The organism is Halobellus sp. GM3 (assembly GCF_052545375.1).
Genome location: NZ_JBQWLT010000002.1, coordinates 333,532 through 443,954, shown reverse-complemented (window position 1 = coordinate 443,954; position 110,423 = coordinate 333,532). Strand labels below are relative to the sequence as shown.

General features: G+C 66.9%; 105 protein-coding genes and 3 tRNA genes. 50 read left to right on the top strand and 58 right to left on the bottom strand.

Going from position 1 to position 110,423, the window contains the following annotated elements:
* Positions 1 to 59 precede the first annotated feature (59 nt).
* Both ACT3HL_RS04985 and ACT3HL_RS04980 read left to right on the top strand, forming a co-directional pair.
* Entirely contained in the window at positions 60 to 2,081 is a 2,022-nt protein-coding gene (locus tag ACT3HL_RS04985; RefSeq protein ID WP_445085704.1) for a helicase HerA domain-containing protein, read from the top strand.
* Between the two features lie 72 nt (positions 2,082 to 2,153).
* Positions 2,154 to 2,573 (top strand): universal stress protein, encoded by a 420-nt coding sequence (locus ACT3HL_RS04980; protein ID WP_445085703.1) that lies wholly within the window; start codon positions 2,154 to 2,156, stop codon positions 2,571 to 2,573.
* 102 nt (positions 2,574 to 2,675) lie between these two features.
* Here ACT3HL_RS04980 and ACT3HL_RS04975 read toward each other — a convergent pair whose 3' ends face one another.
* Entirely contained in the window at positions 2,676 to 3,332 is a 657-nt protein-coding gene (locus ACT3HL_RS04975; protein WP_445085702.1) for an LUD domain-containing protein, read from the bottom strand.
* A 251-nt stretch (positions 3,333 to 3,583) separates the two neighbouring features.
* Positions 3,584 to 5,809: a CDC48 family AAA ATPase gene (locus tag ACT3HL_RS04970; protein WP_445085701.1), complete on the bottom strand. Its 2,226-nt coding sequence runs from the start codon at positions 5,807 to 5,809 to the stop codon at positions 3,584 to 3,586.
* Positions 5,810 to 6,036: 227 nt separating this feature from the next.
* On the opposite strand from ACT3HL_RS04970, the gene larC reads away from it, so the two are divergent.
* A complete protein-coding gene (gene larC, locus ACT3HL_RS04965; RefSeq protein ID WP_445085700.1) occupies positions 6,037 to 7,440 on the top strand; it encodes a nickel pincer cofactor biosynthesis protein LarC in 1,404 nt (467 codons plus the stop codon).
* An 81-nt stretch (positions 7,441 to 7,521) separates the two neighbouring features.
* Here larC and ACT3HL_RS04960 read toward each other — a convergent pair whose 3' ends face one another.
* Entirely contained in the window at positions 7,522 to 8,295 is a 774-nt protein-coding gene (locus ACT3HL_RS04960) for a hypothetical protein (protein WP_445085699.1), read from the bottom strand.
* A gap of 134 nt (positions 8,296 to 8,429) precedes the next feature.
* Here ACT3HL_RS04960 and radB point away from each other — a divergent pair, with 134 nt between their 5' ends.
* Entirely contained in the window at positions 8,430 to 9,125 is a 696-nt protein-coding gene (gene radB / locus ACT3HL_RS04955) for a DNA repair and recombination protein RadB (protein WP_445085698.1), read from the top strand.
* Between the two features lie 26 nt (positions 9,126 to 9,151).
* On the opposite strand, the gene ACT3HL_RS04950 is transcribed toward radB, so the two are convergent.
* From ACT3HL_RS04950 to ACT3HL_RS04930, 5 genes are all read right to left on the bottom strand, one after another.
* On the bottom strand, positions 9,152 to 10,291 hold the full coding sequence (locus tag ACT3HL_RS04950) for a CBS domain-containing protein (protein ID WP_445085697.1): 1,140 nt from the start codon (positions 10,289 to 10,291) through the stop codon (positions 9,152 to 9,154).
* Positions 10,292 to 10,397: 106 nt separating this feature from the next.
* Positions 10,398 to 11,147, bottom strand: coding sequence for a ferredoxin Fer (fer, locus tag ACT3HL_RS04945; RefSeq protein ID WP_445085696.1), 750 nt, complete (start codon positions 11,145 to 11,147; stop codon positions 10,398 to 10,400).
* A gap of 143 nt (positions 11,148 to 11,290) precedes the next feature.
* Positions 11,291 to 12,508, bottom strand: a complete 1,218-nt coding sequence (locus ACT3HL_RS04940) for a hypothetical protein (RefSeq protein WP_445085695.1) — start codon at positions 12,506 to 12,508, stop codon at positions 11,291 to 11,293.
* Between the two features lie 237 nt (positions 12,509 to 12,745).
* Positions 12,746 to 13,534, bottom strand: coding sequence for an SDR family oxidoreductase (locus ACT3HL_RS04935; RefSeq protein WP_445085694.1), 789 nt, complete (start codon positions 13,532 to 13,534; stop codon positions 12,746 to 12,748).
* 158 nt (positions 13,535 to 13,692) lie between these two features.
* Positions 13,693 to 13,767 (bottom strand) — tRNA-Val (locus ACT3HL_RS04930).
* A gap of 288 nt (positions 13,768 to 14,055) precedes the next feature.
* Between ACT3HL_RS04930 and trpD the strand changes: the two genes are divergently transcribed.
* From trpD to trpG, 4 genes are read left to right on the top strand one after another with little or no spacing between them, the layout of a single operon-like run.
* Positions 14,056 to 15,078, top strand: a complete 1,023-nt coding sequence (trpD, locus tag ACT3HL_RS04925) for an anthranilate phosphoribosyltransferase (RefSeq protein WP_445085693.1) — start codon at positions 14,056 to 14,058, stop codon at positions 15,076 to 15,078.
* Positions 15,079 to 15,082: 4 nt separating this feature from the next.
* The gene (locus tag ACT3HL_RS04920; protein WP_445085692.1) at positions 15,083 to 15,763 is read left to right on the top strand and encodes a phosphoribosylanthranilate isomerase; all 681 of its coding nucleotides are present in this window, start codon (positions 15,083 to 15,085) and stop codon (positions 15,761 to 15,763) included.
* Positions 15,760 to 17,427 (top strand): anthranilate synthase component I, encoded by a 1,668-nt coding sequence (gene trpE, locus ACT3HL_RS04915; protein ID WP_445085691.1) that lies wholly within the window; start codon positions 15,760 to 15,762, stop codon positions 17,425 to 17,427. The genes ACT3HL_RS04920 and trpE overlap by 4 nt, the downstream gene beginning before the upstream one ends.
* Positions 17,424 to 18,089, top strand: coding sequence for an anthranilate synthase component II (gene trpG, locus ACT3HL_RS04910; RefSeq protein ID WP_445085690.1), 666 nt, complete (start codon positions 17,424 to 17,426; stop codon positions 18,087 to 18,089). Before trpE ends, trpG begins: the two co-directional genes overlap by 4 nt.
* Before the next feature lie 118 nt (positions 18,090 to 18,207).
* Here trpG and ACT3HL_RS04905 read toward each other — a convergent pair whose 3' ends face one another.
* A complete protein-coding gene (locus ACT3HL_RS04905) occupies positions 18,208 to 18,432 on the bottom strand; it encodes a hypothetical protein (RefSeq protein WP_445085689.1) in 225 nt (74 codons plus the stop codon).
* A 501-nt stretch (positions 18,433 to 18,933) separates the two neighbouring features.
* Here ACT3HL_RS04905 and ACT3HL_RS04900 point away from each other — a divergent pair.
* The 3 genes from ACT3HL_RS04900 (at position 18,934) to ACT3HL_RS04890 (ending at position 23,547) form a co-directional block, all read left to right on the top strand.
* The gene (locus ACT3HL_RS04900; RefSeq protein ID WP_445085688.1) at positions 18,934 to 22,092 is read left to right on the top strand and encodes an adenosylcobalamin-dependent ribonucleoside-diphosphate reductase; all 3,159 of its coding nucleotides are present in this window, start codon (positions 18,934 to 18,936) and stop codon (positions 22,090 to 22,092) included.
* A 108-nt stretch (positions 22,093 to 22,200) separates the two neighbouring features.
* Positions 22,201 to 22,344 (top strand): HVO_2523 family zinc finger protein, encoded by a 144-nt coding sequence (locus ACT3HL_RS04895; protein ID WP_445085792.1) that lies wholly within the window; start codon positions 22,201 to 22,203, stop codon positions 22,342 to 22,344.
* Between the two features lie 168 nt (positions 22,345 to 22,512).
* A complete protein-coding gene (locus ACT3HL_RS04890) occupies positions 22,513 to 23,547 on the top strand; it encodes a squalene/phytoene synthase family protein (protein WP_445085687.1) in 1,035 nt (344 codons plus the stop codon).
* A gap of 39 nt (positions 23,548 to 23,586) precedes the next feature.
* Here ACT3HL_RS04890 and cruF read toward each other — a convergent pair whose 3' ends face one another.
* Genes cruF through ACT3HL_RS04875 form a run of 3 tightly spaced genes read right to left on the bottom strand, consistent with a single transcriptional unit; the run spans position 23,587 to position 26,843 of the window.
* The gene (gene cruF / locus ACT3HL_RS04885) at positions 23,587 to 24,486 is read right to left on the bottom strand and encodes a bisanhydrobacterioruberin hydratase (protein WP_445085686.1); all 900 of its coding nucleotides are present in this window, start codon (positions 24,484 to 24,486) and stop codon (positions 23,587 to 23,589) included.
* Positions 24,479 to 25,315 carry a prenyltransferase gene (locus ACT3HL_RS04880; protein WP_445085685.1) on the bottom strand — a complete coding sequence of 279 codons (837 nt, stop codon included), beginning with the start codon at positions 25,313 to 25,315 and terminating at the stop codon, positions 24,479 to 24,481. The genes cruF and ACT3HL_RS04880 overlap by 8 nt, the downstream gene beginning before the upstream one ends.
* Positions 25,316 to 25,319: 4 nt before the next feature.
* On the bottom strand, positions 25,320 to 26,843 hold the full coding sequence (locus tag ACT3HL_RS04875) for a phytoene desaturase family protein (protein WP_445085684.1): 1,524 nt from the start codon (positions 26,841 to 26,843) through the stop codon (positions 25,320 to 25,322).
* 120 nt (positions 26,844 to 26,963) lie between these two features.
* On the opposite strand from ACT3HL_RS04875, the gene ACT3HL_RS04870 reads away from it, so the two are divergent.
* Positions 26,964 to 27,794, top strand: a complete 831-nt coding sequence (locus ACT3HL_RS04870; RefSeq protein ID WP_445085683.1) for a ZIP family metal transporter — start codon at positions 26,964 to 26,966, stop codon at positions 27,792 to 27,794.
* A 60-nt stretch (positions 27,795 to 27,854) separates the two neighbouring features.
* On the opposite strand, the gene ACT3HL_RS04865 is transcribed toward ACT3HL_RS04870, so the two are convergent.
* Positions 27,855 to 28,064, bottom strand: a complete 210-nt coding sequence (locus tag ACT3HL_RS04865) for a hypothetical protein (RefSeq protein ID WP_445085682.1) — start codon at positions 28,062 to 28,064, stop codon at positions 27,855 to 27,857.
* A 138-nt stretch (positions 28,065 to 28,202) separates the two neighbouring features.
* Between ACT3HL_RS04865 and ACT3HL_RS04860 the strand changes: the two genes are divergently transcribed.
* Positions 28,203 to 29,444: a CPBP family glutamic-type intramembrane protease gene (locus tag ACT3HL_RS04860; protein WP_445085681.1), complete on the top strand. Its 1,242-nt coding sequence runs from the start codon at positions 28,203 to 28,205 to the stop codon at positions 29,442 to 29,444.
* A gap of 35 nt (positions 29,445 to 29,479) precedes the next feature.
* Here the strand turns inward: ACT3HL_RS04860 and ACT3HL_RS04855 are convergent, their stop codons facing one another.
* The gene (locus tag ACT3HL_RS04855) at positions 29,480 to 30,034 is read right to left on the bottom strand and encodes a DoxX family membrane protein (RefSeq protein WP_445085680.1); all 555 of its coding nucleotides are present in this window, start codon (positions 30,032 to 30,034) and stop codon (positions 29,480 to 29,482) included.
* Between the two features lie 76 nt (positions 30,035 to 30,110).
* A complete protein-coding gene (locus tag ACT3HL_RS04850; protein WP_445085679.1) occupies positions 30,111 to 30,677 on the bottom strand; it encodes a YqhA family protein in 567 nt (188 codons plus the stop codon).
* 271 nt (positions 30,678 to 30,948) lie between these two features.
* Here ACT3HL_RS04850 and ACT3HL_RS04845 point away from each other — a divergent pair, with 271 nt between their 5' ends.
* Positions 30,949 to 32,385 (top strand): SLC13 family permease, encoded by a 1,437-nt coding sequence (locus tag ACT3HL_RS04845; RefSeq protein WP_445085678.1) that lies wholly within the window; start codon positions 30,949 to 30,951, stop codon positions 32,383 to 32,385.
* A gap of 28 nt (positions 32,386 to 32,413) precedes the next feature.
* Here the strand turns inward: ACT3HL_RS04845 and ACT3HL_RS04840 are convergent, their stop codons facing one another.
* Both ACT3HL_RS04840 and ACT3HL_RS04835 read right to left on the bottom strand, forming a co-directional pair.
* A complete protein-coding gene (locus tag ACT3HL_RS04840; protein ID WP_445085677.1) occupies positions 32,414 to 34,498 on the bottom strand; it encodes a pentapeptide repeat-containing protein in 2,085 nt (694 codons plus the stop codon).
* A 64-nt stretch (positions 34,499 to 34,562) separates the two neighbouring features.
* Complete coding sequence (locus ACT3HL_RS04835; protein WP_445085676.1) at positions 34,563 to 36,824, bottom strand: hypothetical protein; 2,262 nt, start codon at positions 36,822 to 36,824, stop codon at positions 34,563 to 34,565.
* Positions 36,825 to 37,081: 257 nt separating this feature from the next.
* On the opposite strand from ACT3HL_RS04835, the gene ACT3HL_RS04830 reads away from it, so the two are divergent.
* The 6 genes from ACT3HL_RS04830 to ACT3HL_RS04805 all read left to right on the top strand — a co-directional run bounded on the left by ACT3HL_RS04830 (position 37,082) and on the right by ACT3HL_RS04805 (position 41,871).
* Positions 37,082 to 37,507 carry a secondary thiamine-phosphate synthase enzyme YjbQ gene (locus ACT3HL_RS04830; RefSeq protein WP_445085675.1) on the top strand — a complete coding sequence of 142 codons (426 nt, stop codon included), beginning with the start codon at positions 37,082 to 37,084 and terminating at the stop codon, positions 37,505 to 37,507.
* Positions 37,508 to 37,553: 46 nt separating this feature from the next.
* On the top strand, positions 37,554 to 38,339 hold the full coding sequence (locus ACT3HL_RS04825; RefSeq protein WP_445085674.1) for a class I fructose-bisphosphate aldolase: 786 nt from the start codon (positions 37,554 to 37,556) through the stop codon (positions 38,337 to 38,339).
* 3 nt (positions 38,340 to 38,342) lie between these two features.
* Positions 38,343 to 39,020 (top strand): triose-phosphate isomerase, encoded by a 678-nt coding sequence (locus ACT3HL_RS04820; protein ID WP_445085673.1) that lies wholly within the window; start codon positions 38,343 to 38,345, stop codon positions 39,018 to 39,020.
* A 65-nt stretch (positions 39,021 to 39,085) separates the two neighbouring features.
* Positions 39,086 to 39,388, top strand: coding sequence for a PTS sugar transporter subunit IIB (locus ACT3HL_RS04815; RefSeq protein ID WP_445085672.1), 303 nt, complete (start codon positions 39,086 to 39,088; stop codon positions 39,386 to 39,388).
* 472 nt (positions 39,389 to 39,860) lie between these two features.
* Positions 39,861 to 41,396: a PTS transporter subunit IIC gene (locus ACT3HL_RS04810; protein WP_445085671.1), complete on the top strand. Its 1,536-nt coding sequence runs from the start codon at positions 39,861 to 39,863 to the stop codon at positions 41,394 to 41,396.
* A 28-nt stretch (positions 41,397 to 41,424) separates the two neighbouring features.
* Entirely contained in the window at positions 41,425 to 41,871 is a 447-nt protein-coding gene (locus ACT3HL_RS04805; protein ID WP_445085670.1) for a PTS sugar transporter subunit IIA, read from the top strand.
* An 8-nt stretch (positions 41,872 to 41,879) separates the two neighbouring features.
* Here ACT3HL_RS04805 and ACT3HL_RS04800 read toward each other — a convergent pair whose 3' ends face one another.
* Both ACT3HL_RS04800 and ACT3HL_RS04795 read right to left on the bottom strand, forming a co-directional pair.
* A complete protein-coding gene (locus ACT3HL_RS04800; protein ID WP_445085669.1) occupies positions 41,880 to 42,155 on the bottom strand; it encodes an HPr family phosphocarrier protein in 276 nt (91 codons plus the stop codon).
* 224 nt (positions 42,156 to 42,379) lie between these two features.
* On the bottom strand, positions 42,380 to 43,717 hold the full coding sequence (locus ACT3HL_RS04795; RefSeq protein WP_445085668.1) for a phosphoribosylamine--glycine ligase: 1,338 nt from the start codon (positions 43,715 to 43,717) through the stop codon (positions 42,380 to 42,382).
* 135 nt (positions 43,718 to 43,852) lie between these two features.
* On the opposite strand from ACT3HL_RS04795, the gene ACT3HL_RS04790 reads away from it, so the two are divergent.
* On the top strand, positions 43,853 to 44,143 hold the full coding sequence (locus tag ACT3HL_RS04790) for a DUF211 domain-containing protein (protein WP_445085667.1): 291 nt from the start codon (positions 43,853 to 43,855) through the stop codon (positions 44,141 to 44,143).
* A 5-nt stretch (positions 44,144 to 44,148) separates the two neighbouring features.
* Positions 44,149 to 44,730 (top strand): VIT1/CCC1 transporter family protein, encoded by a 582-nt coding sequence (locus ACT3HL_RS04785; protein WP_445085666.1) that lies wholly within the window; start codon positions 44,149 to 44,151, stop codon positions 44,728 to 44,730.
* On the opposite strand, the gene ACT3HL_RS04780 is transcribed toward ACT3HL_RS04785, so the two are convergent.
* Positions 44,727 to 47,366 (bottom strand): HAD-IC family P-type ATPase, encoded by a 2,640-nt coding sequence (locus tag ACT3HL_RS04780; protein WP_445085665.1) that lies wholly within the window; start codon positions 47,364 to 47,366, stop codon positions 44,727 to 44,729. The genes ACT3HL_RS04785 and ACT3HL_RS04780 overlap by 4 nt on opposite strands.
* A gap of 115 nt (positions 47,367 to 47,481) precedes the next feature.
* Between ACT3HL_RS04780 and ACT3HL_RS04775 the strand changes: the two genes are divergently transcribed.
* Complete coding sequence (locus tag ACT3HL_RS04775) at positions 47,482 to 47,886, top strand: universal stress protein (protein WP_445085664.1); 405 nt, start codon at positions 47,482 to 47,484, stop codon at positions 47,884 to 47,886.
* Positions 47,887 to 47,916: 30 nt separating this feature from the next.
* Here the strand turns inward: ACT3HL_RS04775 and ACT3HL_RS04770 are convergent, their stop codons facing one another.
* The 3 genes from ACT3HL_RS04770 to ACT3HL_RS04760 all read right to left on the bottom strand — a co-directional run bounded on the left by ACT3HL_RS04770 (position 47,917) and on the right by ACT3HL_RS04760 (position 50,377).
* Positions 47,917 to 48,780 (bottom strand): CocE/NonD family hydrolase, encoded by an 864-nt coding sequence (locus tag ACT3HL_RS04770; protein ID WP_445085663.1) that lies wholly within the window; start codon positions 48,778 to 48,780, stop codon positions 47,917 to 47,919.
* Between the two features lie 125 nt (positions 48,781 to 48,905).
* A complete protein-coding gene (locus ACT3HL_RS04765; RefSeq protein WP_445085662.1) occupies positions 48,906 to 49,256 on the bottom strand; it encodes a hypothetical protein in 351 nt (116 codons plus the stop codon).
* Between the two features lie 302 nt (positions 49,257 to 49,558).
* Positions 49,559 to 50,377, bottom strand: coding sequence for a succinylglutamate desuccinylase (locus ACT3HL_RS04760; RefSeq protein WP_445085661.1), 819 nt, complete (start codon positions 50,375 to 50,377; stop codon positions 49,559 to 49,561).
* A 61-nt stretch (positions 50,378 to 50,438) separates the two neighbouring features.
* On the opposite strand from ACT3HL_RS04760, the gene ACT3HL_RS04755 reads away from it, so the two are divergent.
* Complete coding sequence (locus ACT3HL_RS04755; protein ID WP_445085660.1) at positions 50,439 to 50,933, top strand: DUF309 domain-containing protein; 495 nt, start codon at positions 50,439 to 50,441, stop codon at positions 50,931 to 50,933.
* Positions 50,934 to 51,004: 71 nt separating this feature from the next.
* Here the strand turns inward: ACT3HL_RS04755 and ACT3HL_RS04750 are convergent, their stop codons facing one another.
* A complete protein-coding gene (locus ACT3HL_RS04750) occupies positions 51,005 to 52,048 on the bottom strand; it encodes an AIR synthase-related protein (protein ID WP_445085659.1) in 1,044 nt (347 codons plus the stop codon).
* A 612-nt stretch (positions 52,049 to 52,660) separates the two neighbouring features.
* Between ACT3HL_RS04750 and ACT3HL_RS04745 the strand changes: the two genes are divergently transcribed.
* A complete protein-coding gene (locus ACT3HL_RS04745) occupies positions 52,661 to 53,098 on the top strand; it encodes a disulfide bond formation protein B (protein WP_445085658.1) in 438 nt (145 codons plus the stop codon).
* 92 nt (positions 53,099 to 53,190) lie between these two features.
* On the opposite strand, the gene ACT3HL_RS04740 is transcribed toward ACT3HL_RS04745, so the two are convergent.
* Positions 53,191 to 53,751, bottom strand: a complete 561-nt coding sequence (locus ACT3HL_RS04740; RefSeq protein WP_445085657.1) for a DUF7344 domain-containing protein — start codon at positions 53,749 to 53,751, stop codon at positions 53,191 to 53,193.
* A gap of 105 nt (positions 53,752 to 53,856) precedes the next feature.
* On the bottom strand, positions 53,857 to 54,699 hold the full coding sequence (locus tag ACT3HL_RS04735) for a ubiquinol-cytochrome c reductase iron-sulfur subunit (RefSeq protein ID WP_445085656.1): 843 nt from the start codon (positions 54,697 to 54,699) through the stop codon (positions 53,857 to 53,859).
* Positions 54,700 to 54,846: 147 nt separating this feature from the next.
* On the opposite strand from ACT3HL_RS04735, the gene ppc reads away from it, so the two are divergent.
* On the top strand, positions 54,847 to 57,540 hold the full coding sequence (gene ppc / locus ACT3HL_RS04730) for a phosphoenolpyruvate carboxylase (RefSeq protein ID WP_445085655.1): 2,694 nt from the start codon (positions 54,847 to 54,849) through the stop codon (positions 57,538 to 57,540).
* Positions 57,541 to 57,804: 264 nt separating this feature from the next.
* Here the strand turns inward: ppc and ACT3HL_RS04725 are convergent, their stop codons facing one another.
* Positions 57,805 to 58,605, bottom strand: a complete 801-nt coding sequence (locus ACT3HL_RS04725) for an aldo/keto reductase (RefSeq protein WP_445085654.1) — start codon at positions 58,603 to 58,605, stop codon at positions 57,805 to 57,807.
* Between the two features lie 109 nt (positions 58,606 to 58,714).
* Between ACT3HL_RS04725 and ACT3HL_RS04720 the strand changes: the two genes are divergently transcribed.
* From ACT3HL_RS04720 to ACT3HL_RS04690, 7 genes are all read left to right on the top strand, one after another.
* Positions 58,715 to 59,875 (top strand): saccharopine dehydrogenase NADP-binding domain-containing protein, encoded by a 1,161-nt coding sequence (locus ACT3HL_RS04720; RefSeq protein WP_445085653.1) that lies wholly within the window; start codon positions 58,715 to 58,717, stop codon positions 59,873 to 59,875.
* 91 nt (positions 59,876 to 59,966) lie between these two features.
* Complete coding sequence (pyrG, locus tag ACT3HL_RS04715; RefSeq protein WP_445085652.1) at positions 59,967 to 61,625, top strand: glutamine hydrolyzing CTP synthase; 1,659 nt, start codon at positions 59,967 to 59,969, stop codon at positions 61,623 to 61,625.
* A complete protein-coding gene (guaA, locus tag ACT3HL_RS04710) occupies positions 61,625 to 62,542 on the top strand; it encodes a glutamine-hydrolyzing GMP synthase (RefSeq protein ID WP_445085651.1) in 918 nt (305 codons plus the stop codon). The genes pyrG and guaA overlap by 1 nt, the downstream gene beginning before the upstream one ends.
* Entirely contained in the window at positions 62,539 to 62,874 is a 336-nt protein-coding gene (locus tag ACT3HL_RS04705; protein ID WP_445085650.1) for a DUF7126 family protein, read from the top strand. Before guaA ends, ACT3HL_RS04705 begins: the two co-directional genes overlap by 4 nt.
* A 93-nt stretch (positions 62,875 to 62,967) precedes the next feature.
* Positions 62,968 to 63,960, top strand: a complete 993-nt coding sequence (cofD, locus tag ACT3HL_RS04700; protein WP_445085649.1) for a 2-phospho-L-lactate transferase — start codon at positions 62,968 to 62,970, stop codon at positions 63,958 to 63,960.
* 47 nt (positions 63,961 to 64,007) lie between these two features.
* Entirely contained in the window at positions 64,008 to 64,757 is a 750-nt protein-coding gene (locus ACT3HL_RS04695; RefSeq protein WP_445085648.1) for a tRNA-dihydrouridine synthase, read from the top strand.
* A gap of 117 nt (positions 64,758 to 64,874) precedes the next feature.
* Positions 64,875 to 65,492 (top strand): NUDIX domain-containing protein, encoded by a 618-nt coding sequence (locus tag ACT3HL_RS04690; RefSeq protein WP_445085647.1) that lies wholly within the window; start codon positions 64,875 to 64,877, stop codon positions 65,490 to 65,492.
* A gap of 73 nt (positions 65,493 to 65,565) precedes the next feature.
* Here ACT3HL_RS04690 and ACT3HL_RS04685 read toward each other — a convergent pair whose 3' ends face one another.
* Positions 65,566 to 65,790, bottom strand: coding sequence for a hypothetical protein (locus ACT3HL_RS04685; protein ID WP_445085646.1), 225 nt, complete (start codon positions 65,788 to 65,790; stop codon positions 65,566 to 65,568).
* A 258-nt stretch (positions 65,791 to 66,048) separates the two neighbouring features.
* On the opposite strand from ACT3HL_RS04685, the gene ACT3HL_RS04680 reads away from it, so the two are divergent.
* The gene (locus ACT3HL_RS04680; protein ID WP_445085645.1) at positions 66,049 to 67,398 is read left to right on the top strand and encodes a DEAD/DEAH box helicase family protein; all 1,350 of its coding nucleotides are present in this window, start codon (positions 66,049 to 66,051) and stop codon (positions 67,396 to 67,398) included.
* 44 nt (positions 67,399 to 67,442) lie between these two features.
* Here ACT3HL_RS04680 and ACT3HL_RS04675 read toward each other — a convergent pair whose 3' ends face one another.
* The gene (locus ACT3HL_RS04675) at positions 67,443 to 67,844 is read right to left on the bottom strand and encodes a transcriptional initiation protein Tat (RefSeq protein WP_445085644.1); all 402 of its coding nucleotides are present in this window, start codon (positions 67,842 to 67,844) and stop codon (positions 67,443 to 67,445) included.
* Between the two features lie 168 nt (positions 67,845 to 68,012).
* Here ACT3HL_RS04675 and ACT3HL_RS04670 point away from each other — a divergent pair, with 168 nt between their 5' ends.
* Positions 68,013 to 69,587, top strand: a complete 1,575-nt coding sequence (locus ACT3HL_RS04670; RefSeq protein ID WP_445085643.1) for a DUF790 family protein — start codon at positions 68,013 to 68,015, stop codon at positions 69,585 to 69,587.
* Positions 69,588 to 69,599: 12 nt separating this feature from the next.
* On the opposite strand, the gene ACT3HL_RS04665 is transcribed toward ACT3HL_RS04670, so the two are convergent.
* Both ACT3HL_RS04665 and ACT3HL_RS04660 read right to left on the bottom strand, forming a co-directional pair.
* Positions 69,600 to 70,214, bottom strand: a complete 615-nt coding sequence (locus ACT3HL_RS04665) for a DUF7122 family protein (protein ID WP_445085642.1) — start codon at positions 70,212 to 70,214, stop codon at positions 69,600 to 69,602.
* Positions 70,211 to 71,149, bottom strand: a complete 939-nt coding sequence (locus tag ACT3HL_RS04660) for a methyltransferase domain-containing protein (protein WP_445085641.1) — start codon at positions 71,147 to 71,149, stop codon at positions 70,211 to 70,213. The genes ACT3HL_RS04665 and ACT3HL_RS04660 overlap by 4 nt, the downstream gene beginning before the upstream one ends.
* A gap of 157 nt (positions 71,150 to 71,306) precedes the next feature.
* Between ACT3HL_RS04660 and ACT3HL_RS04655 the strand changes: the two genes are divergently transcribed.
* The 3 genes from ACT3HL_RS04655 (at position 71,307) to ACT3HL_RS04645 (ending at position 73,162) form a co-directional block, all read left to right on the top strand.
* Entirely contained in the window at positions 71,307 to 71,504 is a 198-nt protein-coding gene (locus ACT3HL_RS04655) for a hypothetical protein (RefSeq protein WP_445085640.1), read from the top strand.
* A 132-nt stretch (positions 71,505 to 71,636) separates the two neighbouring features.
* The gene (locus tag ACT3HL_RS04650; RefSeq protein ID WP_445085639.1) at positions 71,637 to 72,377 is read left to right on the top strand and encodes a PAC2 family protein; all 741 of its coding nucleotides are present in this window, start codon (positions 71,637 to 71,639) and stop codon (positions 72,375 to 72,377) included.
* 89 nt (positions 72,378 to 72,466) lie between these two features.
* Entirely contained in the window at positions 72,467 to 73,162 is a 696-nt protein-coding gene (locus tag ACT3HL_RS04645) for a nucleotide exchange factor GrpE (protein ID WP_445085638.1), read from the top strand.
* A 71-nt stretch (positions 73,163 to 73,233) separates the two neighbouring features.
* Here ACT3HL_RS04645 and ACT3HL_RS04640 read toward each other — a convergent pair whose 3' ends face one another.
* The 6 genes from ACT3HL_RS04640 to dctP all read right to left on the bottom strand — a co-directional run bounded on the left by ACT3HL_RS04640 (position 73,234) and on the right by dctP (position 78,902).
* On the bottom strand, positions 73,234 to 74,178 hold the full coding sequence (locus ACT3HL_RS04640) for a DUF4349 domain-containing protein (protein WP_445085637.1): 945 nt from the start codon (positions 74,176 to 74,178) through the stop codon (positions 73,234 to 73,236).
* A 100-nt stretch (positions 74,179 to 74,278) separates the two neighbouring features.
* Positions 74,279 to 75,130 carry a polymer-forming cytoskeletal protein gene (locus ACT3HL_RS04635; RefSeq protein WP_445085636.1) on the bottom strand — a complete coding sequence of 284 codons (852 nt, stop codon included), beginning with the start codon at positions 75,128 to 75,130 and terminating at the stop codon, positions 74,279 to 74,281.
* A 128-nt stretch (positions 75,131 to 75,258) separates the two neighbouring features.
* Complete coding sequence (locus tag ACT3HL_RS04630) at positions 75,259 to 75,615, bottom strand: DsrE family protein (RefSeq protein ID WP_445085635.1); 357 nt, start codon at positions 75,613 to 75,615, stop codon at positions 75,259 to 75,261.
* A gap of 112 nt (positions 75,616 to 75,727) precedes the next feature.
* A complete protein-coding gene (locus ACT3HL_RS04625) occupies positions 75,728 to 77,041 on the bottom strand; it encodes a TRAP transporter large permease subunit (protein ID WP_445085634.1) in 1,314 nt (437 codons plus the stop codon).
* Positions 77,038 to 77,613 (bottom strand): TRAP transporter small permease subunit, encoded by a 576-nt coding sequence (locus ACT3HL_RS04620; RefSeq protein ID WP_445085633.1) that lies wholly within the window; start codon positions 77,611 to 77,613, stop codon positions 77,038 to 77,040. Before ACT3HL_RS04620 ends, ACT3HL_RS04625 begins: the two co-directional genes overlap by 4 nt.
* 14 nt (positions 77,614 to 77,627) lie before the next feature.
* Complete coding sequence (gene dctP, locus ACT3HL_RS04615) at positions 77,628 to 78,902, bottom strand: TRAP transporter substrate-binding protein DctP (protein WP_445085632.1); 1,275 nt, start codon at positions 78,900 to 78,902, stop codon at positions 77,628 to 77,630.
* Between the two features lie 407 nt (positions 78,903 to 79,309).
* Here dctP and ACT3HL_RS04610 point away from each other — a divergent pair, with 407 nt between their 5' ends.
* A complete protein-coding gene (locus ACT3HL_RS04610; protein WP_445085631.1) occupies positions 79,310 to 79,507 on the top strand; it encodes a DUF5800 family protein in 198 nt (65 codons plus the stop codon).
* A 76-nt stretch (positions 79,508 to 79,583) separates the two neighbouring features.
* Here the strand turns inward: ACT3HL_RS04610 and ACT3HL_RS04605 are convergent, their stop codons facing one another.
* Positions 79,584 to 80,276, bottom strand: a complete 693-nt coding sequence (locus tag ACT3HL_RS04605) for a dolichyl-phosphate hexose transferase (protein WP_445085630.1) — start codon at positions 80,274 to 80,276, stop codon at positions 79,584 to 79,586.
* A gap of 75 nt (positions 80,277 to 80,351) precedes the next feature.
* Positions 80,352 to 81,137, bottom strand: a complete 786-nt coding sequence (locus ACT3HL_RS04600; RefSeq protein WP_445085629.1) for a ribonuclease H-like domain-containing protein — start codon at positions 81,135 to 81,137, stop codon at positions 80,352 to 80,354.
* A gap of 115 nt (positions 81,138 to 81,252) precedes the next feature.
* Here ACT3HL_RS04600 and ACT3HL_RS04595 point away from each other — a divergent pair, with 115 nt between their 5' ends.
* Complete coding sequence (locus ACT3HL_RS04595; RefSeq protein WP_445085628.1) at positions 81,253 to 82,017, top strand: SOS response-associated peptidase family protein; 765 nt, start codon at positions 81,253 to 81,255, stop codon at positions 82,015 to 82,017.
* A 111-nt stretch (positions 82,018 to 82,128) separates the two neighbouring features.
* Here ACT3HL_RS04595 and ACT3HL_RS04590 read toward each other — a convergent pair whose 3' ends face one another.
* Genes ACT3HL_RS04590 through ACT3HL_RS04580 form a run of 3 tightly spaced genes read right to left on the bottom strand, consistent with a single transcriptional unit; the run spans position 82,129 to position 84,598 of the window.
* On the bottom strand, positions 82,129 to 82,893 hold the full coding sequence (locus tag ACT3HL_RS04590) for an ATP-binding cassette domain-containing protein (protein WP_445085627.1): 765 nt from the start codon (positions 82,891 to 82,893) through the stop codon (positions 82,129 to 82,131).
* Complete coding sequence (locus ACT3HL_RS04585; protein WP_445085626.1) at positions 82,890 to 83,615, bottom strand: ABC transporter permease; 726 nt, start codon at positions 83,613 to 83,615, stop codon at positions 82,890 to 82,892. The genes ACT3HL_RS04590 and ACT3HL_RS04585 overlap by 4 nt, the downstream gene beginning before the upstream one ends.
* Positions 83,612 to 84,598 carry a substrate-binding domain-containing protein gene (locus tag ACT3HL_RS04580; RefSeq protein WP_445085625.1) on the bottom strand — a complete coding sequence of 329 codons (987 nt, stop codon included), beginning with the start codon at positions 84,596 to 84,598 and terminating at the stop codon, positions 83,612 to 83,614. Before ACT3HL_RS04580 ends, ACT3HL_RS04585 begins: the two co-directional genes overlap by 4 nt.
* A 66-nt stretch (positions 84,599 to 84,664) precedes the next feature.
* Here ACT3HL_RS04580 and ACT3HL_RS04575 point away from each other — a divergent pair, with 66 nt between their 5' ends.
* The 4 genes from ACT3HL_RS04575 (at position 84,665) to ACT3HL_RS04560 (ending at position 88,890) form a co-directional block, all read left to right on the top strand.
* On the top strand, positions 84,665 to 85,348 hold the full coding sequence (locus tag ACT3HL_RS04575; protein ID WP_445085624.1) for a TOBE domain-containing protein: 684 nt from the start codon (positions 84,665 to 84,667) through the stop codon (positions 85,346 to 85,348).
* Between the two features lie 276 nt (positions 85,349 to 85,624).
* Complete coding sequence (locus ACT3HL_RS04570) at positions 85,625 to 86,722, top strand: molybdate transporter family protein (RefSeq protein WP_445085623.1); 1,098 nt, start codon at positions 85,625 to 85,627, stop codon at positions 86,720 to 86,722.
* Positions 86,723 to 86,800: 78 nt separating this feature from the next.
* Entirely contained in the window at positions 86,801 to 87,409 is a 609-nt protein-coding gene (locus ACT3HL_RS04565) for a TetR family transcriptional regulator C-terminal domain-containing protein (RefSeq protein ID WP_445085622.1), read from the top strand.
* Positions 87,406 to 88,890: an MATE family efflux transporter gene (locus ACT3HL_RS04560; RefSeq protein WP_445085621.1), complete on the top strand. Its 1,485-nt coding sequence runs from the start codon at positions 87,406 to 87,408 to the stop codon at positions 88,888 to 88,890. Before ACT3HL_RS04565 ends, ACT3HL_RS04560 begins: the two co-directional genes overlap by 4 nt.
* A 110-nt stretch (positions 88,891 to 89,000) precedes the next feature.
* Here ACT3HL_RS04560 and ACT3HL_RS04555 read toward each other — a convergent pair whose 3' ends face one another.
* A complete protein-coding gene (locus ACT3HL_RS04555) occupies positions 89,001 to 89,858 on the bottom strand; it encodes an arsenite methyltransferase (protein ID WP_445085620.1) in 858 nt (285 codons plus the stop codon).
* Positions 89,851 to 90,225: a metalloregulator ArsR/SmtB family transcription factor gene (locus ACT3HL_RS04550; protein ID WP_445085619.1), complete on the bottom strand. Its 375-nt coding sequence runs from the start codon at positions 90,223 to 90,225 to the stop codon at positions 89,851 to 89,853. The genes ACT3HL_RS04555 and ACT3HL_RS04550 overlap by 8 nt, the downstream gene beginning before the upstream one ends.
* A gap of 425 nt (positions 90,226 to 90,650) precedes the next feature.
* On the opposite strand from ACT3HL_RS04550, the gene ACT3HL_RS04545 reads away from it, so the two are divergent.
* The 3 genes from ACT3HL_RS04545 (at position 90,651) to ACT3HL_RS04535 (ending at position 93,559) form a co-directional block, all read left to right on the top strand.
* Positions 90,651 to 90,800, top strand: coding sequence for a DUF2080 family transposase-associated protein (locus ACT3HL_RS04545; RefSeq protein WP_445085618.1), 150 nt, complete (start codon positions 90,651 to 90,653; stop codon positions 90,798 to 90,800).
* 3 nt (positions 90,801 to 90,803) lie between these two features.
* On the top strand, positions 90,804 to 92,033 hold the full coding sequence (locus tag ACT3HL_RS04540; RefSeq protein ID WP_445085617.1) for an RNA-guided endonuclease TnpB family protein: 1,230 nt from the start codon (positions 90,804 to 90,806) through the stop codon (positions 92,031 to 92,033).
* Positions 92,034 to 92,128: 95 nt separating this feature from the next.
* On the top strand, positions 92,129 to 93,559 hold the full coding sequence (locus tag ACT3HL_RS04535) for an ATP-binding protein (RefSeq protein ID WP_445085616.1): 1,431 nt from the start codon (positions 92,129 to 92,131) through the stop codon (positions 93,557 to 93,559).
* A gap of 123 nt (positions 93,560 to 93,682) precedes the next feature.
* Here ACT3HL_RS04535 and katG read toward each other — a convergent pair whose 3' ends face one another.
* The 11 genes from katG to ACT3HL_RS04480 form a co-directional block, all read right to left on the bottom strand.
* A complete protein-coding gene (gene katG / locus ACT3HL_RS04530; RefSeq protein ID WP_445085615.1) occupies positions 93,683 to 95,824 on the bottom strand; it encodes a catalase/peroxidase HPI in 2,142 nt (713 codons plus the stop codon).
* Positions 95,825 to 96,536: 712 nt separating this feature from the next.
* Positions 96,537 to 96,863: a DUF3368 domain-containing protein gene (locus tag ACT3HL_RS04525; protein WP_445085614.1), complete on the bottom strand. Its 327-nt coding sequence runs from the start codon at positions 96,861 to 96,863 to the stop codon at positions 96,537 to 96,539.
* Between the two features lie 153 nt (positions 96,864 to 97,016).
* Positions 97,017 to 97,262, bottom strand: coding sequence for a UPF0175 family protein (locus ACT3HL_RS04520; protein WP_338902722.1), 246 nt, complete (start codon positions 97,260 to 97,262; stop codon positions 97,017 to 97,019).
* 523 nt (positions 97,263 to 97,785) lie between these two features.
* On the bottom strand, positions 97,786 to 99,180 hold the full coding sequence (locus ACT3HL_RS04515) for an FAD-binding protein (RefSeq protein WP_445085613.1): 1,395 nt from the start codon (positions 99,178 to 99,180) through the stop codon (positions 97,786 to 97,788).
* Between the two features lie 229 nt (positions 99,181 to 99,409).
* The gene (locus ACT3HL_RS04510) at positions 99,410 to 99,790 is read right to left on the bottom strand and encodes a hypothetical protein (RefSeq protein WP_445085612.1); all 381 of its coding nucleotides are present in this window, start codon (positions 99,788 to 99,790) and stop codon (positions 99,410 to 99,412) included.
* A gap of 199 nt (positions 99,791 to 99,989) precedes the next feature.
* Positions 99,990 to 101,381: a PAS domain S-box protein gene (locus ACT3HL_RS04505; RefSeq protein WP_445085611.1), complete on the bottom strand. Its 1,392-nt coding sequence runs from the start codon at positions 101,379 to 101,381 to the stop codon at positions 99,990 to 99,992.
* A gap of 546 nt (positions 101,382 to 101,927) precedes the next feature.
* Positions 101,928 to 101,998: transfer RNA gene (locus ACT3HL_RS04500), tRNA-Pro, on the bottom strand.
* A 99-nt stretch (positions 101,999 to 102,097) separates the two neighbouring features.
* On the bottom strand, positions 102,098 to 102,982 hold the full coding sequence (locus tag ACT3HL_RS04495) for an RNA-guided pseudouridylation complex pseudouridine synthase subunit Cbf5 (RefSeq protein WP_445085610.1): 885 nt from the start codon (positions 102,980 to 102,982) through the stop codon (positions 102,098 to 102,100).
* An 88-nt stretch (positions 102,983 to 103,070) separates the two neighbouring features.
* Positions 103,071 to 103,649: a (d)CMP kinase gene (gene cmk, locus ACT3HL_RS04490; protein ID WP_445085609.1), complete on the bottom strand. Its 579-nt coding sequence runs from the start codon at positions 103,647 to 103,649 to the stop codon at positions 103,071 to 103,073.
* A 221-nt stretch (positions 103,650 to 103,870) separates the two neighbouring features.
* Complete coding sequence (locus tag ACT3HL_RS04485) at positions 103,871 to 104,800, bottom strand: EMC3/TMCO1 family protein (RefSeq protein WP_445085608.1); 930 nt, start codon at positions 104,798 to 104,800, stop codon at positions 103,871 to 103,873.
* A gap of 137 nt (positions 104,801 to 104,937) precedes the next feature.
* On the bottom strand, positions 104,938 to 105,576 hold the full coding sequence (locus ACT3HL_RS04480) for an adenylate kinase (RefSeq protein ID WP_445085607.1): 639 nt from the start codon (positions 105,574 to 105,576) through the stop codon (positions 104,938 to 104,940).
* Positions 105,577 to 105,790: 214 nt separating this feature from the next.
* Here ACT3HL_RS04480 and ACT3HL_RS04475 point away from each other — a divergent pair, with 214 nt between their 5' ends.
* From ACT3HL_RS04475 to ACT3HL_RS04465, 3 genes are all read left to right on the top strand, one after another.
* Positions 105,791 to 106,189, top strand: coding sequence for a hypothetical protein (locus tag ACT3HL_RS04475; protein WP_445085606.1), 399 nt, complete (start codon positions 105,791 to 105,793; stop codon positions 106,187 to 106,189).
* A gap of 250 nt (positions 106,190 to 106,439) precedes the next feature.
* Positions 106,440 to 106,952 (top strand): universal stress protein, encoded by a 513-nt coding sequence (locus ACT3HL_RS04470; RefSeq protein WP_445085605.1) that lies wholly within the window; start codon positions 106,440 to 106,442, stop codon positions 106,950 to 106,952.
* Positions 106,949 to 109,204: an amino acid permease gene (locus ACT3HL_RS04465; protein ID WP_445085604.1), complete on the top strand. Its 2,256-nt coding sequence runs from the start codon at positions 106,949 to 106,951 to the stop codon at positions 109,202 to 109,204. The genes ACT3HL_RS04470 and ACT3HL_RS04465 overlap by 4 nt, the downstream gene beginning before the upstream one ends.
* Before the next feature lie 145 nt (positions 109,205 to 109,349).
* On the opposite strand, the gene ACT3HL_RS04460 is transcribed toward ACT3HL_RS04465, so the two are convergent.
* The 3 genes from ACT3HL_RS04460 to ACT3HL_RS04450 all read right to left on the bottom strand — a co-directional run bounded on the left by ACT3HL_RS04460 (position 109,350) and on the right by ACT3HL_RS04450 (position 110,394).
* Positions 109,350 to 109,667, bottom strand: coding sequence for a DUF5785 family protein (locus ACT3HL_RS04460; protein ID WP_445085603.1), 318 nt, complete (start codon positions 109,665 to 109,667; stop codon positions 109,350 to 109,352).
* A gap of 3 nt (positions 109,668 to 109,670) precedes the next feature.
* Positions 109,671 to 109,744 (bottom strand) — tRNA-Thr (locus ACT3HL_RS04455).
* Positions 109,745 to 109,758: 14 nt separating this feature from the next.
* On the bottom strand, positions 109,759 to 110,394 hold the full coding sequence (locus ACT3HL_RS04450) for a GNAT family N-acetyltransferase (RefSeq protein WP_445085602.1): 636 nt from the start codon (positions 110,392 to 110,394) through the stop codon (positions 109,759 to 109,761).
* Between the last annotated feature and the right edge of the window lie 29 nt (positions 110,395 to 110,423).

Genomic DNA, 110,423 nt, shown 5'->3' with positions numbered 1-110,423 from the left:
GTCCGAACCCGACGCCCGTGCGGGGTGTTTTTGTCGCCGCCGACTACAGTGGTGATACGATGGATCTCGGAGACTTCGAGCCCGGGTCGGACGACCGCTCGTCCGGTCGGGACGACGGCGGGCGATCGGACGCGGAGGATGCTCCGGCGGGGGTCGGCACGTCGGACCTGGACGCCGACGCGCCGTCGGACGAGTCGACCACGTCACCGTCCGGAGGCGCTGGCGGCGCCGGAAGCGCCGACGGCGGCTCTGCGGGTGCTGATTCCGACGGCGGTACGGTGAGCGGCGGCGACGCCGACGGCGGTACGGTGAGCGGCGACGCAGACGTCGCGTTCGAGCGCTACGACGCCGCGCCGGCGGGACGAGACCGCGGGATCGGCGCGATCGCCGTCTCGCAGGGGCTGCGCGTCGCCGAGGACGGCGACGACACGACCCTCCGCGCGTACGTGACCACCGGCAACCGCGACACCGTCCGGCTGGGGAAGTACTTCCTTGTTCCCTATCCCGACGATGAGCTGCTCTTCTCGCGAATCACCGCCTTGGAGTACGCCCAGGAGTTCCAGACCGACGACGCGACCGAGATCCACGCCCGCCGGGCGATGCGCCGCGAGGCGTTCGAAGAGCGCGATTACAAGTTCGTCGCGTCGCTCGACCCGCTCGCGGTACTGTTCGAAGACGGCGGGCGGTCCGCGAGCGACGGATCGGAGGCCGGCGGCGGTGCCGACGAGAGCGACCTGAAGCGGCGGATGGTCGATCGCGTCCCGAAGCCCGGCGCGGTCGTCGCCGAGGCGACCGACCCCGAGCAGATCAAGACCGGGCTGAAGATCCCCTCCTCGGGGATCTTCCTCGGCCACCTCTCGGTGGGCGGCGAGAAGGTTCGGACCGCGGCGCAGCCGCCGACGATCGATTACCGCCTGCGCGACGACTACACCGACGGCGACCCGCTGGTGTTCCGACACACCCTCGTCGCCGGCGGGACGGGGTCGGGGAAGACCCACGCCACGAAGAACGTCCTCCGGCAACTGCTGGCGGAGGACCGGACCTACGAGATGGACGACGGGCGCGCGGCGCGGCTCGCGGTCGTCCAGTTCGATCCGCAGGACGAGTACGCCCAGATGCACGACGACAACCCCGCGATGGACGGGGAAACGAGGCGGCGCTACGAGCGCGAGGGGATCGTCCACGGCGGCCACGACGACACGGTCGCGCTCGTGCCGAAGGAGGACGGCGTCCCCTACGGCGGCGAGAACCACCGCGCGGAGCAACTCGAGTTCACGATTCCCTTCTCGATGGCGCGGGATCGACCGTGGCTCGTGGCCGGCAGCAGCCTAAACGAGAATCAGTACCCCGCGCTCGTCCACCTGCTCAAACGGTTCTTCCGCGAGTACGGAAACGCCGGCACCTACGCGGAGTTCCTGACGTTCCTCGACGACCCGGCGCTGCGCGAGGAGCTCGACGAGTCGGGTCGGGTGCACGAGGCGACGTTCGACGCGGTCAAGCGGCGCGTCCACGGCGTCCCCGACGGCGTCTTCGATCAGTCGGCACGGCCGATCACCGAACTGGATCACCAGCTCGTCCGTCCGGGCGGGCTGACGGTGATTCCGACGTATCACCTCTCTTCGAGCCGCGCGAAGGAGCTGTTCGTCCTCGCGGTGTCGAGTATGCTGATCGACGACAAGCTCTCGAACGCGCCCGACTCCGAGCGGATCAAGGAGACGCCGCTGCTTCTGGGAATGGACGAGGCGCACAACTTCCTCGCGGACGCGGACACCGTCCAGGCGCGGAAGGTGATCTCGAAGTTCACCGAGGCGGCCAAACAGGGGCGCAAAGAGCGGCTCGGGCTCTTCTTGGTCACCCAAGACCCCCAAGACGTCGCCGAGTCGGTGTTCAAGCAGATCAACACGCGGCTCGTGCTCAACCTCGGCGACGAGGACGCGATCAAGAGCGTCAACATCCCGCCGGCGCTGGAGGACAAAGTGCCGTATATGGAGAAGGGCCAGCTGGTCGTCTACTCGCCCGACAACTCCGAGCCGGTCGAACTCGTCGGGCTCCCCGTCTGTCTCACCCGGCACGGCGAGTAGCGAGCGACGCGGTTCGGCGTGGGCTCGTTCCTCGGTCCCCGTTTTTTATACTCCCCCGCTGTAGGCGAAGCTATGCCGAGGCACGTGCTCGTTCCGGTCGACGGCTCGCCGCAGTCGTTGCACGCGCTCCAGTTCGTCTCCTCTGAGTGGGACGACGCCCGGGTGACGCTGTTGCACGTCATCAACCCGGTGCAGGCGGGCTACCGTGCGGGCGTCCTCCCGAGCGGCTCCGAGGAGTGGTATCAGGAGGCGAAGACCGAGGCCGAGGAGCTGCTCGCCGAGAGCCGCGAACGCCTCGGCGGCCTCGCCGTCGAAACCACAATCGAGGTCGGCCGTCCGGCGGTGGCGATCGTCGAGGCCGCCCAAGAGCCCGACATCGATCACGTCGTCGTCGGGAGCCACGGCCGGCGGGGGGTCTCCAGGCTCGTGCTCGGGAGCGTCGCCGAACACGTCGCCCGCCGCTCGCCGGTCCCCGTGACGATCGTCAGGTGAGTGACCCCACGCTGCGCAGGAGATCGTTTCGCGACCGTCGCTCGACGACCGGAGCGCCCGAGCCACCGACCGTCGCTCAGTACCTTCGTCGCCAGTCGTCGCTCAGTACCCGAGCTGTTCCCGGACGAGCACGACAGTCGTGCGGCCCTCTTCGAGTTCCCGCCGGAAGATGAGCTGTTTGGCGATCGCGGACTCGACGCCGTAGGCCTCCTGAGCCCGCTCGTTTTCGAGGGGATAAGCGACCGCTTCGAGGCGGTCGAGCGCGGCCTCCAGCGTCGGAACGATCTTGTTCACGCCGCTGACGATGAGGACGTTTTCGGCGGCGAAGGGGTACGCACCGATCCGGCTGCCCGATCGATCGGCCGCGACGAGCTCGCCCGTCTGCGCGATGGCGTTGATCCCGCCGAGGAAGTACTCGGCCGTCTGCGACTCGCGGCGGGCCGCCTGTCGCTCCTCGTCGTCGTCGATGCTCCAGATCTCCGCCGGGAGGCTCTCCCACTCGTGGTCGCCCTCGCTCAGGTAGTCGTCGAAGCCGATCTCCTCGAGTGTCGTCGAGTGGCCGTTCATCACGGACGCGCCCGCGGGGATGTGCGATTGAAGCGTCTCGAGCGCGTCGTCGGACGAGTCGACGACGACGACCTCGAAGCCGCGTGATTCGAGGTTCTCGACGGCGGCGTCGATGGTCGCGTCCTCGGGGAGGTCGTCCAGTTCGTCGTCGATTTCGGCGTCGTCTACGTAGTCTGATTTTAGCTGTGTCATTAGTGTCTCTCTGCGTTAGTGTCGTCAGCAGACGATACTCGCGGAAGCCACTTAACCTCTCGCTGACACCGGTTTCAGGTGGTTACGCCGAGGTTACTTAATGAAAATTTGGAGAGGTGTTCGGCCGATTGATCCTGTGGTAATCGCGCGGCGACAGGTCGGGACGGCAGTGACGGCGCTGCTCGCGGATGGTTCGCGGCTAAGCGGAGGAAATACGCCCGGTCTTCGCTACCCGACGGCCTCCGGGCGCCTCACTGGAAGCCGATCCGGCCGCCCCGGCGTTCGCCGACGCCCTCGCGACCGCCGCCTTTGAACTGATCCTGCATCTGCTCGTAGTAGTCCATCAGGTCGTCGGTGATCGTCGGCCGGACGGACTCGATGGCCTGTCGGAAGTGCCGCATCTCGATCTCATCGGCGTCTGCGTCCTCACGAAGCGCCTCGATGGCCGCCTCGCGGGCGATCGTCTCCATATCCGAGCCGACGTAGCCGTCGGTGATCTCGGCGATCTCGCGGAGGCTGACGTCGGGCGCGAGCGGCGAATTACGGGTGTGGATCCGAAGGATCTGCTCGCGGCCCTCCTCGTCGGGCTGGCCGATGAGCACGAGGCGATCGAACCGCCCCGAGCGGATGAGCGCGGGGTCGATCATGTCCGGTCGGTTCGTCGCGCCGATCACCATCACGTTGCCGTTCTCCTCGAGGCCGTCGAGCTCCGTCAGGAGCTGATTGACGACCCGCTCGGAGACGTTGTTGCCCGTCTCGCCGCCGCGGCTGGGCGCGAGGCTGTCGAGCTCGTCGAAGAAGATGATCGTCGGGCTGACCTGTCTGGCCTTCCGGAACGTCTGGCGGATTGCCTTCTCGCTTTCGCCGACCCACTTCGAGAGCAGCTGCGGCCCGCGCACGGAGATGAAGTTCGCGTTCGTCTCGTTGGCGACGGCCTTCGCGATGAGCGTCTTCCCCGTTCCCGGCGGCCCGTACAGCAGCACGCCCTTCGGCGGGTCGATCCCCATCCGCTCGAAGCGCCCCTGCGACGTCAGCGGCCACTCGACGCTCTCTTTGACCGTCTGTTTCGGGTCTTCGAGCCCGCCGACGTCGTCCCACGACACCTTCGGGAGCTCGACGAGCACCTCCCGCATCGCCGAGGGCTCGACGTCCGCGAGCGCCCCCTGGAAATCCTGTCGCTTGACGATCATCCGATCGATGAGACTCGGCGGGATGTCCTCCTCGTCGAGGTCGATCTCCGGGAGGTAGCGCCGGAGCGCCTTCATCGCCGCCTCCTTCGTCAGCGACTCGATGTCCGCGCCGACGAAGCCGTGGGTCTCGTCGGCGAGGTGATCGAGGGAGACGTCGTCAGAGAGCGGCATCCCGCGGGTGTGGATCTGGAGGATCTCCTTGCGGCCGACCTCGTCGGGGACGCCGATCTCGATCTCGCGGTCGAAGCGGCCGGGTCGGCGCAGCGCCGGGTCGACGCTGTCGACGCGGTTCGTCGCCGCGATGACGATGACCTGTCCCCGGGTTTCGAGGCCGTCCATCATCGTGAGTAGCTGGGCGACGACGCGCCGCTCGACCTCGCCGGTCACGTCCTCGCGCTTCGGAGCGATCGAGTCGAGCTCGTCGATGAAGATGATCGACGGCGACTCCTCGGTGGCGTCCTCGAAGATCTCCCGGAGCTGCTGTTCGGACTCGCCGTAATATTTGGAGATGATCTCGGGGCCCGCGATGGAGAAGAAGCTCGCGGAGGTCTCGTTGGCGACTGCCTTCGCCAGCAGCGTCTTCCCCGTGCCCGGCGGCCCGTGCAGCAGGACGCCCTGCGGCGGCTCGATCCCGAGCTTCTTGAAGATCTGCGGGTGCTTCATCGGGAGTTCGATCATCTCCCGCACGCGCTGGATCTCGCTTTGGAGCCCGCCGATGTCCTCGTAGGTGATCCCGCCGCCGGTCTTCTCGAAGCCCGAAATGGGCTCTTCGCGGAGTTCGACCTCCGTGTCCTCGGTCACGAGGCAGACGCCGTCGGGCTCGGTCTCGACGGCGATGAGCGGGATCGCCTGTCCCGGCGACCGCATGAACGGGTGGTTCGTCGAGGACATCACGGGGACGATGTCGCGTTCGACGACCGGGCGCTTGAGGATCTGCCGTTTGACCATCCCGGCGGCGTCGGAGCCGAACTGCACGCTCGCCTCCTCCGGCGGCGCGAGGACGAGCTTCTCGGCCTTCGTCTCCTCGGCCTTGCGGATCGTCACACGCTCGCCGATGCTGACGTCCGCGTTCTGTCGCGTGAACCCGTCGATTCGGACCGTGTCGGTGTTCCAGTCCTGCCGGTCCGCGCGCCACACCTTCGCCGCGGTGGTCTCGGCGCCCTCGATTTCGATGATGTCGCCCGGTGAGAGCTTCAGATGGAGCAGCGTGTCCGGGTCGAGACGGGCGATGCCGCGGCCCGAGTCGTTCGGGTACGCTTTCGCCACTTCGAGTTGAACTTCGTTCATAGTTAGGTCGCGGGGATACGTCCCGCCTGTCGGTCACGACCGGGGTTAAGTCCTTCCCTGACATCGCCGGTGCGGGACTCAGACCCGGACTGTGACATTCTATGTCATCGTTGGCTTCGAGGATACTAATCCTTACCGACAGCGGCATCGACCTGTTCGCGGTGCGCCGTCGAAGCGCGGCGTCGGCGATGCGTGGAATTTTGCCTCCGCGGGACGAGTGAGCGCGTATGCGAACACTCGCCTTCGACGGCCGGATGGGGGCCAGCGGCGACATGCTGCTCGGCGCGCTGCTTGCGGCCGGTGCGGACGCCGACGCCCTCGCGCCCGTCGAGGACGCACTCGACGTCCGCTACGCGGTCGAGACCGTGGACAAGAACGGCATCGCCGCCACGCGGGTCCGCGTGCTCCTCGATGAAGCCGGCCACGACCGCTCTCACGGCGCCGACCACTCCCACAGTCACTCTCACGACGACGAACACGCACACGACCACGCTGACGACGACGGCCACGAATACGCACACGACGACGGCCACGAACACACACACGACCATACGCATTCACACGACGACGGTCATTCGCACGACCAGTACCCCTCCACAGAGTCGTCGCCGTCGAGTGCGACGCCCGCGGAGGGCCACGGCCCACACCGCACGTACACCGAGGTCGTCGAGATCGTCGGGTCGATGGGGCTCCCGCCGTCGGTCGAGGCCGACGCCGAGGCGATCTTCCGCCGTCTCGGCGAGGCCGAGGCGACGGTGCACGACACGGACCTCGCATCGACGCACTTCCACGAGGTCGGCGCGGACGACGCCATCGCGGACGTCGTCGGCGTCGCGCTCCTGCTCGACGACCTCGACGTCGAGCGTGTCGTGACGACACCGCTTTCGGCCGGCGGGGGAACGAAGGAGATGGCCCACGGCGAGTACCCGATCCCCGCGCCCGCTGTCGTCGAGATCGCCGGCGACGCCGACTGGTCGATCCGCGGCGGGCCGGTGGACTCCGAACTGCTCACGCCCACGGGGGCCGCGATCCTCGCGCACGTGGCGGCGGGCGTCGACACTCTGCCCGCGCTCGAGGTCGACGCCGCGGGCTACGGCGCGGGCGGATACGACTTCCCGGACCGGCCGAACGTCCTCCGAGCGATCGTCGGCGACGGCGGCGACCGGCTCGCCCGCGAGGCGATCACCGTGCTGGAGACGAACCTCGACGACGCCGCGCCGGAGGTGCTGGGCAGCCTCCAGTCGACCCTGCAGGAGGCCGGCGCGCGCGACGTGAGCGTCCTGCCGGCGACGATGAAGAAGTCCCGGCCGGGGCACCTCGTGAAGGTGATCGTCAGACCCGAGGACGCAGAACGCGTCGCACACCGCCTCGCGGTCGAGACGGGGACGCTCGGGATCCGCGAACACGGCGCGGGACACCGCTGGGTGGCCTCGCGTTCGTTCCGGACGGCCACGCTCGACGTCGACGGCGAGACCCACGAGGTCGCGGTCAAGGTCGCGTGCGACGAGACCGACGAGCCGTACGACTACAGCGCGGAGTACGACGACGCGCTCGCCGTCGCGGAGGCGACCGGGCTGTCGGTCAGAGAGGTGATGCGACGCGCCGAGGCGTCGGTTCGAGACGTCGAGTGAGTGGTGACCGTCGTCGTCTCTCGTACGGTCCGCTCTGTCTCGTCCCTTCTCGCGCGGTCTACTCGACACTTCACGTACGGGCTACTCGTCGGCGTCCCCAGAATCAGCGACGCCCCGGTCCCGCCCGCGGTGCGCCTCGAGCGCCTCCGCGACGGTGAGATCGCCGGCGGCGACGCGCCGGGCGAGCCCCTCGTCGATGGTCCGATCGTCCGCGGACTGACGGCGCGATCGGTCCTTGATGCGCTGGAGTTCCCCGGCCGTCGGCTCGATCTCTCGCGAGCCGATCTCGTCGCCGGGGAGTCGCGCGATGTTGACCGCCGCGAGGACGTCGCCCATCCCGCGCGCACCCGTGCCGAGGTACGGGGTGGTCCCGGTCTCGTCGACGAGTTCGACCGTGACGTCGTCGAGGTCGTTGACGAGCTGTGCGCCCTGCAGCCGCGCGCCGTCGCCGATCCGGACGAGCGGGTCCGGCGCGTCCGCGACCTCCCGGCGGACCGTGTCGACCGCGTCCGCGAGCGGGACCTGAAACGCGGCGACGACGGTGTCGCCGGAGAGAACGGCGAGACCCGGCCGCGTGCCCGGGTCGACGCCGACGACCGTCCGACCGCCGCCCCCGCGGAGGATCGAGACCGCCCTCTCGACGGCGCGACGGGCCCCGCCGTCGCCCGCCGTCGCGACCACCGATTCGATGCCCGCCGGGACCGAGAGCGCGTCGTCGGGCGAGCTGATCACTACTCGCGTCCGCTCGGGGAGCGTCGCGCCCGGCTCCCGGGTGGTGAACGCCACCCCGCGCTCTCGCAGCTCGTCGACGACGTCGTGATACAGCTCGAAGTCGTCGGTCGCGACGACGATCACTAACGGACCTTCGGCGTCTCGACATAAAAGCTGTCGTGCCCGCGGCGGCGAGCGCTCGCGTCGCCGGGACGCGACTCCGACCGCCCGCCCTACCGACCGGGGGGTTTTTCGCCGAAGCCGACCGAGATGCCCGCGTGTCCGACGCACTCACCACGGGATGTCGGCCGCTCGACGAGCTGCTGGGGGGCGGCTTCGAGCGCGGCACCGTCACGCAGCTCTACGGCCCGCCGGCCGCGGGCAAGACGAACGTCGCGCTCTCGGCGGCCGTCCGCGTCGCGGCCGCGGGGGAGACCGCCGTCTACATCGACACTGAGGGGCTCTCGGTCGACCGCTTCCGACAGCTCGCGGAGGCAGCCGCCGGCGCGGAGCAGTCCATCGAGGATGTCACCTCCCGGCTCATCGTCTCTGCGGCCCACGATTTCGAGGAACAGGAGGAGGCCGTCCGCGACGCCGAGGAGTTCGCAGAGCGCGCGGATCTGATCGTCCTCGACAGCGCGACGGGGTTCTACCGGCTCGAACGGACTGGCGACAGCGACGCCGGCGACTCGCTCCGCCGCGTCGCCAGTCAGGTCACACACCTGCTCTCGCTGGCGCGGAAACACGACCTCGCGGCGGTCATCACGAACCAGGTGTTCACCGATCCAGACACCGATCGAGCGCGACCGCTGGGCGGGCACACGCTCGAACACTGGACCGGCGCCGTCGTCCGCCTCGATCGGTTCCGCGGCGGCAACCGACGGGCCACGCTCGAAAAGCACCGCTCGAAGCCCGCCGGCGAGTCGGCGACGTTCGCGATCACCGGAACGGGGCTCGAGAGCGCCGAACTGTAGCGCCGAGAGAGACAGTTCCGTCCGGTTCAGAGCTCGCCGAGCTTCCGGATGAGCTGTCCGCGGTACCGCTCGTCGGCGTTGATACCCTTCATCTCGAGCACGTTTCGCTCGAGCTTGTCGAGCGCGACGTGGAACGCGTGCTCGGAGCCGTAGCCCTCGCCGCTGCCGGCGACCTGCCCGTGGCTGGTCCGCAGCCGGATCTGACACTGGATGAGCGGCGTCCCGCGGAGCTTCTCTTTGTGTTCGTGGAAGCGGACGTGGGCGTGGAAGACCTGCATCTGCTGGTACTTGTCGACGACCGACGTGATCGATTCGACGACCTCCTCGCGAGAGAAGGTGTCCAGCAGGCTGACGTTGGTGATCTGGACGTCCATCCGCTCTTCCTCGGTGAACGTGAGCGCCCGGAGCACGTCGGTCTTCGTGACGACTCCCTGCACCGTCTCACTGTCCGAATCGGTCACGACGAGCCCCGAAACGTCGTTCTCGAACATCCGCTCGACGACGGCGTCGACGGTCTCTTCGGGCGTCGCCGTGATCACCGGCGCGGACATCAGATCGTAGACGGGGAGATCCAGCATCCGGTCGAGGTCGCCGCGGCGGTCGCCGCGGCCCTGTCGGGTGTCGTCGCGGACGACGAACTCGACGAGGTCGTGGGTGGTCACGATCCCCGCGAGGTCGCCGCTCTCGTCGACGACGGGGAGCCGCGAGATGCTGTGTTCGCGGAGCTGATTGATCGCCTGGCCGACGCGGGACTTCTCTCCGACGGTGACGACGTCCTCGGTCAGGATGTCCGCGACGGCGATAGCGTCGAGGCTGTCGATGACCGCTTTGAGGATCGCGTCGCCGGTGATGACGCCGTATAGCTTCTCACCCTCGAAGACAGGCGCGATGTTCACGTCGCCCTCGACGAGCATTCGGGCCGTCTCGCGGACGTCCTCGTGTCGGTCGATGTGCGGAGCGGACTTCATCACGACGGAGGCCTTGGTGTCGTCTTCCATCCGGGACCGCACGAGCTGCTTTTCGCCGATCACGCCGGCGTAGTCGCCGTCTTCGGTGACGACGATTCCCCGCGGTTTCTCGCGCTCGAATATCGCGCGGATCTTGCCCAAGCGCTTGCCGGCGTCGACTTCCACGAAATCAGGAGTGGCAATATCAGTAATATCCATAGTCGGAGTAGCCTCCGTTCGGACGTAGGCCGGCCGCTGTCTTGAAACTTCGTCCCCGTTCTCACGACGCGGACGGCAGCGATACGGTGCGCTTCCCGCTGATCGGTCAGTCGTCAGCCCGCGCGTTCGTGAACTGCTCTGCGGGGAGTCGGAGCTCCGCGAGCGCCGGCAGCCGCCCGATGTTGAACACCACCCGGAGATCGTCGGTGACCGGCTCGGCGATGCAGGAGAGTCGGATCCCCCGATCTTTCATTTCGTCGGTCAGAACGGTGCTCACCGGCATCTCCGCCTCGCCGCCGACGACGGCGACCGCGCAGTTCGCACACGCGCCGCCCCGGCACGCGTAGGGCCACGAGAACCCGTAGCGCTCTGCGGCCTCGAGCAGGGTCTCCCGCGGTTGGACGACGAGAATGCCGTGTCTGTCGACGTCGAGGTCGGCCGCCTCGGCCTTCTCGAAGAGGTCGTCGTCGGTCAGCTCCCAGCCGTGGGATTCCAGGACCGCATAATCGAGGTACTCGACCGTGGGTCCGAGCGTGCGCTCCTCGTCGGCGTCCGCGGTTTCCGCCGGTTCGTCGGTGTCGGCCGCGGTTGCGGTCTCGTCGGTCTCGGCAGCGCTCGGCTCACTACCATCAGTGCGGTCACCAGTCCCCCGGCGGCCGTCGCCGAGACGCGCCTCGAACGTCGTCGGGTCGCGGCCGGCGGTGATGTGGTCGTACGCCCGCCGGACGCGCTCGAACTCCGCGAGCGACCCCCCGTGATCGGGATGGGCCTCCTTCACCCGTGTTCGATACGCCCTGACGACCTCGTCCTCGTCGGCGTCGGCGTCGATATCGAGTACGTCGTACGGCGACTCCACGCCCACGCGTATGCCGATGACGCGGTTAAGTCCTCCCCTCGATCCCGGATCCCGGAAACTGTCGGAGCCGGTCGCCGGTGCGCGGTCGACACCCCGGGTGCTGCGGTCACGATCCGATCGGGAATCCGCCGTCGCGACGCCACTCAGTCCGAACGGTAGCGTTCGAGATCGCTCGCCGCTCGGTCGGCGTGTTCGAGATACTTGTGGTGGTTGGCGTCGTCAAGGAACTCCCGCTCGCGCTCGTAGCGTTCCACGGACGGGTCGAGCAGCGGATCGAGGTCGAACCCGCCGAGGAAGACAAGCACGTCGAGGGCTTCGGACGCGGCCGACGCGCTCACGAGCTTCGTTGTACCGACAGCGCCGCGGATCCCCCGCGCGTTCTCCCACGCCGCGACGGCCTCCTCGAGCTCCCCCCGCGTCACGTCGCCGGCGGCGAGCCGCGGCTCCGGGGCGCGCACGACGACGGATACAGCCTCGGCAGTCGACGGATCCAGCGGCACGAACGCGTTCTCGGTGGCGCGCTCGATGGCGGACTCGAGGTCCGACTCGACCGGCTCGCCGAGCGCGGTCCCGAACGTGGCGTGGGCGATGCCACGTCGCCGCGGGATCGCGGCGTACTCGCTCGGCGTGATCACGTGGTCGCCTTGTCTTCCCGATTCGAAAACCAACTCGAGCGCGGTCGCGAGACGCTCGTTGATCGCTGTCAGATCCCCGCCGGCACCGACGTCGTTCGCCGGTGTCGTTCCCGTGGGCGACGCTCCGGTCGACCTCGCGAGAGCGGCCAGCCGCGAGTTGGACGCGAGGATCGTCATATCTGCGGTCGGGGAGCCCTCGTCGCCGGCCACCAGCCGTGAGAGCGCACAGACCGCGTTGAAGTGCCGTCGAGTGGGCTCGTGCTCGAACGGCCAGACGGCGAGCGAAAACTGCGCGAGACCGTCCGGCTCGAACGCGTCCGAGAGCTGCTCGGCGAGGAACGGGACGGTTCCGGCGCCCGTTCCCCCACCGACGCCGCAGAGGTGGACGACCGCCCGGGCCCCCTCGAGCGTGCGAGAGATCCGGGCGCTGACCTCGGGAGCGCGCGCTTCGATCGCGCGCTCGGCCTCGAGGAAGTCGCCGCCGACGCCCGTCGGATCCAGGGTGATCACGTGCCGGTCGTTGACCTCCCCCCGGCCGATCGCCAGCGCCGACGCCGTTCGATCGAGCGTCCCCCCTCTCACCGCGTGTCCCGTGTCGAGAAACACCACGCGATCGTCGACGGCGTCGGTCTCCCCGCGCGCTACGATTTGCGAAGCGACTCGGCGACCGGCGGTTCCGGAGCCGACGAGCCCCCAACTCGGGTATGTCCGGCGGTCGAAGCTCACTGGGCGAACACCACCTGTCGGCGCATCCGCGTCATACGGATACCGCCCGGGCGATTGTTATTATAGTAGCGTTTGCAACCGAGTGCGCATTCGATCGCACGCAGTCGTGCGATCAGATGAGTGAAGACTTGCAAACGCTACTATAGGTGTTGCTGCGGAGTGAGACGTCGTCAGCGATTCGGAAACGGTCGAACCGCCCGCGCCTCGCGCGGACAGGTCCGGTTTCGGGTCCGACTCTCAGCGCCCGGACCCGCCGTCGACCGGGACCGTCGCGCCGTTGACGAAGCTCGCGTGCCGGCTGGACAGGAAGGTGACCACCGCTCCCAGGTCGAGGGGATCCCCCGGCGACTCGTAGGGACAGTCCGCCAGCACGGCCTCCCACGCCGACGTGAGGTCGGCGAATTCGCCGGCCTCGACGCGCCGAGCGAGAAACGTCTCCAGGTCTTCGGTCTCGTGGGGGCCCGGGACGACTGCGTTCACGCGGACGTCGGGCGCGAACCTCGTGGCTTGACTCTCAGTGAGACCTTGGACCGCCCGCCCGTACGCGGTCGCCACCGACAGTTCGTCGGCGAATCCGGGGATCGCGGGATTGGCCACGGTGACGACCGTCCCCTGATCGGAGTCTTCGAGGTGGTCGTAGGACTCGCGGATGGCCCAGACGACGCTCATGAACAGCCGATCGAACCCTCGGAACCAGTCCTCGTCGGAGACGTCGAGAAACCGCTCCGGTTCGAGCGGTCGGGGCCCCGTGACGAGGTGGTCGATGCCGCCGTACTGCTCGACGGTCTCCTCGACGAGGGCCGCCAAGTGGTCGGGGTTTCGAACGTCGGCTTCGAGACCGAAGATCTCACCCTCGCCGAGGGCGTGGAGTCTGTCGCTGGCGTACGCGAGGTCGTCTAGGTTCGGCGCGGCGAGGGCGACCTTCGCCCCCTGCCGCGAGAACGCTTCCGCACAGGAGTGACCGAGGCCGGTCGCACTCCCCGTGACCAGCGCGACGTTGCCTTCCAGTCCGAGGTCGAGGTCCATATCCGACGCTCGGACACCAGTGCTAAAAGGTTCGTGCCCAGCGACACGTCCGACCGGCCCCTCGACGATGGTCGTGAACTCGCTCGTTCGGAGCCTGCCACACTCGCACACGACTTTCGGAATCACTCCGGAGTGGTGTGATTCTCTTTAAAAGGTAATGGGTTGGGGCAGATTTGAACTGCCGACCTCCTCCATGTCAAGGAGGTGTCATAACCAGCCTAGACCACCAACCCGCCTGATCTGCGTTCACTCGCTCTCGACTGAGCGCATTACTCCGTTTCCCCGGAACGTAATTGAAGGTTTCGTTTCGGGAACGCGCGTCGCGGTCGTCCGATTTTCGACGTGCGGTCGGTCACGGCCCCATCGATGTGCCGTGCCAGACTGCACATCTGCTCAACGCGGTCACTGCCTCAATCCACGCAGCCGGCGGTGTCGTCGGGATCTCATCCGCTGCTCCGACAGCCTTATACTGATGAACGAAGTTGTTCACTACAACACGAACTAGTACATCGGTGATCATTATGACGCTTCAAGACTACATCGAACGCGCGACGGAGGGAACAGATCTGACGCAGGAAGAGGCCCGAGAGGCCGCAACGGTGGTCTTCGAGGACGCGACCGAGGCGCAGATCGGAGCGCTACTGGCCGCGCTGCGGGCGAAGGGGGAGACCGAGACCGAGATCGCCGGCTTCGCGCAGGGGATGCGCGACGCCGCGCGGACGATCGATCCCGACCGCGATCCGCTCGTCGATATCGTCGGGACCGGTGGCGACGACTTCGACACGATCAACGTCTCGACGACGAGCGCCATCGTCGCCGCGGGCGCGGGCGTGGCGATCGCGAAGCACGGTAACTACTCTGTCTCCTCCTCCTCGGGGAGCGCGGACGTGCTGGAGGTCGCCGGCGCGGACGTCGAGGCCGAACCGCCGGCCGTCGAGGAGGCCATCGAGCGCGACGGCATCGGGTTCATGCTCGCGCCGGTGTTCCACCCCGCGATGAAGGCCGTCATCGGCCCGCGGAAGGAACTCGGGATGCGGACGATCTTCAACATCCTCGGGCCGCTGACGAACCCCGCCGGCGCGGACGCGCAGGTCGTCGGCGTCTACGACCCGGACCTCGTCCCGATACTCGCCCGCGCGCTCTCGCACATGCCCGTCGAACGGGCGCTCGTCGTCCACGGATCGGGGATGGACGAGATCGCGCTGCACGACGAGACCGTCGTCGCCGAGGTGGACGGCGAGAACGTCGAGGAGTACACGATCACGCCCGATGCGATCGGGCTCGATTCGGCGCCGATCGACGCCGTCGCGGGCGGGTCCCCGGAGGAGAACGCCGAAGACCTCCGCGGCATCGTGACGGGAGCGGTCACCGGGCCGAAACGCGACATCATTCTCGCGAACGCCGGCGCGGCGATCTACGTCGCCGGCATCGCCGATAGCGTCGAAGAGGGCGTCGAGACGGCCGCGAGCGCGATCGACGAGGGGGACGCCGCGTCGACGTTCGAGGACTTATGTCAGTCGATCGACGCCGCGGTGGAGCACTGAGCCGATGGTCAGGGTGAAGATCTGCGGCGTGACGACCGACGCCGACCTGCGCGCCGTCGAGGCGGCCGGCGCGGACGCCGTCGGCGTCGTCGCCGACGTTCCCGTCGAAACGCCGCGAGAGGTGTCTCTGGAGGCGGCCGCAGCGATGCTCGACGCCGCGCCGCCGTTTCTCACGACGACGCTCGTGACGATGCCCGCGGCAGTCGACGAGGCGGTCGCGGCGGCCGACCGGGTCGCGCCCGACGTGCTCCAGTTGCACGGGGACCTCTCGGCCGACGACCTCCGGTCGATCCGCGAGCGCGTTCCGTCGTCGGTCGTCGCCGCCGTCGACGCCGCGGACCCCGAGCGCGCCCGCGCGGTCGCGCCGGCCGTCGACGCGGTCCTCGTCGATTCGGTCGACGACGCGGGCGCGGGCGGGACCGGCGAGACGCACGACTGGGCGGCGACCGCCGAAGTGACCGCGGCGCTCGACGCGCCGGTGATTCTCGCTGGCGGGCTGACCCCGGACACCGTCGCCGAGGCGGTCGAGACCGTCCGGCCGTTCGCGGTCGACGTCGCGAGCGGCGTCGAGCGCACCGGCGGACGAAAAGACCGCGAGGCCGTTCGGGCGTTCGTCGCGAACGCGACCGGCGCCGGGACCGACCGCGACGAGGTTGCGCAGTCAGCCGGGGGAATGTCCCTATGAGGGCCGAATCCGACGTCGATTCGACTGAGAGCGCCATCGACCCCGAAGACGTGACGCTGTCGAAGTCCCGCGGGCCCTTCATCGAGACGGTCGCCGATGCCGTCGCCGGAACGGACGGCCCCGTCGTCGCGCACCTGACGGCCGATCTTCCAAACGTGACGCCGCTGACCGCCTACGCCGCGCTCGCAGACCGGAGCGACTACGGCTTTCTCCTCGAGAGCGCCGAGAAGACCCCCTCGAGCGATCCAGCGGGCGCGTTCTCGCCGGACCACGCGACTGCGGACCGCCACGCCCGCTTTTCGTTCGTCGGCTACGACCCCGACGCGGTCGTCACGGTCGACCCCGACGGGACCGACGTCGAGCGCTTGGGCGGCCGCGCGGCACGGTACGTGGTGGCGGAGGGCTCCCAAGACGCCGACACCGACGTTCTCGACCGACTCCGGGTGACGTTCCCGGAACTGCCCCGCGTCGGCTTCCCCGACGACGACCGCCAGCAACTCAGGGGCGGGCTCGTCGGCTTTCTCGCCTACGAAGCCGTCTACGACCTCTGGCTCTCGGAGGTCGGCCTGGAGCGCCCCGAGACCGAGACGCCGGACGCCCAGTTCGTCCTCACGACGAAGACGCTCTCGTTCGATCACGCCCGCTCGTCGGTGTCGCTGGTGCTCACGCCCGTGATCGGTCCCGACGACGACCCCGGCGACGTCTACGACGACCTCCTCGCGGAGGCCGAGTCCGTCGCGACGACGCTCGCGGAGGCAACCGCCCCCGAGACCGGCGGGTTCGTCCGAACGGGCGAGTCGGCCGGGCCGAGAGACGAGTACGAGGCAGCGGTGCGAGCGACGAAGGACCACGTGCTCGACGGCGACATCTACCAAGGGGTGATCTCTCGCGTCCGCGAACTCCGCGGCGAGGTCGACCCGGTCGGCCTCTACGAGGCGCTCCGCGAGGTCAACCCGTCGCCGTACATGTACCTGCTGCGCCACGACGACCGCCACGTCGTCGGCGCGAGCCCCGAGACGCTCGTCTCCGTCCGCGGAGAACGCGTCGTGTCGAACCCGATCGCCGGGACGTGCGAACGCGGCACGAGTCCCGTCGAGGACCGGCGGCTCGCCGGCGAGATGCTCGCCGACGGGAAGGAGCGCGCTGAGCACACGATGCTCGTCGACCTCGCGCGCAACGACGTCCGCCGCGTCTCCGAACCCGGGAGCGTCCGCGTCGAGGAGTTCATGAACGTGCTGAAGTACAGCCACGTCCAGCATATCGAATCCACCGTGACGGGCACGCTCGCGGGGGGTAGAGACGCGTTCGACGCCACTCGGGCGACGTTCCCCGCCGGGACGCTGACCGGCGCGCCGAAAGTGCGCGCGATGGAGATCATCGACGACCTCGAATCGGTTCCCAGAGGGGTCTACGGCGGCGGCGTCGGCTACTACTCGTGGTCCGGCGACGCCGACTTCGCGATCGTGATCCGGACCGCGACCGTCGACCGGCGCGACGGCGAGGACGTCGTCTCCGTCCGCGCGGGCGCGGGCATCGTCGCCGACAGCGACCCCGCCGCCGAGTACGAGGAGACCGAACAGAAGATGGGCGGCGTCCTCGCGGCGATCGAGCGGATCGAGGGCGAACCGCCGTCGGGAGCGGCGCCCGAGGAGGCGGGCCGATGACGCTCCGGCTCCTCGTCGTCGACAACTTCGACTCGTTCACGTACAACCTCGTGGAGTACTTCTCCGAGCAGCGGATCGACGGCGAGCGCGTCGAGGTGGTGGTCCGCAAGAACACCGCCTCGCTCGACGAGCTCCGGGAACTGGACCCGGACGCGATCGTCATCAGCCCCGGTCCGGGACACCCGAAGAACGAGCGCGACGTCGGCGTCACCAACGCGGTGCTGACGTCGCTTTCGGAGACGACGCCGACGCTCGGCGTCTGTCTCGGGCTCGAAGCGGCCGTCTACGCCTACGGCGGCGAGATCGGGCACGCCCCGGAGCCGATCCACGGAAAGGCGTACCCGGTCGACCACGACGGCCGCGGCGTCTTCGCGGGGCTCGAGCAGGGCTTTCAGGCCGGCCGCTACCACTCGCTGGTCGCGACGGCGGTCCCCGACTGCTTCGAGGTGTCGGCGACGACGACGCACGCGGTCGCCGACGGCCGGGGCGAACCGACGGGGTCGACCGACCTCGTGATGGGCGTCCGCCACCGCGAGTACCCGATCGAGGCGGTCCAGTTCCACCCCGAGTCTGTCCTCACGGCCGTCGGCCACGACGTCGTCCGGAACTTCCTCGAAGAGTGCGTGCTCGGCCGGCGAGTAGACGACCCGGCGAAGGCCTGAGACGGCCTCGGATCGACAACCGATTCCGATTACTCTCACTTTTCACCACCGAGCGCCACCCCCGCTGACGGCGCTCGGCGGGAAGAGACGAGAGTAATCAGTGTGACGCTTCAGTCCCTTACAGGACGCTGATCCCGAAGAACGACAGCACGAGCAGCGCGCCGACGACGACCGCGGCGATCGTGACGAGTCGCCAGGCGATCTTCAGCGCGATGCGTCCGACGATGATCACGACCGCGATCGCGATGATCACCGCCAGCGCCTGCCCGAGCGGCCGCGACAGTAGCCCGCCCAGTTGCAGGGGGATCCCCGACGCCACCGCCGATTCGAGTATGGGCATCATACCCGCCGGTATCGCCGGACGGGGAATAAGTCTATGGGCGATCGGGAACGAAAGCGGCGTCGGGGTCCGCTCCGAACTGCAGAATCGAGAATGGTATTAAATGTGATCATTCACGCGGTAACGTCCGCTTACGTTCTCTTTCGAACGGGACCGACCGTCGTACGGTCGCCGTTCGCCCGCCGATCAAGCCGTTTCAACACCCCCTCAGTTCGCGTGGATAATCGGACGACTGCGGTGGGTGTTCTGTGCTCCATCTTCACTTTCGCCTCGGTCTGCGAACCTTGATGATCCACTGGCCCATACGAACCCCCGTTGCGTTGAACGCGTGGCGCGTCGGCTGAGTCTACGGTATTGGGGATGATAGGAACCGAGACAGTGCCGGATACCGAAGCCTTAACCGACCTGCCACACTCACAAGCCATCGTTACAATGACCGACTCCGAGCCAGTTACACGAGCGGATATCGTCCGGTGCGAGCGCACTGGGCGGGAGGAACAGTAGATGACCGACGCGCCCGAGGGAGCCGGCGACCTGGAACTGCCCGTCAAGCGGACCGAGGGGGAGACGCTCGAGGACCGACTCACCGCGAACGCCTACCACAATATTCTCCCGGCGCGGTACCTCCGCAAGGATGCGAACGGCGATCCGAAGGAGTCTCAAGAGGAGCTCTTTCCGCGCGTCGCGAAGAACGTCGCACTCGCGGAGGCCGTCTTCGAGGCCGAGAGCCGCGGCGTCGACGTCACCGTCACGCCCGAGCAGCTGAAACCCGACCACCCGCGTCGGGACGAACTCGCCGCGGATGTCTTCGGCACGGGCGTCGCCGCCGACTCCGAGGCTGAAACGACGCTCTCCGTCTACAACGTCAACAAGTTCGCGTACGATACCATCGTCCCGGAACTCCCCGACGAGATCCGCGCCGCCGTAGAGGAAAAACGCGAGGAGTTCGAGACGCTGATGGAGGATCTCTCCTTTATGCCGAACTCGCCGACGCTCATGAACGCCGGCGACGAGCTCCAGCAGCTCTCGGCGTGTTTCGTCGACTCGCCCGACGACGACATCACCGACATCCACCAGACGGCCAAAGAGGCCGCGGAGGTCTTCCAGAGCGGAGGCGGTATGGGCTATGCCTTCTGGCGGCTCCGCCCCTACGGCGACGCGGTCGGCTCGACCGGCGGCATCGCCTCGGGCCCGATCACGTTCATGCGGACGTACGACCAGCTCTGTGAGACCATCGCGCAGGGCGGCGCGCGCCGCGGCGCGCAGATGGGCGTGATGCGGGTCAGCCACCCCGACGTCATCCAGTTCCTTCACGCCAAGAACAAGGACGTCTCGCTCGCGCACACGCTCCGACTGAACGACCCAGACGACTTCACCCACAACTCCTTCGCGGACGCGCTCGAGGAAGCGCGCGAGCTGATCGACGAGGAAGGGCACGTCCCAAAGCACCTCCGAAACGCGGTCGAGGGGCACCTCTCGAACTTCAACATCTCCGTCGGCGTCACTGACGGCTTCATGGACGCGCTCTTCGAAGGCGAGGAGTTCACGTTCACCAACCCGCGGACGGAGGAACCGCACGTCGCGACCCCCGAGACGAAGGAACTGTACGATATGTTCGGTCTCGGCGAGCACGTCGAGGTCGGCGAGGTCCTCTCTATTCCCGCCGAGAAGCTGTGGGACCAGATCGTCGACGGCGCGCACGAGAACGGCGAACCGGGCGTCATCTACCTCGAGCGCGTGAACAAGAAGCACTCCTTCGACGTCGAGGAGCACCCGGAGCATCGCATCTTGGCGACGAACCCCTGCGGCGAGCAGCCGCTCGAAGAGTACGAGGCCTGCAACCTCGGGCACATCAACCTCTCGACGCTCGTCGACTTCGACGCGCCCGACTGGCGCGTCTGGTACGGCGAACACGGCGACGCGTACGACGACGTCGGTGAGGCGGTCGACGCGTTCCTCGCGGAGGCCATCGACTGGGAGGAGTTCGACTACCGCATCGACCGGGGGACGCACTTCCTCGAGAACGTCGTTACGATGTCGGACTTCCCGGTGCCCGAGATCGAACAGAAGGTCCGCGAGATGCGGAAGATCGGACTCGGCGTGATGGGGCTGGCACAGCTGTACATCCAGCTCGGCATCCAGTACGGCACCGAGGCGGGCAACGAGGTCGCCCGCCAGCTGATGACCCACATCAACCACACCTCGAAGTGGACCAGCCACGAACTCGCTCAAGACCGGGGCGCCTTCGCCGACTGGGACGACTCGAAGTACGCCGACCCGGTCCGGTACCGCGAGTGGTTCGAGCACCACACCGGACTCGACGCCGACGAGTGGGCCGAGGGCTTCCCGATCCGGAACCACAACACGACCACTGTGGCCCCGACCGGGACGACCTCGATGGTCGGCAACACGACGGGCGGGATCGAGCCTATCTACAACGTCGCCTACTACAAGAACGTCTCCGACGACGTGCAGGGCGACGAGATGCTCGTCGAGTTCGACGACTACTTCCTTCGGGTCTTAGAGGCCAACGATATCGACGTCAACGCCGTGAAAGAGGAGGCCCAAGAGCAGATGGCCGCGAACGAGTTCGGCGGCGTCTCCTCGCTTTCGACCGTCCCCGACGCCATCTCGGAGCTGTTCGTCGTCACCGGCGACCTCTCGGGGAAACAGCACGCCGCGGTGCAGTGTGCCACCCAAGAGGGCGTCGACTCCGCCATCTCGAAGACCTGTAACTTCCCGAACTCGGCGTCGAAGGAGGACATGGACGAGGTCTACCGCTACATCTACCGCAACGGCGGCAAGGGCGTGACCGTCTACCGCGACGGCACGCGCTCGAAGCAGGTCCTCACGACGCGGGCGAAGAACGCGGACTTCGCCGACGAGAGCGAGGCCGCGGAGGCGCTCGTCGAGCAGATCGAGGAGGTCTTCGGCGGCCTCGACGTCTTCCTCGACAACGAGGACGTGCGGGCCGCCCTCGACGAGGAGGTCGGGCGACTGCTCTCGGTGGCCGACGGCGAGACCGACCTCGGCAAGAAGCGGCCGCGACCGGACGTGCTCCACGGCGTCACCCAGCGCATCGACACCGGCTACGGGAAGCTGTACGTCAACATCAACGAGGACGAGCACGGCCAGCCGTTCGAGCTGTTCGCGAACATCGGAAACTCCGGCGGTTTCACCGCCTCCTTCACCGAGGCCCTCGCGAAGACGGTCTCGACGGCGCTCCGGTCGGGCGTTGATCCGAGCGAGATCGCGAGCGAACTGCAGGGGATCCGGAGCCCGAAGGTCGCCTGGGACAAAGGCGAGCAGATCAACTCCATCCCGGACGCCATCGGCACGGCGATGCGCCGGTATCTCGACGGCGAGATCGAGAAGGGCTACCCACAGCAGCAGAACCTGAGCGAACTCTCCGAGGAGGCCGACAAGAACGTCGCGTCGGGTCGCGAGACCGACGGCGGCGCGGCGGTCGACACCGGCGAGGCGGACGTGGGTCCCGACGGCGTCGACGTCGACGCGCCCGGAGCGTCCGACGGCGACGCGGACGCGACCGACGACCTGCTCGCGGCCGGCGAGAGCCCCGAGTGCCCCGAGTGCGGCAGTATGTCGCTGTACTACTCTGAGGGCTGCAAGACCTGCGAGTCCTGCGGCTGGTCGGAGTGCTAAGGTAGTCGGAGCGCCCGCAAAACGCGAACCTTCTTGTCGTCTGCGGCCGGCGAATCGGACGTGAGCGACGGCTCGGGCGGGAACGACGCGGACGACGCCAACGGCGCTGTGAGAGGCGGCGGAGCCGACCGCATAGAGACGCTCCCCGGTCGGCCGTGCCCGCTCTGTGAGCGACCGATGACCCACCGCCACTGCAAGTACGTCTGCCCCGAGCACGGCGTCGTCTACGACTGTAGCGACACGTTCTGGTGAGCCGATCGGTCCCGGTCCACGTACGTAAGTCTACTGACCGTTTGCTGGCGCGGCGCCTCGATTTGTCTTGAATCGGCGAGAAGTGTTATATGAATTCAGTCCGTCCATTAGATGACAAATGTGTGGTCCGACGGCACGACGATCCGCCCTACCCCGTAACACGTAACGATGGTCGAAAACGCACAGATCCGACAGAGCAAGGCGATTCAGCGCCGGACGGGGAAGACGTTCCACCTCGCGACGCGCGTGCTCCCCGAGCGCGTCCGCGAGGCGACGTACGTGCTGTACGCCTTCTTCCGGGTCGCGGACGAGGTCGTCGACGCCGCGGAGACGGCGCCCCCGCCCGAGCAACGGCGGCGACTCGAAGCGATGCGTCGGCAGGCGCTCGGGCGCGAGGAGACCGACGACCCGGTGCTCGAGGCGTTCTCGGAGATCCGCGAGCGCTACGACATCGCCGAGTCCGACGTGACGGTCTTCATCGACGCGATGCGCTCGGACATCGAGACGGACCGATACGAGACCTACGAGGATCTGGAAGCGTATATGGACGGCTCGGCCGCTGCCGTGGGCCGGATGATGACCGCGATTATGCGGCCCCCGGCCCCGGAGAAGGCGCTCCCGCACGCGACGGCGCTCGGGGAGGCGTTCCAGCTTTCGAATTTCCTCCGGGACGTCCGCGAGGACGTCGAAGAGCGCGACCGGATCTACCTCCCGCTGGAGACGCTCCGCGCCCACGGCGTCACGGAGGCGCAGGTCATGAACTTCGAGTACGACGGGAACTTCCGCGAGGCGATGTGCGAGGAACTGACGAGAGCGGAGGCGCTCTACCGAGAGGGCGTCGAGGGAATCCGGCACCTCCCGGAGGACTGCCAGTTCGCCGTGTTGCTTTCGGCCGTCCTCTACGCCGACCACCACCGCGAGATCCGGCGGCGCGACTGCGACGTGCTCTCTGCGACCCCGTCGCTGTCGACGCCGCGAAAGCTGTATCTCCTCGCGAAGACCCGGCTCTACTGGTCGTTCGAGCGGGACCCCGTCGCGGTGTTCCGCCGCGTCAGCGTCGTCCCGTACCCCGACGACGCCGGGACCGCACGGGACCCGGGGCACCCCGGGACCACCGTAGAGCGGACAGCGGGCGCCGGCGCGACGGGGCTGTTCGGCGGGCGATTGACCGGATGGCTCCGCAGCGTCAGCCGCGGAGAGTAGTCGTCGGCCCGCCGACGCTGCGCGAGCAGTCGCGTCCCCCTACTCCGACTGTCGGTCGCGGTCGCGGTCCCCCCATAGCCCACCCTGCGGGACATCGAACCGCTCGGTTCGCAGGAGGCCGAGCCCGAAGAGGGCGGCGAGCCCGACCGGGACCCAGTTGCCGAACCACGCGTTGATTCCGCCCCAGAGGATGACGAAGGAGACGAGGTCATCGAGCAGGAACTCACAGCTGTCGAGGCGCGCGCCGAGCGCGCGTCGGTCGTACCCCCAGTCGAGGGCGACGACGGCGACGGTCGCCGAGAGCACCCACCCGGCGTAGTTCGACAGCGGCACGCCGTAGAACGCGCCCCCTTCGGGATAGACCCAGAAACCGAGCGCGACGGCGCCCGGATCGAGGACGAGGTCCATCGCCAGCACCGCCGCGATCACCGACAGCAGCCGGACCGGCGCGCGTGCCGCGCGGTCGCCGAGGAGCAGGAGACAGAGGAGATACGAGTTCATCACGAGCGGGATGAAAAACACCGGGAGCCCGAGCGGGACGCCCGCCACGGTCGGCCCGAGGTCGACCCCGTAGAAGAACTCCCCGTAGGGGACGCCGGTGTTGACGCCGACGTATTCGATCCCGTACGCGTACAGCGCCAACGCGCCGACGCCCGCGGCCGCCCGCCGCCCGGTGATCGGGAGGACGCCGACGAAAAGCGGCGAGCGCATCACGAGCGTTCCGAGCAGGATCAACAGCCCGTTGAACGCCAGCGGCGCGGGAAGGAGCCCCTCGGCGCTGGCCAGAAGGAGGACGATCCCGTTCAGCGGGAAAAACACCGCGATCGTAAAGCGGTTCTCGCGGACGAGCCGATCCAGCCGCGCCTCCCACTCGGCGCGGGTCCGCGGGAGCCGACCCGCAACCGCTCCGCCGGCACCAGTCTCGTCGGACTCACGCATGGAGGAGCCTCCACAGACCGCCGAGCGTCAAGAGCGCTCCCACGACCGTGTTGAGGGCCGGGAACCACCAGTAGGCGCGGTCGACGTCGATATCCGCGAACCGGACGGCGAAGACCATCGCGGGATAGACCGCGAGCAGCGCGCCGAGTCGCGCATCGAGGAGCGCGAACGCGGCGGCGGCGGCGATCCAGCAGGCGAAGCAGTACGCGAGCGTTCGCTCCGCGCCCAACGCCGTCGCCGTCGTTCGAATCCCCGCCGCCCGGTCGGGCTCGATATCGGGGATCGCAGAGAACGTGTGCATCCCCATCGTCCAGAGCCACGCGCCCGCGAGCGCCGCGATCGGTGGATGTGCGCCGGCGACGGCCGCGTACGCGGCGGCTCCGGGGAGGACGTACAGCCCGTTCGACAGCGAATCGAGGACCGGCGTCGTCTTGAACCGAAGCGGCGGCGCGGAGTACTGGAACCCGAGCGCGAAGAACCCCGCGAGGTACGGCCACGCGAGCGGCGGGGAGAGCGCGAACGCGCCCGCGCCCACGAGCGCCGCGGCGGCGACGGCCACGGCGACCGCCGGGTCGCCGCGCCAGCGCGTCTCCCTGCCGTCCTTCTTCGGGTTCTCCGTGTCGATATCCGCGTCGAAAACGTCGTTGACGCCGTAGAGAAAGACGTTCGCCGGGAGCAGAAAGTACGCGAAGAGGCCGACGCTCGCGGCGGTGAAGAGGTCGCCGACCGTCTGGGATCCGTACGCGACGCCGACGACGACCGGCCCCGCGAGGTAGAACCAAAAGCGCGGGCGCGACAGCCGCAGCAGATAGCGGAGGCGACCGGACATCCCGTCAGCCCGACCGCCCGGCCGTCGCCGCGGCCCGCTCGGCGAGCGCCTCGGCCGTCAGTTCGCCGCTGATCAGACACATCGGCACGCCGATGCCGGGCGTCGTGAACGACCCGGTGAAGTAGAGCCCCTCGACGGCCGACGAGCGGTGCGGCGGGCGGAACAGCGCAGTCTGTCGCAGCGTGTGTGCTAACCCCAGCGCGGTTCCTCGGGTGCTGTTGTACCGCTCCGTGAAGTCGTTCACGCAGAAGGACTCCTCGACGACGATCCGGTCCCGGAGGGCGACGCCGGTGTTCGCTTCGATGTCGTCGAGCACGAGCTCTCGGAACGCCGAGCGCAGTGCGGGCGTGTCCTCCAGTCCGGCGGCGATCGGCACGAGCGCGAAGAGGTTCGAGTGTCCCTCCGGGGCGACGTCGTCGTCGGTCTCGGAGGGGACACAGAGGTAGTACGCGGGATCTTCGGGCCACGACGGGTCGTCGAAGATCCGCTCGAAGTGCGCGTCCCAGTCGGTGGGGAGGACGAGCGTGTGGTGTTCGAGCGGGTCGACGTCGCCCTCGACGCCCAGATACAGGAGGAACGCCGAGGGCGCGTACGTCCGCGACTCCCAGTAGTCGGCGTCGTACTGTCGCTTGTCCGGCGGGAGCAGGTCCATCTCGGTGTGCCGGTAGTCGGCGTCGCTGACGACGTAGTCGGGGAACAGCTCCCGGCCGTCCCCGGACCTGACGGCGAACGCGCCCTCGCGGCCGCGGATCTCGGAGACGGGCCAGTCGGTTCGGAAGTCGACGCCGAGTTCCTCGCCGAGCGCGACGACGCCGTCGACGACCCCGCTGAGGCCGTTCTCCGGGTAGTAGACGCCCATATTGAAATCGACGTGGCTCATCAGGTTGTACAGCGCCGGCGTGTTGTTCGGCGCGCCGCCGAGAAACACCAGCGTGTACTGCATGATCTGCTGGAGCTTCGGGTGCTCGAAGTACTTCTCGACGTGGTCCTGCATCGAGCCGAGGAGCGAGAGCCCGCGCGCGTTCTTGAACACGTCCCAGTCGAGGTAGTCCCCGACCGACGTCCGGTCCTCGTAGACGAAGTGCTCCATTCCGATCTCGTAGTTCTGTCTCGATTTGTGGAGGTACTCCTCGAAGCGCTCGCCAGCGCCGGGCTCGTAGGACTCGAACGTCCGTCGGTTCGCCGCCCGGTCGGGGACCATATCGACGCGGTCGCCGTCTTTGAAGAAGATCCGGTAGTGCGGATCGAGCCGCGTGAGTCCGTAGTAGTCGTCGGGGGACCGATCGAAGTGGCCGAAGAACCGCTCGAAGACGTCGGGCATCAGGTACCACGACGGCCCCATATCGAACCGGAAGCCGTCGATCTCGAGGCGGCTCGCCCGCCCGCCGAGCTGTCCGTTCTTCTCCAGAAGCGTCACGTCGGCGCCGGCGCCGGCCAGATAGCAGGCAGTCGAGAGGCCGCCGAACCCGCCGCCGACGACGGCGACGGCCGCGCCGTCGAGCGAGCGGCGGTCCGAGAGGGAGTCCATAGCCGGACAGTGGAGCGTCGAAACCATAAATCGGCTGGCCGGCGGCTTCGAGCCGCCCCCGGCGACAGCTACGCCTCGGCGAGCGTGAGTGTTATTAAGACGGGCGAACCAGTTCATATCGTGACTCGGATCTCTCGGCTCGGGGCGGTGGCGACCGCAGTCCTCGTCGCGCTGTCGGTGTTCGCGGTAGTCAGGGGAACGGCCGGCGGCGCAAAGCTCGTCGGCATCTCGTGGGTCGCGTTCCTCGCGATGGCTCTCGCCGCGCCCGTGGGCGCGCGAGGCGGCGACGAGAGCGCCGGCGCGCTCGTGTGGGGGTACGGGCTCTCGGCGGGCGCGATGGTGACGAGCGCCGCCGTCTTCCTGGTGCCGCAGGCGATCGGCCAGCACCCCCAGTGGGGCGGATTCGGCGTCGCGTTCGGCCTGCTCGCGGGCTTCGCCTCCCACACGATCGGCCACCGGCTCGCGCACATGGACCTCCCGCTGGACCGGACCGTCGCGGAGCTGACCGCACACGCGTTCTCGGCGGGCGCGATCATCGGACTCATCTACGGCAATATGCCGGAACTCGGGGCGCTTCTCGGACTCGCCATCGTCTCGCACAAGGGGCCGGCCGGCTACGCGGCCGCGCGACGGCTCGCGAGCGCCGGCCGCGACCCCTCAGTGTTGCTGCTACCCGCGACCGGGGTGGGAATCGCCGGGATCGCCGCCTCGATGATCGCCCTCCCCGCCGCGGGGGCGACCCGCGGGGTCGTCTTCGGCTTCGCCGCCGGCGTGTTCCTGCACGTCGCGATGGACTTCCTCCCCCGCTGTGAGATCGGCAGCGAGATCCACGATCTGCTCTCGGTGACGGGCGACGCCCACGCGCTGCTCGACAGGCTGCGCATTCACGCGGTCGCGTCGACGTCGCTCGGGGGGCTCGTCGTCCTGCTCGCGTGGCTCGTGATTACCTGAGTCGCGGACGAATCGTCGCTCGGAGGCGACGAGAACCGGAAAAGCGGCTCGTCGTCGCGGTCAGATCGAGCCGACGTTCCCGCAGTCCGGACAGCGGAGTTTCACCTTGTCGCTCCGCAGGAACCGACCCTCCTTCTTCGCGTTCCCGGTGTTTTTCAGACACCGGTGGTGGATGACCGACCCGCACTGGCTGCACTGCTCCGCGTTCGAGCTCTGTGCCTCCCCACCGCACACCGTGCAGTAGTACGTATCTGAACTAAATAGGCCCATGGTACACGTCGTCGTACTAATGTCTGTGAAATAAAATTTATTTAGGAAATGTGTTACGTTGCTGTCTCTACCGCGCTGGACGGGGAGACCGCTCGGCGTGCGGCGCCTTTTTTCACCGGGGGCCACGTTGGCGGTCGTATGCGACTTCGGACACTCGGACTCGCCGCGGCAGCGGGTATCGCCGCGTTCCTCGCGGCGTTCGTCGCCGTCACCGAACTGTTGGTACCGTACGTCGCGTTCTCGGTGTTCGTCGGCATCCCGGCCGGCATCGTCGTCGGTGCCGTCGTCGCCGCGTTCGTACTGTGGCGATTCGAGACGGCGGACGCCCCCCGCCAGCGGTCCCTCGCCGTCGCGCTCTCCGTGTTCGGGGGCGCGCTCGTCACCGCATTCGTCCTCGCGCACTTCGCGCTCGGACAGGGTGCGGTGGTCTCGATACTCGCGGCGACGCTCGTCGGTGCGCTCGCCGGAATCGCGGCGTTCGGTCGCGAGCGGCGCGCGGCGGTCCGCTCGTGGATGGACCGCCACCGGATCGCGTCGTTTCTCGCGGTCACGTACGCGTTCACGTGGACCGTGCAGGGGGCGCTCGCGGCTACCGGGCTGGAGGCCTCGTGGACGCACTCGATCCTCATCGGGTTCGGCGGCTTCGGTCCGCCGGTGGGCGCGGCGGTCGTGGTCGCCGCCACCGGCGGTAGCCTCCGGCAGTGGGTCTCGCAGGCGTTCGCGTGGAACATCGGGGCGCGGTGGTGGGCGCTGGCCTTCGGACTCCCGCTCGTCGTCCTCGTCGTCGGCAGCGCGCTCTTCGTCGCGCTCGGCGGCCCGATCGACCTCGGATCGTTCGCGTCGCCCGCGATCTACCTCTTCGTGTTGGCGTGGGGGATCGTCTGGGGCGGCGGCCAAGAGGAACTCGGCTGGCGCGGGTTTATGCTCCCGCTGCTGCAAGAGCGCTACAGCGCGCTTTCGGCGAGCCTGTTGGTTGGCGTCGCCTGGGCGGCTTGGCATCTGCCCCTCCTCCTGAACGCGACCACGACCCACGGCGGCTGGGGACCGTCCCAGCAGGTACTCTGGCTGTTCACCATCGTTGCAGGATCGATCCTCTGGACGTGGATGTACAACGGCACCGGCGGGAGCGTCCTCGCCGTCGCGGTGTTCCACGCCGGCATCAACGCGATGGGACTCTACCACCCCGCCGATATGGACGCGCTGCTCCCCGGCGGCGTGCCCGATCCCTGGCTGAACTTCCTCGCGGAACTCACGGGCGCGGTCCCACTGGTCGCCCTCGCCGTCATAGTAGTCGTCGTCTACGGCCGTGAGCGTCTGACGAACGGCGACGTCCCCGGGGCCGAGACTGTCGGGCTCGCACCCGGCACAAAACAGCGGTAGTCGCGGACGGGGCGGCGCCCCGCGTTAGTTCGGCCCTACCCGAGGAAGTAGCGCGTCCACGGATACCGCTCGACGAGCGGCTGGCCGCCGATTTCGTACTGCTCGATGTACTGATCGGCCCCGAGGATCCGGCCCGCCCCGAACGCGGCGACCGAGAGGAACACGAGCATGTACGCGAAGTCGCCGTTGATGTAGCCGTGGGCGATGTCCCAGTTCCCGAGGTAGAACATGAGCATCATAAACGCCCCCCAGAACGCCGCGAACCGCGACAGCACGCCGAAGATGAGGCCGAGGCCGATGAGGACCTCCCCCCACGGCACGGCCACGTTCACGAAGTCGACGAACCACGGGGTCTGCCCCATCGCGACGAACAGGTCGGCGACGGGGCTGCCGTTCGACGGGGGCGCGTTCTGCAGGTAGCCGGACGCGCTGAAACTCCCCGAGAGGACCTTATCCAATCCGCTCTGGAAGAAGGCGATCCCCATCATCAGCCTGAGCGCAAGAATGAACCAGACGCTCAGCGTGTGTAACTTGCCGGTCGCGGTGAACCCGGCGACTGTGCTCTCTAGTGTGATTTCTCGAGTAGACATCGTGTATGTCAGAATCGAAAGCATACATTAAAAGTATGCCCACTCAGTTCTCAAAGTCTGATAACTCGGGTGTGAGTCAGTGTTCCGTGGCCCACTTGAAAAACCCGAGACTGATCGCCAGTATCGCCGCGCCAGTCGGGATTATGAGGTTTATGTACGGGTCTTGGAAGTCATCGGCGACGACGAGGACCTGCTCGAAGAACTTGATCGAGAGGATGACGAGCACCACCTCGATCAGCTTGTTCTTCAGTTCGCCCGTCGACTCGAATTTGAACCAGTCGGGTCTGATGCTGGCGTGGTCGGCGGGATCCAGTTTGCTGATGAAGAAGTCGTAGATCCCGAACGAGAAGATGATTAGAATGATTCCGATGAGGAACGCGTCCAGCGCCTTGATGATCGGCAGGATGACGTCTTTGCTGCTCATCGAGTTCTCGAGGAAGAACGATGCCGTCGCGCTGTAGACGTTGTACGAGCCGAGCGCGAACATTATCGTCGACCCGAACAACGAGGCGAGGACGGGGATCAGCAGGATGAACCGGAGATTAAAGAACGTCGTCTCGAAGTAGGTCTCGACGTTCGACTTCACGTTGACGGACGACTCCTCTACTTGCTGCCCCGGGCTCTGTTCGTTTGTCTCGGCCATTGGCGGCTATTTGTCGAAGTGTCTTTTTATAATTGTGATTCCGGCGATACGTCGGGGGACCTCCGCTTCTCTCTGCGGCGTGGTGTGTCGGTTCGTGGTAGTTCGTGCCGAAAACAGATGTTTAATGCAACACGAGTACGACGGCCGGGGTAGGAATGTCGTACCGCTCCGTAGGCGACGTCAAACGGTCCCTCGTCTCCGGACCGTCGACGCTCTTTCGACGCCGCGCCCCGGCCGCGGATGCCGCTCGCGTCACCGGTCGGGTGAGCCGATGATCTCCGTCTCCGATCCGGTCGCGATTCTGGCGCTGATCATCGCCTCCGTGCTGTTCATCGTGACCGACTGGCGGACGGCGCTGGAGAAACGCCTCCGCGCGAGGTACGGCATCGACCGCGACTGGTGGGTCCCCCCGATCGCGTTCGCCGTCGCCGTCGGCGCGTCCATCGTCGGCCTGCCGGCCATCGAAGCCGCGTTTTACGACAAGATCGACATCATCGTTCTCATCTTCTCGTTCGGGATCATGTCCGAGGGACTGGGCGCCTCGGGGTTCTTCAAGTACATCGCCTACAAGATCACCGCCATCTGTAACGGGAACTCCACGCGGCTCGTGCTGTATATGTTCACGATGACGTCGATCGTCACGCTGTTCACGACGAACGACATCGTCGTGTTGGTCGTGACGCCGGTCATCGTCGAGATCTGTTTTCAGGCCGGGATCCGAAACACGAAGCCCATTCTGCTCTCGCAGTTCGTCGCGGCGAACACGCTCTCGATGGGGCTGATCATCGGCTCGCCGACGAACCTCATCATCGCCGAGGAAGTCGGCCTCGACTTCGTCCGGTACGTCATCCTGATGATCCTGCCGGCGGTCATCGCCTTCTTCTCATCGTTCGTCCTCATCAGCTGGATCATCGATCTGACCAACCGAGACGACGTCGACCTGTTTTCGGACCTCAAGATGCAGTCGCAGTACTCGCTGCCCGACGAGGTCCCGGAGCCGTATTTCACCCCCCAGATGCGGACGTGGATACTCATCTTCGGGACGTTCGTCGTCCTCGTCGCTATCGTGACGTTCCTCGGCGTCTCGCTGATCTGGTGTGCGGTTCCAAGTATGGTCCTCGCGATGGCCTACTGGTACCGATCTGACGAGCACGAAGAGCGCCTGAAAGGGCCGATCACGCGCCTTCCTTACGGCGTCTTCTTCTTCGGGATGACGTTCTTTATCTTCGCAGAGCAGTTCGCCCGGACGGCGTTCGTCACCGGACAGCTGGTCCCGATGGTCCAGCAGTTCTTCCAGGTGTCGCCGGTCCGAGCGGCGGTCGTCGGGGTGTACGGCTCCGGCGTGATGGTCAACATCTTCAACGACCTCCCCGCCGCCGCGCTCGTCGCCAGCATCCTCGGTCAGGTGAGCTTCGAGACGTTCCTGACGAAGTACGTGCTCATCCAGGCGTCGCTCGTCGGCCTCAACATCGGGACCTACGTCACGCAGGTCGGGGCGCTCGCGGGGCTCATCTGGTTCAATCAGCTCCGGATCCAGCGGCAGAAACAGCGGGAGTGGTTCCCCGAACTGGCCCGCGAGATGTCGTTCCCGAAGCGGATGGATCTGGTCCGATACGGGCTGGCGCACTTCGTGTTCACCGGGCTAGTCGCCGGGCTGTTCCTGCTCTTTCAGTGGGTCCTGCTGTCGGTTCTCATCGGCCCGTACTGACGGCTCCGATCGTTCGATCCTCCCGGCTTCACAGCTCAGACCGCTTGACGAGCGAGTAGATGAAGAGCCCGCCGAGCACGACGTTGAGGTACACCTCGGCGCCGGCGAGGAGCTGTGAGAGCACCGCCTCCGGGCGGACGCCGCCGTACCCGATCGTGAGGAAGGTGATGTAGCTGAAATACAGGTTCTCGTAGACGATCTGACGGCCGGCGGGCGTCAGCGCGGCGCCGAGCGAGGAGACCTGTCCCGCGCCCGTCGCGAAATGCGCACCGCCGAACGCGTAGAGCAGCCCCGGCAGAAACGGCGCGACGAGGAAGACGAGCAGAATGCGGCCCAGCCGGACCCCGTAGCCGCAGGTGAGATCCAGAAACAGGTTCTCGGCGACGCGGCTCAAGTTCTTGAGCCGAATCAGCGGGCGCGTGTCGCCCGACCGAACCGCATCGAGGAGGGTCCGGCGGGCCCACCGCTGGCGACGCAGCCGGAACTCCGCGGCGGCGTCGACGAAGCCGGTGTTCGAGGCGCCGATCTTGGCTTTGAGGTACGTCCGCTCGATGTTCTGGGCGGTCATCGGCTTCTCGTAGCTCCGCTCTTCGGGGATCTCGAAGCGGTGGAGCTTCCAGCCGTTCCGCTTGAAGTGGCCGGTGTACTCCGAGAAATCGAAACTGTCGCTGTCGAACTCGTCGAACTCGGTGTCGCAAAAGCGGACGTGATCGAGGAGGTGCCGCTGGGTCTGGGTATCGCTCGCCTCGAACGACAGATCGCCCACGCTCGCGACCGTCAAGTCGATCCAGCAGCCGCCCTCCGGGAGCTCGATCTCGCCGCGTCTGAGCTTCGCCCCGGTGAAGTCGACGTACGTCCCCGCCGAGGGGGACGCCGGCGCGAGCGCGAACTCCGTCGAGACCACCGCGTTCCGGAGCACGGCGTCGTCGACGAACACGGTGTCGAGGAAGTTCGCCGATGCGATCCGCGCGTTTCGGAAGTCCGCCGCCGCCTCGAAGCGGGCCCGCTCGAACACGGCGTCGCGGGAGCGGTGTCTGGTCGCCTGCTCGAAGTGGACGCCTCTGAACAGGGCGACGTCGCCGAACGTCGCGTCCGTGAACGCGCCCCCCCGCGCGAACCGCGATTCGTCGAAGACCGCCGCCGCCTCGAAGGCGGCGGACTCGAAGCTGGCGTGCCGGGAAAACGTCACGGTTCCGAAGCTCGCCCCGTCGCTGAACCGCGCTCGGTCGAACACCGCGCGGCCGAGTTCAGCGCCCGTGAAGTCGGCCCCCCCGTCGAAGCGGGCGCCCTCGAAGATACCGCCCGCGTCCAACCGCGACCCCCTGAACTCGACCGGGCCGCGGCACTCGACGGAGCGAAACAGGAGTTCGCCGGTGGCGAGCGCGTTGTCGAAGGAGGCGTTCTCCTCGAAGGTCACCGCCTCGAAGGAGGCGGCCTCGAAGGAGGCGCGGTCGAACTCGACCCGCGAGCGGAACGTCGCCCGCGAGAACGTGGCGTTGTCATCGAGTTCGTTCGAGGTACCGTTGAACTCGGCCGCGCGCATCGAGACGGGGCCGCGGAACTCGGCGTCTGTGAACCGGGTGTCGTCGCCGAAGTGCGTCTCCTCCATCACGACCGCGTCGGTGAACAGGACCTCCGAGAAGTCGGCGTCCTGCCGGAACTGCGTCTCCGTCGCCGTGATCGATTCGACCGTCGAACCGCGGAAGGCGACGTCGTGCTGGTGGTGTGTCTCCGTGAGATCGACCGGTCCGATGTCGCACTCGAGGAACTTGATCGGCACGTCGACGTTGGCGGAGACGACGCTCAGCGCCTCGATGGAGCAGTCGCGGAACACCACCGGGTGGACGTTGTCGCTTCGTATCGATTCGTGATCGATCTCGATCCGGGGAAGTTCGAGCGACTCGAACACCTTCTGCTCGCGGGAGCCCTCCTCGATCACCGCTTGGAGGGCGGTTTCGACCGCCGAGCGTTCGACGTCTCCGGCGTCGCGCTCGGCGGGGCTCATCCGGAGGACGCTGAGGTGCGCCGCTATCTCGTCGGTCGCGCCGGACCGGTCTGTCCGCGCCGCCGCGCCGAGATCGCTGTCAGTTCCGCGTTCCCCTTCGTGTCCCACGGTCTGTCACGCCCTTCGATGTGCACTCCTTTCGTTCCTGTTCATTGAACGCTTCGGTGCGGAGTCAGATCGCGCTGATCAAAAGCAGGTACTCGTCTTCGGTGATCTCCTTTCCGCGCGTCAGGTCGTTGAGGTCGACCGTCAACCGGTCCGCAGAATCGTCCGTCCTCAGCTCGAAGCTGGCGAACAGCTGTGGCGTTCGGGACTCTAACTCCCGCAGTTCGGTGATCGCCTCGTGGTGGTTCTCGCCGACGACGGACTTCGCTTGCGTGCGCGGGAGATACACCTCCGCGGCCGGCTCGATCTTGAACTCCCTGAAGTAGTAGGCGGTCTCGACGGCCCACGAGAACGCCTCGTGGCGGTCGATCTTCCCCTCGTGGACCAGCGCGTTCATCTGCTCGTTGTGCCGGAGCTGTACGAAGTTGTGGAGGAACTGATCCTGGATCTTGAACGATTCGATCACCTTGTCGATCGAGAGGTAACTGTACAGCTCGCTCCGGGTGTTCATCGAGGACTCGACCGCGAGGAAGACGTCGTTGTGGTCGACCGCCAGGGACTCGGAGCTGAGCTTCTTATCGACCGCGTCGAGTTTCTTGAGCACGTCGATCTGCGGTTTCGCCGCCGTGTGATCTAAGAACAGCAACAGCGTATCGCCGGGCGAGAGCGTCCGGTCGGTGGGTTCGCGGGTCGGATCGAAGAGCCCTTCCAGCAGCGCCGTCGTCGTCTCGTAGGTCACGAACTGTACCGCGTGGGCGGTCTCGGGGGTGATCTGCTCGTCCCCACAGAAGACCGTTATCCGCCGATCGGAGTCGCGAAGCGCCGTGTCGGCGTCGGTGAGGAACGTCCGGAGGTGGTCGTTGTAGTTCACCACGAAGATGTCCCCGGCCTCGTCGCGTCTGGGTCGCATATCGGTCCCCGTCCCCGCGGCCTTCGTTATCTGGAGGCTCTGCGTCGCCGTTTCGATCTGCTGACTCGAGTAGGCAGTGGCGAGGTCGATGGGAATCTGACTGCCCGCGACGTCGACTAACAACCCGTACAGCGGTCCGATCTGTTCGGGTGCGTCCGCGGGCAGGTCGTCGTGCAGACGCGTCTCGATACGGCGGATGAGCTCTCGCTTCACCGAGGCGATCGTCCCGTCGGTCCGGATCGACGAGTCGCCGCTCCGCATCCGACGGAGTTCATCCAGCGTCTCTGCATCCGCCGCCGTGAGGTCTCTGGCGGCGAACCGGTAGTTGTCGAGGTGGTACCCGTCGACCCACTCGGGACGGTCCGAGTCGTCGGCGAACCCGAAGTACTCGTCCAACCGTTCGACGGTCTCGCGCGCGTTGACGTTGATGAGCCGCTTGATGTCCTCCTGATAGCTCATCGTGTGGAGGTTCTCGGTGAACGTCGACGAACTGAGCTCTCGGGAGACCTCCGAGACTTTCTCGTTGTTCGAGTGCCAGACGATATCGGGACAGTCCACGTCGCCGCCCGTGGACTGTTCGCGCTTTTTGACCGCGTTGTTGAGCGTCGTGATCAACTGGAGGTTGTGGTACTCCGTCTCCTCTTCCATGTCCGGGAAGACGAACACCTCGCGGCTGTCGAGTATCTGGAACTTATCGAACAGGAACTCCGAGGAGTAGGACAGCTCTTTCACGAAGAGGCGATAGCCCTCCTGAGACGTCGTCTCGAAGCTGTCCTTGAGCCCCTCCGCGTCTTGGATGTGTCGCTCCTTCGGAAACAGCGTGATGAACGCCTCGGAGTTATCGAGGAGTTCGTGGATGAACGCGTCGTACTTCTCTTGGTAGTTGACGATGATGATCCGGTTCGGCGAGACCTGTCCGCGCGCCATCTGCTCGACGAGCGATTCGTGCGCCGCCTCCGAGGTGTACCGAACGATCGTTAGGAGCGTGCCGGCCAGAAAGAGCGGAAACGCGCCGGCCAGAAGGATCGCGAGGAGGCTCTTCGGCGGCGGGGCGTGTTCGAGGCCGCTGCTGACGAGGACGATCACCCAGAACAGGAACTCCGTTCCCGACGTGAAGAGCGGGTCGGCGTCGTAGAAGAAGTAATGGAGGCGCTCGGACCAGTAGACCAGAAACAGGAACGCGGAGATGAGCAGGACCGTAATGAGAAACGAGTACGTGATGCGGTGTTTGTGACTCCACACGCGGAGGTCGGTGAGGACGCTGAACACGTTCGAGAGGTGCCCGAACAGGATCTGTTCGCGCCGGAAGACCTGCAGGACGTAGTACGCGCCGACGACGAGCAGCAGCAGGTAGACCCAGAAGACGACCCACACCGCTATCCCCGGCGACTGTATCAGCTCGAAGCTCGAAGCGCTCACACTCGTCGTGTTGCTATCGATACAGTTGTAAGTGCTTCGGATGGATGCAGATCCGCGGGGAGCGACGCCGTGTCAAACTGATTGTTCTCGTTCCGGTGAGCGTCCGTCCCGTTGACGGCGTTCACCGGCAACACGTGAGAACACCAGTATCAGTCACCGGACGGCGGTGGTGGCCGTCTGATATCTCGGCGCAGACCCCAGCGATGTGCGCATTCTCGGGTAACATCTAAGACCCAGTCCCCGGTTGTAGTGTGCGTATGCAAATTACCGAACGGAGTTTCGAGATCGAGACGGGCGATGTCTTCGACATCCAGAACGTCACGCCGCAGGTCGAGGCAGCCGTCGAAGAAATCGGGGCAGGAGACGGGCTGGTGTACGTTTCGACGCCGCACACGTCGGCCGCCCTCTCGACGAACGAGTACGAGACGAAGTTGCTCTACGACATGATCGATTTCTTTGAGGAACTCGCGCCGCCGGACGCGGGATACGCCCACGACGTCGACCACTACGAACGGGACGAACAACCTAACGCCCACGCGCACATCCTCTCGGCGATGATAAAGCGGCCCGTCCTCCTGATGCTTCGGGACGGCGAACTCGATCTAGGCACGTGGGAGGAAGTGATGTTCTACGAACTGTGTGGCCCGCGGACGCGCACCGTCGACGTCGCCGTGCTTCGCTGAGCACCGATAGACTTTCTTTTCTCGCCCGTGCACGTTTCATCGAGATATGTTCACACGTCTCGGTGACTCCGTCGTCGTTGCCATCGATCACGGCCTCCACTGGGGAGTCTTCGAGGGCTTCGAGAACCCGCGGGAAACGCTCGAACTGGTCTTGGAGAGCGAACCTGACGGAATCCTGGCGAGCGTTCCGTTCTTGCGCCGGTTCGAGGAGACGATAAACGACCACGACGTCGCGACGATTGCGACGCTCGATCTGCTCCACGACTCGACGCTTCCCGGCGACCACGAGGACCAAGAGATTCACCGCCAAGTGTTCGGCGCCGGTGCCGCGGCCGAACTCGGTGCCGACGCGATGAAAGTCGCTCTCGTCTACGGCCGCGAGGATGCCGGCGTCCTCGAAGAGAACCTCCGGTTCGTCGCCGACGCGGCCGCGCGCGGCGAGGAACTCGGGATTCCACTGGTCGTTGAACCGACCCTGTGGGGCCAACGGGCCGACGACGAACTCGACCCGTCGTACCTCGCCGACGCCAACCGAATCGCGTTCGAACTCGGCGCGCACATCCTCAAGAGCCCGTACCCGGGCGAAGGGACGTTCGAACCGATCGTCGAGAACGCGCCGCTGCCCGTCTACATTGCGGGCGGTCCCCCGGTCGAGACGGACGTCGAGGTACTGGAGATGGTACGCGGGGCCGTCGACGCCGGGTCGCGCGGCGTTATGTTCGGCCGCAACGTCTGGCAACGTGACGACCCCTCGGCCATCATCGACGCTCTCAAAGCCATCGTCCACGACGACGCAACGGTCGACAGTGCAGCGACTCACCTCGCGGAGTAACCCATGAATCTCGAATACCCCTACTTCCAGATTAACTTCAAGGTGTACCCCGGAACGACCGGCGAGGACGGCCTCGAATTCGCCCGTCTCATCGAACGTGTCGAACGGGAGACGGGCGCCAACTTCGTGTTGACGCCACAGATCCCCGACATTCGACTCATCGCCGAGGAGACGGACCTCACGGTGACCGCGCCCTATATGGACGCCGTCGAACCCGGTCGCGGGATGGGGCGTATCCTCCCCGAGACCATCCGGGAGGCGGGCGCGGAAGGCGTCGTCATCAACCACGCCGAAAACCGGGACACGCTCACGGCCCTCGCCCGAAAGATAGAGCGCTGTCGGGAGGTCGGCCTCGACTCCATCGTCTGTGTCGACAGCATCGCGATGGGTGAGGCCGTCGCGCCGTTCGACCCCGACTCCGTGGTCTTCGAGAAACCCGAAGACATCTCGACGGACCGCGCCATCACACAGACCCACCCGGACCTCGTTCGGGAGTTCATCGACGTGATGGCGGCGGAGAGCGCCCGGACGAAAGTGCTCGTTGGCGGCGGGATTGGGTCGGCCGACGACGTTCGACTCGCGTTCGAACAGGGGGCAGACGCCACCGGTGCGGCCTCGGCCGTCTCACTCGCAGACGACCCCGAGACGCTGCTGACCGAGATCGGGAACGTCTTTCCGTAGCGGGTGCCCGCCGAGGGTACCGACGTAATCTTTTTCGCTGTATGTCACAACCGTAGGTGTGAAGTATGCCCGACAAAAAGAATATCCTCGTCGTCTGTGGGACCTCAGTGGCAACGTCGACCGTCGTCAAAGAGGCCCTGAAGAACAAACTGCCGGAACGCGGCGTCGAAGTCGGTTCTATCGTGAAGGCCAAAGCCACCGAAGCCAAGGGGAAGGCCTCCTCGGGGAACTTCGACCTCATCGTCACCACGACGTCGCTCAACGAAGACCGATTCGACATCCCGATCATCCACACGACGGCGTTTATGACGGGAATAGGGGAAGACGAGGAACTGGACAACATCGCAGAAACCCTCAAAAACTCGTAGTCGACGGCCATTCCCGTCTTCGGAGACTGGCGATACTGGCGGCCGGTCGCTCGAGTGCCACAGAGGACGACGAGAACCCCGTCAGCGATGTCCGAACCACCTGATCCCGCGGAACGCGTTTTGGCCGGAATCGAGTGATCGGAGACGGGGAAACGTTCCTATCGTTGGCTGGGTAGCGGTATTATAGTAGCGTTTGCAAACTGATTGCACAGCCGACCGCACGACGTCGTGCGGTCGAGTGGGTAAAGACGTGCAAACGCTGCTATAGTCCCCGCTGTACTCTTCTCTGACGATCAGAAACGTCAGCCGTACATAACTTCGACCGCTCTATCTAGGGTGCAACAGATCCCACAGTTTGCTTCACGGCCCGACAGCGGCGCTGTTCGCGTTGCGGCGGTTACATCGTAATCTGAATTTCGTGGTAATATTTATAACATATGTCTCTCGATAAAGAGACTAGGTGGCAACACCCATGGTACTAGACACCGTTGTGATGCAAGCGGGGCTGAGCTCGGTTCTGAATACGATCAACGACGTGATTCAGGGCCTCGGACCGACTGTTCTGTTGCCAATCATCATCTTCGTCATCGCGATGGTGTTCCGGGTCCCGATGGGACGGGCCGTGCGTTCGTCCGTCCTCATCGGTGTCGGCTTCCAAGGGATCTTTCTCGTCCTGGGTCTCTTCTCCGACAACATCAGTCCGCTCGCACAGCGGATGGTAGAGGTCACGAGCATATCACTGCCCGCAGTCGACGTTGGATGGCCCGCTGCGGCCGCCATCGCCTTCGGCATTGCAGAGATCGGCGTGTGGATGATCCCCGTCTTCGTGGTGTTGAACCTCGTCCTGTTCGCCATCGGGTTCACGTTCACGCTCGACGTGGACATCTGGAACTACTGGCACTTCGCGTTCATCGCCGGCCTCGTCTATATGGTGACGAACTCGCTCATCTACTCGTTTGCAACGGGGCTGACGCTCGGGCTGTTCGTCCTCGTGGCGGCCGACTGGACGCAACCGGCCGTCGAGGAGACGTTCGACACCGAGGGCATCTCCATCCCACACGGCGGGTCGGTCCCCTTCGCGATCGCCGCGATTCCGATAAACTGGGTGCTCGACCAGACGCCGATCGGTAACGTCGATGCCGACCCCGATTCGGTCCAAGACAAACTCGGCCTGCTCGGCGAGCCTATCTTTGTCGGCCTCATCTTGGGCATTCTCATTGGCATCGCCGCCTACAGCAACGCGCTATTTCAGGCGAGTAGTTGGTACACCATCCTCGGTGCCGGCGTCGCGTTCGCCGCCGTGATGTACATCCTGCCGATGATGGTCGGTATCCTGATGGAGGGGCTGACGCCGCTTTCGGAGTCCATTCGCGATTATATGACCTCCCGCTTCGAGGGACGGGACTTCGCTATCGGTCTCGACTCGGCCATCCTTATCGGCCACGAGTCGACCATCGCCGCGAGCCTCATTATGGTCCCCATCGCCATCGTGATGTCGGTCATCCTCCCCTACAACGATATGCTGTGGGGAGTCGACCTCGCTACCTTCCCGTTCTTGCTCGCCCTGATGGTGCCTATTATGGACGGAAACGTGGTCAAGATGGTCATCTCGATGACCGTCCTCCTCTTGCCGCTCCACTACGTCGCGAGCCAAGTTGCACCGGCCGTGACGCAAGCCGCGAACCAAGCCGGATTCGATATGGGCGGTAACAGCCTCATCACGGCCGGGAGTGACCCTGGATCCCCTGCGACTGGGCTCTTGATGCTCGGTGAACCCGCCGGCCTCATCGTCGGCCTCGTCATCACGCTCGGGTGCTGGCTCGCGCTCCGGACGTGGCCAAAGCGGATGTACATGGTCGCCGGCGCGTCCGAGGAGAAAGCCGAAGAGACGGTCCGAATCCGACACAGCGGTCCGTCTGCGGGCATCCTTCCCAATAAGATCGGCGGAGAACCCGACATCTCCGAGTCCGAACCCGAACCCGAGGACGAACCGGCCACCGACGACTAAAAGCAGTCAGCGCTTTTTTCGTTATCAGATGCACACCGAACACGTCACACTCACCGGAGCGTCGCACGAACGAGCACTCGAAGAGCTCGGCGCCTACGTCGTCGAGAAGGGGTACGCCGAACCCGAGTACGTCGACGCTCTCCTCGAACGCGAGGCGTCGTACCCCACGGGGCTCGACATCCCGACCGCGGATTTCGGCCTCGCCATCCCGCACGCCGACCCGGAGTACGTCTCCGAACAGGCGGTCGTCGTCGGGTTTCCGGAGGATACGCTCACGTTCCAGAGTATGGACGATCCCGAGACGGCGGTCGACGTCGACGTCGTCGTTCTCCTCTTGGTCACCGAAACGGAGGGCTACACGACGTTCCTCTCGAATCTGACCAAACTGTTCCAAGACGAGGGATTCGTCCGCCTCGCGCGCGAACGCGACGGCGACGCCCTACTGGATCTCATTACCGACCGCTGTATCGACTGACCCGACGCCTACGATTCGAGTTCGAAGTCCGCTTCGACGAGTTCGACGAGGCGATCGATGGCCGCCTCGCTGTCGTCGCCCGTCGCGGTGATCTGTATCTCCTCACCCGGTTCGACGCCGAGCGAGATGACGGCGATACTGCTCTTGGCGTTAGCCTCTTCGCCGTCCTTTCGGACCCGTATCTCGCTGTCGAACTGCGATGCGGTCTGGACGAACTTCGACGCCGGGCGCGCGTGCAGTCCTGTCTCGTGGTGGACGACGACGCTTCCTTCTGCCGTTGACATCTCGCTTGCCACCTCCGGTGACGCGATAGTAAACTTTCCCCTCCCGGCCGACCGTTTCTCACCCGCCGCTCCAAAGGCGTCGAGAGGTGCGCTCACCTCGTATACGCGGGGCGCCGCAAAGGCCGATACCGTGACGAGGCTGGCAAGTTCGGGGTTCAGACGATAGTAGCGTTTGCACGTCTTTACCCACTCGACCGCACGACGCCGTGCGGTCGGCTGTGCAATCAGTTGCACACGCTACTATAGCTGCCGCTCGGCCCGAGGTACCCCCACGCCTGCAGGCGATCGCCGTCGCCGTCGATCCAGCGCTCGCCGATGTCGTCGCGGTAGTAGAGGTTCGGGATGACGATGCGGTCGACGCGCTCGTAGGCCTGTTCTCTGGCGCGCTGCATCGTTTCTCCTTTGCCCGTCACCACGAGCGGCATTCCGCTCTCGCCGGCGACGCGCCACTGGCCGTCGACCCGCTTCGTGTCCTCGAGGTGGATCCCCTCGCGGTCGTCCGCCTCGAAGACGACGGCTGCGTTCCGGGAGTTCTCGTCGTAGGTCTTCGCGTCGTCGAACGGGAAGGGCGGAAGGACGACTCGAACGGCGATCTGGTAGCCGTTGTGGACCGCCACTCGGGGATCATTCCCGCGGGCGAGATCGTAGAAGAACTGCCCCGTCGACGACTCGATTGACTCTTCCTGCAGCGCGATGGTCGGGTACCCGAACCGCGGTGTGAACTCCAACGGGTAGATGCCCTCCGCGTTGACGATACAGTTGAGGTCGATGCTCCCGACATAGCCCTCCTTGGCGAGCCAGCCTTCGAGCTTACCGAGGGTTTCTTTGAACAGTTTGTTCTGCCCCGCCCAGAACATCGAGGTCCCCATCTCACCGGTCGAGGGACCGATGTTCCCGGGGAACAACTTCTTGTGCTCGAAATTGAAATTCACCTGATCGACGAACCGCTCGCCGTCGAAGAACCCGCAGATAGCGACTTCAACGCCCTCGACTTTCCGCTGGAGTTGGAAGCCTTTCATCCGGTGACCCCACGCTTTCTTGTAGGCCCGCAGGACGTCGACCACGTCGCTCCCGTCGTCCTCGTTGCCGACGTAGAGGAGTCGCTTGACGTTCTGGACTTCGCCGAGCGGCTTGATGACGTACGGGGCCGGGTTCTCCTGAACGTGCTGGATACCCGCGTCGAAGTCGTGGAAGATGTGGTGCTCGATGGTGGTGACGCCGTGTGTTTCGAGGATCTCCATCGCGTACCCCCGATCCGCTTCGAGCCGATCCGTATTCGGCGTCCCCCCGACGACCGCCTTCCCCCGTTCGCGGAGTTCCTCGGCGATCCGTCCGGTCCCGACGTCGTCACCGACCCAGATGTCGTCGAAAATGATGACATCGGCCCATTCGACCTCCGCACGCCAATCGTCGGTTTTGGGCACGAACCCGTCGCCGATCTCCCTGTCCGATTCGGATTCGACGTAGTATTTCACCTCGTGGCCCTCGCGGTGAATCTGCCACGCGAGGTCGGTGATCAGCGCGGCGTCCGCCGAGACGAAGAGGAAGCGTTCGGGGTCCATACTCGATGATCCGCCGGGAGCGACTTGAGTGTGAGCGACGACCCCGCTCTCGCGAGAGCCGCGGCCGCTGCTCGACCGCCGTCGATACTGCGATCGACAGCAGAACTTTACTGGCGCGAGGCCGATGGCGGACGTATGGCAGACCTCCGACGTGTCGTTATCGACGTCCTGAAGCCCCACGAGCCGTCGATTCTGACGTTCACCGAGCGCATCGCCGACGTGGCGGGCGTCGACGGCGTCGCGGCGTCGCTCATCGAGCTCGATCAGGAGGTGCAGAACGTCAAAATCACCGTCGAGGGCGACGCGCTGGCCTACGAGACCATCGAGGAGACCGTCGAGGGCCTCGGCGGGACCGTCCACTCGGTCGACCAGGCCGTCTACGGCGAGTACGTGGTCGAAGAGCGGCGGACCCTACAGGACGGCTGAGCGCCGTGCCCTCGAAGCGTCGCCTCCTCCGGTCGCTCCTCGAACGGGAGGACGTCCTGGCCATCTCCCGGCGGTACTTCATCTCGAACGGGTTCGACGGGACGCTGACGAGCATCGGTGTCATCGTCGGCGCGGTGCTCTCGGGGATCCCCGACGGCCTCACCGTCGTCAAGATCGGACTCGGGGCCGCCGTCGGACTCGGGACCTCGGCCGTCTGGAGCGTCTGGGAGATCGAACGCGCGGAGACGCAGGCCGAGATCCTCCGCATCGAGCGGGCGATGCTGACCGACCTCGACGATACGCGGGTGCAACGCGAACAGCGGGGAGCGCGGGTCGTCCACGCCGTCGCGAGCGGCCTCGGCCCGCTCATCGGGGTCCTGATCCCCCTCGTTCCGTTCCTCTTCGAGGGGCCCGCCCTCTCGATGGCGGAAGCGGGAGTCGCGGGCGTCGCGCTCGGCATCGGCATCCTCGCCGTCTTCGGCGTGTACATGAGTTCGATCTCCGGCCAGCGGTGGTACGTGTCGGCGCTGCGAATGGCGCTCGCGGGCCTCGTCGTCGCCGTGATCAATCTGTTTCTGCCCGGCTAGGCCATCGACGCCTGAGCGCCCGGTCGCCGACGCTTGAGCGCCCAGCCGAGGAGCAAAAGCACCGGCGCGCCGGCGAGGAAGACGACCCCCAGAATCCCCCAGTCTGCGAGCCCGAGCGGGACGGTCCCGAAGTACTTGTTCAGCGGCGTGTACAGCACTGCGAGTTGGAGGAGCAGGGACGCGCCGACCGACGCGACCAGCCAGGGGTTCGAGAGCACCGGGGTATCTCGCATCCACCGGACGACGTAGAGCTTGACGAACTCGAAGCCGACGAACCCGGTGAAGACCATCGTCATCGCGTAGGGCGTGACCGCGGGAGCGCCGTCGAGCGTGTAAAACAGCAGCCCGAGAAACAGCGCGGTCCCCGTCAGGCCGGCACCGCCGATGAAACGGACCATCTCGCCGTCGATAATCCCGAGCGTCCGCTCACGGGGCTCTCGTTCCATCACGTCGCCCGCGGGGTCAGTCCCGAGCGCCAGCGCCGGCAGCCCGTCGGTCAGGAGATTGATCCACAGCAGTTGCACCGCCGGGAGGACGAGGTAGCCGAACAGCGAGGCGACGAAGACGACCGCCACCTCCGCGGCGTTCGCGCTCAGGAGGTAGGCGACGAACTTCCAGACGTTGTCGAAGATGGTGCGCCCGCGACGGATGGCGTTGCGGATCGTCGCGTAGTTGTCGTCGAGCAGGACGATGTCGCTGGCCTGCTTTGCGACGTCGGTGCCGCGGATCCCCATCGCGATGCCCACGTCCGCGCTCTTGAGCGCGGGCGCGTCGTTGACGCCGTCGCCGGTCATCGCCACCGCGTGGCCGTTCGCCTGCAGTGCGTCGAGGATGCGGACCTTGTGGGTCGGCTCCGCGCGAGCGTACACGTCGACCTCGTCGACGCGCGCTCTGAGCGCCTCGTCATCGAGCGCCTCGACCTCCTGCCCGGTCAGGACCGCTGATTCGATCCCGACCTGCTCGGCGATCGCGCGCGCCGTCAGCGCGTTGTCCCCGGTGATCATCTTCACGTCGATCCCCGCGCGGTGGGTGTCCTCGATCGCCGATCGGACCTCCTCGCGCGGCGGGTCGATCAACCCCTGCAGGCCGACGAACACGAGGTCCGATTCGGGGTCGTCATCGGCGGAACCGACGTCCCCGCCGGGGTCACCTCCCGCGACGGAGCCGTCGCCCGTCTCCGACGCCCCCCGTTCCCTGTACGCGAAGCCGAGCACGCGCAGGGCGTCCGCCGCGAACGCGTCGACCTGCGCTTCGATCCGCGCGGCCGCCTCCCCGTCGAGGTCGACGGGGCCGTCCGGGCCGAGCACTCGCGTCGACCGGTCGAGGACCTCCTTCGGCGCTCCCTTGACGTAGATCACGTCGTCGTGGATCGTCGCCATCCGCTTGCGCTCCGAGGAGAACGGGACCTCGTCGCGTCGGGGGCGACGCTCCCGTCTGGCCCCGACGTCGATCCCGTGGGCTTCGGCCCCCGCGACGAGCGCGCGCTCGGTGGGATCGCCCTCCTCCGCCGTCGCGTCGTTGCAGAGCGCGCCGATCTCTAAGAGGCGATCGAGCCGACCTGCGCGCTCTGTGCTCTCTCCGTCGACCTCGCCGAGGTCGAACGTCGCGCCGTCGACCCAGGCGGCGCGCACGCGCATCCGCCCCTCCGTCAGCGTCCCCGTCTTGTCGGTACAGACGACGTCGACGGAGCCGAGCGCCTCGACCGCCGGGAGCGTCCGAACGAGGGCGTTCTCCTCGGCCATCGTCCGAACGCCGAGCGCGAGCGTCAGCGTCACCACCGCCGGGAGCCCCTCGGGGATGGCCGCCACCGCGAGCGAGACGGCGGTCAAGCCGGCTTGGACGAACCCGCGACCCTCGTACACGAGCAACGGGACGATCAGCGCCGAGAGCGCCACGACGCCGATCCCGAGCCGCCGAGCGAGCCGGTCGAGGTCGCGCTGCAGCGGCGTGTCGGGGTCCTCGGTCCCGATCAGCGCCGTCGCGATCTCGCCCACCTCGGTCTCCATTCCGGTCGCGACGACCACGGCGACGGCGTTCCCGCGGGTGACGTTCGTCCCCTTGTACAGCATATTGGTCCGCTCGGCGAGGGGCGTCTCCGCGTCGAGCGCCTCGGTCGCCTTTCCGACAGGGACGCTCTCGCCGGTCAGCGTGGCCTCGTCGACTTCGAGGTTGTTGGCATCGGTGAGGCGCGCGTCCGCGGGCACGACGTCGCCCTGCTCGACGAGGACGACGTCGCCGGGGACGAGTTCGGTCGCCTCGATCTCGCGCTCGGTCCCGTCGCGGCGGACGACGACCTCCGGCGTCGAGAGCTCCCGGAGCGCGTCGAGACTGCGCTCGGCGCGGAACTCTTGGACGAACCCGAACACCCCGTTCGCGAGGAGGATAATCCCGATCAGCGCGGCGTCCACCAGATGCCCGATCGCGACCGAGAGGACGGCCGCGACGATGAGGACCCAGATGAGCGCGCTCGAGAACTGGGCGAGGAAGATCCGAAGGGCGCCCCGACCGCGGTCGCCGGTGATCTCGTTTCGGCCCTCCCGACGCATCCGATCTGCGGCCGCTTCGGTCGTCAGCCCCGCAGCCGTCGTGTCGAGTTCCTCGAGGACCGCCTCGCTGTTTCGAGTGTGCCAGTCCATCACGTGTCACTGAATTGTGGCAGCACGTATATATTATCGGCGCGCTGGGGAGTCGCCCGCGCGCCGCGTCCCGATCGGAGGTGGATTTTTGGTCTCGGCCCGCGCCCCTTGCTGTATGACCACCTACGTACTCGCGACGAACCACGTCGACACGAGCGCGCGGCTGTGTGATTACCTCGTCGACCGCGTCTCCAGAAGCGACACCGTCCACGCCGTCAACTCCCTGCACGGCGGCGACGAGACGGACACCGAGGACGTCCGCGACGGCGAGGAGTCGCTGACGGTCGTCTCCTCGCGGCTCGGCGCGGTCACGACCGTCGAGACCCACCAGTTCGTCCGCGGTAACGATCCCTACGAGGACGTTCTCGCACAGGCCGAGGCGGCCGACGCCGACGAGCTCGTCATCGGCATCCGAAAGCGCAACCCGACCTCGAAGGTCGTCTTCGGCAGCACCGCACAGCGCATCCTGCTCCACTCCGATCGCCCGATCGTGGCGATCCCGCTCGAAGAGCTCGACTGACGGGGAATCACCGCAACGGCGGACGCGACCTCAGCCGTCGAGCACGGCGTCGAAGAACGCGAGACCGTGGCCGACCACCTGCTCGCAGTCGGCGCCGTCGTACGGGTCGAAGTGACCGACCGGGAGGCGGACGAGCGTTGCGTTCGGGACCGGTTCGGCCGCCTCCTCGACGGACTCGATCGGCGCGACGTCGTCGCGCGTCCCGCCGACGAAGAGCGTCGGCGCGGCGGGCGCCGCGTCGGCGCCGGTGTGACCGACGAGCGCCAAGAGCGACCGCGCGGGCGTCCGGTTCTCCCAGTCGTCGCCGAGGAGCTCCCGGTACCGACGCCCCGCGCCCGGCGTCTCGACGAGCGCGAGCGGCGCGTCGTCGAGTCCGTCGTCGACGACCGGGATCGTGTGCGGACCGAAGAGCCGCGATTGGAGCCTGTCGCGGACGCCCGCGAGCCCCCCCCGAGCGAGGAAGCCGAGGCCGCGCGAGCGTAGGTACGCCCGCCCAGAGCGGATCGGCGTCTGCGAGACGACCGCCGATATCCGGGGGTCGTCGGCCGCGACGTCCAGCACCGTGCCGCCGGCGAGGTCCGTCCCCCAGAGGACGATCCGATCGCTGGCGACGTCGCCGCGCGACCGGAGCCCGCCGATCGCGGCCTCCCAGTCGGCCCGCTGCCGCGACGGCGAGAGCAGGTTCCGCGGCTCCCCGTCGCTGTCGCCGGTGTGGCGGACGTCGAACCGAAACGCCGCATAGCCCGCCGCGGCGACCCGCTCGGCGTAGCGGTCGAGGACGGACGCGTCCGCGCCGAGGGGCCCGCCCGACAGCACGACGAGCGGCGGGTCCGCCGGACGGTCGGGGCGGTAGAGCCGCCCGCCGCACCGCTCGCCGTCGCTTCGGAACGTCATCTTGACGGTCGAGAACCCGTATCGCGAGGGGCGTCGTCGACGGCCGGACGCGGACGGGGAGGCACCTCCGTCACGACCCCCCACTCGCGCGTTCGTATCGCTCCCCGTCGGCGTCCCGGGCGGCGTCACGACCCGCCCTCCGAGAGCGTCTCGATGACGAGCGCCGAGAACGCCTCGCCGTCGAGGTCGTAGTTCTGATACTGGCGGAACCACTCGGCCTCGGCGTGCCACGTCCCCTGCACGTCGTCGGGGTGCCGGAGGACCGTGGCCTCCACGCGCGTCGGCTCCCACTCACCGTGGTCGGCGGCGTCGACGAAGGTTCGGAGGGCGCGCCCCATCTCTTGGTGGTTGACGTGGACGTCGGGGAACGCGGTGAGATAGACGAGCTCGACCGTTTCGCCGCCCAGATCGATCGATTCGACGCTGATGCCGTTCGACCGGAGCTCGCCTTCGAGTCCGGAGATGACGTCGGGCATACCGGATCCTTCGACGCGGAGCGAGTAAACAGTTGCCGCGGCGAGTCCCGCGCTCCGCCACACGTTTATGTGCGATGACGGGACCACTGCCGGCGTGACCTGAGAGCGACCCCCGCGTCGAACGCGATTGTTCGGCACGACGACGCGGGGGAGTGCGCGCCCGAGACCCGGCCGGGGGATGGGGCCGGTCGCGACCGTGAGATCGCGACGGCCGGTCGTGACCGGGACGGCGCATCCGGTTCCGACGGTGCCGACTGTTCGCCAGAAACGCCGGTACTTCCGACACCGGGCCGAGAGAGCGGCTACGCGAGCGTTCCGACGCGGTCCGCGGCGTAGCCGAAGACGTCCTCGTAGCCGTTCGCCGAGAGGAGCACCGGGTAGAACTCGCTGTCGGCGCTGTAGGCGTCGCCGTCGGCGGCGGCGACGGGGTCGCCTTTCCCGACGCGCCGGAAGTTGTCGGCGAACACCTGATACCGCTCTGCGGGCGCCTTCGGGATCCGATCGAGGAGTCTGAAGACCGCCACCTCGTCTCCCTCGCGCCGGTCCAGCGACAGCGGCGGCTCGGCGTCGCCCTCGACCGGCGCCGAGAGCACGCCCGTCGCGGCCAGGAACGCGCGCACGACCCAGTAAGCGTTCACCGCGGCCTCCTCGGAGCGCTGCAGTCCGCACTCGACTTCGATCGTGTGTGCGTGGTCGATGAGCCGCCCGCTCGCGAACTTGCCGGTCTCGACGAGGTGCTCGATCGGCAGGTGCGGACAGATGGCGCGCGAGACCGCGTCGACCTCGTCGACCAGCGCGAACGGCCGGGCGTACGACTGCGTCGAGTGCAGCGCGAGGACCGTCGTGCCCCTGAGTTCGCGGACGAGGTCGTGCGCGAGTCGCCCCTCGTGCGTCTCCGCGTTGGGGTCGCCCGGAAACGCCCGGTTGAGGTCCTCATCGAGGTAGCGAACGTCGGCGTCGAGCGCCTCTTCGTTCGCGACGACGAGTTTGACCGGGCGCTCGACCGACGGCTCGCCGGCGACGAACCGCTCGATCGCCCGCTCACCGCAGGGTTCGTCCCCGTGAATCGACCCGACGACGGCGACCTCGGGGGTCCCCTCCCCGAGTTCGTATATTCGCATCGATTCCTCGCAGGTGACGGAGGGTCAAATCTCTTTATTTGTGCGGCGCGAACCACACGCCGTGGACGAACACACCCGCGACGACACCGTCGGGCCGCCGACTTCCGGGTCGCCGACCGGCTGGGACCCCGACCGAGCGGTCTCGAACGGGTGGGAACACGGAACGCTCAGGAGAGCCACGCTACACGGCGTCCGGCTCTTCAACTCGGGGGCGTTCCACGAGGCGCACGACTGCTTCGAGGCGGAGTGGTACAACTACGGCCGCGGCTCCACCGAGAGCGCGTTCCTCCACGGGATGGTGCAGGTGGCCGCCGGCGCGTACAAACACGTCGACTTCCGCGACGATTCGGGGATGCGCTCGCTCTTTCGCACCGCGCTGCAGTACCTCCACGGCGTCCCCTCGGACTACTACGGCGTCGACGTGGACGACGTCCGCGCGACGCTCGACCGCGCGCTCGAGGACCCGACGGCGGTAGACGGCTGGCAGATCGAACTCAGCGGGTCACATCCGACGGCGGACCGGCTGGACCGCGAGTACGCCGAGCGACTCGAGTGAGTCACGTGTCCGACCGAGACGCGTCCGTGCCGCCCGGACCGGTCGCCCCGAGCAGCTGCGCTGCCGCAGCGTCAGGAACGATCCGTCTCGCTCGCCCGCGCGAGCTCCTCGTAGGCCGCCCAAGAGGGGTCCACTTCGGGGTGTCCGATCTCCTCGCCGTCGACGGCGACGCCCGATCCCGACCGGACCGCGCCGGCGACGCCGACGGGCGTGCCTTCTTTCTCAAGGGCCTCGATCACGTCGGCCGTGCGGTCGGGGCCGACCGCCAGCACGAGCGTCCCGCCGGTGGTCGCACTCCAAGGGTCGATTCCGAGTTCGTCGCAGGTCTCTCTCACTCCCGGTCGAATCGGAATGCCGTCGGTCGAGAGGTCGAATCTGACGCCCGCGCCGGCGGCCATCTCGACGAACGCGCCGAAGAGTCCGCACTCGGTCGCGTCGTGCATCGCGTGGACGCCTGTCCCCCCGTCCACGCCGCCGGCAGCCGCCGCGGTCATCGCGTCCCGGACGCAGGCGGCCTCGTCGAGCCGCGACTGCGCCGCGGCCAGCGTCTCCGCGTCGAGGTCGAACTGATCGGGGAACAGCGTCGTGAGGAGCCCGGTCGCCTCGACGGCGGGCCCCTTCGTCACGAGGACGTCGTCGCCGACGCGCGCGCCGTCGGGGCGGACGAGCGCGTCGAACTCCCCGACGGCGAGCGCGGTCGCCCCGCCGACCCACGGGAACGAACAGCCCGCGTATCGGGCGGTGTGGCCCGTGACGATCGAGACGCCGAGGTCCGCGGCCTCCGCGTGGATCGACTCCCACAGCGCCGCGAACGACTCGTCGGACAGCTCCGGGGGGAGCGTGAACGACACGGCCAGATGCGAGGGCGACAGCCCCGAGACCGCGACGTCGGCGAGGACGAAATCCAGCGTGAAGCGCCCGGCGCGCTCGAACCCGAGTTCCGGGAGCACAGAGACGGGATCGGTCGCGACCGCGACCGCCGTCCCGCCGATATCGAGGAGGCCGAAGTCGACGCCGTGTGCCGGACCGATCGCCACGTCGGAGCGGTCGGCCCCGAGCCGGGGGTAGACGTGTCGGTCGAAGAACGAGCGGTCGACCTTTCCGAGCTTCGCCATACGCGACCGTCGACGCCGTCGGATTTGAACGTGGCGCTGTCGACGTCGACTGCGGGCGCCCCGATGAGCCGCGCGACGGTCGTCCTCCCCGTGCCGATACGGCCGGCGATCCAAGTGACGAACGGGGGCGGTTATCTGGCGGGATAGGGCGCTAAAACCTCGCTTCAGCGCGGGGATACAGCGCCCGCACGTAGTTTCAAGTGGTTCTACGGCGTACTGAATGCTAACCGAGGCGGCCACGCCGCCCTATCGTAATGAGACAATATCGGGATTCGCCCTTTCGTTATGGAAGGCATCCCCCTTTCATCAGACGAACAGGGGCAGGAAGCACAAGATAACCCTGAATCCCCGTCTTCTCGGCGGTGGATAGGGGTAACGGTAGCGTGGCACTGCCAGCATTCCCTCGGGATGTGAAACCGTAAATCTCCCAACCCAGCAAGCCTCGGCTTGTGGGAAGCCTCGTCGTTTACGGCGGGGAGGATGTCACGTCCTGAGCGGCGGACACCCCGAACGTTTGAGCGTGGTCGAAGTAGTGACAGAATCAAGGGGAAAAACGGCCGTAAGTGGTCACGTGTCGACAGTATCAAGCCGATTCGGCGTCTTCGGGAGGCTGTGACGATTCGCGCACGCGCCTTCAGCCACCCCTCCACGAGGTCGCTACTCGGCCTCGCTACGCTCGTCGCGTTCGTCGGCACGGCCGGGAGCCTGTATTTCAGCCTCGGGCTCGGGCTCGTGCCGTGTGAACTCTGCTGGTATCAACGCATTCTCCTGTACCCCCTGACAGTCGTCCTCGGCGTCGCCACGCTCGAGGACCGACCGACTGTCGTCCGAACGGTCCTTCCCCTTTCGGGCCTCGGACTCGTCGTTGCGGCGTATCACGTGCTGCTCCAGATCGACCCCGTGATCGGTTCGACCTGTTCGGTCGGCGGCGGCTGCGCCGCGGTGCTGTATCCGATGGCCGGCGGACTACTGACGATCCCGCGGCTGTCACTCCTCGCGTTCGTGCTCGTAACGGGCCTGTCGGCGGTCGTGTGGTACGACCGGCCGTAGTGTGGGGCGTCATACGGACGGTTCTCACGACGTGCCGGTGACCGCCACCAGCGGGGTGGGCGATTGCCGGGGCGAGACGAGAGCGGTCAGTATCAGTCGTCGCCGAGGCGGTGCAACAGTGAACTCCGCTGTTCTGTGAGCTGATAGAGCGCGGAGGCGACGACGACGGTCGAAACCGCGATCCCGAGAACGCTCGGGCCGAGCGACCGCAGTATCGGCACCCCGATCGAAGCGCCGAGAAGCGTGAGTACTCCGAGCAGGCCCACACCGAGGTAATACTCCGCCCACGAGATTCCGTACTGGGGAACGACTTCCATATAGACGCCCACGTCAGACGCGTTGTGGGCCAGCGAGACGGTCTTCGCGTCGGGATCGTACTCGACGATGCCCAGTTCGTCGAGTTTCGGAAGGTGTGTCTGGTGTAGGGACACGTAGACGCTCTGTCTGACGTTCCGCGGGGGCGGGGACTCGCCGGCCTCGATCCCGCCGATGTGCTCTGCGAGCTCCGAGACGCTCTCGGTGCCGTCGCCCGCTCGCAGACGCTCGAGAACGAGCCGCCGGCGGTCGTTTCGAAGCACGTCGTGGATCTCAGCGGCGTCCAGTGACTCTTCGTCGCCGGCTCCGTCCTCCCAACCGATCTCACCCCCGCTCATAGAACACTGTCGTTGGTCACCATACATGAATGTGTCCGCTTCGCCGAGAAGATACCGGCGGGACGGCCGACACTCGCGTCGGGCGACCCAGAATACCGGTCCGAGCTACTGCGGGCGCGGACGGGCCACGAACAGCGTCTGTACGATACTGTACGGATCGTACACCGACTGGTGGCACTGACAGTAGACGTCGTTTTCGGCGTTGAACTTCGCCGACCCTTCGGCTTTGAACTGCGGCACACAGCAGAAGTGGGTGCACTTGTTGAGCCACGCGATGTAGCCCTCTTCGGTCGAGGCCTCGAGCCACGGGTCGTTCTGCGCCATCTCCATCACCCGATCGGACTTGATGACCTGAATCGGGATGATCTCCTCTGCGTCTTCGGAGCGCCATCGACCGGTCGCCGGCTTGCCCAGCCCCTCCTGACCGACGCCGTTCGTCCACTCTTGGTAGTCGTCGAAGTCGTCGACGTGCAGTCGGTCGCCCTCCGAATACGTCTCCGACTGCCACTCGTAGCCGGGCGACGCGCCCGATCGGAAGTAGTTCTCGGAGTCGTACTCGGGGTCGATCCCGCCGTAAGACTCGACGCCGCAGAACTGGAACCAATCGGAGGAGTACGTCACGCCAGAGCCCTTGAAGTCCTCGGTCTCGGCGATCGTGACTGTAATCCCCCCTTGATCTTCGGTCTTGACTTCCGGCCAGACGCCACGGATGTACCCCTCGTCGTCGATCTCGACGGGGATCTGTGGCATCCCGCGCGGAGCAGGACCTGCGGTGTTCTCGATAGCGTACGCCTCCGTCGACCCGCCGCCCGCGCCGGACGCCTGCGTCGCGGAGTTGATTGCGGCCGCACCCGTCGCGCCGACACCGGCGAGTGCCGCGCCCCCCACGACACCCTTGACGAATCGACGGCGACCCGATTCCGCCGGGTACTTGTCGCGCTCGCTCATACCTGAACGTTCGACCCACCGGTAAAAAGGATGACGAAACCCCCGTCGATGTCGGGGGAAACAGTGCGGTCGGCCGTCGGTTCTCGGAAGCCTGATCTTTGTTTCGACTCGGTGCTTTTTACACGGGTACTGACAATACTGCACGGTATGGGATTACACAGCAGGGACGTCAAACAGGACGTCCGAGAACTCGGGGCGCTGCTCGGTGATGTGCTCGCCGAGCAGACGTCCCGGGAGTCGTTCGAGACAGTCGAGGACGTCCGGACTGCCGCGATCGACTACCGGAAGGGCGATCGGGACTCTCGGGCGGATCTGGACCGGCTACTCGACGGGCTCTCGCCGGAGGGAGAAAGCACCGTCGCACGCGCGTTCACGACGTATTTCGAGCTCATCAACCTCGCCGAAGAGCGCGAGCGGGCCCGGGTCGTCCGCGAGGCGTCCCAGTCGAACACGCTCGAAGACGGGCTCGTCGCCACCGTTGAGACGCTCGTCGAGTCCGACGCCGACGCCGAGACCGTCCAGCAGGTGCTCGAGGACGTGCTCATCGAGCCGACGTTCACCGCCCACCCGACGGAGGCCCGGCGGAAGACGGTGAAAGCGAAGCTGCGCTCGATCGCGAGCCGCCTCGAAGAACTCGACGAGCGGCGGGTGACCGACCGGGAGCACGAACAACTGTGGCGCAAGGTCGATGCGGAGGTCACGAGTCTCTGGCAGACTTCGCAGGTCCGCGCGCGGCGCCCCGAGCCGCAGGACGAGGCGCGAAACGTCCAGTGGTATCTCGAGTCGATTCTCTTCGACGTGGTCGGCGAAGTGTACGCCGAACTGGAGGAGTTGCTGGCGGAGGAGTATCCGGAGGTCGACGTGCCGAAGCTCTTCGAGTTCCGTTCGTGGGCCGGCTCGGACCGCGACGGCAACCCGTTCGTCACGCCGGAAGTGACGACCGACACGCTCGAACGTCAGCGCTCGGTCGTCCTCGAAAAGTACCAGACCGCGCTCAAGCGCCTCTCGGGCGTGCTGAGCCAAGACGGCCGGCGAATCGACGTCGGCGCGGAGCTCGAGCGGTCGCTGAAGGCAGACCGCGCGCGGCTCCCGGGCGTCGCCGCCGAGGCCGAATCGCGGTATCCCGGCGAGCCGTATCGGAAAAAGCTGAAGCTGATGCGCGAGCGTCTCCGCCGCATCGAGGACGTCCGGCCGGACGAGTACACCGAAGAAAGCGAGTTCCTCGCTGACCTCGCGACCATCGACCGGAGCCTCCGCTCGACCGGGGCGGCCGTCGTCGCCGACGAGTACGTCGAGCCGCTGATGCGACAGGTCGACACCTTCGGGTTCACGCTCGCGAGTCTGGATCTGCGCGATCACCGGGAGAACCACACGGAAGCGGTCCACGAAGCGCTCTCGAACGAGGGGATCGACTACCGCGGCCGCGACGAGGACGGTCGCATCGAGATACTGACCGAAGCGATCCTCCAGCGGGAGCCGGTCCTGGATCTCGACGACCCCGGCGACGTCTCCGAGACGGCCGCGCGCGTCCTCAGACGCTTCGATACGCTCGGCGAGTGGCAGCGCGAATTCGGCGTCGGCGCCATCGACACGTACTGCATCTCGATGACCGAGGAGCCGAGCCACGTACTGGAGGTGCTCTTTCTCGCGGACCAGGCGGGCGTCGTTTCGCTCCCGGATCACTGCGGTCTCGATATCGTCCCGCTGTTGGAGACGGAGTCCGCGCTCAACGGCGCCCGTCGCATTATGGGGACGCTCTTCGAGAACGAGGCGTACGCGGCCGCGCTCGAAGCGCGCGACGACGTCCAAGAGATTATGCTCGGCTACTCCGACTCCAACAAGGAGAACGGATTCCTCGCCGCGAACTGGGATCTCTACAAGAACCAGCGCCGCCTCGCGACCATCTGCGACGATTTCGACGTGATGATGCGGCTGTTCCACGGCCGCGGCGGGTCGATCTCGCGCGGCGGCGGGCCGATGAACGAGGCGATGCTGGCGCTGCCGAACGAGACCGTCTCCGGACAGATCAAGTTCACAGAGCAGGGCGAGGCGATCGCCGAGAAGTACGCGAACCCCCAGATCGCCGAGCGCAACCTCGAGCAGATGCTTAACGCGCAGGTGCGGTCTCGATTCCGGGCCATACGAGAGCCCGTAGAGGACGTCAGCGACGCGTGGGTCGATGCGATGGACGAGATGGCGGCAGCCGCGCGAGCACAGTACCGCGACCTGCTCGAATCCGACGGCTTCGTCGCGTACTTCGGACAAGCGACGCCGATCAGCGTCATCGAGGATCTGAACCTCGGCTCCCGGCCGGCCTCGCGGTCCGGCGAGCGCACCGTCGAGGACCTCCGGGCGATTCCGTGGGTGTTCTCTTGGACGCAGTCGCGCTGTATCATCACCGGCTGGTACGCGCTCGGCACCGGCATCGAGGCGTATCTCGAGGAGGGTGGCGACATCGAGACGCTCAGAGAGATGTACGAGGAGTGGCCCTTCTTCCGGACGACGCTCGACAACGCGTCGCTGGCGCTCGCCCGAACCGACCTCGAGATCGCCGGATACTACGCCGACCTCGCCGACCCCGACCTCCGCGAGGAGTTCTTCCCGCATCTCACGGCGGAGTACGAGCGCGCCCGCGACGCCGTCCTCGACGTGAGCGATCAGGACTCACTGCTCAGGCGCGAGTGGCTCGACGAGAGCCTCCGCCGACGGAACCCCTACGTCGACCCGCTGAACCTGCTGCAGACGCGACTGCTCGCACAGGAGCACCGAACCGACGACGAGGAGCAGACGCTGCGGCTGACCGTGAAGGGAATCGCCGCCGGCATGAAGAACACCGGATAGACGACCGTTCGAGTCCCGTGAGCGGATCGGTATGGCGGACAGTCGGCACTGTCGCGTTCCGGCGGCGGCCGCGGCCGTCGATCACGCCCCGCAGTCGTCGATCCCGCGTCGGTGTACCGAGCAACCGCGGGCCGACACGGGACTGCTGTCAGGTCACGCGGGGACTGGTCCCGGCTTCCGATATAAACCGTCGGCCGCACCACGCTTACGTCACGCGGCACTCCCGAGAACCGGAGGTGGCTCTCGCGGTTTCCACGTCGATGACTACACGTGGTTCCACGGCGCGGACTCGAAGTCGACGACGCGGTGTCGCCGTTCGACGCCGTCGATCTTCTGGATGTCCTCGTCGTCTAATTCGAGGTCGAGCGCGGCGTAGTTCTCTCGAATGTGCGACGGCGAGGCGGCCTTCGGGATCGGCGTGACGTTCTCCTTCGCGAAGAGCCACGCCAGCGATACCTGCGCGGCCGTGGCGTCGTGTTTCTCCGCGACCGCGGCGATCTCGGGCACGTCGGCGACCGCTCCGCGGACGATCGGCGAGTACGCCACCAGCCGGTGGCCGTGTTCGACGGCCATCTCGTGGAGTTCCGACTGCGGCAGGAGCGGATGCATCTCGATCTGGTGGGCGAAAAGCGGCGAGTCGAGTCGGTCCATCGCCGCCGTCAGTTGGTCGGGTCGGAAGTTGCTCAGCCCGACGTGCTCGACGACGCCCTCCTCGACGAGCGCGTCGAGCGCCGGCAGCGTCTCCTCGGGATCGTAGGTGTCGATCGGCCAGTGGACGTACAGGAGATCGATCGTCTCGACGCCGAGTCGGTCCGCGCTCTTGCGGGCCGTCGCGAGCACGTCGTCGTACCCGAGGTTCCCCGTGTCGAGTTTCGTCGCGAGAACCACCTCGTCGGCGTCGCGGTCGGCGCGGGTGAGTCCCTCCGCGACGAGGGACTCGTTGCCGTAGCTCTGCGCGGTGTCGACGTGGTCGTACCCGAGGTCGACGGCCGTCGAGACGGCGGTCGAGCACTCCTCGGCGCCGGTCATCTTGTACGTCCCGAACCCGAGCGGCGGGATGTCCATACGTCGTCGGTCGACGGCCAGCCCCTCGATACTTTCGGTGGTCGGACCCGTACCGCATCGACGGGGGACCGTCGGTGTCCCTTTGTCGCCCCCGACCCAACGGGGGCGTATGCCCGCTCCAGACACCGCCGTATCGGACTCGAACGCGTCAGCACAGGCGCCCGCCGAACCCCCGCTCTCGGGCGCCGAAGACGCGCGATTCCTCGTCTACGGCGCGTACGGCTACACCGGCCGCCTCGTCGTCGAGCGCGCGGTCGACGGCGGATACGAACCGATCGTCGCCGGACGCGATGTCGCGAAGACGCGCGGCGTCGCGACCTCGTTGGGGCTGCAGGCCCGCTGCTTCCCGGTCGAGGAGGCCGAGTCCCACCTCGGCGACGTCGACGCGGTCCTCAACTGCGCCGGGCCGTTCGCGGAGACGGCCGACGCGATGGTCGACGCCTGTATCGAGACGGGGACGGACTACCTCGATATCACCGGCGAACTGCCCGTCTTCGAGCGGATCCACCGCCGCGACGCCGACGCCGCCGAGGCGGGCGTGACGCTCCTGCCGGGGGTCGGCTTCGATGTCGTGCCCACAGACTGCTTGGCGGCGCATCTGCACCGCCGCCTGCCCGAGGCGACCCACCTCTCGCTGGCGCTCGAAGCCGACGGCGGCGTCTCTCCGGGGACACTGAAGACGGCGCTCTCGGATCTCGGATCCGGCGGCGCGGTGCGGCGCGACGGCGACCTGCGACACGAACCGGTCGGCGCACGGACGCGCGTCGTCGACTTCGGCGGCGGCCTCCGCCGCGCGGTGTCGATCCCGTGGGGCGACGTCTCGACCGCCTTCTACACCACCGGGATCCCGAACGTCGACGTGTACCTGTCGCTGCCGGCGAACGCGCGTCGCGCGGTGACGCTCTCGTCGTCTCTCGGCGGCGCGCTCGAGGCCGATATTGTCCAGCGCGGGCTGGAGTGGCTGGTCGACCGCTACGTCGAGGGGCCCGACGCGGAGACGCGAGCGTCCGGCGAGGCGCGGATATGGGGCGAGGTGCGGGCGGGCGGGGAGCGCGTCGTCTCGCGCCTCCGGACGCCCGAGACGTACCGGCTGACAGTCGAGACCGCCCTGTTGGTCGCGTCGAAGGTACTCGCCGGGGAGGCGCCGGCCGGCTTTCGGACGCCGGCGGGGGCGTTCGGTCCCGACCTGATCCTCGAGGTCGACGGCGTCGAGCGGGTCGATCTCGAAGACGGGGAGATCGTCGATCGGACGTCGAGCGAGGGGGCGTGAAGAAGGCGGCTCGACCGCGGAAGCGTGCGGTTCGCTGGCAGGGGGTCAGTCGCTCCGAAACGGTTTTGAATCGGCCTCGCGCACACTCGGTATGCCGAAGGAACCCGACACCGGGTACGACCCCACGCTGGGTCGGAAGTTCATTTTCGTGACCGGCGGGGTGATGTCCGGGCTCGGCAAAGGAATCACCGCTGCCAGCACCGGACGGCTGCTCTCGAACGCCGGCTTCGACGTGACGGCCGTCAAGATCGACCCGTATCTCAACGTCGACGCGGGGACGATGAACCCCTACCAGCACGGCGAGGTGTACGTTTTAAAGGACGGCGGCGAGGTCGACCTCGATCTGGGGAACTACGAGCGCTTCCTCGGGGTCGATATGACCTCCGATCACAACGTCACCACGGGCAAGACCTACCAGCACGTAATCGAGAAGGAGCGCGCCGGCGACTACCTGGGCAAGACCGTCCAGATCATCCCGCACATCACCGACGACATCAAGCGGCGCATCAGGGAGGCCGCCGAGGGCACCGACGTCTGCATCGTCGAGGTCGGCGGCACCGTCGGCGACATCGAGGGGATGCCCTACCTCGAGGCGCTCCGGCAGTTCTCTCACGAGGAGGACGACGGCGACATCCTCTTCACGCACGTCACGCTCGTCCCGTACTCGAAGAACGGCGAGCAGAAGACCAAGCCGACGCAGCACTCCGTGAAGGAACTCCGATCGATCGGCCTGCAGCCCGACATCCTCGTCGGCCGCTGCGAGGACGAACTCGACCCCGAGACGAAAGAGAAGATCGCGCTGTTCTGTGACGTCCCGACGGAGGCCGTCTTCTCGAACTCCGACGTCGAGGACGTCTATCACGTCCCGCTGATGGTCGAATCCGAAGGGCTCGACGAGTACGTGATGGAACGGCTCGATCTCCAGTCGGAGGCGCTCCCCCCGACCGAGCGCGATAACCGCTGGCGGGAGCTGGTCACCCGCGAGCGGACCGAGGAAGTCGACATCGCGCTCGTCGGAAAGTACGACCTCGAAGACGCCTATATGTCCGTTCACGAGGCGCTGAAACACGCCGGAATCGAGCGGCAGACCGAAGTGAACGTCCTGTGGGTCGACTCCGACGAGATGCTCGACCGCCACGAGCATCGGTTGAAGGAGGCCGACGGCGTCGTCGTTCCCGGCGGGTTCGGCTCCCGCGGGATCGAGGGGAAGCTGAAGGCCACCGAGTACTGCCGCGAGAACGACGTCCCGTTCCTGGGGCTGTGTCTCGGTTTCCAGATGGCCGTCGTCGAACACGCGCGGAACGTCCTCGGGCTGGAAGACGCCCACTCCGCGGAACTGGATCCCGACACCGACCACCCCGTCATCGACATCCTTCCAGAGCAGTACGAGATTGAGGATATGGGCGGGACGATGCGACTCGGCGCACACGACACGCAGATCGCGCCGGGATCGCTCGCCGAGCGCGTCTACGGCGACACCGTCTGCACCGAGCGACACCGCCACCGCTACGAGGTCAACCCCGAGTATATCGAGCAGTTAGAGCAGGGCGCACTCGCCTTCTCCGGCACCGCCGGCAACCGGATGGAGATCCTCGAACGGGACGACCACCCGTTCTTCTTCGGCACGCAGTTCCACCCCGAGTTCCGCTCGCGCCCCGACCGAGCGAGTCCGCCGTTCGTCGGCTTCCTCGACGCGGTCGGTGGAGAGTTGGACGCGCGTGACCTCGCGGACCGGGAGGTGCAGGCCTGATGGTCGACGCACCCGAGTTCATCGACGAGGCGATCGAAGAGATCGACGAGCAGGTCGGCGACGCGAACGCCGTCATCGCGCTCTCCGGCGGCGTCGACTCCTCGGTCGCGGCGGCGCTCGCCTACCGCGCCATCGGCGACCGCCTGACGCCCGTCTACGTCGACACCGGACTGATGCGGAAAGGCGAGACCGACCAGATCCGCGAGACCTTCAGCTACATGGACTCCCTGCGGATCGTCGAGGCGCAAGACCGCTTCCTCGACGCCCTCGCCGAGGTCACCGACCCCGAGGAGAAGCGCCACGTCATCGGCGAGCAGTTCATCCGCGAGTTCGAGCGCGAGGCGAAGTCGGCGGACGCCGACTACCTCGTACAGGGGACGATCTACCCCGACCGCATCGAATCGGAAGGCAACATCAAATCGCACCACAACGTCGGCGGGCTCCCCGACGTGGTCGACTTCGAGGGCATCGTCGAACCCGTCCGCGACCTGTACAAAGACGAGGTTCGCGAGGTCGCGCGCGAACTCGGCCTCGAGGAGATCGTCTCAGAGCGGATGCCGTTCCCCGGCCCGGGGCTGGCGGTCCGCGTCGTCGGCGAGGTGACGAGAGAGAAGGTCGAGGTCGCCCGCGAGGCCTGTCACGTCGTCGAGGAGGAGACGGCCGAACACGACCCCTGGCAGGCGTTCGCCGCTGTCGTCGGCAAGGGGACGGGCGTGAAAGGAGACAACCGCGTCCACGGCTGGATCGTCGCCGTCCGATCGGTCGAGTCCCGCGACGGGATGACCGCGCGCGCACAGGAACTCCCCTGGGAGACGCTCCAGCGCATCCAATCGCGGATCACCGGCGCGAACGAGAACGTCGCCCGCGTCGTCTACGACGTGACGCACAAACCGCCCGCGACCATCGAGTACGAATGATTCTGGTCGCAGGCACCGACACCGACGACCTCGGTGACGCGCTCGCGGCGCTCGGCGTGGACGTCGTCCGCGTCGACGGGACCGCCACCCGGGAGTCGCTCGTCGCGGCCGGTCTCGACGACGCCGACACGCTCGTCCTGACCGAGATGGACGACGCCTCGGCGATCCCGGTCGCGAAGGAGGCAAATCCCGACGTCCGGGTCGTCACCTACGCCCGCGACACCCTGCCGGAGTTCGCGCGCGGACAGACCGACTTGGCGATCGATCCCGCCCTCCTCTCGGCCGACGTCGTCGCCGACGAACTCGTCGGCGGCGCGGGCGACGCGGCGTAGCGGCGCCCGGACACCGAGCGATTGTCCCGCTCCGCCGCCGAGCGGCCTGCCGGCGTGAGAACGTTCAAACCGACCACAGTCCTACCGCTCCGTATGGTCACGTTTCTCGCCGGCGGGACCGGGACGCCGAAGCTCCTCGACGGCGCGGACGCCGTGTTCGATCCCGCGGAGACGACGGTGGTCGCGAACACGGGCGACGACGTCGAACTCGGCGGTCACCTCGTCTGCCCGGACGTCGACACCGTGCTCTTTCACGGCGGCGGCGTCCTCGACACCGAGACGTGGTGGGGAATCGAGGACGACACGACCGCGACCCACGAGGAGCTCCGCGGACTCGCCGACGCCGCCGGCCTCGACGGCGGCCCGCGCTACCTCGACGACGCGGCGCAGACGGCCGGTCGAGACATCGCGCGCTGGCGGCGCTTTTCCGGCGTCGCCGAGTTTATGGAGATCGGCGACCGCGACCGCGCGGTCCATCTCACCCGCACCTCGCTGCTCGACGAGGGGCGCTCGCTCACCGAGGTCACCCGGACGCTCGCGGACGCCTTCGGCCTCGAGATCGAGCTGCTGCCGATGAGCGACGACCCCGTGGCGACGATCGTACACACCGACGAGGGACCCATGCACTTCCAAGAGTACTGGGTCCACCGCCGGGCCGAGCCCGCGGTGCGCGACGTCGAGTTCCGGGGATCGGGGTCCGCGGCGCCGACGGCGTCAGTGTTGGACGCGCTCTCTGACCCCGTCGTCGTCGGACCGTCGAACCCGATCACGAGCATCGGACCGATGCTGTCGATGACGGCGTTCGCCGCCGCGCTCGAGTCGACGCCCGTCGTCGCCGTCTCCCCGTTCGTTGCCGAGACGGTATTCTCCGGACCGGCCGCCGAGTTGATGGCGGGTACCGGGTACGATCCCTCGACCGCCGGCGTCGCTTCTGCGTACCCCTTCGCGGACGCGTTCGTCCTCGACGAGCGTGACGACACTCCCCTCGACCGGCCAGTCGTGCGGACAGACACCCGAATCGACGGCCCCGGAGACGCCGAGTGCGTCGCGCGTGCGGTCGAGACCGCGCTCGCGGCGGTGTCGTAGATGCGACTCGACAGCCGACCGGCGGCGACGCTCCCGGAGGCGGCCTGATGTTCGAGCCGCGGCTCGCACTCGCCAGTCTCAGCGGCGAGTCCGACGCCGAGTGGGCACGCGAGGGGAGCGACCACGCTGGAGCGGCGTTCCTCGGCGGTGTTGCCCTCGACGAGGCGAGCCGAGGCGCCGCCCGAGAGCTGCTCGACCGCGACCGCGAGGAGTTTCTCCCGCCGGATCCCCTCTCGTTCGTCGAAGCCCACCTCGACGCGCTCGCCGACGTACCGATCCGGCCGGGCGTGAACGTGCGGAGCGCGACCGTCCGACCGGTCGCCGACGTGGCGCGGATCTGCGCCGACCACGACGCGATTCTCGAGCTCAACGCCCACTGCCGGCAGTCGGAGATGTGCCGCGTGGGGTGCGGGGAGGCGCTCCTCCGCGACACCGACCGGCTCTGTGCGTACGTCACGACTGCGCGTGCGGCCGGAGCCGACGTGAGCGTGAAAGTCCGCGCGGAGGTCACCGGCGTCGACCTCGCGGCGACGGCCCGCCGTATCGCGGCCGCCGGCGCGGACGCCATACACGTCGACGCGATGGACTCCGAATCGATCGTCGCCGACGTGGCCGACGCGGCCCCGTCGCTGTTCGTCGTTGCCAACAACGAAGTCCGGGCGCGGGAGAGCGTCCGAGAGTACCTCGACTACGGCGCCGACGCGGTGAGTCTCGGGCGTCCGAGTACCGACCCGCGGATACGGCATCGCGTCCGGCGCGCCGTCGACGAGTGGTTCGCAGAGCACGGCGAACAGTGACGCGCGGACTCGACAGCGGCGTCAGGACGCAGTCGGCGTAGCGGCCCCATGTGTCGGTTACGCAGGCGTCCGGTGCGCATCGAAGGCTCCTTGTCCTCCCTCTTCGAGAAGGCGAGTATGAGCACGGATCAGCCCGACGACGCCGCGACGGCCGCCGACGCCGGAGCGGAGGACGGAGCAGAGGACGCTGCCGCCCACAAAAACGCCCTGCAGGACGTGATCGCCGTCGACCCGGACGACACGCGCACCCGAATGGTCAACCGTCTCGACGCCCACACCGGCGACGGGATCCGCCACCGGGCGTTCACCTGTCTCGTCTTCGATACGGAGGGCCGCATCCTGCTCGCACAGCGCGCGCCGGGCAAACGTCTCTGGGACACGCACTGGGACGGGACAGTCGCCTCTCACCCGGTCGAGGGACAGTCACAGCTCGATGCGACCCGACAGCGCCTCGAAGAGGAGCTGGGTATCACGCCCGAGCAGTACAGCGACCTCCGAGTGACGGACAAATTCGAGTACAAGCGCTACTACGAGAACGCGGGACTGGAGTGGGAGGTCTGCGCCGTCCTGAAGGTGACGTTAGACGACACCTCGCTCGACCCCGACGAGGAGGAGATCGCCGGGCTGCTGTGGGCCGACTACGAGCACCTCCACGAGCACCCGCAGTGGTACCGACAACTACGGCTGTGCCCGTGGTTCGAGATCGCGATGCGACGGGACTTCGACGAGGAGTAGCGCCGGCGACCGGGGCGAAGGACGCCGCCTCCGACCCGATCTTTACGTCGCGTGTGTCGCCGCGACGCGGTAGTCACTCCGCGTCGTGTGCGTCCCGCAGTTGCTCGACGTGCGTCATCACGACCGAGAGCGTCGCGTCGGCGTCGACGTAGCCCCGATCGTAGTCCTCGTGCGCCGAGTCGACGTCGCGGAGGAACGCCGCGACAACCTCTTCGAGCGGTTCAACGCCGCCGCTCTTGTCGCCGTTCACGGTACCCGCTGTCGATCCCGTCCCGTCTTCGTCGGATCCGTCGGTCATACCCCACACTCTCGCGTCGACGGGCAAAAGCGCGCTGCCACGCGGGCGGGTGCCGCCTGTCGACGGATCGCTGTGGACGGACTGGCGAACAGCCGGCACAACTGCCCCCGCGTCGGCGTGCCGGACAACCGCTGCCCGACGCGGGATCGAACCTACGTCACGGGGGCACTGCCTCCGGTCTCGTATAAAAGATCTCGTCCGGGATTCGGTTCTCGTCCCGCCCGACAGTATATATACGATCGCGCCGCAGTCACGACCGTGATCACGCTGCGGTTCGAGAGCGGCACGATCCGATTGGACGGCCTCGACGATGCGGATGGGGCCGTCGAGTCGCTTCCGGGCGTCGCGTGGGACGACCGCGGGCTCGTCGCCCGCGCGCCGGCCTATCGGTACGCCGACCTCCGGGGGGCGCTCGAGGAACGCGGGACCGAGTTCGAAGACCGCGTGCTGTCCGGCGATCGGCTCTCGCTGTCGCACTCCTATGAGCTCCGGCCCTACCAGGAGGAAGCGATCGACGCGTGGCGCGCGAACGGCGACCGCGGGGTCGTCGAACTCCCGACCGGCGCGGGAAAGACGGTCCTCGCCGTCGACGCCATCGGCGCGCTCGGCGTCCCGACGCTGGTGGTCGTTCCGACGATCGACCTCCTCGACCAGTGGCGACGCGAACTCGAAACGGAGTTCGACGTACCGGTCGGGCAGTTCGGCGGCGGCGAACAGACGAGAGAGGCGATCACGGTCTCGACGTACGACTCCGCGTACCTGCGCGCCGAGGACGTCGGCGGCGCGTTCGGGTTCGTCGTCTTCGACGAGGTCCACCACCTCGGCGGCGAGGGGTACCGGGACGCGGCGCGACTGCTCGCCGCGCCCGCCCGGCTGGGTCTGACCGCGACGTTCGAGCGCCCCGACGGCGCACACGAGGTCGTCGCCGACCTCGTCGGATCGAAAGTGTACGAGGCGTCCGTCGACGACCTCGCGGGCGAGCACCTCGCCGACTACGAGGTCCGCCGGATCGAGGTCGCGCTCGGTCCCGACGAGCGCGACGCCTACGACGCGGCGCAGGGCACGTTCGTCGACTACCTGAAGCGATCGAACCTCTCGCTTCGGAGCGGCGCGGACTACCGCAAGCTCGTGATGCGCTCCGGCTCCGACCCGAAGGCGCGCGAGGCGCTCCTCGCGAAGCAGCGCGCCCGGCGGATCATGATGAACGCCGACGCGAAAGTCGAGACGCTCGGCCGGTTGCTCGATCGCCACCGCGAGGACCGCGTCATCGTGTTCGCCGCCCACACCGACCTCGTCTATCGGCTGTCCGAGCGGTACTTACTGCCCGCGATCACGAGCGAGACCGGGACGTCGGAGCGACGGGAGATCCTCGAACGCTTCCGCGAGGGCACCTACTCCAGGGTCGTGACGGCCAACGTCCTCGACGAGGGCGTCGACGTCCCCGACGCCAACGTCGCCGTCGTCCTCGCCGGCTCGGGATCGGAGCGGGAGTTCACCCAGCGGCTCGGTCGGATCCTCCGCCCGAAGGCCGACAGCGGACGCGCGCTCCTCTATGAGGTTGTGAGCGAAGAGACAGCCGAGGAGCGGGTCGCAGATCGTCGGCGGTAGCGCGACGAATCGCCGCCGGAGCGGAACTCGCTTGCGAACGAGACTCAGACGAGGTCGACGTTGAGGTCGCCGCCACTCGTGAACGCGTCGGACGCGGCGTCGAGCGTGACGGACCACTCGACCGTCGCACCGGGACCGACCGCGACGTCAGTCTCTCGCGAGAACGCCTCTCCGCCGACGCGGGCCGTGACGCGGACCGCGGCCGTCCGCCGGACGTCGCCGCGGTTCTCGACGGTTCCGAAGACGCGGAGCGAGCCGTCCTCGGCGGCCTCAAAGTCGAAGGTGCCGACCGCGAGGTCTGGTCGGTCCGGCGTCCGGCGGGGCTGATCGGCGGGCGCGGCGGGGGGGTTGCGCGGCCCGGTCGCTCGCGGGAGCGAGCCGAGACAGCCGGCGAGAGACGACACGGTCGCGCCGGCGACGACGCGGAGTGCGGTCCGTCGCTTCATCGTACGCGAGAGGTGCAGCCGCGAGTATCGCTCTTTCGGTAGTCTCCACGGAGGATCGCTCACAGCGGTCTCCCGCGGGATCGGCTCGCGCCGGCAGTCGGTGTTCACTCGCGCCGGCAAACCCGTAGCAGCGGCACGCTCTTGACCCGCCGTCTCGAAGTCGGCGGCGTGCTGAGAAAGGACCTCCTCCGGGTCTCCCGGGCCGGTGGCGGCTACCACCCGCAGTTCGCGGACAGGGCTGACCGGCCGCTCGCCGCGCGCGTCATCGGCGTCTTCCAAGGACACGTGGGCGAACCGCGGCACCGCCTCGACGACGCGCTCGACGGTCTGGAGGGCGAGGCCGACGACTTCAAACTCGTCCGGGGGTTCGCCGCGCTGCTCGAACGCGACGCCGCATTCGAGACGCGTGCGCCGCTTCCCCCCGAGCGCGTCCGACGCGTGGTCTTCGAGGCGGCCGAGGAGTCGGGAGCGGTCGTCACCGACGCGGACCGACGGGACGCGCTGGCGGCGGCCGCGGGTCGGCTCGGGACCGACGCGGCAGCGATCGAAGCGTCGCTGTACGCCGACCGCGACGTCAACGAGGTGCTCTCGGCGTTCGACTCCCGATGGGGGCCCGAGGAACTCATCGAACAGTACAACCTCTCGCTCGCGCAGACGGCGCTGTTCGACGCCACGGAGATCAGCGTCCGTAGCTCCGACCCCAAGCGGCTCGTCTCGGCGGTCAAGCGGCTCGGCCTGTTGTACGAGATCCGCCGCCGGGGCGCCGACGGAGCGGCGGGGGGCGAACCGAGCGAGGAGCGCGAACTCGTCGTCACCGGCCCCGACGCGCTCTTCCGGGGCACGCGGCGGTACGGGACCGCGTTCGCCCGCCTCCTCCGGAGCGTCGCGACCGCGCCGGAGTGGTCGCTGTCGGCGACGATCGACGACCGCGGGACCGATCGTGAGCTCCGTCTCGGCCCCGACGACGTGTCGGTCCCGGACGTCGAGCCCGTCGCGGAGCCGACCTACGACAGCGGCGTCGAGGCCGACTTCGCCGCCCGGTTTTCGGCGCTCGATCTCGACTGGGAGCTCTCGCGGGAGCCCGAACCGCTCGCGGCGGGCGCGCGGGCGATGATTCCCGACTTCGCGTTCGACTACCGGCCGGGCGGAAGCGGCGCGTCGGGGGCCGGTTCGGACGCGGACACGCCGTTCCGCGTCTACTTCGAGGTGATGGGGTTTTGGACGCCCGAATACGTCGAAAAGAAGCTCGAGCAGTTCGGGAGCGTCGGCGACGACGTCGAACTCCTCGTCGCCGTCGACGAATCGCTCGGCGTCGGCGAGGAGATCGAGTCGCTGGATCACCGCGTCGTCACCTACGCCGGGCGGGTTCGCGTCAAGGACGTCGTCGACGCCCTCAGAGCGTACGAGTCCGATCTCGTCGCGGCGGCCGCGGCGTCGCTCCCCGACGAGCTGGCCCCCGAGGCCGACGTCGTCACACTCGAGGCGCTGGCGGCTCAGCGGGGCGTGAGCGTCGACGCCGTGGAGTCGATATCATTTCCGGAGCACGAGCTGATCGGCCGGACGCTCGTCCGTCCCCGCGTGCTCGACGCGTTAGGAGACGAGATCGACGCGGGACTGTCGCTCTCGGCGGTCGAGTCCGCGCTCTCCGAGCACGGGCTCGACGACGTCTCGGCGGTGCTCTCGCGTCTGGGCTACCGGGTCGAGTGGGAGGGGCTCGGCGGCGGAACCGTCGAAGAGAAGTAGGAGCGAAGCCGGCTACGAAAGGTCTTCGCGACGCCCTTTCGGCACCGTCGAGCGGAGTTCGCCGTGGAGATACAGGCCGACGCCGATCGGCTCGACGTTACCGGCTTCGCCGGTCGCCCGAGGCGTCGGAGACGCCTCGCTGTCACCAGCGATCTCGTGGGCGGCGACGACGTAGCCCCAGTCGCCGTCCCAGCGCGGCAGCTCTTGATCCTCGCCGCGGGCGAAGCATTCTGCCTCCTCGGGTTCGAGGACGACGACGTTCTTCGTCGCCTCGCCGCAGAAGCGCTGCACCGCGTTCGTCGAGGGCTTCCAGTGTTCCTGTCGGGCGCGCAGAATCCGCAGACCGAGCCCCTCGACGGCGATCGGGGAGACGACGTCGGCGGCGAACGCCCAGAGCTTCCCGTTGCCCTTCTCCCAGAAGGTGTGTCGCTCCCACGTCTCCGGCGGGACGCCGAAGCGTTCCTCCCACCACAGGACGACCTCCTCACGGGAGGGCCGGCCCGGCACGACGCGCTCTGCGGCCGTCGCGGGGAGGCGATCGAACCGCTGGCCGTCGTTCTCTGGCGGATCGTCGGCCGGCACGTCTTCGGCATCAACATTCGGGTCGTCGTCGGATGAATCGGTCATTCCGTCACCTCCAGTCTCGCGCAGAAGAACCCGCCCGTGTCGTTGCGATGCGGGTAGACCCGGTGGGCCAGTTCGACGGACGGATCGTACTCGTCGCCGTCCCACTCGGTGACGCCGGGATCGGTCTCGAAGCCGTCCGGCGCGTCCCACTCGCGGAGTTCGCAGGGCTCCTCGCCGAGGACGTGATCCAGTACCGCCTCGTTCTCCTCGGGGGCGAACGTGCAAGTGGAGTAGACGACGGTGCCGCCGGGGCGCGTCGCCTGCACCGCGCGGCGGAGGATGCCCTTCTGGATGCCGGCGATGCTCTCGACGTGCCCGAGCGACCAGCGGTCGAGCGCGTCGGGGTTCTTTCGGATCGTCCCCTCACACGAGCACGGGGCGTCGACGAGGGCGTGATCGAACGCCTCGATCCGGCGCTCGTCCCCGGTGCGGTCCCCAAACGGTTTCAGAGAGAAGTTCCGGGCGTCCTGATTCGTCACGACGAGGTTCGTGATTCCCAGTCGCTCGGCGTTGTGCCGCAGCGCCGAGAGCCGCCCGAGGTTGTTGTCGTTGCCGACGAGGAGCCCCTCGTCGCCCATTAGATCCGCGAGCTGGGTAGTCTTGCTTCCGGGGGCGGCGCAGGCGTCCCAGACCACCTCTCCGGGTTGTGGATCCAGCGCCAGTGCCGGCAGCGCCGAGACCTCCTCCTGCCCGTGGAGCCACCCGTGGAAGTACGGCCACGACGTGCCGGGACCCCGCTCCTCGAGTCGGAGGACGCCGGGGTGCCAGTCGGTCGCCTCGTAGGCGACGCCCTCGGCGTCGAGCGCGTCGCGAGCGCGATCGATCGACGCTTTCAGCGTGTTGACTCGGACGACCGAGGGCAACGGCCGGTCACACGCCGCGCGGAACGCGTCGAAGTCATCGACGAGCGACGCGTAGCGCTCCAGTGGTTGCATACGAACGCGATACCGTCCCGGTCGCTTGTGGGTGTCGGTTCGGGCTGTCGCCGTCGGGAGTCGTTCCGGGCGGTTCATCTATATAAATATACATCATTATTCTTAATAAGGTGTGATAACAGACGTCATTATTTGGCGTCCAGAGAAAGTATTGCGTATGAGCAACAATACCATCGAGACGGTCCAGTCGCTGCTCGCAGACGCCATCGAGCGGACGGACGATCCGGAAGTCCACTTCACGCTCCGGCAGGCGGCGCAGTTACTCCTCGTCGTCCAAGAGGAGACCGACGACTGCGGCGGCTGCGGCGGCTGTGGCGAGTCGCGACCGCTGCAGGCGGCCGCAGAGCCGCCCTGAGGACGGCTGAGATCGCGGGTGGCTCCTCTCTCAGCGGGCGCACGAGGCGTGCGCCCCGCTGCGCGCTCAGCGAGACGGGACAATACCACCGGGGGCCGGCGGTTTTACCACTCTCGACGACCTACGGCCGCTATGGCTCGGATCTCCGTGCTCGCAGACGACGTGTCGCTGTCGGAACCGTCGATGATCGAGGGCTTTCCCGGCGTCGGTCTCGTCGGGAAGATCGCCGCAGACCACCTCGTTGAGGAGTTCGAGATGCGCCACTACGCCAACGTCTACTGTGACGGCGTTCCGAAAGTGGCCGTCTACCGCGAGGGTGAAGCCGAACTCCAGCCGCCGGTCCGGATCTACGCCGACGAGACACGCGATCTGCTCGTCCTCCAGAGCGACGTTCCCGTTCGGCCGGACGCGGCCGTCGATCTGGGCGAGTGTCTCGACGGGTGGTTCGACGACCTCGCGGTGACGCCGATCTACCTCTCGGGCATCCCGAGCGACAAGGGCGGCGACGTCCCGTCGCTGTACGGCCTCGGCGTCGCCCGCGGGCTCGATCTGCTCTCTACGGCGGGAATCGAAACGCCTCCCGAGACCGGCCTGATCTCCGGGCCCACCGGCGTGCTCCTGAACGTCGCCGTCGAAACCGACCGATCGGCCGTCGGACTCGTCGTCGAATCCGACCCGCGGTTCCCCGATCCGGAGGCCGCCCGCGTGCTGATCAGAGACGGTATCGAGCCCCTCGCCGACATCGACGTCTCCGTCGACGACCTCGTCGAACACGCCGAACAGATCCGGCAGGCGAAAGAGCGGCTCGCAAAGCGGATGCAGGAGGCCGGCGAGGAGAGCACGCAGGCGCGACCGATCGGGATGTATCAGTAGCGCGCCACCTCCCGAGAGAACGGAACCGATGCCTCGCGGGCGACACACCTTTCTTCAGGCTTAAGGCTCGGCGACTACTCCCTTCGGACATGAGCGACGAGTCCCCCGAACGCGGCGCGGCGACCGTAGAGGCCGACGCCGAAGACGACGCGGTCGGCGACAGCGAGACGAACGGCGCGCTGGGTGCCGAGGCTGGCGCAGCGGGCGAAGACGCGACCGCCGTCGCGAGCCGCGTCGCCGAGCACGACGAGGACCTCGCCGACGAGGTGTCTGAACTGGAATCGGAGCTCGCCGCGGTGCGGGCCGACCTCGACGCCCGCGAGGAGCGCATCGAAGAGCTCGAATCCGCGCTGAAGCGCTCGAAGGCGGACTTCAAGAACTACAAAAAGCGCGCGAAAAAGCGCGAGGAGGAGATCAAAGCGCGCGCGACCGAGGACTTCGTGGGCCGCGTCGTCAGCGTCCGCGACAACCTCGTCCGCGCGTTGGACCAAGAGGCGGGCACGGACATCCGCCCCGGTATCGAGTCGACGCTCGAGGAGTTCGACCGCATCCTCGAGGACGAGGACGTCTCGCCGATCGATCCCGAGGCGGGCGAGGACGTCGATCCCACCCGCCACGAGGTGTTGATGCGCGTCGACGACGCCCAGCCCGAGGGAACCGTCGTCGACGTCTACCAGCCGGGATACGAGATGGCCGGATCGGTCATCCGCGAGGCGCAGGTGACCGTCAGTACGGGCGCCGGCGGGGAGGTCGACGAAGACGCTTCGGTCGGCGACGGCTCGTAAGTCACTCGGCGACAGCTCGGTCGGCGGTTCGTAGCCCGTGAAGAGAACGGGTGTTTCGAGAGTACCGCGCGCTACTCGGCCGGACCCGACCCCGTCCCGCGTCGCCGCGCGTATCGCCAGAGCGCGCCGGCGACGACGACCACCGGCAGCGCGAACGCGATGAGATACGGCAGCGCGAACGCGAATCCGACCACGAGCGCGCGAGCGACGACGACGACGCCGTCGACCGACTGCATAAACGCCGACAATAGCGGCGTGTCGTACCAGCGATCCGGCGCGACGCGCCCGGGCGTCGGTCGCGGCTCCTCCAGCCGAACCGTCAGCGTCGAGTACGCCACTTGGTTCTCGAGGGATTGCTGTCTGGCCTCCAGTCGCTCGATCTCCCCCTGCACGTCGGAGAGCTCCCGCTGGACGGCGAGGACGTCCTGCGTGGAGTTCGCCTGCTGGTAGAGCTCCCGGAGCCGGTCGCGCTCGGCGCGGAGGTTGTCGAGCCGGGCCTCGATGTCGACGAGCTGATCGGTCACGTCTCGGGAGTTCACCTCGACCGACTGGACCTCGCCGAGCGCCCGCGTGTCGTTGACGAGCGCGTTGAAGTCCTCGCTCGGCACGCGGAGCACCAGCTCCCCGCGAATCCACGTCTCGTTGCCGATCTGCCGGCGGTCCTGTCTGGAGTCGCTGACGTAGCCGCCGTAGCGTTCGACCGTGGCGGTGAGATCCGACTCCGCCGACTCGAAGCTCTCTACCTCGACCGCGACAGTGCCCGTTCTGATGATCGCGCGGTCGTCGATGTTCACGTCGCCGGACCCGTCGGTGCCGCCCGACGCGTCACCGCCGTCCCCGCGCTCTGGTGGCTCTCCCGTCGCCTGCGCGGGGGCGTCCGCCTCGACGTTCGTCGCCTGTTCGTACTCGCCGCCCGCGCTACCGCCGGCGTCGCTGCCGCTCCCGGTAGCTCCGCAGCCCGCGAGAAGGAGGAGTGCGACAACCGCCAGCGCCGCGAGTGTGCGTCTCGATACCATCTCGATCACGGATACGACGGACCGACGGAAAGCTACGGCGGTGACACAAAGGGCCCTTTGAGTCACGGGCAACCGTCGGAGTATCGTCCCGCCGGGACGCTCACTCGGCGCTTCGTGAGGCGTTCGAGCGGACGAGACGCATATCGCCCGAGGCGCGGATCGTCCCGCCGACGTCGGCGGCGTCGTGGAGTTCGAGGTCCGAGCAGGAGACGTCGCCGAGGATCTCCGCCCCGTCGGCGATGGTGACGGTGCCGTCGCGGGTCGTCACGTCGCCGTGCACGCGCGTCCCCTCGCCGACGTCGACGTCGCCGCGGGCGCGCAGGCTCCCGAAGATGTTGTTATCGCGGCCGACCGTGATCGTCTCCGCGCGGACGTTGCCGTGGAGCCGACACCCGTCGCCGATCGTCGCGGGCGCCGACGCCCGCCAGGCGTCGTCGGAGACGGTCGAACCGCGCGGGATCACGAGCGGGTCGTCGTCGCTCTCGCCGGCGAGCGCCTCCGCGAGTTCGTCGGCCGCCTCGTTCTCGCCGAGCCGCAGGAGCTGAGAGAGCACGACGAAGTAGAAGACCAGCGTCGGGACCGGGTTTCGGATGACGATCCAGCCGCTGGCCTCGAAGCCCTCCTCGATATCGACGTCGTCGCCGATGTCGAGGTCGCCCGAGACCATCAGCCGGCCACCGATGTGGACGCGCTCGCCGAGGTAGGCGTCCTCGCCGACGAGGACGTTGCCGGCCACGTCGCACCAGACGTCGAGCCGACAGTCGCCCTCGGCCTCGATGTCGCCGCCGAAGGTGACGCGCTCGCCCGCGAGGACGTTCCGCCCGCGGACGCCGAACTCGACGGTGCTCTGTCCGCCGACGACGACGTCTCTGTCGGTGACGAGGTCGTGCTCCTCGACGGTCGTGCCGTCGGGGATCTGCAGGGCGTCGAGCGGGTCCTGACCGAATGCCACACTCCGGACCAGCGCACGCGGCGTAATAAACGACGCGTCAGACGATCGTCGGACGCGTCGGGAGCGCGGATCGGTCGGGAGGCGTCGGGAGGCGTCGGGAGCGGGGGCGCGGCGTCAGCGGTCCCGGCTCAGAACGTGAGCGTCGTCTCGTGGGCCGCGGCGACGCGCGCGACCGCGCTCGGGTCGTCCATCGAGGCCCACTCGCGGAGGTCCGATTCGTCGATGTCTCGGGCCGCACAGCAGGGTCGCAGGGCGACGGCGTCCGCGAGCGCGCCGTCCTCTCGAAGCGCCTCGACCGCGGCCGCGACGGTCGGCAGCCCCGACGCCTCCAGCGCGCCGAGGTCGACGTCCGCCCGCAGGAGCGAGACGGCGTCAGCCATCGCCACGATCGACACCTCCTCGCCCGCCGCCAGCGCCCCCTTCGCGGCGACGAACGGTAGCGGGGCCGACGGGTCCTCCGGGCCGGCCGTTAGCAGTAAGAACACGCGATTCGCCTCCGGTTCGTTCGGGTCTCGTCGGTGGTGAATGTCGTCATTATCGGTTTGATGTCGTCGGTATCGGTTTGGTGTCGTCGGTATCGGTGATCGCGCGCGGCGGTCACGGCGCTAGGACGTTCAGCTCCGGGAAGGCGAAAAAGAGGACGAGAATCGAGGTCAAAACGAAGAAGTACGGGAGCGCCCCCCACGCGATCCGCATATAGTCGATGTCGGTGATGCTGCTGATGATGTAGAGGTTCAGCCCGTAGGGCGGCGTGATGAAGCCGATCGCGTCGCTAATCATAAAGATCACGCCCCACATCAGCGGTGAGATGCCCAGCGAGAACGCCGCCGGGGCCAAAAGCGGCGCGATCAAGATCATGTTCGGAATCGACGCCAAGACCGAGCCGCTCAGGAGCATTACCACGATCAGCGTCACGCCGACGAGGATCGGAGACTCGAGCGCCAGAATGGCGTTCGAGACGAGGTCCTGCAGGTTGAGAAACGACAGGCTCTGCTGGATCATGATCGAGGTGACCAACACGGGGATGATGATCCCCACGAGGTAGATCGTCAGCCTGACCGACTCGGAGATGAACGCCGTCCCGCGGATGTTCCCCGACAGGAACTCGGCTGTAACGACGAACAGGATCGCGATCGAGGCCGACTCCGAGGGGGTGAACACGCCGGTGAAGATGCCGCCGAGGAGCACGACGATAGCCAGAAGCGAGTTCCGCGCGCGGAGCACCGATCGGAGGATCTCCCGGACGTCGAAGGTGTACTCGCCGGTGCCGTAGCCGTTGCGGTGGGAGATGATCGTCGCGGTCGCGATCAGCCCCGCAAGCATCAGCAGTCCCGGGAACGCCCCGGCGATGAACAGATCCGAGACGGGGAGATTGAACGTCACGCCGTAGAGGATGAAGAGGACGCTCGGCGGGATGACGATCCCGAGCGTCCCGCCGGCGGCGATCGTGGCCGCGCTGAACACCGGGTCGTACCCCTCCTCGCGGAGCTCGTCGGTGAACGCCTCGCCGACCGAGGCCGTCGTCGCGGCGTTCGACCCCGTGATCGCGGAGAACACGCCGGAGGTGAGAAGCGCGGTGTTCGCGGCGCTGCCCGGCAGCCAGCCCGCAAGCGACCGCGAGAGGCCGATGATGTCGCGGGCGATCTGCAGTTGGTTGATGAGCGCGCCCACGAGGATGAAAAGCGGGACCGCCGTCAGCGGGAACGTCCAGAGCTGATAGTACGCCGCGACGGACATGTTCTGCAGCCCGAACGCCGGAAAGAGGACCGAGAACCCGATCACCCACGTCGAGAAGACGAGCAGTATCGGGACGCCGAGCACGAACAGGGCGGCGACGAAGACGGTGAGTAACGCGAGCGTCGTCCCGGGGGCGAGCCCGAGCGTGCTCGCGAGTACGACGGGGCCGGTCATTCGCCGACGACCTCTCCTTGGGAGTGGGTGACATCCTCGCCCCGCCGGAACGCCAGCGTGACGCCGACCGCCTGTTGGGCGACCCGCAGGAGCACGAGGGCGAATCCGACCGTGACGGCGAGGTACGTGACCGCGTCCGGGACCGCCGTCCCGGTTATCGTCGCCCGCCGCTCGATGAATCCGCCGAGCACCGGCACGGAGTAGGCGAAGACGGTCCCGGCGAAGCCGACCCACAGCAGCCACTCGATCCAGTAGACGAGGTACCGACCGCGGTTCGAGAGTTCCGAGAGGACGAGCGTGAACCGCAGGTGGTCCTCGTTTCGAATCACGTAGGCCACGGAGAGCCACGCGACCCAGACGAACATCCCGATCGTGATCTCCTGGGCCCACAGGGCCTGCTCGCTGGTGAGCGTCCGCTGGATCACCGAAAAGCCGATCAACAGGCCGTAGATCACGAGCAGCGAGCCGGCGACGTAGAGTTCGAGATCCCGCTCGAGTCGCCCGAGTGGCGTTTCAGGGTCCCGATCGGGGTCCAGCGCTTCCCGCACCGCTTGTCGGACGTGTGCGCTCATTGAACGCGTCGAGGTCACATCTCCTCCAAGTAGTCGTCCCACCACGCGTCGAGCGAGAAGTCCGCCGATCGGCTCGGCACGCCCGGTTCTCGGGCGACCTCGTACAGACGGTCGTAAAAGCCGTCGGTGAACTCCTCGTGGACTCGGTCGATCGCGTCCGCGTAGAGGTCTCGGTTGGTCGCCGGGTCGATGGGTTCCCGCCATGCGTCGATCTGGTCTTCCTCGAGCCAGTTCACGCGGACGGGGCCGCCGTCCGGTCCCTCCGTGGCGTAGTTCGATCCCGCAACGGGCGCGTCCGGGCTCAGTCCCTGGAAGTTCTCGTAGACGTCGTCAGAGCGGCGGACGCTCTCCTCGGCGAGTTCGGCGGTGACCTCGGCGAACGTCTGGCGCTCCTCCTCGGGGAGGTCCTTCAGGAAGTCCACGCGGCACCAGATCGGGTCGAGCCCCGGCGCCCACTGCGTCAGCGTCACCTGCGCGCTCACGTCCGTGATCTGCGCGGAGACGGCGTACTGCGGGATGATCTCCATCCCGTCGACCACGCCCGACTTCATCCCCTGAAGCGTGTCCGCGAACGAGACCGTCGTCGGGTTCATCCCGAGCTCGTCGAAGGCGACGGAGATCACGTCGCTCTGGGTGGTCCGGATCTTCAGCCCCTCGAAGTCCGCCGGCGAGGTCATCGCCTCTTCGGGGTCGTTGCCGACGCCGACGTAGTGGGCGCGGTAGCCCGGCGGATCGAACCCGATCGGGATGGCGTTGTACTTTTTCGCGAAGGGGACCCAGTACTCCTCCCAGACTGTGGGATGGGTGAAGGCGTATCCGATCGAGGCCCGGCTGTGCGCCGGCATCGTGTAGGGGATGCTCCAGATCTCGTTCTCGGGCCAGATCTTCGCCGAGTTCGCGACGGAGCTGCTGCCGAGTTGGATCACCTTCGAGTCCATCTTCGACATACAGGACTGCTCGCTGCAGAGCTCCTTGCTGTCGATCAACGCCAGTTCGAGACCGTTTGAGCGCTCCTCGAGACGCCGCTGGAGCTCGAAGACGGGGTACACCAGCCCGCACTTGTCGGCGCCTTCCGAGGAGGCCGACTCGTAGTCCCAACAGGACGTCTCGGGGTTCTGGGTACCGGCCCACCGGGCCGTGATGGGGCCGTCGGACTCCTCGCCGGAGGCGGCGGTTTCGCCCCCGAGACAGCCCGTCAAGCCGCCGACGGCCACGCCGGCGGTCAGCCCGATAAGTTCTCGTCTGCTCGCGGCCGAAACGACGCCGTCGGAGTGGTCCTCGGTCGTCATCGCCGGTGTTGGTGGCCGTCGCCGGCTCGTCCGTGGCGGCCGTCGGTTCGCCGGTGGCTGTCGTCGGCTCGTCGATGGCGTTTGTCGGCTCGTCTATGGCGGGGGGCGGTTGAGATCGTCATATGAATCGGGTACGTAGACGGTGTATTCGGCGGATAATCGCCCTGTCCCCCACGACAGTATTTTCCGCGGTCAGTGACGGGCTGCGACGCTGTAGACGCGGTTTTGAGAGACGCACCGGTCGCAAGCGAACGGTCGTCGCCGCGACCCGCCCGCGTCTCGCCCGCTCCCGCAATCGCAGCAGTCCTCGAGGGGACGCCGCCCGGCGTCACAACTATCGGCAATACTTCCGGTCGAGGGGCACCGACATTGATGCCCTTTTACTCCGGCGGCGACTACGGAGCGATATGACTGTGCTTTCGTTCGACGAGGACGGTGTCGATGTCGTCTACGAGGGGACCGAATTCCGCCTCGAGAAATCGCTCATCGAGGAGGCGATCGAGAAGTCCTACCCCGACGTGACCGATCACGAGGTGCTGAAGATCGTCGAGAAGAACCCGTCGCTGAGCGGCGAGCCGCGGCGGATCGCCGATATACTCCGGTAGTCGATATCCTCCAAGAGTCGATATCAGCCGACAGTCGATATCCGTCGACGATCGGCCGCGGCCGAAGCGGTCGCGGTTATGCTGGGTCGCCGAACCGCTCTTCGAGACACACCTTCACGATCGATTTCGCGATGGCCGCCCCGCCGCCGAGGGGATCCAGTTTGGTCTCGCCGGCGCGCTCGCGGTACGGGATCGGCTCCTCGCGGATCTCGTAGCCGCGCATCAGCGGCCGGATCAGCAGCTCGGCCGAGAGCCCGGTGTTCTCGGTCCACGAGATCTCGTGGAGGAGTTCCCGGCGGTAGGCGCGCATCCCCGTCGTGGTGTCGTGGACGCGCTCACCCATCAGCGCGGAGGCGACCGCGGCGAACGCCGCGTTTCCGAGGCGGTTCAGCGCGGGCATCGCATCCGCGCCGTGATAGAGCCGATCGCCGGAAACGACGTCGTACCCCTCGTTTATCAGGTCGAGGAACTGGGGAAGCCTCTCCATCGGGTAGGTGTCGTCGCAGTCGGTCGTGACGATCACCGGCCGGTCGGGCGTCAACACGGCCTCGCGCACGGCGTAACCGTAGCCCATCGGCGGCTGTTCGATCACGGTCGCGCCGTGCTCGCGAGCGATCTCGGGCGTCCGGTCGCTCGAACTGTCGACGCAGACGACCGCCGCCCGCCCGTCGGTCACCGACTCGATATCCGACAGCACCGCCTCGATCGCCGCCTCCTCGTTGTACGTGCCCATCACGACGGCGAGGTCGTCGAACGTGTACTCGGTCATTACCTCCCATTTCGGCCGGGGGTATTTGTGTTTTTAGGTTCGCCAAAAACGTAGCGAGCGAGACGTTTCGAGCCGTTACGACAGCGGATCCGGGATGCCGGAGGGCTCGCCGACGACGGCGCCCAGCGAGCCCTCGTGGAGCCGTCGGGCGACGACGTCCGCGAGGTTCCGCAGGTTCTCGGTGTCGTCGCGGTTGTACGAGACGAGCGTCGCGAGCGCGTCGTCGTCGCCGTCGCGGGCGTACTGGTACCAGAGCCTGACGGCGTCGCGCCCGGAGAGGTCGGGGCGGTCGCGGTCGATTCCGACTTCCTTCTCGATGGCTTTCAGCCCGCCCGTCAGGTCGATCCGGCGGCAGGGGTACATCAGATCGAGGTGCGGCGCGTCGACGGTGAGATCGAAGTTGTCCTCCAGGAACGGCACGTCGAACTGCTTGCCGTTGAAGCTCACCACGAGCGGGGCGTCGCGGAACCGCTCGCGAAGCGCCTCGTCGGTCAGGTCCTCCCCGCGGACGAGCGTCGTCGTCTCGCCGGCCCGCGTGAACGAGACTGTCGTCACGTCCTCGCGATGGGAGTCGAGACCGGTCGTCTCGATGTCGAAAAAGAGCGCCTCCTCGCGGAAGTTCTCGTAGAACCGCCAGGTCTCACCGGACGGAAAGCACTCGCCGAAGTACCGCGCGTCGCCGTCGTCGAGTCGCTCGAGCGCCTCTGCGACGAACGATTCCACCCGCTCAGCGGTCCCGCTTCCGAGCGGCGCGCGTCCGGGGTCGAACTCCCCCCACGTGAGGATGCCCGCCTCCCACAGCGAGCGCTCGCGTCGCTCGCCGATGCCGCTCGCGGGAACGAAACTGTTCTCGATGCGCATACTCCTCGGAGGGGGCGTGGGGGGCGTAATTCTGTCGAACGCCGGGCGGCGGTCGACGAATTCGCCTTCGCTGTCGGCCGGACCCGTTTTCCCGGTCCGAGCCCAACCGCCGCGTATGTGCGGCCGCTACACGCTCTTCACCCCCGCCGAGGAACTGGAGTCGCGGTTCGACGCCACGTTCGACGACGCCATCGAGCCGCGGTACAACTGCGCTCCCGGCCAGTCGTTGCCGGTCCTCACGAACGACGCGCCCGAGGAGTTCCGTCGGCTCCGGTGGGGACTGCTCCCCTCGTGGGCGGACGACCGGTCCGTCGGCACCGACCTGATCAACGCCCGCGCGGAGACCGTCGACGAGAAGCCCAGCTTCCGGGAGGCCTACGAGTGTCGCCGGTGTCTCGTCCCCGCCGACGGCTTCTACGAGTGGGTCGACGACGGCGGGACGAAACGCCCGTATCGCGTCGCCCTCGCGGACGACCGCCCGTTCGCGATGGCGGGGCTGTGGGAGCGCTGGGAGCCGACGCACACCCAGACCGGACTCGGCGATTTCGGCGGCGGGAACGGGGCGGCGCGTGACGGCGGACCCGAGGCCGAAGGCGGCGGACCCGAGGTCACGCGGGGCGGCGATTCGGCGGCCGTCGTATCGTTTTCGATCGTGACGACGGAGCCGAACGACGTCGTCTCCGCGCTCCATCACCGGATGGCTGTCGTGCTCGATCCGGCGGACGAATCGACGTGGCTCCACGGCCACGCAGAGGAGCGGACCGAGCTCCTCGGGCCGCACGAGAGCGACGAGTGGCGCGCCCATCCGGTCTCGACGCGCGTGAACAGCCCCGCGAACGACGGTCCGGCGTTGATCGAACCGGTCGGGTCGCCACCCTGAGCGTGGCTGGCGAGGGCGGCCCCTCCCGGGAAAGAGGGACACGCGGGGATCGGCCTGCCCCCACTCCGGCGGCGACCGTCCGTTTCGGGGCCCGGAAGCGGCCGCCGTCGGTCAGTACACCAGTTCCCCGGAGATGAACTTCCGGGTTCGATCGTCGGTCGGGTTCTCGAAGATGTCCTCCGTCGGGCCGATCTCGGTGAACCCGTCACCGAGCAGGACGCCGACTCGGTCTGCGATCCGCTCGGCCTGGTGCATATCGTGGGTCGCGACGACGACGCCGATGCCGCGCTCGCGGGCCTCGGCGATCGCCTCCTCGATCACGCCCGTGTTCCGCGGATCCAGATCCGAGGTCGGCTCGTCGAGGAGGAGGAACGTCGGGTCGTACGCGAGCGCCCGCGCGAAGGAGACGCGCTGGGCTTCGCCGCCGGAGAGCGAGCGGGCCGGCTGATCGAGCTTGTCGCTCAGCCCCACCACTTCGAGCGACCGCTCGACGGCCGCCGCCGTTCCGTTGGACCCGACGAGCGACCACAGGGCGTCCCTGGCCCGGCCCTCCCATGACTGGCGCACACGCAGTCCGTACTCCACGTTCCGGGCCACGGTGGCGTCGAACAGGCTCGCCTCCTGGAAGACCATTCCGACCCGGCGCCGGAGCGCGAGGCGCTCGTCCTCGCCGACCGACCACACCGGCTGACCGTCGAGTTCGACGGTCCCCTCGCTCGGGCGCGTGAAGAGGGCCAAGATCCGGAGGAGCGTCGTCTTCCCGACGCCCGACGGGCCGATGACGGCGACGACTTCGCCCGGTTCGATCGACAGCGAGAGGTCCTCGACGATAGTCTCCTCGCCGTAGGCGTGTGCGACGTTCGAGAGCCGGATCATCTGTTCATCGACCCCTCGTCGCCGAAGCGTACGACGACGGCGTTGACCGTCAGGACGAGCGCCAGCAGGACCGCCCCGAGCACCATCGCGGTGTTGTACTGCCCCTGACGGGCCTCGAGCTGGATCGCGGTCGTCAGGGTCCGGGTCTTCGAGATGCCGCTCGCGCTGGTGATGTTGCCGCCGACGATGAGGACTGACCCGACCTCGCTGATCGCGCGGCCGAACCCGGCTAGAATGGCCGTCGCGATCCCGTATCGGGCCTCCTTGATCACGACGAGCGCCACGTCGAGGCGGGTGCCGCCCAGGGCGCGGGCGGCGTCGCGGACGTTCCCGCTCACGCCGGTGATCGCCGCGAGGCTGATCGCGGTGATCGGCGGCGTCGCGAGCACGAACTGCGACATGATCATCGCCTCCGTCGTGAAGATGAGCTCGAGCGAGCCGAGTGGTCCCTGATTGGAGACGGCAAAGAGCACGAGGAGACCGACGACGACGCTCGGAAAACCCATCCCGGTGTTGATGACCGACTTGACGAACTGCTTGCCCGGGAAGTCGGTGAATCCCATCACGACGGCGACGGGAATGCTGAAGAGCGTACTCAGCGTCACCGCGATGCCGCTCACGTACAGCGAGACGTAGATGATACTCCGGACGTACCCCTCCCGGAAGGGAAAGTCGACGACCGCGGGCAACAGGGAGACGATGGGCTCGGGCGACACGCTCACTCGTCAGATGAATCGCCGCTCCACCCCTCCGGGACGTACTGCTGGAAGTTCGGGTCCTCCGAGACGGCCTCGGGGAAGAACAGCTGCTCGTCGTTCACCCGGTACTCCGAGATCGCCTCTTGGGCGCCCGGGCTGGTGATCCACCCGATGTACGCCATCGCGAGGTCGTAATTGGCGTTGTCGTGGACGCCGGGGTTGACCGCCATGATTCCGTACGGGTTCGCGAGGATCTCCGGGCCGCCCTCGATCGGCCCCTGAACGAGGATCTGGAGGTCGATCTCCGAGCGCTGGGAGATGAAGGTCCCCCGGTCCGAGAGCGTGTAGGCGCCCTGCTGGTTGGCGACGTTCAGCGCCTCTCCCATCCCGGTGCCGGTCTCTTGGTACCAGTCGCCGCCGGGGTCGGTGCCCGCGGCCTCCCAGAGATTGAGTTCCTTCGTGTGCGTCCCGGAGTTGTCGCCGCGGGAGACGAACGCCGCTTCCGCCTCGGCGATCGCGGTGAGCGCCTCGGTCGCCGACTCCATCCCCTGGACTCCCGCCGGGTCATCCTCGCTACCGACGATGACGAAGTCGTTGAACATCAGATCGCGGCGGTTGATCCCGTACCCGTTGCGCATAAACTCGTCTTCGAGGCCGCGCGCGTGGACCATCACCACGTCCGAGTCGCCGTTCCGAGCCGATTCGAGCGCCGCGCCCGTCCCCTGGGCGACGGCGTCGACGGTCACGCCGTACATCTCCTCGAAATCGGAGTGGATCGCATCGAGCAGCCCCGTGTCGTAGGTGCTCGTCGTCGTCGTCAGCGTCAGCGTCTCGCCGGCGACCGCGGGGGCACTCTCTTCGTCGCCCCCGCTCGCCGGGGCCCCAGAGCACCCGGCGACCGCCGTCAGTCCCGCGGCGGCTCCCGCCTTGAGGAACGATCGCCGTGTCGCGATGTCACCCGCTGGAATCCGTCCCGAACTCTCCGCGTCAGACCGTTGTTCCGACATAGATACATCACCGGTTCTCTCAGGGTAGACATAACGCTTTTGCTCGAAAGCGGCGTACGCTCCGGTATGGATGTCCGCCCGTCGTTCGACACCTACATCGGAAGCGACGGCGTGACGCTGGACGCCCGCGACGTCGCGCTGCTTCGCGCGATCGACCGGGAGGGGTCGCTGAACAACGCCGCCGACGGGTTGGGGCGGTCGTACGCCCACGCGCAGCGCCGGATCGTCGAACTCGAATCGGCGTTCGGCCCGCTCGTCGAGCGGCGCCGCGGCGGGCCCGACGGCGGCGGAAGCGAACTCACGGAATTGGCCGGAGAGCTCCTCGCGGCGTTCGAGCGGACGCGGAGGGGCTACGAGGGCGTCGCCGACATCGCCGAGACCGTCCTCCGCGGCACCGTCGTCGACCGAGAGGGGGAACTGGCGACCGTCGAGACCGCCGCCGGGACCGTTCGAGCCCTCGTCCCCGGCGACGGCGACGTCCAACTCTCCCTCCGGGCGGACGCGGTGACGCTGACTGACCCCGATGACACCCCGGTTCCGGAGCACACGAGCGCGAGAAATCGGTTTCCCGGGACGGTCGTGGCGATCGACACGGGCGATCGGATCGCCCGCATCGCCGTCGATATCGGGGCCGAGGAACCGCTGTTGGCGCTCGTCACCGAGGACAGCCGGGGGAAGCTCGGGCTCGAACCCGGAAGCGACGTCGTCGCGTCGTTCAAGGCGACGGCGACGCGCGGAATCTCTATCTGACACTCCCCGCCACTCCTCTCGTCACATATCCGCGAGCTCGTGGTTTCGAGGCCGGACCCGAATCACGAGCAGAAACTGATACCACTTACCCTATGCATCCCCTCGAAACGATAATCGGAATCGAAGCGTTGCGCATTTCGATGGCTCGGTGATCACACGTCCTATCAGGAAGCTGTATGGAATTTACGACCGAGGGACAGAAACACACAGACCGGCCGGAAAGACGGGGAGATTCGAATCGATACATTATACCTGTCCAGTGAGTAATTCGACCCGATGGACGTGTTCGCTGGTCGGCGAGGCGCCACCCGGATCGAGTTCTCTAGGAGCGAGCTCACCGGCGCGTTAGGGGATTCGGTTACGGTCCTCCCGGTGGTCGTCGCCGTCGCCGCACTCACGGAGCTGTCGCTCCCGCATCTGCTCCTCGGTTTCGCCGGCTTCCAGATCGTCTGGGGGCTCTACTACGGCCTCCCCGTCTCGGTCGAGCCGATGAAGGCGCTCGCGGCGCTCGTCATCGCCGGGGCGCTCACGGCCGGCGAACTCGCGGTCGCCGGACTGCTCGCGGGCCTCGTCCTCCTCGCAGTCGGGGCGACCCGTACGCTGAGCCGAATCGAGCGGTACGTCGGTCAGCCCGTGATCCGCGGCGTGCAGCTCGCGGTCGGGCTGGTGCTGCTCGAGACCGGCATCCAGCTGAGCCTCGACGGCGCCGGGTACGCGCTCGCCGCGCTCGCCGTCGTCGGGGTCATCACGGCCCTCGGACGTCACCGCGCGAGCACGCTGGCGGTCCTCGCGCTCGGCGTCGGCGTAGCCCTCCTACAGACTGGGATGCCGGAGCCGCGGCTCCCCGCCGTCGCGTTGGCCCTGCCGCCCGCGGAGGCGGTCTCTCCGGCGTCGCTCGGTGCGACCGCGGCACAGCTCGCGATGACCGTCGGCAACGCGGCCGTCGCGACGTCGCTGCTGCTCTCGGATTACTACGACGCCGACGTCTCCGCCGACGAACTCGCGGAGAGTATGGGCGCGATGAACCTCCTCGCGGTACCGCTCGGCGCGATGCCGATGTGCCACGGCAGCGGCGGCGTCGCCGGCAAGTACGCCTTCGGCGCGCGTACGGCGGGGGCGAACCTCATTCTCGGCGTCCTGTACGCGCTCGCCGCGCTTATCGGCGCGAGCGTGATCGCCGCGTTCCCGCTCTCGATGCTCGGCGTCGTGCTCGCGGTGATCGCCGCCGAACTCGGCCGCGCGGGACTGGCGACAGACGATCTCCCCCTCACGGTCGGCGTCGGCGTGCTCGGCGTCGCGACGAACGTCGGCGCCGCGTTCCTCGTCGGTGTCGCGGTCTCTCTCGTTCGGCGTCGACTGGACGGCCACGCGTAGCCACTGTGCGTGATACTGACGCCCGGGGACGACCTCAAAGACAACGGCTATCCCCGTTGACTGAATATTCAGTCACCAATGTCGGCAGTCAGTTCGTTTCTCGATTCTCCGGAGGACACGCGCGAGGAGATTATGCGCGCGACGTACTTCGCCCTCTCCGAACACGGCTACGCCGACCTCACGATACAGCGGATCGGCGCGGTGTTCCCCAAGAGTAAATCGCTCATCTACCACCACTACGACGGCAAGGACGAGCTCCTCTTGGAGTTCCTCGCGTTCGTCCTCGACCGCTTCGAGGAGAACGTCCCCGACGGCGAGGTCGACGACGCCGAGGCGCGTCTGTGGGCCCTCCTCGATCACCTGCTCGCGACGCCGCTTCCCGACGGTCGGCGGGCCTTCACGGGCGCGATGGTCGACCTCCGAGCGCAGGCGACGCACGACGAGCGCTACCGCGAGCAGTTCACCCGTCACGACCGGTTCTTCAGAGAGCGGATCGCAGCCGTCGTCGCGGCCGGGATCGACGATGGGACGTTCGCCGACGTCGACGTCGACGCCGTCGCGACGTTCCTCGCGGCGGCCGTCGTGGGGACGATGACCCAGCGCGTGACGAGCGAGGTCGAGATCGCACCGGCGGTCCGCGACCGACTGGAAGAGTACGTCCAGACTGCGCTGCTGGCGGATCAATGAGCGGCGGTGCCGGGCCTCGGGCGGTTAACGTCACCGACGGGGCGTTGTTGAAGCCGCTTTTCGTCCTCTCGATCCCGATCGTCGTCACCAACATGCTGCAGGTGGCGTACAACCTCGCCGACACGTTCTGGGTCGGTCGGCTCGGGGGGGCGGCCGTGAGCGCGCTGTCGTTCTCGTGGGCGATCGTCTTTCTCATCATCACGCTCGCCGCCGGGTTCACGGTCGCCGGGACCGTGCTCGTCGCGCAGAACAAGGGCGCGGGGAACCTCGACCGGATCGACGCGGTCGCGGGCCAGACCATCGCGTTCGTCGTCGCCCTCTCGGTGATCTTCTCGGTCGTCGGTTACGCGCTCGCTCCGTGGTTGCTCCGGCTGATCGGAGCGACGCCCGGCACCGAGGTGTTCGCGCTGTCGGTGAGCTACACGCGGACGATGTTCCTCGGGATCCCGTTCATCTTCGGCTTCTTCATCTTCCAGTCGCTCCTGCAGGGGTGGGGCGACACGCGGACGCCGCTGTATCTGATGCTTCTCGGGGTCGTCCTGAACGTCGTCATCGACCCGTTTCTCATCCTCGGCTTTCAGGACAATCTGGCGCTGGAAGCGGCGGGGCTCACGGCGCTCCAGTCGGACCTCTACGCGGCGACGGGCTTCGACGGCTTCGGCGTGCAGGGGGCGGCGATCGCGACGATCGCCTCCCGCGGCGTCGGCGCGGTCATCGCGATCGGACTCTTGCTCTCGGGGCGCGTCGGCATCCACCTCGCGCCGAGGGACTTCCTCCTGACGCGAGAGACCGTCCGAAAGATCGTCCGCATCGGGGCGCCCGCGAGCGTCGAGATGAGCACCCAGTCGCTGGGCGTGACGGTCGTCACGGCGCTCGTCGCGCTCGCGGGAGCCGAGGCGGTCGCGGCCTTCGGCATCGGCACGCGGGTCACCTCCCTCGTCGTGCTCCCCGCGCTCGGACTGGCCCGCGGCACGGAGACGGTCGTGGGGCAGAACCTCGGGGCCCGACAGCCCGAGCGGGCGAAGCGGGCGGTGTTCGCCAGTTCGGCCGTCACGGCCGCGGTCCTCCTCGCGGTCTCGGCGGCCGTCTATCTCAACGCCGCGGCGATCGTCGGGGTGTTCATCACCGGTGCGGAGGCCGCGTCGGTGATCGCCACGGGCGCGGATTACCTCCGCATCGTCGGCCTCACGTACGTCTTCCTCGGCGTGTTCCACGTCGTACAGGGCGCCTACCGAGGGAGCGGGAGCACCCGGGTAGCGATGGTCTTCGGCATCGTCGGCCTCATCATCCTCCGGATCCCGCCCGCCTACGCCCTCGTCGTCTGGTTCGATCTGGGCGCGACCGGCGTCTGGTACGGCATCGCCGCCGCGAACGTCCTGATGGTGCTGCTCTCGGGGGCGTACTTTCTCCGCGGGACGTGGACTGACGGGGTCGTCGAGCGGGAGCGTCCCCCGCGACGGATACCGGCCGCTGACGATTGAGTCGGCGAGTCAGGAGCAGCGAAGACAGCTACTGATTGTGCTCACTGTGTACCGGTGAGCCGCCCATCCCGTTCACGGCGCTCACCGATACGAGACGGGAACAATCAGCGTTAGTCGTCCGCCGGCTTCCTCGCCTCGATGACCGCAGAGACGATGTAGTCGCTGACGTCGCGTTCGTCGTCCCACTCGCGGATGAACGCCTCGCTCTCGGCTTTCGGTTCGATCGAGACCTCGGCGAATCCGACGTCGTCGAGTATCGATTCGAGCGCTCCGATCGTCGACGCGCCCGCGACGCAGCCGGCGACCGAGTCCGGGTCCGCCCGCACGTCCTCGGGGAACGGCGCGGTCCGGACGACATCGGAGACCGCGAGTCGACCGCCCGGACGCAGGACCCGAAAGGCGTCGCGGAACACCCGCGGCTTTTCCGGGGAGAGGTTGATCACGCAGTTCGAGATGATCACATCGACGGTCGCGTCGGCGACCGGGAGGTGTTCGATCTCGCCGAGGCGGAACTCGACGTTCTCGGCGTCGTTCGCGACGACGTTCTCGCGGGCTCGCTCGACCATCGCCGGCGTCATATCGACTCCGATGACGCGGCCGTCTGGACCGACCTCCCGGGCGGCGAGAAAGCAGTCGAACCCCGCGCCGGAGCCGAGGTCTAAAACGGTCTCGCCGGCCGTGAGCGACGCGATCGCGGTCGGATTGCCGCACCCGAGTCCGAGGTTCGCCCCGGACTCGACGCCCTCGATCTGCGTCTCCGAGTAGCCGATCGCTCTCGATTGACCGTCGTACTCCACGGTGGCCTCCTCGCCGTCTCCACAGCAGGCGGACCCACGGGCGTCCCCACAGCAGGTCGTCGACTCCCCGGCGATGTCGCCGTAGCGCTCGCGGACAATCCGCCGCTGCTTGGCCGCGCCGACTCCGCGACCGTCGGGGTCCGTCGATACCGTCTCTGTGTCGTCAGTCATTGTCGACCTCCCTCGTGTCGTCGAGGACGTCCAGCAGCCGCTCGGCCCGCGGCGTCGCACTGTAGTACCGCCAGCGACCCTCCTTGCGCCGCGTGAGGAGCCCGGCGGTGTGCAGCCGCGAGAGCGCCTGACTGACCGCCCCCTGACTCACGCCGAGCGCCGGTTCGAGTTCGCAGCCGCAGGCGCCGTCTTCGGACGCCGCGATGAGCCTGAGCGCTTCGTACCGGGTCTCGGTTCCGACCGCGGCGAGCGTTCGGACGTCCGCCGCCAGTTCCCGCTCGCTCAGCGGCTGTGTGGCCTCACCGCAGCACGATGGCTCTCGAGCGTCGGAACCGTCCGCTCCTTCCACAGCGTGTTGTGTGTCCATATTAGCAAATTCTAATATTAGCACCTCCTAATATAGAACTTCCGGTAGCCGCCTCACGGCCTCGAACACGCTATTATCCGGTGCAACCGCTGCCACCGCGTTCGCGTTGCGAGGCGATCGATTCGCCGCGGACCCGGGGCGGCAGGGTCGAACCGGAATCGAGCGAGCGCCACGAGAACCATCAATCAGTATATATTTAACTGGAATTAGGCGCTAAGTCCCCCTCCTCAAGGAGCAACGTGGTTCGAAAGGCGCTACGCGCCTTTCGTCATCACGAGAGAGCTTTGCTCTCTCGAACGACAGGGAGCGAAGCGACTGAGTAGCACAGTAGGGAGGGGATACAGCGTCGCACGCTTCTCAAACACGTTCACTGCCCGGCCCACAGGCCCCCGCTACCTTTATGTCTATCCATAGTCTATACATTGATGATGAATAGGTTTGAAATCGAAGGCGAAGAAGTCCTCGACGGGACGGCAAAACCGTCGGGGAATAGTGCCCACGTCATCGTTCCCAAACGCTGGCGCGGAGCCGACGTGAAAGTCGTCCGCGTCTCCGACCCCGATTCAGACGAGTAAGATATGCAGTACAACTACAAGTATCGACTCAACCCGACAGAAGCCCTCACCGAGACGCTTCTGCACCACGTCGATACTTGTAGGCAACTGTATAATCACGTCCTCTACAAACTCAACGAGGCAGACGACATCCCAGCACGCTACGAGGTTCAGGGGCGACTTCCCAACCTCAAAACGTGGTGGGACGACCTCGGAAATGTTCACTCGAAAGTTCTTCAGATGGTCGTCAAGCGCGTCTACGACAACCTCTCCACGCTCAAAGCACAGAAGGAGAACGGACGTGCCGTGGGAATACTCAAGTGGAAACCGCCTCGGGAGTATCGGTCGCTCACCTACAACCAGTCCGGCTTCAAACTCAAGAATACGAGTGGTCGGCCTGTCCTGTGGTTGAGTAAGATTGGTGAGATTCCGATTCACCTCCACCGAGACATTCCCGAGAACGCGACCATCAAACAGGTCACGGTCAAGCAAGAACCCACAGGCGAGTGGTATGCCACGTTCGGTATTGACGTGGACGAAGCAACGCCGGAGAAACCTGAGAAACCAGAGCAAGTCGTTGGTATCGACGTGGGGATTCTCAAGTACGCCCACGACACCGATGGATATGCCATCGAGAGTCCCGACTTCAGCGAGGAACGCGAGCGACTCGAACACGCCCAACGTGCCCTCTCGCGGAAAGAACACGGCTCTGCGAATTGGGAAAAACAACGTCGGGTCGTTGCCGAATGCCACGCCGAGTTGAAGCAGAAGCGGCGAGACTTCTTGCACAAACTCTCGAACTACTACGCCACCGAGTACGACTTGGTGGCCGTTGAGGATTTGGACGCGAAGGGACTGGTCGAACTACCGGGCAACTCTCGTAATCGAGCGGGAGCGGCGTGGGGGACGTTCCCGCGGATGCTCGAATACAAGTGCGAGCGCGAAGGAACGCACTTCGTCGCGGTTGACCCGAAAGATACGACGAAGGAGTGCGCGTCCTGCGGTGTCAAGACGGACAAACCGCTGTGGGTTCGTGAACACTCGTGTCCGTCGTGTGGGTTCGAGGCGGATAGGGACGCGAATGCGGCGTGGAATATTCTTTCTCGCGGTCTTGAAGAAGTAGGAGTGGTTCACTCCGAATCAACGCCTGTGGAGACTGTGCTCCCTGTGGATACTTCGGTGTCTGCAAAGCGCGTCGTGGAAGCAGGAAGCCCCGCCCTCAAGGAGCGAACCGCGTCAGCGGTGAGCGAGTAGGGCGGGGTAGTTCACTTCGGCAGCTGCCGTTCTCGTTCTCAGAATCGAATATCGGGGCAGAGGCGTTATAGTGGGGACCCGGACAATTTCTGCGTATGCCGCGTGAGGGATCGCTCTCTATTCTCATCGTCGACGACAGCGCCTTCTTCGTCTCGCTTCTCTCGGACAAACTCGAGTCCAACTACGGAATGCGGACGGTCACGGCGACCGACGCGACCGAGGCGATGGCGGAGCTGCGCGAGACGTCGGTCGACTGCATCGTCAGCGACTATCAGATGCCGGATATCTCCGGTCTGGAACTCTACGAGATGGTCGAAGAGCGATACGACGTCCCGTTCATCCTCTTGACCGGACAGGGGGGCGAGGAGATCGCGAGCCGCGCGATCAGGATGGGCATCGACGAGTATCTCCTGAAGCAGGCGGTCAAAGCCGACGAGCCGCTCGAACTTCTCGTCAATCGCATTCGGAACGTGGTCGAAAAGCGCCGAACCCAGCGGAAGTACGAGCGACTGGTCGACAACTCCCCCGACGTGATCGGTCAGATCAGCGTCGACGGCGAGATCCTCGCCGCGAACGAAACGATGGCGACGGCGTTCGGGACCTCGCAGGCGGACCTCGTCGGTCAGCAGCTGTCGGCGTTCGTCCCCGAAGACGTCGCGGCCACGCGACTGCGGGAGTGTCGGCGGGCGGTCACGGCCGGGAGCGCGGTGACGTTCCAAGACAGCATCGGCGTGCGTCACTTCCACAACATCGCGGTCCCGCTCTCGACGGCCGGAACGACAGATTCGGTTCAGCTCGTGACCCGCGAGATAACGCTCCAGAAGCGGAACGAGCAGGAACTAGAACAGAAGAGCGAGAAGCTCGCGATGATCAATCGGATCGTCCGTCACGACATCAACAACGACGTCCAGCTACTGATGGGGTGGGCCGACCGCATCCAACCGCACGTCGACGAGGACGGACAGGAAACCGTCGACCGCATCGACGAGACGAGCAGTCACATCGCCGAACTCACGTCGATCGCGAGGGACTTCGTCGAGTCGCTCGAGGACGGCGCGGAGATCGAGCTCGACAGTATCGACCTCCACCGGACGCTCCAGACCGAAATCGACAAACAGCGGGTGGCACACGAGGACGTCGAGATCGTCGTCGACGAGCTGCCGCCCGTGCAGGTGCGGGCGAACGAACTACTGACGTCCGTGTTCGGTAATCTCCTGAGCAACGCGATCCGGCACAACGACGCGTCCGAACCGGAGGTTCACGTCTCTTTCGCGGAGACCGAGACGGAAGCCGTGGTCCGCGTACGGGATAACGGGCCGGGCGTTCCGGACGAGCGTAAAGAGGACATCTTCGGCAGAGGGAGTATGGGCCCGCAGAGCCCCGGAACCGGGGTCGGCCTCCATCTTGTCTACACGCTGGTCGAGCAGTACGGCGGCGACGTGTGGGTCGAGGACAACGAGCCTCGCGGGTCGGTGTTCGTCGTCGAACTCCCGAAATCGCCCGCAACAGCCACCCGCGTCGGGTGAGGCCGTCCGTCGATCGCTTACGACGCACCTCTCGACGTCCGCGCCCGTAGTTGGACGACGATGGGTGCGAAAATATCCGTCTGAGAACAGAGAGGCAGTCGCGGATCTCCGCTGTCGACCCGGTTACTCGAGGTCGAAGCGGTCGAGGTGCATCACTTTACTCCACGTGTCCACGAAGTCCTGGACGAACTGCTCCTCGCCGTCGTCGGCGCCGTAGACTTCCGCGATGGCTCGAAGCCGGGAGTTCGACCCGAAGACGAGGTCCACGCGGGTCCCCGTCCACTCGACCTCGCCGGTCTCGCGGTCGCGAAGTTCGTACACGTCTTCGGCGTCGTCGGACGGCTCCCACTCCAGACCCATATCGAGCAGGTTCACGAAGAAGTCGTTCGTCAGCGTCTCCGGCCGATCGGTGAAGACGCCGAGATCCGAGTCCCCGTAGTTCGCGTCGAGCGCTCGCATCCCACCGACGAGCACCGTCATCTCCGACGCGTCCAGATTCAACAGATCGGACTTATCGACGAGCAGTTCCTCCGCCGAGCGCTCGGCCTCCTCGCCGAGGTAGTTCCGGAACCCGTCGGCGTCCGGTTTGAGCGCCTCGAACGACTCGACGTCGGTCTGCGCTTGGGAGGCGTCGGTCCGTCCGGGCTCGAACGGCACGTCCACGTCGTATCCGGCGTCCGCTGCCGCCTGTTCGACGGCCGCACAGCCGCCCAAGACGATCAGGTCGGCGAGCGAGACTCTCGTCCCGTCGGACCGCGAGTCGTTGAACGCCGCCTGGATCTCTTCAAGCGTCTCCAGCGCGTCGGCCAGCTGTTCCGGCTCGTTGACTTCCCAGTTCTTCTGCGGTTCGAGGCGGATTCGGGCCCCGTTCGCGCCGCCGCGCTTGTCGCTGTCACGGTACGTCGACGCCGCCGCCCACGCGGTCTTGACCAACTGGGAGACGGACAGCTCAGAGCTGAGGAGCCGCTCTTTGAGCTCGTCGATCTCCTCGTCGCCGATCACGTCGTAGTCAGCGTCGGGGATGGGGTCCTGCCACAGCATCTCCTCGTCCGGGACCTCGGGGCCGAGGAACCGGGACGGCGGGCCCATATCGCGGTGGATCAGCTTGTACCACGCCTTCGCGAAGGTCTCTGCGAACTCCGCGGGGTTCTCTTGGAAGCGCTCGAGGATCTCACGGTAGTCGGGGTCGCGCTTCAGAGCGATGTCCGTCGTCAGCATCATCACGTCCTCGCGGTCGGCGGGGTCTTCGACGCCCGGTGCGGCGTCGTCGAGTTCGCCGTTCTGCGTGGTCCACTGCCACGCGCCGCCGGGGCCCTTTTCGGGCCACCAGCTGTACTCGAGGAGGTTTTCGATGTAGGACATGTCCCACGTCGTCGGGGTGGTGCTCCACGGGCCCTCGATCCCGCTGGTGATCGTGTCGGCGCCGCTCCCAGATCCGTACTCGCTTTTCCAGCCCAGGCCCTGTTCCTCGATCGGAGCCGCTTCGGGCTCGGGACCGACGTGCTCGTCGGGGTCGGCGGCGCCGTGGACCTTCCCGAACGTGTGCCCGCCGGCGATGAGTGCCGCGGTCTCCTCGTCGTTCATCGCCATCCGGCTGAACGACTCGCGGATGTTCTCCGCGGACGCCTCGGGGTCCGGCTGACCGTCCGGGCCCTCGGGGTTCACGTAGATGAGCCCCATCACGGTGGCGCCGAGCGGATTCTGTAGCTCGCCGTCCTCGTCGAAGCGCTCGGACGCTTCCATCTCGTTTTCGGGGCCCCAGTCGACGGCGTCGTCGGGCTCGAAGGCGTCCTCGCGCCCGCCGGCGAAGCCGAACGTCTCGAAGCCCATCGACTCGAGGGCGACGTTCCCGGCTAAGACCAGTAAGTCGGCCCACGAGAGCTTGCGGCCGTATTTCTGTTTGACCGGCCAGAGAACTCGGCGCGCCTTGTCGAGGTTCGCGTTGTCGGGCCAACTGTTGAGGGGCGCGAGGCGCTGGCGGCCGCCGGCGGCGCCGCCGCGACCGTCGGTGGTGCGGTACGTGCCGGCGCTGTGCCACGCCATGCGGATGAAGAGCGGTCCGTAGTGGCCGTAGTCGGCCGGCCACCAGTCCTGCGACGTCGTCATCACGTCTTCGATGTCCTCCTTCACAGCGTCGAGATCGAGCGTCTTGAACTCCTCCGCGTAGTCGAACTCCTCGGCCATCGGGTCGGCCTGACAGGCGTTCTGATCGAGAATTTCCAGATCCAACTGATCCGGCCACCAGTCGTGGGTTGGCGCAGTCATCAGTAGGTAATTGCAGCTTTCGTATGTTAATCTTGTGCAATTCGGTAAGGATATCTTCGTGGTAACCCAAGCACTCTATTGTATCCGAAAAGTTTTGTTAGCGATGGCTCCGTTAGGAATACGTGGTTCGGCCCGGTATGCGGCCAAAATCAGCGGCTCGTGATGAAACGTCACTCAACGCGTTCCGTTGTCACCACCGTCTGAGTCGACGAGAGGACGAGTCTGGGATTCGGTATCCGTATATTCGTCGGCACGGACTTTTCATACCAGTGACTTCTAGTCAGGCAGCGACGAGCGAGCAGGCCGAACCAGCCACATCGGCGGAAACCCGTCGCCGCGTCGCAGTCGTCGTTGGAATCGTCTTTATCAGCGGACAAGGCGAATACCCCGAGGCTTGACCTCGGGGATGAAGCCGACACTCAGCGGTAGTGTTTAGTTAATACTGTGAGTAATTATTTTGTGTCGCATCTGATTCGTGAGGTTTTGAGCGGTTTCACACGTCAGCGTTCGGTTCGTCGTTCGACGCTGACTAAGTTACTAACCGTTACCACGAATCCAGTCGGGCGGGGAATTATCGGTCGTACAGGCTCCCTAAGTTGAATATTACTCTGACGCTTAACTAAACACGACCAGACACTACCGGGCGCGAATCTACTAGTAGGCTCGACGGAAGTGAAATCGGGTGGCTGCGGCAGTCTATCCGTCGGAAAGACTACTGATCGGCTTCGGAGAGAATCTGTTCGTAGAGGTCGTCAGAAATCCAGAATCCAACTTCACGAAGGACCTCCAGTTCGTGCTCCAGGTTCACTACGCCGGTCTTCGCTCCGCGAAGCAGGATGCCGATCACGCCCGTGACGTTCAGGTCGTGCCTGCGGGCGACGCGCCGTCCGTCGCGCTCGTCGAGTAGAACGAGGTCGGCATTCTGCTTGACGGCATAGCAGATCGCCGCTGTCTCACCGAGGTCGAGCTCGTGGAAGAGCTCGACGAACAAGTCCGAGCGTTCAACCTCCACGAGATGTAGAAGTCCGTCGTCGCGCAACTCACGGAGCGCCTCCAGTCCATCTTCCCCATGGTAAGTTCGTCCCAGACCTGTTGTGGAACCGTAACCTCGGAGAACTGCGATTCGAGGAGCTCAAGCCGCTCGATGAGCGCGAGATTCAGGAGTGGTGACGTGTCAGAAACGACCAGCCCGCTATCCGGCATAGTCGAGATCTTCTTCGAGTTCCCGTTCGCCGTAGTGCCGGGCGATTTCACGTTCGCCGAGGAGTTCCTGAAACTCCCGTTTCGACATCTCCGCCAACGTACGGGCTTTCCCGAACGAGAGGATATCGCGGGCGTACAGCGAGACCGCCAACTCCCGCTTCATCGCGGGTGAGCGCTCACCCTCCGGGAGCTGTAACGCCTCGTAGACGTCGTCGTCGATCTCTATCGTCGCCATACCTGAGATATGTGTACGCGATTCTTGAGTGTTTGGCTGGGCTTCCCGAGCGGACGACGTGCAAAGCAAACGCTCGAAGCGGTCGAAATGTACGCCCAAGACACTAACGACCGGCCTCATCCCGAGGCTGCGTGCCGCGTCGGCCGGGAAACCCTCGTGTCGGGCGGTCCGTCTTTCGGGCGCGGACGGTCCACGGTGTCACACACCCGGGTTCGCCGTCAGGTCATCGCTCCCGTGTCGGGAACACTCGGACGGGGACTAAGGGTGCGTGGAGAGAGCAAGGGGGCCGAGACTCAAGGCGGTTCCGACTCGGGAGCCCGGTGAGGGGGGAAGCCGGTCGGCCACCGGTGGTACGCCCCGCCCGGTCGGAACGTGAGCCCGATGACGGGGTCAAGCGCTCCGCCGATCGCGACGGAGTGGCGGGCGTGAGAGGCCTCAGTGCAGTGTCATGCTGTGGCGTCCACGCGCGGCGAAACAGTCAGCGTCGACCGGTCGAGCGGACGCAGACCCCGAAAGACGCGGTCTAGACAGTGAATTCGGAGGCTTCGAGCTGTACGTACTTGCCGTTTCTGAGCGAGAACTTCGCCCGTTTGTAGCTCGTGACGAGTCGGGCCGCGCTGAACCCGGCGCGGACGTTGCTCGTGTCCAGCAGGCCGTACCCCTCGCTTCCGTCCATCAGTTTCTGCGCCGTGGCGAACGCCCAGTCCCAGTCGTCGGGCTCGTAGTCGCGGACGACGTCCGCCATCGCGACGTTGCGGCGCACCTCGTCGCCGATGGCGTCCTTCCAGCGGTCGTTGTACGGCGCGAGGTCGCCCGCGGCCGCGAGTTCGCCGGCGATCGCACCCGTCCGGACGGCCGTGTGGTCGCCGCCCTCGTGGAACGCGGAGGTCGCGCCCATCGCGCCGCCGACGACCGCGACGCCCGCGGCGGTCGGCGAATCGATCGGCCGCGTCGAGGAGATCGCGTACGTCTCGGTCCCGCCGGCCTTCCCGCGGTCCTCGACGAGCGGGAAGTCGGTCTCCACGTCGTACTCGTCCCCGTACTCCCGCTCGAGGAGGCGGCGGATATACTCGCGCCCCTGCGGGATCCGCTCGTCGTCGGGCGCTAAAAGCGGGTAGTCGTCTCTGTGCTCGACGTCGTCGAGGTCCATTCCGATCGGCATCGTCAGCCCGATTCGGGCGACGTTGTCGTCGTTCGGGAAGATCCACGGATAGGCGGTGTGGCCCGGCATGTGCCCCCACCAGAACTTGATCGCGCCGGCGACCTCCTCGAAGACGTCCTCGGGGAGGCGCCGGTGCTCCTGATAGGCGATGTGGTTCGTCTCGCGGGTGGAGAGCCGCTCCGTGACGTCGAACGGGAGGTACTCGTCCAACACGCCGGTCGTGACCTGTCGCTGCGGGCCGTCCGCGAGGATCAGGAAGTCGGCGCCGACGGCGTCGCCGCCCGCGAGTTCGACGCGGTGCCGCGGATCGTCAGCGCCGACGTCGGCGTCGAGGTCCGTCTCGACGCCTCGGACCGCCGTACCGACGCGGTAGGCCGCGCCCGCCTCTTCGGCGCGGTCGCGGAGGAAGTCGTCGAATCGCGCTCGGTGCATACAGAAGCCGAAGTTCTCGTACGAGGAGTCGATGCCGGTCGAACGCAGCGTCAGCGACTCCGTCGGGCCGATGAACTCCGCGCGGTCCAGTTCGCCGAGGACGACGCCCTCGGGCATCTCGTCGGGGTGAATGCCCATGATGTCCACCCAGTAATCGAGGATGCCCGCCGCGTCCGTCGAGTCCGGCCCCAGTCGATCCGGTCGATCCGCTCGCGGCACGCCCTTCTCGAGAACCACCGCGGTCGCACCGGCCGACGCGGCGGCGTGCGCTGCCGACGACCCCGCGGGGCCGCCGCCGACGATGGCTACGTCGAATCGCTCCATATGGCTACAGCCATCCCGACCGGGTATTATACTGTCGTTCACTACCGGGGCCGCTCAGCGAAGACGGACGGTGGTGGGGCGACGGCGACCCCTTTCGGCCGTCCGTAGCGGCTCCCCGATCCCGCACCCGCGTAGCGACCCCCGACTGCTGTCTGCTCGTTGCGGGACACGGCATCGGGCTACCGACCGCGCTCCCACGAGCGGTGGCGCCCCGTCTAGTCGGCTGTTCTCACTCGCAGTCGGAGTGGCGGCTCCCGTTCGACAGCGAATCCGGCATCTCTCGCGCGGTGCCGAACAGCCTCTCGACGACCTTCGCGAGCTCGTCGAACCGGGGGCCCCAAGACGCGATGAACGGATCTGTCCCCCACTCGACGTACCCGTGCTTCGCCAGCATCGGCAGGTGTCGGTGACAGAGCTCTACCCGAAGTCGCTCGGGGTCCGTCGGTTCTTCCTCACCGGACGCGCACTCGGGAAGGGCGACGGACCCGCTCGGGCCGGCGTCCAACAGCGCGATGATCAACTGTCGACGCACCCCGTTCGCGAGCGCCGAAAACACGTCGTCCCACCGCTCGACTCCCCGAGTCTCGCTCTCGAACGGTGTCTTCGTCATAATTAGTCATTATTCTAACTAATAGAGGAAAATATAAATTTTTCTGTTCTGGTGTGAGAATGAATGGCACGATCTCCCCTGTCCGGATCCCCAGATACTGAGTGTTCCCACCATGTACCGGTGATCGCCCACTCCGTTGGTGGCGGTCGCTGGTACGTACGAGACGAGAACAGTCAGTGCGAGCCGGACGGCGCTCTCCTCACGGCAGTTCAATTGTAACGACGTTCCCGCGCGTTTCGCCCCGGTCGAAGTGCAACGATCCACCGGACTGCCGCACCACGAGGTGGACGAACCAGAGGCCGAACCCCGTCGAGTGGTACGTCGAGTGCAGGAGCGAATCGTCCGCGAGCGATCGATACTCCATCTCGGGAATCGGCGGGGCGTCGTCGCTGACGCGGATGTCCACTTTGGACCCGGTGTTCTCGACGGCGACATCGACCCGCGGTTCCCGCCTGTCGTTGTGCTCGATCGCGTTCTCGAGCAGTTCTCGGAGCGCGAGTCTCAGCGTCGGCATCGCGGACACGACCGCGCGCTCGGGGAGGTCGGTCGCGATCGTCGCCGCGGGATACGCCTCGCCGTACTCCTCGGCGAGGGCTTCGACGACCGCCACCACGTCGATTGGCTCCGCCGACTGCGGCGTGGTCAACTGATCGACGATGAGATGGTGGTTATCGAAGATGGAGAGCAGCCGGTCGGCGGCTGCGTCGATACGATCGGCCGCGGACCGACCCCCCTCTGTACCGTCGTCTGAGACCGATTCGACTGACCCCTGAATGATGTTCAACTGATTTCTGAGGTTGTGCTGCAGGAGGTAGTCCACCGCGCGCAGGTGTCGCTCGCGGGCCTTCCGCTCGGAGATATCGCGCCCGATCCCGGCCAGCCCGATCACGTCGCCGCCGTCGACGAGCCGCCGCTTGCGGAACTCGAACGGGATCTCCTCCCCCCGTTTCGTGACGACTGTCGCCTCCACGGTATCCGTCCCTTCGGCGAACGCGGTCGCGATCGACTCGGAGATTCGGTCGGTGTGCGCCTCGGCGAAGAAGTCCTCGATGTCCATCGCTCGGACCTCCGCGGCGTCGTAGCCCGAGACCTCGAGCAGCGAGTCGTTCCAGCGGTCCAGCTCTCCGCCGGGGGTGATCACGTAGAAGACGTCCGGGAGGGCGTCCAGCGCGTCGGTGATAAACTGCCGCTCCGTCTCGAGTTCCTCGCGCGTGCGCTCCAGTTCCGTGACGTCGATGACCACCGCCTGTCCGATATCCCGTCCCTGATACCGGCCGGGGGCAGTAGAGACCTGAATGCTCCGGGTGTCGCCGTCGGCACGCCGTAACTGCATCTGCGTCGGGCCCGTCGCTGTCTTCGTCTCGACGACGTCAACGAGCTCACGCTCCGCCGTGTACCGATCGTCCGAGACGATAAACTCGAAGATGGATCGACCGATCAGTTGGTCTCTGGAATCGAGCCCCAAGAGGTCGAGAACGGCGTCGTTTCCCCAGATGATCTCTCCGGACGCGTCGAAGAGGTTTATCGGCGCGGGCGAAACGCTGATCAACTGCTGGTAGTTCCCGGTCTCCGCGTTCTCTTCGTCGGCCATTGTGTGCGTCGTCAGTGCGGTGATCTCTCGGGAGGGAACGAAGCGTACTGGTCCCGTCGGGGTACCGAGTGTCACGGTATTGTTCTCGCAGCGTCATATAAGTATTCGTCAGGGACCACCCCGCCGATGTCGCCTCGCCGGCCTCGGCGACGTGCTCAGAGCCGACGGCCGCGCGAAAGGAGTCCGCGGGGTCGCGAGCGGAGGAGCCCAGACTCGGAGGTCCCACGGGGCCGAATCCCCATCTCAGGTCCGAGTCGAACTGTCGTTCATCGACTCGAATTCACGCTCGCCGCGGAGCTCACAGTCACCGACGAACGCTCCGTGTTCCTTCGAGAGCGTGACCTCGTGGCGTGGTCGCCTCCAAGAGCGTAACGAGCCACGTGTCCCACACGAGCCGCTCGATCAGCGCTGCCGTCGGATCGGCCCCGCTGCCAGCTCGTCAAGTCGCTGTCGCGCTTCTCGGCGAAATCGAGCGGCGTCACGCTGACGCACCTCCCGGTATAACGGCTAATTCAACTGTTACCAACCCGTTGGAGAAAGATACAGTGGGACCGCTGAGAGTCGAACTCAGGTCCTACCGACCCCATCGGCAGAGGATACCACTACCCCACGGTCCCGGTGTGCATTCGATTCGACGCGAGTGGCACCGTTAAGTCCTTCGTTTCCCCACGCCGGGAGCGACGCAGTCGCACGGTAGCGGTCGGGACGGCGGCCGATTACACGAGGACCCGTTCGAGCGTGACCGCTTCGCCCGACTCGGCCGTCGGATCGCCGACCAGCCGGCCGAGGCAGACGGCCGCGCCGTCCGGAGCGACGCACGCGACGAGGGCCCCCTCGCTCGCGTTTTCGGTCGCGGCGTCGACGTCGACGACCCCGGGCGCGTACACGGGCGCTCCCTCGGCGATCTGCTCGGCGGCCGAGAACGCGACGGTGATGCGAGGCAGATGCGTCAGCGCCCGTTCGGCGGGCGACACGACGTCGCGAAGCGCTCGTTCGTCGCCCTCTTCGGCGAACGCCAGCGCGTCCGTCAGATCCGCCGTCGAGACCAGGCCGGTGTCGTCGAACGGCGTGGTTCCGACGCGTCGGAGGTCGCCCATGTGCGCCCCCGTTCCGGCCGCGAGACCGAGGTCGTGACAGAGTTTCCTGATGTACGTCCCGCTCTCACACCGAATCCGAACGAGCGCCTGCCTGTCGCGCACCTCGAGCAGGTCGAGGTCGTAGATCTCCCGGGTGCGAAGCCGACGCGCGACGGCGCTCTTCCGCGGCGGTTTCTGGTAGATCTCGCCGACGAACTCCGAGAGGACCGCCTCGAGATCGGCGGGCGCCGGGCCGTGGAGTTCGAGGACCGCGACGTACGCTTTCGATCCCTCCAGAAACACCTGCGCCAGCCGTGTCGCATCGCCGAGCAGAATCGGGAGGCAGCCGGTCACCTTCGGATCGAGCGTCCCGGCGTGGGCAGCGCGCTCGACGCCGGTCAGATCGCGCGCCCACGCGGACACCTGATGCGCCGACGGGCCGGGCGGTTTGTCGAGGTTGACGACGCCGAACGAGAGCAGTTCCTCGATCGAACGCTCCCCCGGAGCGGTGCGAAGGCTCGGCATCGTTACGCTCGCTCCGCCGTCGGTGGCGCTCTCTGGCCGACCGGCTTCCGTCTCGGGCCTTCGGGCGTCGGTGGCGCTCGCGTCATCGTCAGAAGTCGTAGCTGACGCCCTTGACGGGGTATTTGCCCTCGTCTGTGGTCGGGTCGTACGCTTCGACCGCCGCGGTCAGAATCTCCGGGACGTCCGCCGCGCTCCAGCGGGCGGTGTTGAGCGCGAGGTCGTAGATCGAGAGATCGGAGATGTCGATGCCGTAATACGCCTGATAGCGGAGCGCCTCGCTATCCTCGCGGGCGCGGGTCTCTTCGAGCGCGGTCTCGGCCGATTTCTCCTCTCGCTCTGCGATCCGCGCGGCCCGGACCTCGACGGGCGCGTCGAGCCACAGGCGCAGATCCGCGGCGTCGCCGGCGAGCCACCCCGCGAGACGGGACTCGAGGAGCACGTCGTCGCGTTCGAGCGCGACGTCCCGGAGCCGACGGTCCAGATCGCGGTCGATCTGGTCGTCGTCCTCGGCGAGTCTGTTGAACTCGACCGCGGACATTCCGCGTTCGTCGGCGAGTTCGCGGAAGATGTCGCCGCCGCTGACGTGTTCGAGATCGAACGCGTCCGCGAGGGCGCTGACGGTCGTACTCTTGCCGGCCCCCGGGGGGCCGGAGACGGTCAACAACATACCCCATCTGCGGGAAGGCGCCTAAAAGAGGTTGTCTTTACGGGCGGTCGAGGCGAATGCCCCGGGGTCGTTCGAAAGATCGGAGAGCTCCCGTGATGACGAGAGAGCGAAGCGCTCTCGAACCACTTAATCCCGAGACGGTTCACGGGCGGCCGAGCGCACTCGAGCGAGGGAGGCGGCGATCGGTCACTCGGCCGCGGTCGGCGATCGTTCGCCCGTCCTCAGGCCGAGGTCGGGGAGATATCGATGTTCAGGCTCTTCCGGATGATCTGCGTGAAGCCCATCGAGCAGAGGAAGTACCAGACAATCCACGCTTGGATCGGGCCGATGACCGAGTCCGTCCACTGCACCTGTCCGGCGAGCGGCAACACCAGCGGGTCGAGCACGGCGTGTGCGGTCGCGTTCTGCCCCACGCCGATGGTCCAGTACATCCACAGGAACACCGGGATGGTGAAGAACATAATCCAGACCATCGGGCGGAACTGCTCTTTGAACATCCCGAGCTGATCGCCCATCGCCTCCATCTGCTCTTCCTGGATCGCGTCGAGGGCGGCGTCGTCGCCGGCCTCTTTCGCCTCTTTCCGGCGCTCTTGGATGTCTTTCATCCGGTCTTGGTAGGCCGACATCTTATCCATATCCATCAGATTCGCCTGCAGGAGCGTCGAGTACAGCCCCGTCGCGAGCGCGAGGATCATCACGACGGCGTAGAAGGGAAGCAACTCCTGAAGCGGGCTCAGCGGGACGTCCATCACGGTCCCGATGGCGTCACGGAGCGGCTTCCACGAGTAGCCGACGAACAGGCCGACCGTCACGACGGCCGCGCCCTTGTCGTAGGCCGACCACGACGACTCGTCGTCGTCGGGGATCTCGACGCTGCTTCCGGCTGACGCGCCCGACGTCGAGTTCGAAGCGGGTTCGAGGCCCGTCCGGGTCGCTTCGGCGTCCGCCAGACGGAATCCCGCCTCGCCCTCCACGAGGACCCCCTTCTCGATGAGGCGACCCCACTGGCCGGACGTGAGCTCGCCTTTCACGTCGAGCCACTGGACCTCGCGTTCGCCGTCTTCGGCCTGTTCGAGGACCGTTTCGACGGCCTCACGCATCTCCCCGTCCTCGGAGACGAGGGTGCGAACCTTCGATTCGATTCGTGGCATCTACGCGCAGGTAACCCCCCACAGGTAATGAAGCTTTTACTCTCCGCGTCCGCCGTTCGTCCCGTTTTGGCCCCTTCGGCCGTCGCCAGCGAATCGAGAAACCGTCGGACTGCCGCCTCCGATCCGCTCGTCCCTCGTTACGCGTCCACGACGTCGACGATCGACTCGAAGACCGCGTCTGGCGTCCCCTCACCGTCGATTTCGACGAGGACGCCCTCCTCGCGGTAGTGTTCGACGACGGGTTCGGTGTTCTCTTGATACACCCGGAGCCGCTCGCGGACGGTCGACTCGGTGTCGTCTTCGCGCTGCACGAGCTCGGTGCCGCACTCGTCGCAGACGCCCTCCTCGGCCGGTGGCTCGAACTCGACGTGGTAGCTCGCGCCGCACTCGGGACAGACCCGCCGGCCGGTCAGTCGGTCGACGAGTTCGTCGTCGTCGACCGAGAGGTAGACGACGGCGTCGAGATCGGTCATTCCCGAGAGCTCCTCGGCCTGTTCGAGGTTCCGCGGGTAGCCGTCGAGGACGTACCCGTCGGCGCTCGAAAGCGCCTCCTCGACGATGGCGTTGACGACCTCGTCGGGGACGAGTTCGCCGGCGTCCATGTACTCGCCCGGCGTGTCGTACTCGGTGTCCATCCCGCTGATGTCCATTCCCTTGTTGGCGCGGAGCGCGTCGCCCGTCGTGACGTGTTCGAGTCCGAACTCGTCGGCGAGGCGCTTCGACTGCGTTCCCTTTCCGGCACCCGGCGGGCCCAGAAGCAAGATGTGCTTGCCCATATCGCACCAAACTGCGTCCGCCCGTATAACGTTGAAGAAACGCGGGCGGCAATCGCGAGAAAACGAAACCGCGGTCGCGACGATGAAACAGGGCCGCGGTCGCGACGATGATATAGGGCCAATCGCCACGACGGAGATGTGATCGAATTTCGCAAGCGGGTCGGTGTTCGTCGCAACGGGTCGTTTTTTCACGCGCACGCCCGAACCGCGCACAATGACCAGATTCGACGCCGACGACCCGCGGGAGCGACGGAAGCTCTTCGCCGAGGCGATCACCGCCCACCGGGCGCGAGCCAGTCCCTTTCTGACCATCGAAGCCGACCGCGACCCCGACGCCGACGGGGAGGACGCGCCCGCGCCGTGGGTGCAGTTCGGTGAGCGCACGTTCAACGTCGACGTGACCGAGTCAGAGCTCGACCGGCTGAACGCGCTCGTCGACGAGTTCCCCGAGTTTCGGATCGACCAGCTCGAATCGCCGGACGAGGCGGCGGGGACGAACGTCCGCATCACCGCTCGCTCGGACGCCAATCGACTCGCCGCGTTCGCCGATCGGGTGTTCCGTGACGTCTACGAGCGCCCCGAGGACTACCGCGCGTGGGTCGCGTCCGTCTGAGCCGCGGACGTATTGTCGCGCTCACGTCTCTTCACTCGCGCGATCGGACGGGTGACGCCGGAATTGTATGCGAACCCCTATACCCGATGACGCCATACGCCTGCGGTATGAGAGACTCACTGAACGACTTTTCCGCACCGACGATGTCTCAGGAACAGTCCGAGAACGGCGGTGTCGACGGTGCACAACCGACACCGCGAGTGCGCCCAGAGCGGTCACAGCGGGCCGCCAGTGCCAGTCTCCGGCGTCGATGAGCGACCCCGATCCACTGTTCGCGCGGCCGCTGCTGCCCGTCGCGAATGACGATGACGCCGAGCGGACCCTCTCGATCGCGTTCCCGCGCGTGGCTGCCGCCGCCGGGCGAGCGACGGTCGTCCACGTGATCGAGAAGGCCGGCGGCGCACCCGACAAAGCGCCGCTCGAACAGCGCGAGGAGGCGGCCGAAGCGCTGTTCGGGCGCGTTCGAGAAGCGGCAGACGACGCCGGCGTCGACGTGGAGACTGAGCTCCGGTACGGGACGGACGTCGCACAGACGATCATCGACACCGCCCGCGATGCCGACGCGACCGCGATCGTGTTTACGCCCCGCAGCGGTAGGAAGTGGTGGGACTTCTTCAGCGGCGACGTCCGCGAGACGCTCACGACCGACAGCGATATTCCCGTGGTCGTATTGCCGAGCGGCGATGCGGACAGTGAGACGGACGGGGGAATGACCGCAGAGACCGAGCCGCCGGACGAACCGTCCGGAGGTGAGGCCACGTGAGCGGAGAGGAGGAACTCGCCAAAGACCTCGGTCCACTCGCGGCGCTCACGATCGGCGTGGGGACGATGATTGGCGCGGGGATCTTCGTCCTTCCCGGCGATGCTATCCTGCGATCCGGATCCTTCGCCTCCATCGCCTTCGTGCTCGGCGGCGTCATCGCGATGTTCACGGCGCTGTCGGCCAGCGAACTCGGCACGGCGATGCCGCGGTCCGGCGGGGCGTACTACTACGTCAACCACGCGCTCGGGCCGCTTCTCGGGTCGGTCGCGGGGTGGGCGAACTGGCTCGGACTCGCGTTCGCCAGCGCGTTCTATATGGTCGGGTTCGGCCGCTACATCTCTCGGATCTTCGGCGTCAGCGGCACGGTCGGCGTCGGTCCCATCGGACTCGATACGGTGACCATCGCCGCGCTCGTCGGTGGCGCGTTCTTCGTCTTCGTCAACTACGTCGGAGCGAAGGAGACCGGCCGGCTACAGAACGTCATCGTGCTCCTTCTGATCGCCATCTTGGCCGCATTCACGCTGTTGGGGACGCTTCAGGCGGACCTGTCGAACCTCCCCGACCCGAGTACGGTCGGTGAAACGCTCGGCACGACTGGGTTCATCTTCGTCTCGTACCTCGGGTTCGTCCAGATCACGAGCGTCGCCGAGGAGATCAAAGACCCCGGAAAGAACCTTCCACGGGCGGTCATCGGCAGCGTCGTCCTCGTCACAATCATCTACGCGCTGGTCCTCGTGGTGATGAGCGCGGCGGTCCCGCAGGGGTTCATTGCCGAACTCGTCACGGACGTCGCGCCAGGGGAGACGCAGCCGATCGCGGTCGTGGAAGTCGGACGCCAAGTCCAAGGCGCGCTGATGGGCGGTGCGCTGCTGTTCGGCGGGCTCCTCGCGACCGCCTCCAGTGCGAACGCCTCGATCCTCGCGTCCTCGCGGATCAACTTCGCGATGGGTCGGGATCGGATCGTAACGCCCTCGCTCAACGAGATCCACCCTCGGTTCGGAACCCCGTACCGATCGATCGCCATCACGGGGGCACTCATTCTGCTGTTCATCTTGGTGGGCGACATCGCGCTGCTCTCCGGGGCCGCCTCGGGTCTCCACCTCATCATCTACGGCCTGCTTAACATCGCGCTCATCGCGATGCGGTACATCGATCCGGAAGACTACCAGCCGGACTTCACGGTGCCGCTCTTTCCCCTGTTACCGATCTTGGGGACGGTGCTGTCGTTCGCGCTGTTGGCGTACGTCGAATCCGCCGCTCGGCTGCTGTCATTCGGTATCGCCGCCGCCGCCATCGTCTGGTATCTCCTCTACGCCCGCAGCAGGGCCACGAAGCAGGGGATCTTGGGGAAGTACATCTTACACCGCTCTCAGGAAATGCCGGAAGCCGCCGTCTCGGCGGCCACGTCGGTGCAGCCGGACGGCGGCGACTACCGCGTGATGGTCCCGCTCGCGAACCCCGAACACGAGACTGACCTTATCACGCTCGCCAGCGCCGTCGCCCAGCAACGGGGCGGGACCCTCGTCGCGGTCCACATCGAGAAGGTGCCCGATCAGACGGCACTCGAATCAGCGCGCGAGAAGATGGATCTCTCGGCATCGCACGACCTCCTCGATCGGGCCCGCGAGGACGCCGAGACGTTCGACGTCCCCGTCGAGACCCACACCGTGCTCTCTCACCAGAGCTTCGAGGGGATCTTCGACGCGGCGCGGACCTACGACGCCGACCTGACGGTGATGGGCTGGGGACCGAACGCACACGGCGCGCCCGGACGGGCCGAGAGCGCCATCGACGAGTTGGCGTCGTCGCTGCCGTGTGACTTCCTCGTCCTGAAGGACCGCGGCTTCGACCCCTCCCAGATCCTGCTGCCGACCGCCGGTGGGCCGGACTCGGAACTCTCCGCGAGGGTCGTCGGCGCGCTGGCGGCGGAGTACGATACCGAGGTGTCGCTCCTGCACGTCACAGACGACCGCGAGGCGGGCGAGGCGTTCCTCGAATCGTGGGCCGCAGACAACGGGCTGGACGATGCGAACCTCATCGTCGAGTCCGGCGACGTCGAGGCGGCCATCGAGCGCCACGCCGCCGACGCGTCGATGCTTGTCATCGGCGCAACGGAACGCGGCCTCCTGTCGCGTCTGGTCCGCGGGACGCTCGTCCTCGACGTCCTCGAGGAGGTCGAGTGTTCGGTGCTGCTCGCTGAACGGAAACGAAGCCGGTCGCTGTGGGAGCGGCTCTTCGGCGACTCGCGCTAACGAACCGCCGAGCGTCGGGATGTCGCCGGCGACGCACTCGCCGCAGCTCTCTGCGACTGGCACGAACTGTCGGAACTTGTCGTGATCGCGACCTGCGACCGCGATCACCGAGAAGAGACGACTACTCGTCTCATACCAATCAGTATCAGGCTTCGCTGTCGACGAACTTCTCCGCTCCCTCGTAGAACCAGAGGCCGTGCTCGCGCATCGCCCGCCCGACGGCCTTGTGGAACGCCACGAAGTCCTCGAACTCCGACTCCTCGACGTGCTCGAAGATGTCCGCGACGGAGACGACGCGCTCGTAATCCAAGCGGACGGGGTCGTCGCCGTACTCGGCGACATACTCCTCGCGCGAGAGCGGGAAGTCCTCCGCTTCGTCGATCTTCTTCGCGAGCACCGCGTGGCCGTACTTGCGTCGGCCCTCGGAGCCGTCCTCGCCATCGGGGTCGTGTGGCCAGTCCATAAGAGCCAGGGGTGGGATTCGAACCCACGAAGTCTCGATTACAAGTCGAGTGCATGAACCGCCCATGCTCCCCTGGCGTACGTCGGCCTACTCAGTCCTCCTTTGAGTGTGTATCGTTTTCGACGACGGATTCGCCGTCAGCCGATCCGGTGTCGGCCTGCCCGGCGTCGGACTGTTCGCCCCGCCGATCGGGCGCCGAAGCGCCGTCCGACGGCTCGGAATCGCTCACGGATTGCCCCGAACCCACCGGCTTCTCGAACAGCACGCGGTGGGGCCGATACCCCCGCTCCCGATAGAACTCCCGAGCGCGCTCGTTTCGGGCCATCGCCTCGAGTGAGACCACGGTCGCGCCGCCCGCTCGAAGCGCCGTCTCCGCGGCGTCCATCAGCGCCGAGCCGATCCCCGCGTTCCGGTGCTCGGGAGCGACGTAGACGTTGTGGACGACCCCGCGCGTCACGTCCTGTTCGTAGGAGCCGCGTTCGAGCCCGAACGTGACGAACCCGACGGTCTCATCGCCCGAGCGGGCGATACGAATCCCCCCCGTGACGGCGTGTCGCGCGAGCGTCTCCCGGATCGCGGCGCGGTTCTCCTCGGGCAGAACGTGTGAGTCGTGCGCGCGCTGGTCCGATGCGAGCGCGACCCACAGGTCCACGAGGTCCTCGACCGCCGTCACGTCGGGCCGTTCGATCGCGATCGACGGCCCCGGCGACGCGTCGCGCTCCTCCATACGCTCGGGTTCGTCCAGCGGGGAGATAT

What these genes read in the sequence shown, in the direction of transcription:
- ACT3HL_RS04985 (WP_445085704.1), top strand. Translation starts at nt 60, where the DNA reads ATGGATCTCGGAGACTTCGAGCCCGGGTCGGACGACCGCTCGTCCGGT.
- ACT3HL_RS04980 (WP_445085703.1), top strand. Translation starts at nt 2,154, where the DNA reads ATGCCGAGGCACGTGCTCGTTCCGGTCGACGGCTCGCCGCAGTCGTTG.
- ACT3HL_RS04975 (WP_445085702.1), bottom strand. Translation starts at nt 3,332, where the DNA reads ATGACACAGCTAAAATCAGACTACGTAGACGACGCCGAAATCGACGAC.
- ACT3HL_RS04970 (WP_445085701.1), bottom strand. Translation starts at nt 5,809, where the DNA reads ATGAACGAAGTTCAACTCGAAGTGGCGAAAGCGTACCCGAACGACTCG.
- larC (WP_445085700.1), top strand. Translation starts at nt 6,037, where the DNA reads ATGCGAACACTCGCCTTCGACGGCCGGATGGGGGCCAGCGGCGACATG.
- ACT3HL_RS04950 (WP_445085697.1), bottom strand. Translation starts at nt 10,291, where the DNA reads ATGGATATTACTGATATTGCCACTCCTGATTTCGTGGAAGTCGACGCC.
- ACT3HL_RS04935 (WP_445085694.1), bottom strand. Translation starts at nt 13,534, where the DNA reads ATGGACCTCGACCTCGGACTGGAAGGCAACGTCGCGCTGGTCACGGGG.
- trpD (WP_445085693.1), top strand. Translation starts at nt 14,056, where the DNA reads ATGACGCTTCAAGACTACATCGAACGCGCGACGGAGGGAACAGATCTG.
- ACT3HL_RS04920 (WP_445085692.1), top strand. Translation starts at nt 15,083, where the DNA reads ATGGTCAGGGTGAAGATCTGCGGCGTGACGACCGACGCCGACCTGCGC.
- trpE (WP_445085691.1), top strand. Translation starts at nt 15,760, where the DNA reads ATGAGGGCCGAATCCGACGTCGATTCGACTGAGAGCGCCATCGACCCC.
- trpG (WP_445085690.1), top strand. Translation starts at nt 17,424, where the DNA reads ATGACGCTCCGGCTCCTCGTCGTCGACAACTTCGACTCGTTCACGTAC.
- ACT3HL_RS04905 (WP_445085689.1), bottom strand. Translation starts at nt 18,432, where the DNA reads ATGATGCCCATACTCGAATCGGCGGTGGCGTCGGGGATCCCCCTGCAA.
- ACT3HL_RS04900 (WP_445085688.1), top strand. Translation starts at nt 18,934, where the DNA reads ATGACCGACGCGCCCGAGGGAGCCGGCGACCTGGAACTGCCCGTCAAG.
- ACT3HL_RS04890 (WP_445085687.1), top strand. Translation starts at nt 22,513, where the DNA reads ATGGTCGAAAACGCACAGATCCGACAGAGCAAGGCGATTCAGCGCCGG.
- cruF (WP_445085686.1), bottom strand. Translation starts at nt 24,486, where the DNA reads ATGCGTGAGTCCGACGAGACTGGTGCCGGCGGAGCGGTTGCGGGTCGG.
- ACT3HL_RS04880 (WP_445085685.1), bottom strand. Translation starts at nt 25,315, where the DNA reads ATGTCCGGTCGCCTCCGCTATCTGCTGCGGCTGTCGCGCCCGCGCTTT.
- ACT3HL_RS04875 (WP_445085684.1), bottom strand. Translation starts at nt 26,843, where the DNA reads ATGGACTCCCTCTCGGACCGCCGCTCGCTCGACGGCGCGGCCGTCGCC.
- ACT3HL_RS04865 (WP_445085682.1), bottom strand. Translation starts at nt 28,064, where the DNA reads ATGGGCCTATTTAGTTCAGATACGTACTACTGCACGGTGTGCGGTGGG.
- ACT3HL_RS04860 (WP_445085681.1), top strand. Translation starts at nt 28,203, where the DNA reads ATGCGACTTCGGACACTCGGACTCGCCGCGGCAGCGGGTATCGCCGCG.
- ACT3HL_RS04855 (WP_445085680.1), bottom strand. Translation starts at nt 30,034, where the DNA reads ATGTCTACTCGAGAAATCACACTAGAGAGCACAGTCGCCGGGTTCACC.
- ACT3HL_RS04850 (WP_445085679.1), bottom strand. Translation starts at nt 30,677, where the DNA reads ATGGCCGAGACAAACGAACAGAGCCCGGGGCAGCAAGTAGAGGAGTCG.
- ACT3HL_RS04845 (WP_445085678.1), top strand. Translation starts at nt 30,949, where the DNA reads ATGATCTCCGTCTCCGATCCGGTCGCGATTCTGGCGCTGATCATCGCC.
- ACT3HL_RS04830 (WP_445085675.1), top strand. Translation starts at nt 37,082, where the DNA reads ATGCAAATTACCGAACGGAGTTTCGAGATCGAGACGGGCGATGTCTTC.
- ACT3HL_RS04825 (WP_445085674.1), top strand. Translation starts at nt 37,554, where the DNA reads ATGTTCACACGTCTCGGTGACTCCGTCGTCGTTGCCATCGATCACGGC.
- ACT3HL_RS04820 (WP_445085673.1), top strand. Translation starts at nt 38,343, where the DNA reads ATGAATCTCGAATACCCCTACTTCCAGATTAACTTCAAGGTGTACCCC.
- ACT3HL_RS04815 (WP_445085672.1), top strand. Translation starts at nt 39,086, where the DNA reads ATGCCCGACAAAAAGAATATCCTCGTCGTCTGTGGGACCTCAGTGGCA.
- ACT3HL_RS04810 (WP_445085671.1), top strand. Translation starts at nt 39,861, where the DNA reads ATGGTACTAGACACCGTTGTGATGCAAGCGGGGCTGAGCTCGGTTCTG.
- ACT3HL_RS04805 (WP_445085670.1), top strand. Translation starts at nt 41,425, where the DNA reads ATGCACACCGAACACGTCACACTCACCGGAGCGTCGCACGAACGAGCA.
- ACT3HL_RS04800 (WP_445085669.1), bottom strand. Translation starts at nt 42,155, where the DNA reads ATGTCAACGGCAGAAGGAAGCGTCGTCGTCCACCACGAGACAGGACTG.
- ACT3HL_RS04795 (WP_445085668.1), bottom strand. Translation starts at nt 43,717, where the DNA reads ATGGACCCCGAACGCTTCCTCTTCGTCTCGGCGGACGCCGCGCTGATC.
- ACT3HL_RS04790 (WP_445085667.1), top strand. Translation starts at nt 43,853, where the DNA reads ATGGCAGACCTCCGACGTGTCGTTATCGACGTCCTGAAGCCCCACGAG.
- ACT3HL_RS04780 (WP_445085665.1), bottom strand. Translation starts at nt 47,366, where the DNA reads ATGGACTGGCACACTCGAAACAGCGAGGCGGTCCTCGAGGAACTCGAC.
- ACT3HL_RS04775 (WP_445085664.1), top strand. Translation starts at nt 47,482, where the DNA reads ATGACCACCTACGTACTCGCGACGAACCACGTCGACACGAGCGCGCGG.
- ACT3HL_RS04770 (WP_445085663.1), bottom strand. Translation starts at nt 48,780, where the DNA reads ATGACGTTCCGAAGCGACGGCGAGCGGTGCGGCGGGCGGCTCTACCGC.
- ACT3HL_RS04765 (WP_445085662.1), bottom strand. Translation starts at nt 49,256, where the DNA reads ATGCCCGACGTCATCTCCGGACTCGAAGGCGAGCTCCGGTCGAACGGC.
- ACT3HL_RS04760 (WP_445085661.1), bottom strand. Translation starts at nt 50,377, where the DNA reads ATGCGAATATACGAACTCGGGGAGGGGACCCCCGAGGTCGCCGTCGTC.
- ACT3HL_RS04750 (WP_445085659.1), bottom strand. Translation starts at nt 52,048, where the DNA reads ATGGCGAAGCTCGGAAAGGTCGACCGCTCGTTCTTCGACCGACACGTC.
- ACT3HL_RS04740 (WP_445085657.1), bottom strand. Translation starts at nt 53,751, where the DNA reads ATGAGCGGGGGTGAGATCGGTTGGGAGGACGGAGCCGGCGACGAAGAG.
- ACT3HL_RS04735 (WP_445085656.1), bottom strand. Translation starts at nt 54,699, where the DNA reads ATGAGCGAGCGCGACAAGTACCCGGCGGAATCGGGTCGCCGTCGATTC.
- ppc (WP_445085655.1), top strand. Translation starts at nt 54,847, where the DNA reads ATGGGATTACACAGCAGGGACGTCAAACAGGACGTCCGAGAACTCGGG.
- ACT3HL_RS04725 (WP_445085654.1), bottom strand. Translation starts at nt 58,605, where the DNA reads ATGGACATCCCGCCGCTCGGGTTCGGGACGTACAAGATGACCGGCGCC.
- ACT3HL_RS04720 (WP_445085653.1), top strand. Translation starts at nt 58,715, where the DNA reads ATGCCCGCTCCAGACACCGCCGTATCGGACTCGAACGCGTCAGCACAG.
- pyrG (WP_445085652.1), top strand. Translation starts at nt 59,967, where the DNA reads ATGCCGAAGGAACCCGACACCGGGTACGACCCCACGCTGGGTCGGAAG.
- guaA (WP_445085651.1), top strand. Translation starts at nt 61,625, where the DNA reads ATGGTCGACGCACCCGAGTTCATCGACGAGGCGATCGAAGAGATCGAC.
- ACT3HL_RS04705 (WP_445085650.1), top strand. Translation starts at nt 62,539, where the DNA reads ATGATTCTGGTCGCAGGCACCGACACCGACGACCTCGGTGACGCGCTC.
- cofD (WP_445085649.1), top strand. Translation starts at nt 62,968, where the DNA reads ATGGTCACGTTTCTCGCCGGCGGGACCGGGACGCCGAAGCTCCTCGAC.
- ACT3HL_RS04695 (WP_445085648.1), top strand. Translation starts at nt 64,008, where the DNA reads ATGTTCGAGCCGCGGCTCGCACTCGCCAGTCTCAGCGGCGAGTCCGAC.
- ACT3HL_RS04690 (WP_445085647.1), top strand. Translation starts at nt 64,875, where the DNA reads ATGAGCACGGATCAGCCCGACGACGCCGCGACGGCCGCCGACGCCGGA.
- ACT3HL_RS04685 (WP_445085646.1), bottom strand. Translation starts at nt 65,790, where the DNA reads ATGACCGACGGATCCGACGAAGACGGGACGGGATCGACAGCGGGTACC.
- ACT3HL_RS04675 (WP_445085644.1), bottom strand. Translation starts at nt 67,844, where the DNA reads ATGAAGCGACGGACCGCACTCCGCGTCGTCGCCGGCGCGACCGTGTCG.
- ACT3HL_RS04665 (WP_445085642.1), bottom strand. Translation starts at nt 70,214, where the DNA reads ATGACCGATTCATCCGACGACGACCCGAATGTTGATGCCGAAGACGTG.
- ACT3HL_RS04660 (WP_445085641.1), bottom strand. Translation starts at nt 71,149, where the DNA reads ATGCAACCACTGGAGCGCTACGCGTCGCTCGTCGATGACTTCGACGCG.
- ACT3HL_RS04655 (WP_445085640.1), top strand. Translation starts at nt 71,307, where the DNA reads ATGAGCAACAATACCATCGAGACGGTCCAGTCGCTGCTCGCAGACGCC.
- ACT3HL_RS04650 (WP_445085639.1), top strand. Translation starts at nt 71,637, where the DNA reads ATGGCTCGGATCTCCGTGCTCGCAGACGACGTGTCGCTGTCGGAACCG.
- ACT3HL_RS04645 (WP_445085638.1), top strand. Translation starts at nt 72,467, where the DNA reads ATGAGCGACGAGTCCCCCGAACGCGGCGCGGCGACCGTAGAGGCCGAC.
- ACT3HL_RS04640 (WP_445085637.1), bottom strand. Translation starts at nt 74,178, where the DNA reads ATGGTATCGAGACGCACACTCGCGGCGCTGGCGGTTGTCGCACTCCTC.
- ACT3HL_RS04625 (WP_445085634.1), bottom strand. Translation starts at nt 77,041, where the DNA reads ATGACCGGCCCCGTCGTACTCGCGAGCACGCTCGGGCTCGCCCCCGGG.
- ACT3HL_RS04620 (WP_445085633.1), bottom strand. Translation starts at nt 77,613, where the DNA reads ATGAGCGCACACGTCCGACAAGCGGTGCGGGAAGCGCTGGACCCCGAT.
- dctP (WP_445085632.1), bottom strand. Translation starts at nt 78,902, where the DNA reads ATGACGACCGAGGACCACTCCGACGGCGTCGTTTCGGCCGCGAGCAGA.
- ACT3HL_RS04610 (WP_445085631.1), top strand. Translation starts at nt 79,310, where the DNA reads ATGACTGTGCTTTCGTTCGACGAGGACGGTGTCGATGTCGTCTACGAG.
- ACT3HL_RS04605 (WP_445085630.1), bottom strand. Translation starts at nt 80,276, where the DNA reads ATGACCGAGTACACGTTCGACGACCTCGCCGTCGTGATGGGCACGTAC.
- ACT3HL_RS04600 (WP_445085629.1), bottom strand. Translation starts at nt 81,137, where the DNA reads ATGCGCATCGAGAACAGTTTCGTTCCCGCGAGCGGCATCGGCGAGCGA.
- ACT3HL_RS04595 (WP_445085628.1), top strand. Translation starts at nt 81,253, where the DNA reads ATGTGCGGCCGCTACACGCTCTTCACCCCCGCCGAGGAACTGGAGTCG.
- ACT3HL_RS04590 (WP_445085627.1), bottom strand. Translation starts at nt 82,893, where the DNA reads ATGATCCGGCTCTCGAACGTCGCACACGCCTACGGCGAGGAGACTATC.
- ACT3HL_RS04580 (WP_445085625.1), bottom strand. Translation starts at nt 84,598, where the DNA reads ATGTCGGAACAACGGTCTGACGCGGAGAGTTCGGGACGGATTCCAGCG.
- ACT3HL_RS04575 (WP_445085624.1), top strand. Translation starts at nt 84,665, where the DNA reads ATGGATGTCCGCCCGTCGTTCGACACCTACATCGGAAGCGACGGCGTG.
- ACT3HL_RS04570 (WP_445085623.1), top strand. Translation starts at nt 85,625, where the DNA reads ATGGACGTGTTCGCTGGTCGGCGAGGCGCCACCCGGATCGAGTTCTCT.
- ACT3HL_RS04565 (WP_445085622.1), top strand. Translation starts at nt 86,801, where the DNA reads ATGTCGGCAGTCAGTTCGTTTCTCGATTCTCCGGAGGACACGCGCGAG.
- ACT3HL_RS04560 (WP_445085621.1), top strand. Translation starts at nt 87,406, where the DNA reads ATGAGCGGCGGTGCCGGGCCTCGGGCGGTTAACGTCACCGACGGGGCG.
- ACT3HL_RS04555 (WP_445085620.1), bottom strand. Translation starts at nt 89,858, where the DNA reads ATGACTGACGACACAGAGACGGTATCGACGGACCCCGACGGTCGCGGA.
- ACT3HL_RS04550 (WP_445085619.1), bottom strand. Translation starts at nt 90,225, where the DNA reads ATGGACACACAACACGCTGTGGAAGGAGCGGACGGTTCCGACGCTCGA.
- ACT3HL_RS04545 (WP_445085618.1), top strand. Translation starts at nt 90,651, where the DNA reads ATGATGAATAGGTTTGAAATCGAAGGCGAAGAAGTCCTCGACGGGACG.
- ACT3HL_RS04540 (WP_445085617.1), top strand. Translation starts at nt 90,804, where the DNA reads ATGCAGTACAACTACAAGTATCGACTCAACCCGACAGAAGCCCTCACC.
- ACT3HL_RS04535 (WP_445085616.1), top strand. Translation starts at nt 92,129, where the DNA reads ATGCCGCGTGAGGGATCGCTCTCTATTCTCATCGTCGACGACAGCGCC.
- katG (WP_445085615.1), bottom strand. Translation starts at nt 95,824, where the DNA reads ATGACTGCGCCAACCCACGACTGGTGGCCGGATCAGTTGGATCTGGAA.
- ACT3HL_RS04520 (WP_338902722.1), bottom strand. Translation starts at nt 97,262, where the DNA reads ATGGCGACGATAGAGATCGACGACGACGTCTACGAGGCGTTACAGCTC.
- ACT3HL_RS04515 (WP_445085613.1), bottom strand. Translation starts at nt 99,180, where the DNA reads ATGGAGCGATTCGACGTAGCCATCGTCGGCGGCGGCCCCGCGGGGTCG.
- ACT3HL_RS04510 (WP_445085612.1), bottom strand. Translation starts at nt 99,790, where the DNA reads ATGACGAAGACACCGTTCGAGAGCGAGACTCGGGGAGTCGAGCGGTGG.
- ACT3HL_RS04505 (WP_445085611.1), bottom strand. Translation starts at nt 101,381, where the DNA reads ATGGCCGACGAAGAGAACGCGGAGACCGGGAACTACCAGCAGTTGATC.
- ACT3HL_RS04495 (WP_445085610.1), bottom strand. Translation starts at nt 102,982, where the DNA reads ATGCCGAGCCTTCGCACCGCTCCGGGGGAGCGTTCGATCGAGGAACTG.
- cmk (WP_445085609.1), bottom strand. Translation starts at nt 103,649, where the DNA reads ATGTTGTTGACCGTCTCCGGCCCCCCGGGGGCCGGCAAGAGTACGACC.
- ACT3HL_RS04485 (WP_445085608.1), bottom strand. Translation starts at nt 104,800, where the DNA reads ATGCCACGAATCGAATCGAAGGTTCGCACCCTCGTCTCCGAGGACGGG.
- ACT3HL_RS04480 (WP_445085607.1), bottom strand. Translation starts at nt 105,576, where the DNA reads ATGGGCAAGCACATCTTGCTTCTGGGCCCGCCGGGTGCCGGAAAGGGA.
- ACT3HL_RS04475 (WP_445085606.1), top strand. Translation starts at nt 105,791, where the DNA reads ATGACCAGATTCGACGCCGACGACCCGCGGGAGCGACGGAAGCTCTTC.
- ACT3HL_RS04470 (WP_445085605.1), top strand. Translation starts at nt 106,440, where the DNA reads ATGAGCGACCCCGATCCACTGTTCGCGCGGCCGCTGCTGCCCGTCGCG.
- ACT3HL_RS04460 (WP_445085603.1), bottom strand. Translation starts at nt 109,667, where the DNA reads ATGGACTGGCCACACGACCCCGATGGCGAGGACGGCTCCGAGGGCCGA.
- ACT3HL_RS04450 (WP_445085602.1), bottom strand. Translation starts at nt 110,394, where the DNA reads ATGGAGGAGCGCGACGCGTCGCCGGGGCCGTCGATCGCGATCGAACGG.